This window comes from Marinobacter manganoxydans MnI7-9, from assembly GCF_000235625.1.
Classification (GTDB): domain Bacteria; phylum Pseudomonadota; class Gammaproteobacteria; order Pseudomonadales; family Oleiphilaceae; genus Marinobacter; species Marinobacter manganoxydans.
Window position 1 is genome coordinate 1 of record NZ_AGTR01000009.1, and the last position, 92,708, is coordinate 92,708.

The 92,708-nt window shown below is 54.6% G+C and carries 86 protein-coding genes and 2 pseudogenes; 42 read left to right on the forward strand and 46 right to left on the reverse strand.

From position 1 onward, the window contains the following. Positions 1-1,809 (reverse strand): DNA helicase RecQ (gene recQ, locus KYE_RS01420; protein ID WP_008169691.1); only part of this gene is annotated, 1,809 nt, incomplete at its 3' end. Between the two features lie 217 nt (positions 1,810-2,026). On the opposite strand from recQ, the gene KYE_RS01425 reads away from it, so the two are divergent. Together KYE_RS01425 and KYE_RS01430 are read left to right on the forward strand one after the other, a co-directional pair. Further along, positions 2,027-3,223: a lysophospholipid acyltransferase family protein gene (locus KYE_RS01425; RefSeq protein ID WP_008169692.1), complete on the forward strand. Its 1,197-nt coding sequence runs from the start codon at positions 2,027-2,029 to the stop codon at positions 3,221-3,223. Positions 3,224-3,256: 33 nt separating this feature from the next. After that, complete coding sequence (locus tag KYE_RS01430; protein ID WP_008169693.1) at positions 3,257-3,916, forward strand: alpha/beta hydrolase; 660 nt, start codon at positions 3,257-3,259, stop codon at positions 3,914-3,916. A 19-nt stretch (positions 3,917-3,935) separates the two neighbouring features. Here the strand turns inward: KYE_RS01430 and glgP (KYE_RS01435) are convergent, their stop codons facing one another. The 3 genes from glgP (KYE_RS01435) to glgB are packed head-to-tail and all read right to left on the reverse strand — an operon-like array spanning position 3,936 to position 9,867. Then, entirely contained in the window at positions 3,936-6,488 is a 2,553-nt protein-coding gene (gene glgP / locus KYE_RS01435; RefSeq protein ID WP_193364064.1) for an alpha-glucan family phosphorylase, read from the reverse strand. 32 nt (positions 6,489-6,520) lie between these two features. After that, a complete protein-coding gene (gene glgA, locus KYE_RS01440; protein ID WP_008169697.1) occupies positions 6,521-7,984 on the reverse strand; it encodes a glycogen synthase GlgA in 1,464 nt (487 codons plus the stop codon). Next, on the reverse strand, positions 7,981-9,867 hold the full coding sequence (gene glgB / locus KYE_RS01445; RefSeq protein ID WP_008169699.1) for a 1,4-alpha-glucan branching protein GlgB: 1,887 nt from the start codon (positions 9,865-9,867) through the stop codon (positions 7,981-7,983). Before glgB ends, glgA begins: the two co-directional genes overlap by 4 nt. Before the next feature lie 203 nt (positions 9,868-10,070). Here glgB and glgC point away from each other — a divergent pair, with 203 nt between their 5' ends. From glgC to glgP (KYE_RS01470), 5 genes are all read left to right on the forward strand, one after another. Continuing rightward, on the forward strand, positions 10,071-11,336 hold the full coding sequence (glgC, locus tag KYE_RS01450) for a glucose-1-phosphate adenylyltransferase (protein ID WP_008169701.1): 1,266 nt from the start codon (positions 10,071-10,073) through the stop codon (positions 11,334-11,336). Further along, entirely contained in the window at positions 11,326-13,053 is a 1,728-nt protein-coding gene (locus KYE_RS01455; RefSeq protein WP_008169703.1) for a glycoside hydrolase family 57 protein, read from the forward strand. The genes glgC and KYE_RS01455 overlap by 11 nt, the downstream gene beginning before the upstream one ends. Next, positions 13,050-14,543: a 4-alpha-glucanotransferase gene (malQ, locus tag KYE_RS01460; protein ID WP_008169705.1), complete on the forward strand. Its 1,494-nt coding sequence runs from the start codon at positions 13,050-13,052 to the stop codon at positions 14,541-14,543. The genes KYE_RS01455 and malQ overlap by 4 nt, the downstream gene beginning before the upstream one ends. Before the next feature lie 100 nt (positions 14,544-14,643). Next, entirely contained in the window at positions 14,644-15,003 is a 360-nt protein-coding gene (locus KYE_RS01465; RefSeq protein ID WP_039881769.1) for a PilZ domain-containing protein, read from the forward strand. Between the two features lie 42 nt (positions 15,004-15,045). After that, positions 15,046-17,580: an alpha-glucan family phosphorylase gene (gene glgP, locus KYE_RS01470; RefSeq protein WP_008169709.1), complete on the forward strand. Its 2,535-nt coding sequence runs from the start codon at positions 15,046-15,048 to the stop codon at positions 17,578-17,580. A gap of 3 nt (positions 17,581-17,583) precedes the next feature. Here the strand turns inward: glgP (KYE_RS01470) and KYE_RS01475 are convergent, their stop codons facing one another. Further along, positions 17,584-18,996: a TrkH family potassium uptake protein gene (locus tag KYE_RS01475; RefSeq protein ID WP_169702211.1), complete on the reverse strand. Its 1,413-nt coding sequence runs from the start codon at positions 18,994-18,996 to the stop codon at positions 17,584-17,586. Positions 18,997-19,246: 250 nt separating this feature from the next. Here KYE_RS01475 and KYE_RS01480 point away from each other — a divergent pair, with 250 nt between their 5' ends. Genes KYE_RS01480 through KYE_RS01490 form a run of 3 tightly spaced genes read left to right on the forward strand, consistent with a single transcriptional unit; the run spans position 19,247 to position 21,014 of the window. Beyond that, the gene (locus KYE_RS01480; protein ID WP_008169714.1) at positions 19,247-19,789 is read left to right on the forward strand and encodes a porin family protein; all 543 of its coding nucleotides are present in this window, start codon (positions 19,247-19,249) and stop codon (positions 19,787-19,789) included. Between the two features lie 23 nt (positions 19,790-19,812). Further along, complete coding sequence (locus KYE_RS01485) at positions 19,813-20,388, forward strand: ACP phosphodiesterase (protein WP_008169716.1); 576 nt, start codon at positions 19,813-19,815, stop codon at positions 20,386-20,388. Next, the gene (locus tag KYE_RS01490) at positions 20,385-21,014 is read left to right on the forward strand and encodes an ATP-dependent zinc protease (RefSeq protein WP_008169718.1); all 630 of its coding nucleotides are present in this window, start codon (positions 20,385-20,387) and stop codon (positions 21,012-21,014) included. The genes KYE_RS01485 and KYE_RS01490 overlap by 4 nt, the downstream gene beginning before the upstream one ends. Here KYE_RS01490 and KYE_RS01495 read toward each other — a convergent pair. From KYE_RS01495 to KYE_RS01520, 5 genes are all read right to left on the reverse strand, one after another. Further along, complete coding sequence (locus tag KYE_RS01495; protein WP_008169721.1) at positions 21,011-21,847, reverse strand: substrate-binding periplasmic protein; 837 nt, start codon at positions 21,845-21,847, stop codon at positions 21,011-21,013. The two genes, KYE_RS01490 and KYE_RS01495, sit on opposite strands and share 4 nt — an antisense overlap. A 758-nt stretch (positions 21,848-22,605) precedes the next feature. Continuing rightward, positions 22,606-25,593 (reverse strand): Tn3 family transposase, encoded by a 2,988-nt coding sequence (locus KYE_RS01505; RefSeq protein WP_008169724.1) that lies wholly within the window; start codon positions 25,591-25,593, stop codon positions 22,606-22,608. 18 nt (positions 25,594-25,611) lie between these two features. Then, positions 25,612-26,853: a site-specific integrase gene (locus tag KYE_RS01510; RefSeq protein ID WP_008169727.1), complete on the reverse strand. Its 1,242-nt coding sequence runs from the start codon at positions 26,851-26,853 to the stop codon at positions 25,612-25,614. Positions 26,854-26,876: 23 nt separating this feature from the next. Continuing rightward, positions 26,877-27,311, reverse strand: a complete 435-nt coding sequence (locus tag KYE_RS01515) for a PIN domain-containing protein (protein ID WP_008169729.1) — start codon at positions 27,309-27,311, stop codon at positions 26,877-26,879. After that, complete coding sequence (locus tag KYE_RS01520; protein WP_008169731.1) at positions 27,308-27,529, reverse strand: AbrB/MazE/SpoVT family DNA-binding domain-containing protein; 222 nt, start codon at positions 27,527-27,529, stop codon at positions 27,308-27,310. Before KYE_RS01520 ends, KYE_RS01515 begins: the two co-directional genes overlap by 4 nt. 197 nt (positions 27,530-27,726) lie before the next feature. Here KYE_RS01520 and KYE_RS01525 point away from each other — a divergent pair, with 197 nt between their 5' ends. After that, a complete protein-coding gene (locus KYE_RS01525; protein WP_050898225.1) occupies positions 27,727-28,146 on the forward strand; it encodes a BlaI/MecI/CopY family transcriptional regulator in 420 nt (139 codons plus the stop codon). A gap of 12 nt (positions 28,147-28,158) precedes the next feature. On the opposite strand, the pseudogene KYE_RS01530 reads toward KYE_RS01525, so the two are convergent. Next, positions 28,159-28,695: pseudogene (locus KYE_RS01530) on the reverse strand (manganese efflux pump MntP family protein). A 221-nt stretch (positions 28,696-28,916) separates the two neighbouring features. On the opposite strand from KYE_RS01530, the gene KYE_RS01535 reads away from it, so the two are divergent. The 10 genes from KYE_RS01535 (at position 28,917) to KYE_RS01580 (ending at position 39,714) form a co-directional block, all read left to right on the forward strand. Further along, a complete protein-coding gene (locus tag KYE_RS01535; RefSeq protein WP_139043650.1) occupies positions 28,917-29,285 on the forward strand; it encodes a hypothetical protein in 369 nt (122 codons plus the stop codon). Between the two features lie 59 nt (positions 29,286-29,344). Then, the gene (locus tag KYE_RS01540; RefSeq protein WP_008169739.1) at positions 29,345-30,673 is read left to right on the forward strand and encodes a TolC family protein; all 1,329 of its coding nucleotides are present in this window, start codon (positions 29,345-29,347) and stop codon (positions 30,671-30,673) included. A gap of 3 nt (positions 30,674-30,676) precedes the next feature. Next, positions 30,677-31,909: an efflux RND transporter periplasmic adaptor subunit gene (locus tag KYE_RS01545; RefSeq protein WP_008169740.1), complete on the forward strand. Its 1,233-nt coding sequence runs from the start codon at positions 30,677-30,679 to the stop codon at positions 31,907-31,909. 14 nt (positions 31,910-31,923) lie between these two features. Next, positions 31,924-35,025 carry an efflux RND transporter permease subunit gene (locus KYE_RS01550; RefSeq protein WP_008169741.1) on the forward strand — a complete coding sequence of 1,034 codons (3,102 nt, stop codon included), beginning with the start codon at positions 31,924-31,926 and terminating at the stop codon, positions 35,023-35,025. A gap of 211 nt (positions 35,026-35,236) precedes the next feature. Next, on the forward strand, positions 35,237-36,046 hold the full coding sequence (locus KYE_RS01555; protein WP_008169742.1) for a HupE/UreJ family protein: 810 nt from the start codon (positions 35,237-35,239) through the stop codon (positions 36,044-36,046). Positions 36,047-36,071: 25 nt separating this feature from the next. Continuing rightward, complete coding sequence (locus tag KYE_RS01560; protein ID WP_008169744.1) at positions 36,072-36,422, forward strand: DUF6488 family protein; 351 nt, start codon at positions 36,072-36,074, stop codon at positions 36,420-36,422. A 7-nt stretch (positions 36,423-36,429) separates the two neighbouring features. Then, on the forward strand, positions 36,430-36,789 hold the full coding sequence (locus KYE_RS01565) for a DUF3147 family protein (protein WP_008169746.1): 360 nt from the start codon (positions 36,430-36,432) through the stop codon (positions 36,787-36,789). Between the two features lie 398 nt (positions 36,790-37,187). Next, positions 37,188-38,207: a DNA-binding protein gene (locus KYE_RS01570; protein ID WP_008169747.1), complete on the forward strand. Its 1,020-nt coding sequence runs from the start codon at positions 37,188-37,190 to the stop codon at positions 38,205-38,207. A gap of 458 nt (positions 38,208-38,665) precedes the next feature. Further along, entirely contained in the window at positions 38,666-39,199 is a 534-nt protein-coding gene (locus tag KYE_RS01575) for an antitoxin Xre/MbcA/ParS toxin-binding domain-containing protein (protein ID WP_008169748.1), read from the forward strand. Next, positions 39,196-39,714, forward strand: coding sequence for an RES family NAD+ phosphorylase (locus KYE_RS01580; RefSeq protein ID WP_008169749.1), 519 nt, complete (start codon positions 39,196-39,198; stop codon positions 39,712-39,714). The genes KYE_RS01575 and KYE_RS01580 overlap by 4 nt, the downstream gene beginning before the upstream one ends. A gap of 270 nt (positions 39,715-39,984) precedes the next feature. On the opposite strand, the gene KYE_RS01590 is transcribed toward KYE_RS01580, so the two are convergent. The 3 genes from KYE_RS01590 to KYE_RS01600 are packed head-to-tail and all read right to left on the reverse strand — an operon-like array spanning position 39,985 to position 41,902. After that, positions 39,985-40,818: a hypothetical protein gene (locus tag KYE_RS01590; RefSeq protein WP_227497718.1), complete on the reverse strand. Its 834-nt coding sequence runs from the start codon at positions 40,816-40,818 to the stop codon at positions 39,985-39,987. After that, positions 40,815-41,306 (reverse strand): hypothetical protein, encoded by a 492-nt coding sequence (locus tag KYE_RS01595; protein ID WP_008169753.1) that lies wholly within the window; start codon positions 41,304-41,306, stop codon positions 40,815-40,817. Before KYE_RS01595 ends, KYE_RS01590 begins: the two co-directional genes overlap by 4 nt. Beyond that, positions 41,306-41,902 carry a hypothetical protein gene (locus tag KYE_RS01600; protein ID WP_008169755.1) on the reverse strand — a complete coding sequence of 199 codons (597 nt, stop codon included), beginning with the start codon at positions 41,900-41,902 and terminating at the stop codon, positions 41,306-41,308. Before KYE_RS01600 ends, KYE_RS01595 begins: the two co-directional genes overlap by 1 nt. A gap of 24 nt (positions 41,903-41,926) precedes the next feature. Here KYE_RS01600 and KYE_RS21420 point away from each other — a divergent pair, with 24 nt between their 5' ends. Next, the gene (locus KYE_RS21420; RefSeq protein WP_139043651.1) at positions 41,927-42,178 is read left to right on the forward strand and encodes a hypothetical protein; all 252 of its coding nucleotides are present in this window, start codon (positions 41,927-41,929) and stop codon (positions 42,176-42,178) included. A 164-nt stretch (positions 42,179-42,342) separates the two neighbouring features. On the opposite strand, the gene KYE_RS01610 is transcribed toward KYE_RS21420, so the two are convergent. The 9 genes from KYE_RS01610 to KYE_RS01645 all read right to left on the reverse strand — a co-directional run bounded on the left by KYE_RS01610 (position 42,343) and on the right by KYE_RS01645 (position 47,989). After that, complete coding sequence (locus tag KYE_RS01610) at positions 42,343-42,645, reverse strand: hypothetical protein (RefSeq protein ID WP_008169759.1); 303 nt, start codon at positions 42,643-42,645, stop codon at positions 42,343-42,345. A gap of 3 nt (positions 42,646-42,648) precedes the next feature. Then, a complete protein-coding gene (locus KYE_RS01615) occupies positions 42,649-42,924 on the reverse strand; it encodes a hypothetical protein (RefSeq protein ID WP_008169760.1) in 276 nt (91 codons plus the stop codon). 12 nt (positions 42,925-42,936) lie between these two features. Continuing rightward, positions 42,937-43,098: a hypothetical protein gene (locus tag KYE_RS21340; protein WP_008169762.1), complete on the reverse strand. Its 162-nt coding sequence runs from the start codon at positions 43,096-43,098 to the stop codon at positions 42,937-42,939. 83 nt (positions 43,099-43,181) lie between these two features. Further along, entirely contained in the window at positions 43,182-43,733 is a 552-nt protein-coding gene (locus KYE_RS01620) for a hypothetical protein (RefSeq protein WP_008169764.1), read from the reverse strand. A 292-nt stretch (positions 43,734-44,025) separates the two neighbouring features. Next, on the reverse strand, positions 44,026-44,700 hold the full coding sequence (locus KYE_RS01625) for a hypothetical protein (protein ID WP_008169766.1): 675 nt from the start codon (positions 44,698-44,700) through the stop codon (positions 44,026-44,028). A gap of 254 nt (positions 44,701-44,954) precedes the next feature. Continuing rightward, positions 44,955-46,256 (reverse strand): IS1380 family transposase, encoded by a 1,302-nt coding sequence (locus KYE_RS01630; RefSeq protein ID WP_008169769.1) that lies wholly within the window; start codon positions 46,254-46,256, stop codon positions 44,955-44,957. Between the two features lie 193 nt (positions 46,257-46,449). Further along, the gene (locus tag KYE_RS01635; RefSeq protein ID WP_008169771.1) at positions 46,450-46,830 is read right to left on the reverse strand and encodes a hypothetical protein; all 381 of its coding nucleotides are present in this window, start codon (positions 46,828-46,830) and stop codon (positions 46,450-46,452) included. A gap of 266 nt (positions 46,831-47,096) precedes the next feature. Beyond that, positions 47,097-47,597, reverse strand: a complete 501-nt coding sequence (locus KYE_RS22285; protein WP_081467486.1) for a GNAT family N-acetyltransferase — start codon at positions 47,595-47,597, stop codon at positions 47,097-47,099. A 116-nt stretch (positions 47,598-47,713) separates the two neighbouring features. Then, positions 47,714-47,989 (reverse strand): hypothetical protein, encoded by a 276-nt coding sequence (locus KYE_RS01645; RefSeq protein WP_008169776.1) that lies wholly within the window; start codon positions 47,987-47,989, stop codon positions 47,714-47,716. 119 nt (positions 47,990-48,108) lie between these two features. Between KYE_RS01645 and KYE_RS01650 the strand changes: the two genes are divergently transcribed. Then, positions 48,109-49,134 (forward strand): IS110 family transposase, encoded by a 1,026-nt coding sequence (locus KYE_RS01650; RefSeq protein WP_008169778.1) that lies wholly within the window; start codon positions 48,109-48,111, stop codon positions 49,132-49,134. 326 nt (positions 49,135-49,460) lie between these two features. Here the strand turns inward: KYE_RS01650 and KYE_RS01655 are convergent, their stop codons facing one another. Beyond that, entirely contained in the window at positions 49,461-50,054 is a 594-nt protein-coding gene (locus KYE_RS01655; RefSeq protein ID WP_227497719.1) for an FMN-binding negative transcriptional regulator, read from the reverse strand. A 156-nt stretch (positions 50,055-50,210) separates the two neighbouring features. Here KYE_RS01655 and KYE_RS01660 point away from each other — a divergent pair, with 156 nt between their 5' ends. After that, positions 50,211-50,603 carry a hypothetical protein gene (locus KYE_RS01660; protein ID WP_008169782.1) on the forward strand — a complete coding sequence of 131 codons (393 nt, stop codon included), beginning with the start codon at positions 50,211-50,213 and terminating at the stop codon, positions 50,601-50,603. A gap of 72 nt (positions 50,604-50,675) precedes the next feature. Beyond that, complete coding sequence (locus KYE_RS01665; protein WP_008169784.1) at positions 50,676-53,690, forward strand: Tn3 family transposase; 3,015 nt, start codon at positions 50,676-50,678, stop codon at positions 53,688-53,690. Between the two features lie 77 nt (positions 53,691-53,767). Here the strand turns inward: KYE_RS01665 and KYE_RS01670 are convergent, their stop codons facing one another. Next, positions 53,768-56,386, reverse strand: coding sequence for an ATP-binding protein (locus KYE_RS01670; RefSeq protein ID WP_008169786.1), 2,619 nt, complete (start codon positions 56,384-56,386; stop codon positions 53,768-53,770). Then, positions 56,387-57,271, reverse strand: a complete 885-nt coding sequence (locus KYE_RS01675; protein ID WP_008169789.1) for an alpha/beta fold hydrolase — start codon at positions 57,269-57,271, stop codon at positions 56,387-56,389. Positions 57,272-57,455: 184 nt separating this feature from the next. On the opposite strand from KYE_RS01675, the gene KYE_RS21515 reads away from it, so the two are divergent. The 6 genes from KYE_RS21515 (at position 57,456) to KYE_RS01705 (ending at position 61,209) form a co-directional block, all read left to right on the forward strand. Then, complete coding sequence (locus tag KYE_RS21515; RefSeq protein WP_008169791.1) at positions 57,456-57,833, forward strand: hypothetical protein; 378 nt, start codon at positions 57,456-57,458, stop codon at positions 57,831-57,833. Then, positions 57,833-58,243: a response regulator gene (locus KYE_RS01685; protein ID WP_008169793.1), complete on the forward strand. Its 411-nt coding sequence runs from the start codon at positions 57,833-57,835 to the stop codon at positions 58,241-58,243. The genes KYE_RS21515 and KYE_RS01685 overlap by 1 nt, the downstream gene beginning before the upstream one ends. A gap of 32 nt (positions 58,244-58,275) precedes the next feature. Further along, entirely contained in the window at positions 58,276-58,785 is a 510-nt protein-coding gene (locus KYE_RS01690) for a hypothetical protein (protein WP_008169795.1), read from the forward strand. Positions 58,786-58,798: 13 nt separating this feature from the next. Beyond that, positions 58,799-59,407: a helix-turn-helix transcriptional regulator gene (locus KYE_RS01695; RefSeq protein WP_008169797.1), complete on the forward strand. Its 609-nt coding sequence runs from the start codon at positions 58,799-58,801 to the stop codon at positions 59,405-59,407. A 136-nt stretch (positions 59,408-59,543) separates the two neighbouring features. After that, a complete protein-coding gene (locus tag KYE_RS01700; RefSeq protein WP_008169798.1) occupies positions 59,544-60,095 on the forward strand; it encodes a response regulator in 552 nt (183 codons plus the stop codon). 160 nt (positions 60,096-60,255) lie between these two features. Continuing rightward, positions 60,256-61,209 (forward strand): hypothetical protein, encoded by a 954-nt coding sequence (locus tag KYE_RS01705; RefSeq protein WP_008169800.1) that lies wholly within the window; start codon positions 60,256-60,258, stop codon positions 61,207-61,209. A gap of 9 nt (positions 61,210-61,218) precedes the next feature. On the opposite strand, the gene KYE_RS01710 is transcribed toward KYE_RS01705, so the two are convergent. The 4 genes from KYE_RS01710 to KYE_RS01725 form a co-directional block, all read right to left on the reverse strand. Further along, complete coding sequence (locus KYE_RS01710; RefSeq protein ID WP_008169802.1) at positions 61,219-62,340, reverse strand: DUF4113 domain-containing protein; 1,122 nt, start codon at positions 62,338-62,340, stop codon at positions 61,219-61,221. Positions 62,341-62,966: 626 nt separating this feature from the next. Then, the gene (locus KYE_RS01715; RefSeq protein ID WP_008169804.1) at positions 62,967-64,424 is read right to left on the reverse strand and encodes an NAD-dependent succinate-semialdehyde dehydrogenase; all 1,458 of its coding nucleotides are present in this window, start codon (positions 64,422-64,424) and stop codon (positions 62,967-62,969) included. 86 nt (positions 64,425-64,510) lie between these two features. Continuing rightward, positions 64,511-65,554, reverse strand: a complete 1,044-nt coding sequence (locus tag KYE_RS01720; RefSeq protein ID WP_008169806.1) for an LLM class flavin-dependent oxidoreductase — start codon at positions 65,552-65,554, stop codon at positions 64,511-64,513. Positions 65,555-65,577: 23 nt separating this feature from the next. Next, on the reverse strand, positions 65,578-67,155 hold the full coding sequence (locus KYE_RS01725) for a BCCT family transporter (RefSeq protein ID WP_008169808.1): 1,578 nt from the start codon (positions 67,153-67,155) through the stop codon (positions 65,578-65,580). Positions 67,156-67,502: 347 nt separating this feature from the next. Between KYE_RS01725 and KYE_RS01730 the strand changes: the two genes are divergently transcribed. From KYE_RS01730 to KYE_RS01760, 7 genes are read left to right on the forward strand one after another with little or no spacing between them, the layout of a single operon-like run. After that, on the forward strand, positions 67,503-68,102 hold the full coding sequence (locus tag KYE_RS01730) for an amino acid synthesis family protein (RefSeq protein WP_008169810.1): 600 nt from the start codon (positions 67,503-67,505) through the stop codon (positions 68,100-68,102). Between the two features lie 17 nt (positions 68,103-68,119). Next, a complete protein-coding gene (locus KYE_RS01735) occupies positions 68,120-68,950 on the forward strand; it encodes an alpha/beta fold hydrolase (protein WP_008169812.1) in 831 nt (276 codons plus the stop codon). Further along, positions 68,947-70,425, forward strand: a complete 1,479-nt coding sequence (locus tag KYE_RS01740) for an aldehyde dehydrogenase (RefSeq protein ID WP_008169814.1) — start codon at positions 68,947-68,949, stop codon at positions 70,423-70,425. The genes KYE_RS01735 and KYE_RS01740 overlap by 4 nt, the downstream gene beginning before the upstream one ends. Before the next feature lie 14 nt (positions 70,426-70,439). After that, positions 70,440-70,946 (forward strand): flavin reductase family protein, encoded by a 507-nt coding sequence (locus tag KYE_RS01745; protein ID WP_008169816.1) that lies wholly within the window; start codon positions 70,440-70,442, stop codon positions 70,944-70,946. A 24-nt stretch (positions 70,947-70,970) separates the two neighbouring features. Then, the gene (gene pcaC, locus KYE_RS01750) at positions 70,971-71,351 is read left to right on the forward strand and encodes a 4-carboxymuconolactone decarboxylase (protein ID WP_008169818.1); all 381 of its coding nucleotides are present in this window, start codon (positions 70,971-70,973) and stop codon (positions 71,349-71,351) included. 25 nt (positions 71,352-71,376) lie between these two features. Then, complete coding sequence (locus tag KYE_RS01755) at positions 71,377-72,117, forward strand: GntR family transcriptional regulator (protein WP_008169820.1); 741 nt, start codon at positions 71,377-71,379, stop codon at positions 72,115-72,117. A 9-nt stretch (positions 72,118-72,126) separates the two neighbouring features. Further along, positions 72,127-72,684 carry an NUDIX hydrolase gene (locus KYE_RS01760; protein ID WP_039881770.1) on the forward strand — a complete coding sequence of 186 codons (558 nt, stop codon included), beginning with the start codon at positions 72,127-72,129 and terminating at the stop codon, positions 72,682-72,684. A gap of 42 nt (positions 72,685-72,726) precedes the next feature. Here the strand turns inward: KYE_RS01760 and ribBA are convergent, their stop codons facing one another. After that, positions 72,727-73,821, reverse strand: a complete 1,095-nt coding sequence (gene ribBA, locus KYE_RS01765) for a bifunctional 3,4-dihydroxy-2-butanone-4-phosphate synthase/GTP cyclohydrolase II (RefSeq protein ID WP_008169823.1) — start codon at positions 73,819-73,821, stop codon at positions 72,727-72,729. A 90-nt stretch (positions 73,822-73,911) separates the two neighbouring features. On the opposite strand from ribBA, the gene KYE_RS01770 reads away from it, so the two are divergent. Then, complete coding sequence (locus tag KYE_RS01770) at positions 73,912-74,211, forward strand: DUF1330 domain-containing protein (protein ID WP_008169824.1); 300 nt, start codon at positions 73,912-73,914, stop codon at positions 74,209-74,211. A 346-nt stretch (positions 74,212-74,557) separates the two neighbouring features. Here KYE_RS01770 and KYE_RS01775 read toward each other — a convergent pair whose 3' ends face one another. The 11 genes from KYE_RS01775 to purU all read right to left on the reverse strand — a co-directional run bounded on the left by KYE_RS01775 (position 74,558) and on the right by purU (position 87,184). Continuing rightward, the gene (locus KYE_RS01775) at positions 74,558-75,910 is read right to left on the reverse strand and encodes an ammonium transporter (RefSeq protein ID WP_008169825.1); all 1,353 of its coding nucleotides are present in this window, start codon (positions 75,908-75,910) and stop codon (positions 74,558-74,560) included. A 254-nt stretch (positions 75,911-76,164) separates the two neighbouring features. Continuing rightward, positions 76,165-77,034 carry a bifunctional methylenetetrahydrofolate dehydrogenase/methenyltetrahydrofolate cyclohydrolase FolD gene (gene folD, locus KYE_RS01780; RefSeq protein WP_008169826.1) on the reverse strand — a complete coding sequence of 290 codons (870 nt, stop codon included), beginning with the start codon at positions 77,032-77,034 and terminating at the stop codon, positions 76,165-76,167. Between the two features lie 16 nt (positions 77,035-77,050). Further along, the gene (locus tag KYE_RS01785) at positions 77,051-78,379 is read right to left on the reverse strand and encodes an FMN-binding glutamate synthase family protein (RefSeq protein ID WP_008169827.1); all 1,329 of its coding nucleotides are present in this window, start codon (positions 78,377-78,379) and stop codon (positions 77,051-77,053) included. Positions 78,380-78,403: 24 nt separating this feature from the next. Then, complete coding sequence (locus tag KYE_RS01790; RefSeq protein WP_008169828.1) at positions 78,404-79,087, reverse strand: protein glxC; 684 nt, start codon at positions 79,085-79,087, stop codon at positions 78,404-78,406. Between the two features lie 11 nt (positions 79,088-79,098). Continuing rightward, positions 79,099-80,001: a class II glutamine amidotransferase gene (locus KYE_RS01795; RefSeq protein ID WP_008169829.1), complete on the reverse strand. Its 903-nt coding sequence runs from the start codon at positions 79,999-80,001 to the stop codon at positions 79,099-79,101. 59 nt (positions 80,002-80,060) lie between these two features. Beyond that, entirely contained in the window at positions 80,061-81,395 is a 1,335-nt protein-coding gene (gene glnT, locus KYE_RS01800; RefSeq protein ID WP_008169830.1) for a type III glutamate--ammonia ligase, read from the reverse strand. Then, positions 81,392-81,880 (reverse strand): hypothetical protein, encoded by a 489-nt coding sequence (locus KYE_RS01805; RefSeq protein WP_008169833.1) that lies wholly within the window; start codon positions 81,878-81,880, stop codon positions 81,392-81,394. The genes glnT and KYE_RS01805 overlap by 4 nt, the downstream gene beginning before the upstream one ends. Continuing rightward, positions 81,880-84,789, reverse strand: coding sequence for a 2Fe-2S iron-sulfur cluster-binding protein (locus tag KYE_RS01810; protein WP_008169835.1), 2,910 nt, complete (start codon positions 84,787-84,789; stop codon positions 81,880-81,882). The genes KYE_RS01805 and KYE_RS01810 overlap by 1 nt, the downstream gene beginning before the upstream one ends. Next, complete coding sequence (locus tag KYE_RS01815) at positions 84,773-85,039, reverse strand: sarcosine oxidase subunit delta (protein ID WP_008169837.1); 267 nt, start codon at positions 85,037-85,039, stop codon at positions 84,773-84,775. Before KYE_RS01815 ends, KYE_RS01810 begins: the two co-directional genes overlap by 17 nt. Before the next feature lie 11 nt (positions 85,040-85,050). Beyond that, positions 85,051-86,292, reverse strand: a complete 1,242-nt coding sequence (locus tag KYE_RS01820; RefSeq protein WP_008169839.1) for an FAD-dependent oxidoreductase — start codon at positions 86,290-86,292, stop codon at positions 85,051-85,053. 19 nt (positions 86,293-86,311) lie between these two features. Beyond that, complete coding sequence (gene purU, locus KYE_RS01825) at positions 86,312-87,184, reverse strand: formyltetrahydrofolate deformylase (protein WP_008169841.1); 873 nt, start codon at positions 87,182-87,184, stop codon at positions 86,312-86,314. Between the two features lie 460 nt (positions 87,185-87,644). On the opposite strand from purU, the gene KYE_RS01830 reads away from it, so the two are divergent. Next, entirely contained in the window at positions 87,645-88,187 is a 543-nt protein-coding gene (locus tag KYE_RS01830) for a helix-turn-helix domain-containing protein (RefSeq protein ID WP_050898231.1), read from the forward strand. A 168-nt stretch (positions 88,188-88,355) separates the two neighbouring features. Here the strand turns inward: KYE_RS01830 and KYE_RS01835 are convergent, their stop codons facing one another. After that, positions 88,356-89,393: an IS630 family transposase gene (locus tag KYE_RS01835; protein WP_081467489.1), complete on the reverse strand. Its 1,038-nt coding sequence runs from the start codon at positions 89,391-89,393 to the stop codon at positions 88,356-88,358. Positions 89,394-89,489: 96 nt separating this feature from the next. After that, entirely contained in the window at positions 89,490-90,332 is an 843-nt protein-coding gene (locus tag KYE_RS01840) for a transposase (RefSeq protein WP_050898228.1), read from the reverse strand. Positions 90,333-90,488: 156 nt separating this feature from the next. Here KYE_RS01840 and KYE_RS21425 point away from each other — a divergent pair, with 156 nt between their 5' ends. Continuing rightward, positions 90,489-90,794 (forward strand): hypothetical protein, encoded by a 306-nt coding sequence (locus KYE_RS21425; protein WP_139043652.1) that lies wholly within the window; start codon positions 90,489-90,491, stop codon positions 90,792-90,794. A gap of 62 nt (positions 90,795-90,856) precedes the next feature. After that, positions 90,857-91,609, forward strand: a complete 753-nt coding sequence (locus KYE_RS01845) for a hypothetical protein (RefSeq protein ID WP_008169849.1) — start codon at positions 90,857-90,859, stop codon at positions 91,607-91,609. 413 nt (positions 91,610-92,022) lie between these two features. Here the strand turns inward: KYE_RS01845 and KYE_RS01850 are convergent, their stop codons facing one another. Both KYE_RS01850 and KYE_RS21760 read right to left on the reverse strand, forming a co-directional pair. Continuing rightward, complete coding sequence (locus tag KYE_RS01850; RefSeq protein WP_008169850.1) at positions 92,023-92,541, reverse strand: TolC family protein; 519 nt, start codon at positions 92,539-92,541, stop codon at positions 92,023-92,025. Beyond that, positions 92,462-92,708: pseudogene (locus KYE_RS21760) on the reverse strand (hypothetical protein); the annotation flags it as partial. The pseudogene KYE_RS21760 and the gene KYE_RS01850, both read right to left, overlap by 80 nt.

Below are 92,708 nucleotides of genomic sequence, written 5' to 3' on the forward strand. Positions count from 1 at the left end.
GGCGGCGCCCACGCCGCTGACTTCCGCCAGCTCATCCAGGGTGCGCGGTTTGCGTTCCAGCATTCCAAACAGGGTAGTGTCATGGAAAATGACGTAGGGCGGCACGCCCTGTTTGTCAGCCAGCTCCTTGCGGCAGGCTCGAAGCGCCTCCCAGCCGGCCTTGTCGGTAATCTGTTCTGAGACCGGCGAACCCGACCGGCCGCCGTTTGCCCGGCCGGTTGTCTTCTTGATTTCCGGGTCCTTGCGCAGCTCAATGGTATGACGTCCTTTCAGCAGTGGCCGACACTGCTCGGTCAACTGGAGCGCACCATAGCCCTCCGGATCTGCACGGAGGTAACCATTGGCCACCAGTTGCCGGTAGACCGATTTCCACTCGTTGGCACTCAGTTCGGTTCCAATGCCGTAGGTTGACACCTGGTGGTGCCCGGATTGGAGAATCCGCTCGTTTTCCGAGCCTCGCAGAACATCAATCAGATAGGTAACGCCGAAACGCTGACCCGTTCGGAAAACGCAGGAAAGGGCTTTCTGGACGGCGACAGTTCCATCCCAGGTGTCCGGTGGATTCAGGCAGGTGTCGCAATTGCCGCAGGGTTGCTCAAGCTCGTCCCCGAAATAACGCAGCAGCACCTGACGCCGGCAACTGGTGACCTCACAAAGACCCAGCATCGCATCCAGCTTCTGCCGTTCCACGCGCTTGAAATGATCGTTACCCTGTGAGCTTTCCAGCATCTGGCGCAGTTTGATGACATCCTGCAGGCCATAAACCATCCAGGCCGTAGACGGCTTGCCGTCACGCCCGGCCCGACCGGTTTCCTGATAGTAGGCTTCAAGGCTCTTCGGCAGATCCAGATGGGCGACAAAGCGCACGTCCGGTTTATCGATACCCATGCCGAACGCGATGGTGGCAACAATAATCACCCCGTCTTCACGCAGGAACCGCTCCTGGTGATGGGCACGCTGTTCCGAGGACAGGCCTGCATGATAGGGCAGAGCGGTATAGCCTTTCTGGGCCAGGGTTTTCGCGGTGGCGTCGACCTTGTTCCGGGACAGGCAGTAAACGATGCCGCAGTCGCCCTCATGTTCGGCTTTAATAAAATCCAGTAACTGTTTGTTCGCGTTTATTTTTGGCGCTATACGGTACTGAATGTTGGGGCGATCGAAGCCACTGACGAAGTGTCTTGCCTCTGTCAGTGACAGTCGTTCTGCAATTTCCTTTCGGGTTCGCTCATCCGCGGTTGCGGTCAACGCGATGCGGGGTACGCCGGGAAACTGTTCTGCCAGCATGCTGAGCTGAAGGTAATCGGATCGGAAATCGTGACCCCATTGGGACACACAATGAGCCTCGTCGATAGCGAACAGCGAGATGGAGGCGTCATGCAGCAATTCGATGGTGCGCGGCTGTATCAGTCTTTCAGGGGCGCAGTACAGAAGGTCAAGCTCACCGGTCATGAGCGCGTATTCAGTCGCCCGGGCCTGCTCGAAATCCATGGTTGAATTCAGGAACGCAGCCCGGACCCCTAGCTCTTTCAATGCCGCAACCTGGTCCTGCATCAGGGCAATCAGAGGTGAAATTACGATCGCAGTGCCCGAGCGAACCAGCGCCGGCACCTGGTAGCAAAGAGATTTACCGCCGCCCGTCGGCATGAGCACAAGTGCATCGCGGCCTTCCGATACTTCCCGGATGATGTCACCCTGAAGCGGACGGAAGGATTCATAACCAAAGACTTCGTGCAGCACCTGTTCCGGATCACGGCCCGAGGTGGTTGGGCGCTCGGTGGAAAGCTGTTCGAAATCCTGATCAAGATACATAGAATAACCGGTTGCTCGGCTTGGAGCCGCTGTATTGATTCGGGTGGAGTGCCGGGTTCGGCGCAGTGGCGAATGATACCAGATTAACCCTGAGGATTGGCCAGCAAACCCACGGGCCGGGTGGAGGCAAACTAATCTAAGAAACGCTACAATACCGCGTTTTTGAACCACCGTTTCACGCCATACTGTGACAGACACTGATAACAACAGGGCTTCCATGCAGGAATTTGATGCCATCCGTCCCTATTCGGACGAAGAAACCGGCGCTGCTATCAACCGCCTGGTCAACGATCAGGAATTTCTGGATATGGTCGGTCGCTTCAAGTCACCGACTCTGGCCCGCTGGGCGCCGGCCATGTTGCGTGTGTTTACCCGTCGCTGGTTAAACAGCCATTTTGGTCACTACACACGAGTCGATGATCTCCAGGCCGGGCTTTCCAGCTACGTGGGTGAACTGGTTGAGAGCACAACCACGCGAGTAACGACCAGCGGGCTGGAGAACCTCGACAAGCGCGGCGCCTATCTGTTTATTTCGAACCATCGGGACATTGTTTTCGATCCCATGGTGGTGAACTACCAGCTGTTCCAGAATGGTTTCCATACCACCCGAATTGCGATTGGCGACAACCTGCTTGCCAACCGGGTGTTCGCTGAAATGATGCGACTGAACAAGAGCTTTGTAGTGCGACGCAGCATGACAAGCCCCCGCGAGATGCGTGATGCCTACATCACACTCTCCGGCTTTATCAACCACAGCATCGATACCAATCACAGCATATGGATTGCCCAACGCGAGGGCCGGGCGAAGGATGGGCTGGACTTTACCGACCCCGCCATCATCAAGATGTTCTATATGAGCCGCAAAAAAAGCGGGCTCGGGTTTGACGAAGCCATGAATCGGCTGCATGTGGTGCCAGTTTCCATTGCCTACGAGTACGATCCGTGCGATGCCGACAAAGCCCAGGAGCTGGAAACCCGGGCCCGGACCGGCCAGTACATCAAGCGAGAGGGTGAAGATACCGAACAGATCATGAAGGGACTGACCGGTTTCAAAGGGCACGTGCATGTGCACTTTGGTGCGCCCATCCATGATTCACCGGATAACCCGAAAGATCTGGCCGCCCGTATAGATCGGGAGATGCATGCAAACTATCACCTGCATGCCTCCAACCTGGTGGCTTATCAGCAGCGTGGTCTTCATCCCCAGGCCCACGATACGCCGGATACCGTCAGCGATTCAGTGGTTACTGCCGAAACCTGGTCACCGGCGGAAATGGAAGCTGCTGAAGCCGAGATGGAGCGGAGACTGGAAGCCTGCGATCCGGCCATCCGGCCTTATCTGCTGGATATGTATGCCAACCCAGTGGTTACCGCGCTCGAAGCCAATGCCGAGAAATCCGGCCATTCCGAATGAACCGGCACATAATTTTCAGACATGAGGTAAACCGTGCAGGATCTTCAGTACATTGAGATTGAAACCGGGGAAAACCCGACCGCAGCCGTCATCTGGCTTCATGGCCTTGGTGCGAGCGGCCACGACTTCGAGCCCGTAGTGCCGGAACTGGGCCTGCCGGAAGATACAGCGGTACGCTTCATCTTTCCCCATGCGCCCAATCTGCCTGTCACCATCAACGGTGGCATGTCCATGCCCGCCTGGTACGACATCAAGGCCATGGATATCGACCGTGTGGTGGATACGGAACAGTTGCGGGCGTCTGCCGATGCGGTCGCCAAACTGGTCGAGCAGCAAAAACACAAAGGCATCCCGCCGGAGCGTATTATCATCGCCGGATTCTCCCAAGGAGGCGCCGTTGCCTATGAACTGGGGCTCAGCTACCCGGAACGTTTTGGCGGTGTTCTGGCGCTTTCAACTTACTTCGCCACCGCGGACACGGTTGAGCGCTCTGAGGCCAATGCTGATGTGCCGATCAGCGTGTATCACGGAACCTTCGATCCGATGGTGCCGGAATCACTGGGTGTGCGCAGTGTCGAAACCCTGAAGGAGATGGGCTACGACCCTTCGTATCAGACATTCCCCATGGAACACAGTGTGTGCCTTGAGGAAATACAGGACATCGGCCGATTCATTCGCCGGCACCTGCTTTGAGGCACCGCCATGCCCTGGGTCAGACCCAGAGCATGGCGCCCATCTCCAACGGATGCGTCAGTGATTCGTGATAGGGGTACATCCTGAGCCTGAGAGTCTGCAAGCCGGGATAGGGGGGGTGCACGCGTGTAGAGAACACGGTTCGCCCCTCCGCTTCGCTTTCCTTATCCAGCAAGAAACTGTCGGGCCCCGGGCTGTTATGGGTGCCGGTGCATTCTGGGCTGACCAGGCACTCCACCCGCACATCCTCCGCTGACAGGCCATTGAGCCTTGCCTCGACTCTGAGTTCTACGCCGCCATCATGGGGGCAGGCAGCTTCGACGCAGCCAACCACGTTTAATTGCACTCCCGGCCAGGCATGCCTGACCCTTGCCTTCCAGTCTGCAAGTTCTTTGGCAACCTCGCCGTTGTCGGCCATCAGCAAAGCACCCTGGGTTGACGCCGGCTGGTAATAGTTATTGACGTAATCCATCACCATACGCCGGGCGTTAAACCTTGGTGTGATCGACTTCATCGAAGCCTTGGATCGCTGGACCCAGCCTTTCGAAAAGCCCTGGGAGGCGCGCTCGTAGTAGAGGGGAACCACTTCGAATTCGAGCAGATCGATCAGGTCCCGGGCCTCTTCCTCATTCCGGAATTCAGGGTCCAGTTCGGTATCCCTGGGAGGGATGCCCCAGCCATTTTTGCCGTCATAGCCTTCGCCCCACCAGCCGTCGAGCACGCTGAGATTAAGAGCGCCATTGAGGGCTGCTTTCTCGCCGGAGGTGCCACTGGCCTCTTTCGGGTATTCCGGTGTGTTCAGCCACACATCGACGCCACTGAGCAGCCTGCGGGCCATGGCCTGGTCATAGTCCTCCAGGAGAATCAGGTGCCCCATCAACGAAGGGTGCATGGAAAGGTCGTGGATTACCTTGATCAGTTGCTGACCGGGTTTGTCCTTGGGATGGGCCTTGCCGGCAAATACCAGCACCACCGGGCGGTCCGGATCGGTAAGGATGCTTTCGAGGCGTTCCAGGTCCGAGAAGATCAGCGTCGCGCGTTTGTAGGTGGCGAACCGCCTTGCAAACCCGATAACCAGCGTGTCTTTTTCCGAGGAAACAAGCTGCCGGGTCATCCTGTCAGTGACGGAATGGCCGGTGCCGTTGCGTTTATGCTGGCGCTTGAGCCGCTGGACAATGTATTCGCCCATTTGCTGTTTCAGGGCCTTGTGAACGCTCCAGTAGTGATAGTCCGGGATCTGGTCGATAAACTTCCAGAATTCCGGGTTCCGGAGTTCACTTTTCCACGTGGGCGCCTGTATATCGAACAGGCTGGACCATTCCGGCGCCAGAAACGTCGGTACGTGCACACCGTTGGTAATGTACCCGATAGGGTTTTCTGCCGACGGCACCTGGGGCCAGATATCGCCCTCCATCAACGAGGCGACACCACCGTGAATCCGGCTCACCCCGTTGTGGAAACGAGAGCCGCGCAGGCCCAGACTGGTCATGTTGAAACTGTCCCCACCGTCCTTCGAGCCCAGGGCAAACACCTGATCAAAATCCAGGGCAGATTCCTCGATATATCGCCCCAGGGCATGATGAACGAGGGAGCGGGGGAAGATGTCGTGGCCAGCCGGTACCGGCGTATGCGTTGTGAACAGCGTTGCGCCGGCAACGGCTTCAAGCGCGGCCTCGAAACTCAACCCGGAAACCATGGTGTGCCTGCAGCGTTCCAGAATCTGGAATGCGGCATGGCCCTCGTTGATATGCCAGACGGTCGGCTTTAGGTTCAGCGCCTCCACAACCCGGGTTCCACCAATGCCAAGCAGCATTTCCTGGCTGATCCGCGTGGACTCGTCGCCGCCGTAAAGCTGGAGCGTCAGATCCCGGTCTTCCGGGCCGTTTTCTTCGGTATTGCTGTCCAGCAGGTATAAGCGGATATGGCCTACGCGGGCTTCCCACACACGCGCCACAACATCACGCCCGGGGAAGGGGACGGAGACCTTGAGCCACTTGCCGTCTATCTCCACCGGTGAAATAGGTAATTCATCGCTGGAATGGGACTGGTAGCGCGCAATCTGCTGACCGTGGGCGTCGATACTCTGGATAAAGTAACCCTGCCGATACAACAGACCCACAGCGACAAAGGGCAGGGCCAGGTCACTGGCGGCCTTGCAATGGTCGCCGGCAAGGATGCCCAGGCCGCCGGAATAGATCGGAAAACTTTCGTGGAAGCCGAATTCGGCACAGAAGTAAGCCACAAGAGCCTGTTCCGGATCGAGCTTCTCCGTCACTTCCGGGCCGGGGCCAGCCTCGAGATAGGCATCGTAGCTGCTCAGGACCCGACGATACTCGGCCAGAAACGCCCGGTCTTCAGACGCTTCATCGAGTCGATCCTGGGCAACCCGCCGCAGGAAAAGCTTCGGGTTGTGCTCGACTTTCTGCCATAGCGGTAGGTCAATACGGACAAAAAGGCTTCGAACGCCGTGGTCCCAGCTGTAGAACAGGTCATTGGCAAGCTCTTCCAGTCGTTCCAGGGGTTCGGGAAGCAGGGGATGAGCTTCAAGTCGGAATTCCGTTGCTTTATGCATGTTGGTTGCCTCCAGGCGGGCAAGCGCTCGCACTAATCCAGCTGTTGTTGGTCACGTTCTTTGAGAATACGTTGATACAGATCGCCATAGGTGCGAGCCCGCTGCTTCCAGGAATAGTCGATCGCCATGCCGTTGTCCTGCAATCGCCGCCATTGCTTACGTTTTTCAAAAACCTGTAGCGCGCGGTTTACGGCAGCCAGTAACGAATCGGCATTGGCGCCGGTAAAAACGAATCCGGTGGCCTTGTCGATGCCAACCTCCTGAGGGTCCTGGACCGTGTCTGCCAGCCCGCCAACACCGTGCACCACCGGAATCGTGCCGTACCTGAGGCTGTACATCTGGTTGAGCCCACAGGGCTCGAATCTCGATGGCATCAGGAACAGGTCACATCCGGCCGTGATGCGATGGGAGAGCCCCTCGTTGTAGCCCAACGTGAGAGACATTTGCCCCGGCCATTGCCGGGCAAGGCGTTTCAGGGGCTCCTCGTAACTGGCTTCACCGGAACCAAGAACGACAAACTGGCAACCCTGTTCCAGCAGGCGCGGCATCACCGAAACCAGCCAGTCCACGCCTTTCTGTTCAACCAGTCGACCGATGAAGCCCAGTAGTGGACCGCCGTTTACCTCCAGCCCGAGCTCTTGCTGCAGGCCGGCCTGGCACTGCGCCTTGTTCTTCAAGTGATTCCGACCATAGTGAAAAGACAGTTCAGGGTCCTCCTCGGGATTCCAGACCCGGTTATCGATGCCGTTGAGAATGCCGGTGAGCGCGTCCTGGCGGTGTCGGAGCAAACCATCAAGTCCATTACCGAATTCCGGGGTCTGGATCTCGAGCGCATAGGTCGGGCTGACGGTGGTGATTCGGTCACTGAAAACGAGGCCGCCCTTGATGAACGAAAGCTGCCCGTAGAATTCAAGCTGCTCGAGGTTCCAGAGCGAATCAGGCAGAGCCAGGGCACGGAAAGTCTCGTGGGAGAAGAGTCCCTGGTAGGCGAGGTTATGGATGGTAAACACAGTGCCGGGCCTGTCGTGGTAGGCCTCTAGAAATACCGGTATCAGCCCGGTTTGCCAGTCGTTGCAGTGAACCAGATCCGGTCTCCAGGACAGGCCTGCCTCTCCCATGGCGATCATGGCGCCGACCTTTCCGAACAGCTCAAAGCGATGGGCATTGTCCCACCAGTCTTTGCCTTCCTCGTTCTTGTAGGGGTTGCCAGGGCGATCAAACAATGGCGGACAGTCCACTAGCCATAGCGTGACAGCGGTGCCGGGCAGTCGGGTCTGCCAGAGGCTCACATTGTATTGCCCCAGCTGAAACCGCGCCTTCCTTCGGGAGCCTGCCTTTCTTGCCGCTCTCAAAGCATCGGGATAGCCCGGTAGAAGTATCTGTACGTCGTATTCCAGGCGGCAGAGCGCTTCCGGCAAACTTGCAGAAACGTCGGCAAGACCGCCGGTTTTCATCAAGGGATAAACCTCACTGGTTGCAAACAGCACCCGGATCATAAAGCCGGCCTCAGAATGATCGCGCCCAGTGGTGGCAGGGTTAGTTCCACGGACCACTCACGGTTCATCCAGGGCTGGGCATCCGCAGGCATGGGGTAGGGATTTCCCAGATTACTCCCACCGTAATACTCTGAATCGGAATTAAAAATTTCCCGCCAGTTGCCACCTTCAGGCAGGCCGATCCGATAGTGGTGTCTGGGCATCGGTGTGAAATTAACGACAATCACCGAGGTTTCGCCCTTGGCGGTGCGCAGGAAACTGATCACTGACTGGGGGGAATCATGGCAGTCAATCCACTCGAAACCATCCGGCTTGAAGCAGGCGCCATGTAACGACACCTCCCGCCGGTAGATACCGTTCAGGTCCTGAACCAGCTTTTTAATACCCTGATGCTCCGGGTAGGCCAGTAGAGACCAGTCCAGTTCCCGGAATTCACTCCACTCCCGCCGCTGGCCGAACTCACCGCCCATGAAAAGAAGTTTGGCGCCCGGGTAACTGAACATGTAGGTAAAAAGCACCCTCAAGGTAGCTCTCTGTTGCCATTCGTCGCCGGTCATTTTGTTGATCAGGCTGCCTTTGCCATGAACCACTTCGTCGTGGGAAAGCGGGAGCAGGAAATTCTCCGAGAAGGCGTAGAGCAGCCCAAAGGTCAGCTTGTCGTGATGATACTGACGATACACCGGATCCTGTGCCAGATAGTCCAGGGTGTCGTGCATCCAGCCCATGTTCCATTTCAGGTTGAACCCGAGTCCGCCAATTTCCGGTGGCCGGGTTACACGTGGCCAGGAGGTCGATTCTTCCGCACAGACCAGCGTTCCGGGGAAGCGGCTTTGGCAGACCTGGTTCAATTCCCGCAGGAACTCAATGGCTTCGAGGTTTTCATGGCCTCCATGCACGTTGGGCTCCCATTCGCCTTCCTTGCGGGAGTAGTTGAGGTACAGCATGGAAGCCACCGCATCCACCCTGAGCCCGTCGATATGAAAGGCGTCCAGCCAGAACAAGGCACTGCCGATCAGGAAGTTCCGCACCTCATGCCGGCCATAGTTGTAGATGAGTGTGCCCCAGTCCTGATGGCGCCCTTTGCGGGGATCTTCATGTTCGTAAAGCGCGCTGCCATCAAAGCGGGCAAGGGCGTGTTCATCGGTCGGGAAATGTCCCGGTACCCAGTCCAGAATCACGCCGATGTTGTGCCGGTGGCATTGGTCCACCAGATAACGAAGATCGTCCGGCGTGCCGAACCGACTGGTGGGCGCGTAGTATCCGGTCGTCTGGTATCCCCAGGATTCATCCAGGGGGTGTTCCGTGACCGGCAACAGTTCAATGTGGGTGAAGCCCAGTTCGAGCACATAGGGAATGAGTTGGTCCGCCAGTTCCCGATAGGTCAGCCACCGACCCGAACCATGGTGGCGCCAGGAGGCGGCATGAACCTCGTAGATGGAGATAGGCGAATCCTGCCAGTTCCAGCGACCCCGCCGGGCCAGCCAGTCGCCATCGCCCCAGCCAAAATGGCCGCGCTCGGTGACTACAGCAGCGGTGGAGGGCCTGAGCTCGAAAGCCTGTCCGTAGGGATCGGTTTTCAGAATCTGCCGGCCTTTGTCCGTCGTGATGGCGAATTTATAGAGAACGCCGTTACCGATGCCCGGGATAAAGCAGGACCAAACCCCCGTGCCTTCATGCAACGACATGGGATGGATGCCCGCGTTCCATTCGTTAAAGTCACCGGCAACACTGACGGCGCTGGCGTGGGGGGCCCAGACTGCAAACCGGACACCTTCCACACCTCGGTTCCTGCAGACATGGGCACCGAGCACGTTGTAAATGTGCCAGTGGCGACCCTCGGCAAAAAGGTGGAGGTCGAATTCGCTGAGCGTTGGACTGTCCATAGACCGTGCTGTTCCTGACCAGATGAGGCGCTTTGAGCGTCCCTTCATTGGACGCGAAAGGGCCTGTTTAAAAAATGACCCAAAACAAGTTTACGTCATAATTCCGTGCTAGTGTTCTACTATAGTTTAGGGCGTCAAAAACGTGGCAAACCCTTGCGGTTAAACGACCGGTTACAGGGAAGGTTTTCTTCAGGGAAGCAGCTATGCAAACGGCCAAGCGTTTCGTCAGTCGTCTCACTCGTCAGACTCTTGCTCTGGTACTTGCCGGAGGGCGGGGATCCCGCCTCCACGATCTCACCAAATGGCGGGCCAAACCGGCGGTGCCCTTTGGCGGCAAGTTCCGGATTATCGATTTTCCACTCTCGAACTGCATCAACTCCGGCATCGGGCAGGTTGGTGTGATCACCCAGTACAAATCCCATTCCCTGATCCGCCATATCCAGCGGGGTTGGGGGTTTCTCCGGGGAGAACTGGATGAGTTCGTAGAGCTCTTACCTGCGCAACAACGGATCGAGACTTCCTGGTATGAGGGAACGGCAGACGCTGTGCTTCAAAACCTCGACATCATTCGCAGCCACCAGCCAGAGTATGTGCTGATTCTTGCGGGTGATCACGTGTACAAGATGGACTACGGCACTATGCTGGCCCATCACGTGGAGAATGATGCCGATATTACCGTGGGCTGTATTGAAGTACCTATCGATGAAGCCTCGGCATTCGGGGTGATGTCGGTAGATGACGAGTTGAGGGTCACCGAGTTCGTCGAGAAGCCCGAACAGCCCAAGCCAATGCCTGGCCAGCCCGGAAAGGCGCTGGCATCCATGGGCATCTATGTGTTCAGCACCCAGGTGCTCTTCGACGAGCTCATGCGCGACCAGCAGATGGATGGCGAATCGTCCCACGATTTCGGCAAGGACATTATTCCCTCCGTCATCAAGCGTTTGCGGGTGGTCGCCTTCCCGTTCCGTAATCCGGTTGAAAACAAGCCGGCCTATTGGCGCGATGTGGGCACCGTGGACGCACTCTGGCAGGCAAACCTGGAGCTGATCGGAATCAGCCCGGAGCTCAATCTCTATGATTCCCACTGGCCGATATGGACCTATCAGGAACAGCTGCCACCCGCAAAGTTTGTTTTCGATGATGACAATCGACGGGGCATGGCTGTGGACTCCATGGTGGCCGGCGGCTGTATTGTCTCCGGCGCTCTGGTGAAGCATTCCTTGTTGTTTTCGCAAGTTAAGATTCATTCATATAGTGAAATCTCGGATTCGGTCATCTACCCGGATGTCGAGATTGGCCGTCACTGCCACATCCGCAATGCCTTGATTGATCGTGGCTGCCGCATCCCCGAAGGGACGAGGATAGGTTTCGACGAGGCCGATGACCGGAAGCGTTTTCATGTATCGCCCAAAGGTATTGTGCTGATCACGCCCGAGATGCTCGGGCAGGATTATCCCCATGGCCTCTGACACCAAAACACCGGTTGTACTCTGCTGGCACATGCACCAGCCGTCTTATCAGGATATGCGCACTGATCAGTTCCTGTTTCCCTGGGTGTACCTTCATACCATCAAGGATTACAGCGACATGGCGGCGCATCTGGAAGCAAATCCGGACGCCAGGGCGGTAGTCAATTTTGCCCCGGTTCTGCTTGAGCAGATCGAGACCTACCTTATCCAGATTGAAAAATGGCGCCATGGCGCTGGCGAGATCGGCGATCCTTTGCTCGCAGCTCTGGTTGCAGAACAGTTGCCGGAAACCGGAACGCCTGCGTTTCTGGGATTGATCGAAAAGTCTCTGCGGGCCAACCGGGAACGGATCATCAATCGGTATCCGGCCTACGCGCAGTTGGCGGAGCTTGCAGAGGTTTACCGCAAAAAGCCCGAGCTGCAGAGATACATTTCAAGCCGGTTTCTTTCCGACTTGCTGGTTTGGTACCACCTTGGCTGGATGGGAGAAACCATCCGCAGAAGCAGCCATTGCATCCAGAGCCTTCAGGAGAAGGGCCACAACTTTTCGATGGATGACCGGAAGGCTCTTCTCGACGTGATTTTTGATGTGCTATCCGGCATCGGCCCAAGGTACCGGCATCTTGCGCAAAAAGGGCAGGTGGAGTTGTCTGTCAGCCCCTATACCCATGCCATGCTCCCTCTGTTGATCGACCTGGGTGCTGCCCGCGAGGCCATGCCGGATATTGCTTTGCCAGCACACAGCCATTACCCGGAGGGTGAAGCGCGCGCCGCATGGCAGCTCCAACAGGCTAGGACCGTTTTTCAGCGCTTCTTCGGTGTTGATCCCTCCGGCTGCTGGGCTTCCGAGGGTGGCCTTAGCCAGGCCACACTGGGCCTGCTGGATCAACATCAATTTCGATGGACTGCCAGCGGAGATTCTGTGGTGCACAACAGCCTCAATCTGGCCCGGCAGGACAACCCGGATTTGCCCGATGCCGGGATTCACCAGCCCTATACGTTCGGCGAATCGGATACCGCCGTCTTCTTCCGTGACGACGGTCTGTCGGATCTGATCGGTTTTACTTATGCAGACTGGCACGCCAGGGATGCCGTTGGCGACCTGGTGCATCACATGGAAAACATTGCGGGGCAGGCCAAGGGCAAGACGAAGCCGGTGATTTCCGTGATCATGGATGGCGAAAATGCCTGGGAGTATTACCCCGAGAACGGTTTTCACTTCCTCGACGAACTTTATCGGGTACTGGCAAACCACCCCCGGCTCAGATTGACCACTTATGCCGATCTGGTGGCGAACCCCGTAGCCGCGCCGGTTCGTTTGCCGCATCTTGTGGCCGGCAGCTGGATTTATGGCACGTTCTCCACCTGGATCGGTGACCCGGACAAGAACCGGGCCTGGGATCTGCTCTGTGAAGCCAAAACCCACTTCGACCGGGTGATGGACAACGGCAGCCTCAATTCGGAGCAGAAAGCAGCCGCCATGCAGCAACTGGCTATCTGCGAAGGGTCCGACTGGTTCTGGTGGTTTGGTGACTATAACCCGGCCCAGATCGTCAGCGACTTTGAGCATCTGTATCGCCGTCACCTCGTCAACCTCTATGAAATGATCGGCTACCCGGCGCCGCCATCCGTGTTTCAGAAGCTCAGCCAGGGCAGCGGGGAACCAGCTCGCGGCGGCACCATGCGGCCGGGCCATGAGGCGGACCATCCTGCATGACTTCAGCGAACGACAAGGATCTGTTCAGTGCCCGAAGGGCCGGTGTGCTGCTTCACCCGACCTGCCTGCCCGGAAGCCTCGGTGTTCTGGGCGCCGGCGCCCGCCGGTTCGTCGATTTTCTGGCCGACAGTGGCATCACCATCTGGCAGACACTGCCTATTGGACCAACCCACCAGGATCTTTCACCGTACCAGTCCCTGAGTGCCCACGCGGGCAACCAGGATTTTATTGACCTCGCTGAACTGCTGCAGACCGGACTGCTGGCCGATGCTGAACTGGCCCAGCCCATCGCCGAATCCCGCCAGCAGCTGCTGGCCATCGCCGCCCAACGGTTTTACGAGGGCCATGCCACAGGCCGGAAGGGCCTTGATCTGGCCGGATTTGAAGCTTTCCGGGCAAGAAATGATTACTGGCTGGATGATTTCTGTCTGTTCTGCGCAATCCGGGAGGTTCAGGAGTCGCCAGGCTGGCTCCAGTGGCCAGAGCACTTGAGGGATCGGGAGCCGGCTGCCTTGCAGGCCTTTGTCGACCAGAACCAGGCCAGACTGGCTCGCATCAGGTTTGAGCAGTTCCTGTTCAACCACCAGTGGCAGGCACTCAGGGACTATGCACGAAGCCGCAATGTTTTGCTGTTTGGTGATATCCCCATATTTGTCGCTCAAGACAGCGCCGATGTCTGGGCCAACCGACAGTTCTTCAAACTGGACGCCCGGGGCGAACCTACTGTGGTTGCCGGTGTGCCGCCGGACTATTTTTCCGAGGAAGGTCAGCACTGGGGTAATCCACTCTACAACTGGCAGATCATGGCGGAAGATGGCTACCAGTGGTGGCTTCAACGGCTCGAAAGCCAGCGCCATCTGTTCGATCTGATCCGGATAGACCATTTTCGGGGGCTTCAGGCCTATTGGGAGATCCCGGCTGAGGCCCCTCAGCCACGAAACGGCTATTGGGTTCCCGGCCCCTCTGACCATTTTCTACAGGCCTGCTTCGACCGCTTCCCGGATTTACCCCTGGTGGCCGAAAATCTCGGCATCATCAGCGACGATGTGGAAGAACTTCGTCATCGCTTCCGACTGCCAGGGATGACGGTGATGCAATTTGGCTTCGACGGCAGCCCAAACAATCCGCATCTGCTTCACAACCACCAGCCCCGGGATCTTGTCTACACCGGGACCCACGATAACGATACAACACTGGGGTGGTACCGCAGCCTGGATGACCGTACCCGGCACTATGTGAACGATTATCTGGCCATCAGTGGTGATGGGATGCCATGGCCGGTAATTGAAGCGGCGTTCCGCTCGGTCTGCTCAGTGGCCGTGGTGCCTATGCAGGATTTCCTCGGTCTTGGAACCGAGGCAAGGTTCAATACGCCGGGCACCATTACAAATAACTGGACATGGCAACTGGACTGGAATTTTCCCGAGAAAGACTTGTCGAAAATAATCGCTGAATCGGTAAAACGACATGGGCGCCTTCCTCCGGTCTGAGCATTTTTTGATCAGCATCAAAGAGGCGGGCCCCAACCTTCGATATAACACACAAGCAGTATCAACAATTGGCGTTCAAGATGAGTCACGAGGGGGGAACATGGAACACAGACTCAGTAAACGCGTACAGGGAAAGCTTGGGCTGTTGGTATACAAGCGCGGGATGCCGGTTGCGACCGGTCAGATTCGCGATGCCTCCAAACGTGGTCTGTTCATTGCCACGGACTACACTGACGTTCAGTTAAACCAGACTGTGGAACTGGAGTTCCGTTTTCCGGATACCCAGGAAAAGCGGTTCCGTCGGCTGAAGGCCCATGTTGTGCGGAAGTCAGACCGCGGCCTTGGTGTCGACTTCGAAGGCGTCGAGAACGACAGTTTTACAATCTCTTCACTCATTAACTGGCTGAAAAGCCACCACATGCCAGTCAATTATTTTCCTGTTCGCCGTAAACAAGCATAGTTCGCCCCGAACAAGGATAGAAAGTGCCCAAGGAGCTCGAATTTGACCCTGGCAGCCTATACCCCGCGGTCCTTGCCGGAATCCCTGAACGGATTGTTCCAGTTGGCGCTGGACCTTCGGTGGACCTGGCATCACGGTACCGATGAGCTCTGGCGCGCTCTTGATTCGGACATCTGGGACACCACGCGGAACGCGTGGCTGGTTTTGAACAGCGTGTCCGGGGAGCGGCTGGAAGAACTGGCCGCAGACCCCGACTTTCAGCAACGCTACCGTGAGCAGATTCATGCTCACCAGGCTTTTACAGAGGCTGACACCTGGTATTCGACCGATTGTCCGGGCGATCTGGGCGAGGGCGTTGCCTATTTCTGCATGGAATATGGTCTGAGCGAATCGCTGCCGCTATACAGCGGTGGTCTGGGCGTCCTGGCCGGCGATTTTCTGAAGGCGTCCAGCGATCTGGGTGCACCAGTCATGGCGGTAGGTCTGCTGTACCAGCAGGGCTACTTTCGCCAGGCCATCAGCACCGATGGCGAACAGCTGGAGTTCTACCCATACAACGACCCCACCATGCTGCCCGTCTCGCCCCTGCGGGACGCTGACGACCAGTGGGTGAGGGTGATTGTGCCTTTCCCGGGACGACACGTGCGCCTTCGGGCCTGGAAAGCCCAGGTGGGCCGATGCGAGCTTTTGCTGCTCGATAGCAATGACCCCCGAAACGAACCGGGCGACCGCGGTATTACCAGCGAACTCTATACCGGTGACCCGGAAAAGCGCCTGCAGCAGGAAATGGTATTGGGCATCGGTGGCTGGCGCCTGCTGGAACAACTTGGGAAATCCCCGTCACTCTGCCATCTGAATGAGGGCCACTGTGCCCTGGCGCTCATAGAGAGGGCCTTCAGCTGGCAGGACGACCATGAAAGTGATTTCCAGACAGCTCGAACCGCAACCAGGGCGACCAATCTGTTTACCACGCACACCTCGGTGGCGTCCGGCTTTGATCATTTCTCCCGATCGCTATTGCGACTGTATCTGACACCCTGGCTCGAAGGCCGCGACCTGAATGTCGATCAATTGCTGGCATTGGGAAGCCAGCCCTCAAACGCAGACAATCAGTCGACTGACCTTAAACTCAATATGGCCTTGCTGGCCCTCAATATGTGTGGTCGGTTCAACGGTGTCAGCCGCATCCACCAGAAGGTCACCCAGACCATTTTCCAACCTTTCTTCCCGCGCTGGCCAGCCGAAGACATTCCGGCGGACTACGTGACCAATGGCATCCACACGCCGAGCTGGGATTCTCCGGAATCCGACGCCATCTGGACCCGGGCCTGTGGCAAGGATCGCTGGCGCAGGCCTCTCCAGAGCACCTGCCCGATGACAAACATCGCCGACGAAGAATTATGGGAAATGAGGCGCCTGGAGCGCGCAAGGCTGATTACCTACCTCCGGCGAAGGCTTGCAAGCCAGCATTGCGAACAAAACCCCGGAAACAACCATGAAGCCGCGTGTGGCCTTTTGTTGGACCATGAAACCCTCACGTTGGGCTTTGCCCGCCGGTTTACGGAATACAAGCGACCAGATCTCCTGCTCAAGGATCAGGAGCGCCTGCTCAAACTGCTTGCCAGCCGCGATCGCCCGATTCAGATTGTGCTTGCAGGCAAGGCCCACCCCTACGATCTCCCGGGGAAAGACATCATCCGGCGATGGAAAGCCTTCTCCCGGCGACCGGATGTCGAGGGCAAGGTGGTGTTTATTGAAGACTACGATCTGGGCGTGGCCAACCAGCTTATCCAGGGCGTGGATGTGTGGCTCAATTGTCCGAGACACCCTTGGGAAGCCTGCGGCACCAGTGGCATGAAGGTACTCGTGAACGGGGGACTGAACCTGTCACAGTACGATGGCTGGTGGGCGGAGGCCTGGAACCCGGATGTGGGCTGGGCTATTCGACCTGGCGCTACGTTTGACGAGCTAAGCGGGTCAAACAATCACGACCACGATCTCTCAGACATGGAACAGCTGTTTGATCTGTTGGAGAACGAGGTAATTCCCGGGTTCTATGACGTCGACAGCGAAGGTATTCCCCGGAACTGGGTTGGACGTATGCGCGCAAGCATGGATCAACTGACGGCGGCCTATTCTGCCAACCGGATGGTGCGGGAATACGTAGAGCAGTTCTATCTCCCCATGGCAGAAATGGGGAGCCGGCGCAGCTCCGAGACTGCAAGGGAGTTAATTGGTGAATACGGAGAAATCTCCAGGCACTGGTCCCGGTTGCGTTTCAACAGCTTCAATACAAGCGAAGATTCGGGTAGCCAGACTTTCACCGTGGAAGTCTATCTGGATGGAATTGACGAGCAGCGGATTGCAGTAGAGCTTGTTGCAGAGGATTCCGAGCATGGCCCAAGAACCATTACGGCCATGCAGATGAAACATCCGCTGGGTGGTTCCCCTCATACCTATCTTTATGAATGCACAGTGCCTCCACGCCCCGAAGGACACTACACGCCGCGCCTGCGAGTGCGGGATGAACGCCTGAACCTTCCCCTGGAAAACCCCGCCATACTCTGGCTCAGGTAGGCCTCAGCTGCGCCAGAATGCCGGCGATAGAACGATCACCACGCTCAGTATCTCCAGACGCCCCATCAGCATACCCACAGACAGTACCCATTTTGCCGCATCGGGAAGCGGCCCGAAATTACCCGCAGGGCCGATTATGTCCCCAAGGCCGGGGCCGACATTGGTCAGCGAGGTGAGGGCGCCGGACAGTGCCGTGACAAAGTCCAGCTGCATGGCGGCCAGGGCAACCGTGATCAGCAAAAGACAGAGCAGGAAGATAAACGTGTAGGCGATCATCGACGAGATAATCTCATCACTCACGGCCCGGCCATTGTAATTACGGGTAAGAACCGCACGAGGGTGCAGCAGGCGCATCAACTGCTCACGCAGGATGATCAGGGAAAGCTGGAACCGGAAGATTTTCATGCCGCCGGCCGTGGAACCAGAGCAGCCGCCCACGAACATCAGGAAAAAGAACAGCACGAACGCCAGAGGGCCCCAGGCCGAATAATCTTCGGAGGCATAGCCGGTGGTGGTTACCACAGAAGTGACGTTAAACAGGGTAGAGGCATAGTTATGGATGGGATCGAAGGGGACCGGTGACACCATCCAGCGGTAAAGAGTTAGAAGCAGCGGTACGAAAAACAGGATAGCGAGAAACAATCGCACCTGCTGATCCCGGAAAAGAACGCCGTGTTGGCCATGCATTTCACGCACGAAAAGGAAGAAGGGCAAGCTGCCGATAATCATGAAAAATGTGGCTTCCATGAGGATCAGATCATTGAACTTGCCCATGGACAGATCCGAGGTGGAAAAGCCACCGGTGGCGATGCTGGTAAGACCATGGTTGAAGGCATCGAAGAGCGTCATGCCAGAAAACCAGTAGGTAACCACCGCAATGATCGAAAACGCCAGATAAACCACCAGCAAGCCACGGCTGAGTGTTTTCATCCTTGGCAGAGCCTTGTCGGTCCATTCCGAAGACTCGGTGGCGAACAGCCGCATGCCGCCGACCCGCAGAAACGGGAGTACCGCAACGAACATACCGATAATTCCGATACCACCAATCCATTGCAGAATGGACCGCCAGATCAAAAGATCCCTGTCCATATCATCGAGGCCGCTGAGCACCGTTGCCCCGGTGGTGGTAATCCCCGAGGTGCCCTCGAAAAAGGCGTCTGCGGCAGAAATGCCCAGGTCACTCAGATAGAAAGGAAGCGATGAAAACAGGGCAATAATGAACCACGAAGATACCGTGAGTACGAACATGTACCTGGGCTTCAGATCTCTCGGTTTGCGGTAGGTGGCGGCCATTCCCAGTATACCGAGCCCCCAGACAATGGCGGCCGATTCTGCAAACGCCATGGCGTTCGGCGCTTCAGAGCCCGCAAGCAGGATGACAGGCAATGTCATGAAAATGCTCAAAAGCACGAACATGACGCTGACAATGAAAATGACGGGGTAGAGATTTCTCAATGGATGCTCGAGCCAGCTGATACCGGGAGACGGCGTCAGAATACCTGTGGGGTCGGCCTTCCGCAAGGTAACACCGCGCGGATGCTGAAATTACCGGCGAATTAAATCGGTGTAAATAACGCGTAAATGCGGATCTTTCTGATGGCAAAACGCGTCAGTCTGGTGCAAGTTCAGCGATGTACACCGAACAATTCGGTTAAGGAGATAAAAAATGAAACACGTACGTTCAATTGCCGTTATCTTTGCCACCGGTATGGCTGCTGCAGGAGCCGCATCCGCCCAGGATATGTACAAGTCTGGCGTTGGCGGGCTCTACACAGGCCTGAACTACACTTTCATGAACCTTGAGAGCGGTAACGCGGATGCCGACGTAGGCACGCTGTCTGCCAAAGTTGGCGTGATGGCGACGCCGTATCTGGGCATCGAAGCGCGGGGCGGTTTTGGCGTGGATGACGACCGCATCGGCGGAGTCGATTATTCACTGGATAACTTCTTCGGCGGCTACGCCACGTTCAATCTGGCCAACGAATCACCCATTACGCCGTACGCTATCCTCGGTTTCACCCGGGTCGAAATCGAAGCTTCTTCGTTTCTGGGCACTGCCACCGAGGATGAAACGGACGTGTCCTACGGCATCGGCATGAATATGGAATTTGCGCCGAACCTGTCCGGCAACCTTGAATACATGCGTTATTATGAAGACAGTAATGCCGAAGTCGATGGTCTGGGCGTCGGTATTCAATTCAACTTCTGAAACCAGGCCACCGGGGAGACTGTTTGAACCATCTGGCTCATGTATTTCTCGCGCCGGACTCACCTGAAGCTCGGGTGGGGAGCATCCTCGGTGACTTTACCCGGGGCGTCGATCTCTCGACGCTGCCGGACCCGGTGAAGCAGGGCGTCCGCCACCATCGGGCGGTCGACAGCTTCACCGACCAGCACCCCGACGTACTTGCCAGCAAACAGGTCTTCTCCCGTCAACGTCGTCGATTTGCCGGCGTTGCGCTCGATATTCTCTATGACCATTTTCTTCTCAAACACTGGGACCGGTTCAGTGAAATTGAGCAAGAGGCGTTTATTCGCGGTATATACAACGAGTTGCAGCAGAAAGAACATCTAATGCCGGAAAAAATGGCCAGAGTTACCCGAATGATGGTGTGGAACGACTGGTTCGGGGCCTACCAGGACCTTGAAAACATCGGGAAGGCACTGGACCGCGTTGCGGGGCGCATACGGTTCAGAAATGATTTCGCTGGCATGATCACGGAAATCCGCGCAAACCACGAAGAACTGGAGCACAATTTTTTATCATTTTTCCCGGATTTACAGGAATTTGCAGGAGGTATTGAATGAGGTTTGTTATTAGGGCGTTGTTGGCTATGGCATTGGTTTTTCCATCAGCGATGGCAGTTTCTGCGGAGGCCGATGCCAACAATAACCAGCAGCGACCGCCGGAAACCCTTGGCTATGTTGAATGGGTAGTCATGAAAGATACCAACCTGAGGCTTAAGGCGCGACTCGATACAGGCGCCAAAACGTCGTCTCTGCACGCGGTCAACATCGAGGGCTTTGAGCGCGACGGAGAGGAGTGGGTCAGTTTCCAGATTCCACTGGGTGACCACGAGGACCAGCCGACCGAGGGCGAACTGGACCATGACGACGTCATTCTGGAGTTCGAGCGGCCGGTCGAGCGAACAGTTCTGATTAAACGAAAAGGCGCGCCATCCCAGAAGCGATATGTGGTCATGATGGACTTCTGCATTGCCGGAACCACCCATACCACGCAGTTTTCACTGACAGACCGCGGCAAGTTCTCCTATCCGGCGCTGCTGGGTCGCCGATTCATGCGCGATGACAACATCCTGATTGATTCGGCAGACTCGTTTATGGCTGAAAAAGAGTGTGAGTACATAACGCTGGAAGAGCTGGCAAAGAGGCATGCCGAGAATGTGGTAGAGGAAACCGACACGGACTCTTAACCACAGGAACTGGGATCTTCATCCCAGTTCACCAGTTTTTCTTCCAGTATTGCGGCCGCCGCAGAGGAACTGTGGGCATTCAGGGCATTTTCAATAATCTCCTGATAGCGGCCGCTTTCACGCAGATTGGCCAATCCCCGATCAAATGTCCGCTTGAGGCGGCCCGCCTCCGGGTCGTCACGAGAAAACGGGAGATGGTAGAGAGCACTTCTAAGCGGCCTTGGATGGAACTCCAGCCGGGCTCCCGCTTCTGGCCCCAGGTGATGGGCAATCATCGCTTCACCAACCACCGGATCCATGGGAAAAAGATCGATCCGCTCAAGCAACAGCTTCCGGAAATTGGCAATGTCGGACGTGGTGACATCGGAACTTACCAGACCACTGTCGATAGCATCGCTGAGTGTCTGTCCGTAGCTGTAATCCTGCGTAAGTCCGACAGTCTTCCCACTGAGATCTGGCAATGCATCCCAATCGAATGGCATTTCCTGCCGATGATAAAACACATATTGATAGGGCAAAATTGGCGCGGAATAGAGAAACTCGCGTTTTCTTTCCGCCGTGCATGACCAGACCGCCGACGCCTGGTATTTCTTGGACTTCACCAGGGCCAGGGCTCGGGACCAGGGAAAGAAAGAAAACTCCACGCGTATGTCTTCGCTGTCAAAAGCCTCGCGAATAATCTGCGCCAGAAAACCACCGTGCGGACTTTCCTTATCCAGGTAGGGAGGCCACTGGCCGGTGGTGACTCGGATGATTTCCTGATTAGCTGCCGCAGGACTTATCGGCATCAGGGAGAATAACATGGAAAACAGAAACAGCCGGTACCACTTCATTAATGAACACCTGAAAGCCGGATAGGTGAGTTGGGTGCGCACAGAGTGTAACGACTGTATTGATGTGAGCTTGAGTGTTGCTATACTAGATTTAACATAATATACATTATACGCACTTTGATGCTGGGGATTGAATACTGTTTTGTGCGTTTGGTGGACGACCACAGTAAGTACTAAAACTTTTAACAGTAAGTGCTAAATTTCCACGGTGAGTACTACTAAGTCTAACTTTCTGATTTGCAGCGTTTTTGTCCATGCTGGCTCTGACCTCGTCAGCGCTGGAGGCGCCAAGCGCGAATCCCCAAAAACACATGAAACTGTAGTCGCCAAAACCAAGACGCTGTTTTTGAGAATACGCATGCTCAACCCCCTGTTGATCGCCAGTGTTCTGTTAAGAACGGTGCCCCGGTCTAAAAGGTTCAAATGGATATGGCTAAGCGCGAGATTCCACCCTATATTTGTAGCAATGACAGACCCATCCGACAGAGAAAAACGCTGTTTCCACAACGGTGAGCGCATTCTTCTGGCCTTTGCCAGCCAGACTGACACCGCAAAAGGCCTTGCAACACGGATCTATGAACACAACTCATCCATGTGCGATATGGTAAATCTGGCGGAGATTGAACCCGAGACGCTGGAGCAATACGAGGGTCCGACGGTATCCTGGAAAAATCCGCCAAATCAACCCTAAGTGTCTGAATTTAAAGGGAATATCCGGGGGTGTTCGTTATCTGGCATTAAGCACCACCATTATCGGGCTAACTTATGATCTTGGCGTTAAAATTCAGGGGTTGGACCTTGCGTCTCAAATCCAGGGTGTAGTCGCCAAAGCGGTTGATATGGGCCGTGCGGTACGGCGATAGCCCGCCCAAAACCTCCTTGGTGAGGCCTTGCCCGTCGTCGGCAAATGTTTTTAATGCCTGCGTCATCTGTTCGACGTTGTGCAGTATGACCATGTTGGCTACCAGCTGATTGTATTTGACGACCTTGCGCTGCTCGTGCCGGATATTCTCCGCAATGATCCCCTGCCCACCGAAAAACAACCACTTGGTAAAGTTGTTAAATTCTTCACTCTTGTTAGTAGCTGAATGGATGGTCTTGCGCAGTTCAATTTCATCAATGTACCGCAGTAAGAACAGCGTTCGAACCACTTTCCCGAGCTCTCGGAAAGCGAAATACAGCTTGTTTTTACGGCTGTAAGTTCCGAGACGGCGAAGGATTGTGGAAGCGGTAATCTGCCCTTTCTTGATAGAGACGGCGACTCGGAGCATGTCGCGCAAATGGGTTTCGATCAACTTGAAATTCACGTGCCCTGTAAACAGTGAATCGATATTTTGGTAACGGTATCGCTTATCGGGTCGGCACAGCGTCAGGTCTTGGATGTTGCGGATGCGCGGCATCAGATTAATGCCCAGCAGATAGGCCAACCCGAACACAGGGTAGCTCTGCGCCTGAGTATCACCGTGCAGTGTATCGGGCTGGATGTCGGACTTATTACTCATCAGCCCGTCGAGGATGTAAACGGCTTCGTACACCCCGCAGGGAATAAAATGGCTAAACAGCGCAATGTAGGTGTCGGATACGTGATAGTAACCAATGCCGCCGTAGCCCCCATAGCGGATGTGGTATTCGGAGAGCAGATTCTGCTCATAAAGATCCCACTTGGTACCGTCTGCCGAGACGTGGCGGCCGGTACCCCAGTATTTTGGCAAGTCGAACTTGTTGTAGGCGTTCACCACCTGAACGATGGCTTTATCCAGTCGTTCCTCGGTTGCGTGTTTGAGGTTGAGCCAGGCTACTTGCCGCGAGCTGATGCCTTTGATGGAACGCGCTGTCTGTGTGGGCCCCAGGTTGCATCCATAGCAGAACAGGGTTGTGATGAATCGCTTCTGGGCTTCGTTCAGGCGAGACTCGTTGCCCGACAAGGGCGTGAAGTTGCCGTGTAAATTGAGCCACTTTTCGGTATCGGTTAATACATCGATGATGCTGGTCTGCGGAAGAGTTTGGGTGATGAGCTCGTCAAGCTTTTTCAATTCACTGGTGGGTAGTTCAGCCTTGTGTCGGCGTAACACCAGTCGCCCATTTTGGATGTCCGCGTGCAGGTTTTTCGGGAACCGTTCATCTACCCTCCGGGAGGCCTCTGTAAGCAGGTCTTTCAGATGGACGCAAAATGCCTTGGGCTCGCTCAGCGGTAACTCCACCTGCTGGGCGTACTCCTCAAGCTCCGCATCGAGTGTCTCATCATCAATCAGTTGCTCCCGATAATCATCAAATTGGGCACTGTGTGGTATGTGAAGATCGCCCGATGACAGCTCCTGTTTGATATGGATCAGTATCCACAACTCCAGGTACTTGCGGTGCAATAGATCATAGTCACCCGACTGTTCGGACTTAATGAGCACCAACTTTCGCCACTTCTCCGGCATCCAGCCGGGGTCAAAGGTTTCGCCCATGGTGTCGCTGGCAGCCGCGATTTTAATGTACTCTGCACGGCTCGGCTGCAGAGAGCGAAAGAGCGTAAGCAACGCGTTTGAGCTGGTATCGTTGGAAGTGGATTTGAGTTCCAAAATGGTAAGGCAATTGAACAAGAGTGCCCGCTTCTGGCGATAGGGTGCGAGCATAAAGGGAAAGTAATTGTTGCCGGAATAAGCCATGTGCTCGTTGCAGCGGTCGATCAGCGTACCGCTGTTTTCGCCAATGATGTCCTCAATCGAGGACAAGCGCTGTTGCTGAGAGGTGTCTTGTTCGTAGGCTGTCAGCACATCCTTAAAGGTCTCTATCAACCGATCAACGTGTTTTTGGTGGTCCAGGAGGTATTGCTGTAACGCCGCCTGGGCGTGACTTTCCATGGCGCGAACCATACGGATGAGCAGTTCGGCCACATCATCAAGCGCCTTGCTGTGTTGATTGCGCGTCAGGATGACCGCCAATGCATAACGTTTATTGAATTTCAGGTCGGCCATCTCGGTCGCGTTCAGCGCACGCGCCTCCAACGCCAGCTGCCGGTGTTTGACGATAGGTAACTTGATCGCAGGCATCTCTTCGCCAAGCGTCTGCAGCCAGTGCACATGCTGAAGATAGCTACGCACCTCCTTGTTGCCGGGGCGCTTCGGTTCGCGTTTGAGAATATGCCAGGCACTGTAGGTCTGGCCGTTCGGTGAGAGCAGCTCATTAATCTTCTGCTTCGCCTCGTCAGTAAGCTGGGAGGTGATGGCGCTAAAGCAGCGCTCGTTCACGTGGTTCCGTGCACGCCGTGCCGTACGTTTCAGAACGGTGAAACCCGGCAACTCAAAACGATGGCGCACCAACTCTTCGAGCATGACGTTCACGATGTCCGCAAGCATTTCCTTGGTTTCCGCCGCATCCAGAGCAATCTCGTAAAGCCACTTATTGTCGGTGCCCGCCAAGGGCTTAACATCCAGGTAGGTCCGGATCTGCCTCAGGTGTCGGTGCTTGGCCCCGGATCGGTCGTACTGTAGGAGCTGCGTTTGGGTCGGAAGCTTTCTAAACTGACACTGGAGACCGACATGCTCAATGATTTCCCGTGGCACCGCCGCGAGGGACTGAAAATAGCCCAGGCGCTGAAAGAGCTTAAGATGAAGCAACAGACCCAATCGGGCCACCGGTGTTTTGGCCAGTCGACCCCAGAGCTGCTCAGTGTCGGACGGCGTATAGGATTCTTGCAGCTCTTTTTCGGTGATTTCGGATTTCAGCCGCGGGTAGGCTGTTTCGTGCAGGCTGCTCATGGCTCACGCTCGCTCCAGTTAGTCCCACGTCGTCCCAGTGGCAGGATTCATGATTGTCGCCTCGAGCATGCACTGGTGGTCATTGGCTAAGGCGTGCATTTGCGCGAGCAGCTCATCCAGAACCTCATCAAGGTGCTCCGGGCTGTCATGTGTGATTGTGATGTGATACTGCGTTCCTTGCTCATTGAGCCTGGCCATGGCCCAGTTGGCAAAGCACACGCGCTCGATAAGCTCACGGACTTTCTTTATGCTGCGCACTTGGCTGTTATAGCGCTCCAACCGAAGGGTCACCTCCAGCAGTGTCGATTGCGCCAAAGAAGGAGCGGCCTGATGGCCTTCCAGGCTCTGCTCTATCCGATGCTGGGCGAACGGGTCAGGTGCATCGATGTAGCGCATTGCGGAATGAACGTCTCGCCATCCCACATACTCCATCAAAGACTTTGTGTCCCAGCGCTGGCCATTGGCCCAGCTCGCAAACCCTCGGCGCAAAGAGTGGCTGCTGAAAGCGTCTGAGCCCTCTATGCCTGCCGCTTGGCAACAGGATCTGACGATGGTGATGATACTGTTCGGATGCAGAGCTTCATTCGCAAGTTGGCCCCAACGGTTAATGGCCCGAAATACCGGCCCTTGCTTGATCTGTGCCGCGTTAGTCCATTCCAAATAGGCTTCTACAGGACACAGTTGCCTGAGGGCCGGCGCTTTGAAGTAACGCCCTTGCCCGGAGCGGTCGCTTTTGGTGCGGGGCAGGTAAATCTCCATGCCCGAGCCAGGCTCCACCTGAATATGCTCCGCATGGAGCCGCCCCAACTCGTCGCTGCGAAAGGCCCGCCAAAAACCGATCAGCATAAGTGCTTTGTTGCGAAGCGGTTGCAATGGCAACCGGTGTGTATCTTGTCGAGCAATCTGCTGGTCCAGGTGCGATACGATGGCCGTCAGCTGCACCAACTGGAGGGGTCTGGCCCGCTTTTCTGGGGCAGGGTGCAGTTCGGCAATGCCCTTGAGCACCTTTTTAACATGCGGTGCTTTGGTAGGATCGGGAAAACCTTGCTCAAGGTGCCAGGCCGCCAGACCCGCCAGTCGTTGGCGCAGGGTGTTTAGTGAATGAGCGCGCGCGTGGTCAACCAGGTAACGTGCAACACTGTCGGCCGTGGCCGGCAGAAACCCGCCCCATTCGTCCTCAAAGTGGCGGACTGCTCCTTGGTAGGCTTTGCGAGTATTGGCGCGGGTGCCCGCGCGTATGTAGTGGTCAATGCTGCTCATGCCGACCTTTTAATTTTGGCGAATTATGGACTTAGCGTCCCCAGTATTTCCAGAGCCGCGACGTCGAACGTATAGACGCCTTCAAACGCTTGGCCCCACTCGCGTGCTTGGCGCATGGCTTTATTCACAACGAGTGCGTCGGGAAAGTCAGCGCTCTTTTTCTTGCCACCGACCTTCACCGGCCGCGCCTTCTTATAGTCATTCAGAGCACGCCACACAGTCTGCCTATCCTCAAAGACAATGTTCGGCTCTGCAAACAGCGCACTGATCACGCCAGCAATGGCCTCGCGGTCAAGCTTGTAGCGCTTACCCGTTAGAACCCACATTGTCTCCACCAACACGACATCCGTCACCAGAGCGGGGACAGGTCCCGTGATCAGTGATACGGCCTTATGCGACTGAGCCTTATCGTCCAGCAGTAGGTAACGAAGCAGCACATTGGTATCAATGGCAATCACGCACCGATACCGTTTTGGCGGGAATCGTCCTCACTCACCTGGCGATCCACACGGATGCCCTTGAGAATCCCGCGCGCGGCTCCTGAGACCTTTTTGATGATGGTAATGTGGCCATCGTTGTCCACGTAGCTGTCGTATTCATCACCAGGCTCAATGCCCGCCAGCCGACACTGATCCACAGGCAAGGTGATTTGTCGTTTTGAGCTGACTTTTGGCATGACTAGAACCCTTTACATTAATCAATAGAGTAAAGACTACCGGCCTCTTTGCTTCAGGTCAAGAAGTAAAGGAAATGGCGCTGACCTCGATCTAAACCCTCAGACAGGGCGCACTCGCTCTACAAAACCGATTGATCATCGGTTTTTGTGCTTCTATACTCTAGCTCATCTTCTCACGACCCGTCGCCGGAAAACCTGTGACTCAAGACACCCCTGATAAACTTGCCATTCCACCATTAGGCACTCTCGAAGTAGCGGTGCTGGTACATCTGTGGCGAGTCCCGGAGGCGTCCTCCAAAGAGGTACATGCTGCCATTGGTGTGGCGCGCGGCATTTCAGTGAATACTGTGCAGTCCACGTTGGAACGGCTGTATCGGAAAAAGCTGCTAAAGCGCTTCAAGGCTAGCCATGCATTCCGGTATGCCCCGCAGGTGGCCCGTGAGCAGCTGGTAGCCGGTCTGGTCAACGAGGTGCTCAGCCGCTTCGGCGGCGATACCGCTTCTTCGCTGGCGGCGTCCGTCGAAGCGGCGAATTGGCTGAACGAGGAAGCCTTGCATACGCTAGAGGCTGAACTTAAAAATATGCGTACGCGCGGCGAAGCTCTTCATGTGCGGTAGCATTTTTTGACCTTACAGATGGCTCGACAGGATCCAAACACCGGCTCCGATTAGTGTCAGCCCGTCTAAGATCTCGGTCTTTTGGCCAATTAACGATCCAATTGCCCGTCCCAACATCACTCCAAGCGTAACCATAACGGTCGTCGCCAGACCAATCAGGGCCGCCGCAGTTCAGATGTTGACGTTGATAAATGCCAGGCCAATACCTACAGCCATGGCATCCATGCTCGTGCCGATGGCTGTCAAAGAAACCTTGAGAAATGACTGTCTGGAGGGCTTCGACACTTCTTCAGCGCTGGGTTTCAGGCCTTCATAAAGCATGTGCAGCCCTAGAGCAACCAATAGCGCAAACGCTATCCAGTGATCCCACGCCTCAACGTAAGTCGATGCCGATTTACCAAGCAACCAGCCGACTAAAGGTGTTGCTGCTTCAATTGACCCAAAGATAAGACCCATTCGCAGGGCTCCGCCCGCCCCTTTGCTGATCGCGGCGGCAAAGGCATCGGTGGACATCGCAAGGGTAAGCAAAAGGAGAGCAATCGGGTTCATGCGGTCTGCTCCGGCCGGGCGACTCGAGTCTACGAAAGACCCACACGCCCGACTTCCGGCATGGAGCTATCGATGGTCTCGCCAACCGAGAGGTGTTTTGCACCATTGCGTCCCAAGGTCCACCACCTCTCGAGATTGGGGAAACCGAACAGAATGCGGGTTTTGACCTAAGGGTTTCCTTGTGGTAGTGTCCCGGCCTTAGTCTGGAGAGTCTGTCCGCTTTGATGAAGAATCGTTGGGTAACAATCGTTTTAGCACTGGTGATTGCTCTGCAGTCACTGGCGGCTATTGGCGATACAAACCAACCTCATCCCGCGACGCCTCATCACGCTCATAATCACGAGCATTCCCATGAAGACGTTGTCATTGACTCGGTCACGCTGGAAATGGAGGAGTCTTCCACCTCATCGGACCCTTCGCGGGATCACTCATCTGATCATGGCCATCTAAACCATGCCCATTTTCACATGGTGCTGTTGAGCGCGGCAACGGATATTGCCGTTTTGTCCGCCGGTCAGCGCCTGTCCGACTATCAGGCCAGCCATACTTCAGTCATACCACCCTCTCTGTTCCGCCCTCCAATCGCCTAATCCTACGACCATCCCACTAGGGAAACATCTGTTATTTAGACCTTCGTAGGAGAAGTTACATGCTTTTTTGCAAGCCCATGAGCACTGGGCGGCGTCTACAGCCGCGCCAGACTTATATCCATTTATTGTGTCTGTTCGCGCTGGCGTTCAATGTTGCCGTTGCCCACGCCGAAGAGACGTCCTTAACTCTCGCCAATGCCGTGTCCCGGACGATGGCGCAAAATCCCAGTCTCCGGGTGTTCGACCTTCGCCTGCAGGGGCTTGAGGGAAGCCGTCTCACGGCCAATCAGGCACCAGCGTATGAAGCTGGCCTGGAGGTGGAGAATGCCCTCGGCAGCGGTACCCTGCAGGGTGTCGACGGGGCGGAATACACCCTGTCGCTATCCTCGGTCATTGAGTTGGGAGGCAAACGCCGGGCTCGCACGGGCGCTGTGAGCTCTCGCTATGATCTGATGGAGGCCGAACGTGAAGCCGAGACGCTGGATGTGTTGGGCCAGGTGACTCAACGTTATGTCGCCACCCTGGCGCTGCAGGAAAAGCTCGATTTGGCCACTCAATCCGTGGAATTGAGTGAGGCGATCCTCAACACCGTTACCCGTCGCACCAAGCAGGGCGCCGCACCTGAGGCCGAAGTCCTGCGCGCCAAGGCCGCGCTCGCCCAGAGCCGCATTGCCCATTCTGCCCTGCAAACCGAGTACGAGAAGCGGAAGATGGCGTTGGCATCGCTGTGGGGCGAAACGCGGGTAGATTTTCAGCGGTTGCAGGGAGACCTGTTCCGGTTCGAGTCCAGCGAGCGTTTCGAGGTGCTATACCAGCAGGCCAGCGAGAGCCCCGTGATCCGGGTCTACGCCAGCGAGCGGCGCATGCGCGATGCCGAGATCCGGTTGGCACGAAGCCAATCGGAAAGCGATATCCGCTGGCAGATCGGTGCCCGCCGTTTGGAAACAACGGGTGATACCGCACTGGTGGCCGGCATATCAATGCCACTGTTTGCCGGACGCCGGAACCGGGGCGAGGTGCAGGCAGCCCGAGCGGCGCGCGACGAGGTGCAATACCGCCAAGAGGAAGCGCTGCTACAACTGCACGCTCTGTTGTTCGAGGCCTACCACACCCGTCAACAAAACATCGATGCAGTCGAGCAGCTGCGCTCCACAGTGCTGCCCGATCTGACCAAGGCGCTCGACCTTACCCGGCAGGCCTATGAACGCGGCCGCTACAGCTATGTGGAGTGGACCGCCGCACAGCGCGAACTGCTTTCGGCTCGCGAGGCACTCGTCGAAGCAGCCGCAACGGCGCTGCTCAATCAAGCCCTTATCGAACAGCTTACGGCGCAGTCCATGACCCAAGGCCAGACCGCGTCCGCGCTAAACCAAACACAGGATTATTGAACCATGCAATTGATAAAACCACTCTACTGGATACTGGTGGCCACCTGTCTGGCCGCCAGCCCCCTGCTAGCGGCGCAAGATCGGGACGATGCTTCTAACGAAGCACAACAGACCGCGCCCGAAACCAAAGGACCTCATGGTGGCCTCTTGCTTGAGCGGGACGACGCTACCGTCGAACTGCAGATTTTCGAGCAAGGTGTTCCTCCAGAATATCGTGCCTGGGTGACAAAGGACGGTAAGCCCATGACCGATGGGGTTGACCTCAACGTTCAACTCACTCGTTTGGGCGGACAAGAGGATACCTTTGATTTTGCCTTCCAAGGAGACTATTGGCTGGGGGATGGCGTGGTGACCGAGCCACATTCCTTTGATGTGGAAGTCACGCTTGCCTTGAACGGTAAAAAATACCAGTGGCAATGGGAATCCCACGAAGGCCGTACCCGCATTGCAGCCGATATTGCTGAAAAGGCTGGAATCCGAACAGCTGAGGCCGGTCCGGGCTCGATTGAGCGAACCTTGACCACTTATGGGCGACTGACCACCGCGCCAGAGCAAATCGCGCGGGTGCGCGCCCGCTTTCCCGGCGTCATTACCAGAGTCAATGTTCGTTTGGGAGACCGTGTTGCCAAAGGTGATCTGCTGGCGCAAGTGGAGTCCAATGAAAGTCTTAAAACCTATGATCTGCGCTCACCCATGGATGGCGTGGTAACCGAGCGCCAGATCAGTGTGGGCGAAATCGCCGGTGACCGGCCTCTATTTGCCATCACCGATCTGTTCACCTTGTGGGCGGAGCTTCAGGTATTTCCGGGCCAGCGCACCAAGGTGGCGGTCGGCCAGAAAGTTCTACTGCAAGCCGAGGGATTTAATCAGCAGGCTAACATTAGCCATCTGCTGCCTTCCCCAAACAATGCGCCCTATACCCTGGCCCGAGTGAAAGTGGACAACCCGGACGGCACGCTGAACCCAGGCTTGCTGATGGCGGGGGATATAGTGGTAGAGACCCTTGAGGTGCCACTGGCGGTCGAGAACCGGGCGCTGCAGCCTTTTCGGGATTGGAGCGTGGTATTTATCCAGGTGGGAGATACTTATGAAATTCGCCCACTGGAGCTAGGCCCCAGCGACGGCACTTTGACTGAGGTACTGGGTGGGCTACAAGCGGGTGACCGCTATGTAGTGGACAACAGTTATCTGATCAAGGCCGATATCGAAAAATCCGGCGCATCCCACGACCACTAACCCAGGAGGCTATGATGATAAATGCCATCTTACGCTTCTCGGTAGAGCGGCGGTTTTTAACGTTATCCCTTATTCTGGTGTTGGTCGGTGTAGGCCTGTGGAGCTTTCAGCGCCTGCCGATCGATGCGGTACCAGACATCACCAACGTCCAGGTGCAGATCAATACCGAGGCTCCGGGGTATTCCCCCTTGGAGGCTGAGCAGCGGATCACTTTCCCGGTGGAAACGGCTCTGTATGGTTTGCCTAATTTGTCCTATACCCGCTCAATATCCCGCTACGGTCTGTCCCAGGTCACAGTGGTATTCGAAGAGGGTACGGACATTTATTTCGCCCGAAACCTGATCAATGAACGCCTCGGCACCATCAAGAATGCCCTGCCACCGGGCCTGGAGCCGGAAATGGGTCCCATCGCCACCGGCCTTGGCGAAATCTTGATGTACACGGTCGAAGCGCGGCCCGGCGCCACTCAAGAGGATGGCAGTCCGTTGGACGCCACGGCACTGCGGGAAATTCAGGATTGGATTATCAAACCCCAACTGGCACAGGTGCCTGGGGTGATTGAGATCAACACCATCGGTGGCTACAACAAGCAGTACCACGTCACGCCCTTCCCACAACAGTTGCTGCAATTTGGCGTCACCATGGATGAACTGGCGGACGCACTGCAAGCCAACAACACCAACCGCGGTGCAGGCTATATCGAGCGCAAAGGGCAACAGCTGCTGGTCCGTTCACCTGGACAGTTGGCCTCCATCGCTGAGATTGAACAGGTGGTTATCGCTAATCGGCAGGGCGCACCGGTAAAAGTCAGTGATGTGGCCGAGGTGGCCATTGGCAAGGAACTGCGCACCGGGGCGGCGACCCGCGACGGCAAGGAAACGGTGCTGGGCACGGCCATGATGTTGATGGGAGAGAACTCCCGCTCAGTCGCGCAGGCCGTGGCTGAAAAATTGAAGGCCATTCAGCCTTCACTCCCCGAGGGGGTAAAGGTGGAGGCGGTGTACGATCGCACGACTTTGGTGGACAAGGCCATCGCCACGGTGGAAAAGAACCTGCTCGAAGGCGCATTGCTGGTGATCGTCGTGCTGTTTCTGTTGCTCGGCAATCTACGCGCCGCTCTGATCACGGCGGCGGTAATTCCTTTGTCCATGCTCGCCACCATCACTGGCATGGTGCAATCGGGCGTATCGGCCAACCTGATGAGCCTTGGGGCGCTGGATTTCGGCCTGATCGTGGATGGTGCGGTGATTATTGTCGAAAACTGCATTCGGCGGTTGTCCCAGTCCCAGCATAACGGCCAGTTGCCACTGCGGGAGCGGCTCCAGCTGGTGTACGAAGCCACCAACGAAGTCATTCGCCCCAGTCTGTTCGGTGTCGCCATCATTACCGTGGTGTACTTGCCGATCTTTTCTCTCACCGGCGTTGAGGGGAAGATGTTCCACCCCATGGCGGCCACTGTAGTAATGGCACTGTTATCTGCCATGGTTCTGTCGCTGACTGTGGTGCCAGCCGCCGTTGCAGTGTTACTTCGAGGCAAAATCAGCGAAAAGGAAAGCCCGGTAATCAGCGGTGCCAAATCGGTGTACAAACCAGCGTTGCTTGTCGCGATGAAGTTTCGCTGGCTGGTTTTGGGGTCGGCAACGGCGTTGGTGGCGGTATGTATCTGGTTGGCAACTACCTTAGGTTCGGAATTTATTCCGCAGCTCGACGAAGGGGATATCGCGCTGCACGCGCTGCGTATTCCTGGCACCGGACTTGAGCAATCCATCGCGATGCAGACTCAGCTGGAGGAGACGCTGAAAACGTTCCCGGAAGTGGATAAGGTAGTGGCCAAAATCGGCACTCCGGAGGTGGCTACCGATCCCGTTCCTCCGAGCGTGGCGGATAACTTCGTGATAATTAAACCGCGCGACCAGTGGCCCAATCCCGACAAAACCAAGGATCAACTGGTGGCGGAGATCGAAGAAGCCGTGACCCAACTGCCTGGCAACAAATACGAGTTCACACAGCCCATCGAAATGCGCTTTAACGAGCTGATTTCCGGTGTTCGGGCTGATCTCGGGATCAAGGTGTTTGGTGATGATATGGATCAACTGTTGGCGTCGGCAAAGGCCGTTCAGGAGGTGCTTGAGACCGTTGAAGGCGCGGAGGATATTCTAGTCGAACAGGTCACGGGGCAGCCGATGTTATCGGTGCACCCCAAGCGCATGGCATTATCGCGCTACGGCCTGAATGTCGAAGACGTGCAAGCGCTGGTGGCAACCGGTGTTGGCGGTGAGAACGCGGGCCTGATCTACGAGGGTGACCGTCGCTTTGAGTTAGTGGTACGCCTGCCGGAAACCGTGAGGCGTGACATCGACAGTTTGGCCTTTCTGCCCGTTCCCTTGCCGGACGGCGGCTATGTGCCATTGTCGGAAGTGGCAGAGCTGGAGCTGGCACTGGCACCAACCCAAATCAGCCGGGAAAATGGCAAGCGCCGGGTAGTGGTGACCGCCAACGTGCGGGACCGCGACTTGGGTGGATTTGTCGAAGAAGCACAAGCGCGCATCGCCCAGGAAGTGGATTTACCGGATGGGTATTGGCTGGATTACGGGGGCACCTTCGAGCAACTGCAGTCGGCCAGCGCACGTCTCGCCATTGTGGTACCGATCACGCTGGTGATCATCATTGGCCTATTGGTCATGGCGTTCGGTTCGGTGAAAGACGCCTTGATTATTTTCACTGGCGTACCGCTTGCGCTCACTGGCGGGATTTTATCCCTGTGGTTGCGGGATATGCCGCTGTCGATCTCCGCAGGCGTGGGCTTTATCGCGCTCTCTGGCGTCGCAGTTCTCAATGGTCTGGTGATGGTGGCTTTTATTCGCGACCTGTGGCACGAGCAGGGCGACCTGATGAAAGCGATCGTCGAGGGTGCCCTGATCCGCCTGCGACCGGTACTGATGACGGCCTTGGTCGCAAGCCTCGGCTTTGTTCCCATGGCGCTCAACACCGGTACTGGCGCGGAAGTGCAGCGACCGTTGGCAACAGTAGTGATCGGGGGGATTATTTCCTCGACTTTGTTGACGCTGTTCGTACTCCCGGTGCTTTACGCGCTGTTGCATCGCAAGAAAGCGTAAACGCAGCGTACCTGAATGGGTTCCGGGCGCGCCCGGAACCTGTCGCCGCAACGAAAACCTGGCGGGCATAGCGCAATTGTGAGCTCGCCACTCGATTCAATTATTCATGTGTGATCGAATTCGATCATCACGACAAGAGCGAGAACAACATGTTTAAATTTTATTGATCGCCATTCTGTCCCTTGCCAGTGTCACTGCCTAGGCACATGGCATGTCGGCGGAAGACCAGGCCCGGATACTCAATGCGGGCTACCTGGAGTACATCCGGCTTGGCGCCACCCATATGCTGACTGGATACGATCATTTGCTGTTTCTGTTCGGCGTCATGTTCTTTTTGACGCGCTTTAGCGAGATCATCAAGTTCATCACCGCCTTCACCATCGGCCATTCCATTACCCTGGTGTTCGCCACACTGTTCGGCATTACCGCCAATTACTACCTGATTGATGCGGTGATTGCGCTGACCGTCTGTTACAAAGCCTTCGACAACCTCGGCGGCTTTCAGAAACACTTGCAAATGAAATCCCCGAACCTGACCTGGATGGTGTTTGCCTTTGGTTTGATCCACGGGTTTGGCCTGTCCACTCGGCTTCAGCAGTTGCCGCTGGGCGACGATGGTCTGGTGTTCAAAATATTATCGTTCAATGTCGGCGTCGAAGTGGGACAGATTGTGGCTTTGAGCATCATGCTGGCCGTGCTTATGGTGTGGCGAAAAACCGCATCGTTTGAGCGCTTCAGCAAAGCTTCCAACGTGGGGCTGATGCTTGCCGGTGGTCTGTTGCTGCTGATGCAGTTACATGGGTTTCAGCACACGCAGTACCCGGATGATTTTCCGCTCAACCGGGATGATCACCAACATACCCACGAAGACATGGCGGATAAAAAAGCACCGCTATCGAGCTACCCAAGACGCCTCGAATTACGAGGGCCATCCGCCGACACAGAGGGCGAAGAGCCGGCTGAACAAGCCAGTGAACCTGAAGTCCATCGCCACGAGGACGGTGAACCCCACTCCCATTAATCATATTAAACTTCGAGGAACCCTTATGAAGCTCTTTACTGCCATTTTCACACTTGTTTTATTGGTCGGATCTCAACAGGTGCTTGCACACAGTGACCATGCCCATAAGTCGATTTCAGAAAAATCGGCGCTTGAGCGTGGCAGAGCGGCAACTATGCAACTAACCGAAAAAGACGCAGGCTTAGGCTTCGGAAAGCTTCCCGAAAGCTGGGAGGTAGTTCCTGAAGACGCCGTAAAAATCCATAAGAAAGGCAGCGGTTATTTCATCGTATCGGTCACCAATCGGGCTGAAGCTCAAACACTTTACGTGCTCCTATCGAGTGACGGGGGAGTTTACGATGTAAATTTTACGGGTGAATTCGACGGTTTGGAGTAGAGCATACATGACATGGCATTGGATCATAACCAAATATCTGATTACCGCCGCCGTCGTGGTAGTGGTTTCCGAGGTCGCCAAACGCAGCGACAAGCTGGGCGCTTTGGTTGCGGCATTACCGTTGGTGACGATTCTGGCGCTGATTTGGTTGCACGTAGAAACGCACTCGACAGAAAAAGTGGCGAATCACGCTTGGTATACGTTCTGGTACGTGGTGCCGACACTTCCGATGTTTTTAATATTTCCGACGTTGCTGCCCCGAATCGGCTTTTGGCCTACGCTGTTAGCCAGTGCTTTGGTGATCGCAGCCTGTTTTTGGCTATTTTCGTTACTGGTTGGGCAGCTTGGCATTGAATTGAAGCCGTAGGGAGTGTTACCAGCGTTTTTGTCGAACGAACATCCGCAAAACGGGGCGAGTGTAACGCTGGCCTCGTTCGCGGTTCCCGTAGTGTGGGCACAATTCAGAGCGGTGCAAGACACTTTTGAGTTATTCCCTTGAGTACAATCGAAAAGAGCTGTCCTAATTGACAGAGCCGCTGTAGCGTCAATTCGACAATTACGTCCAGTTTGGCCTCTTGCAACGTGTCTAAATAGACTCCATCTGTACGCATTTTGGCGTCGAGCTGAAGAAAATTCACCCTAACATTAGATAATCTATTATTATCCTGTGTCATATCTAAGCTATACAAAGTCTAAAGCACGAGCTAAAATTGTATGTATATACATAGTACGTAATACAGTACGAAATAAGCAGGAGGGAATTCCATGGCACGTGGCGGTATCAACAAAGCACTGGTGACCAGGGCCCATCAGGCCGTTCTAGCCAGGGGGGAAAACCCCTCCATTGACGCGATACGTATAGAGCTCGGTAATACCGGCTCCAAATCAACGATTCATCGCTATCTCAAAGAGCTGGAGGAGGAGGCGTCCACCAGACTCGACGATGAGGCCCTATTGAGCCAGCCCATTAAGGACCTCATTGCGCGCCTGGCATCGCGCCTTCAGGAAGAGGCCCACGGCATCGTCGAAGAGAGTAAAAGCCGCTATGAACACCAGATCAAAGAGCTCTCTGACCGCTGCACCGCGCTCACTCAAGAGGCTGGCCAGCTGGGCGATCAGCAGAAAGTGTTGGAATCGCGCCTTGATGAGACGAGTGCGCAACTGGCTGCCAAATCCGCAGCCTGCGATGCCTTAGATAAACAACTCAACGAGGCGGGTCAGCGCGAGGCCAGCACGACGGCGCTGCTCAAGGAAAAGCAGGCTCATATCGAATCCCTTGAGGAAAAGCACCGTCACAGCCGGGAGGCACTGGAGCATTATCGTGAATCGGTGAAAGAGCAGAGGGATCAGGATCAGCGCCGGCATGAGCAACAAATTCAGCAGCTTCAGGCCGAGATTCGCACGTTAAACCAGACAATCTCCGTCAAGCAGGGCGACCTGACCCAGCTCAACAAGGATAACGCGCGCCTGGTGAGCGAGTTGGGCGCTGCGCGCAAAGCAACACAGGACCTCGAATCGAAGCTTAATCGGACTGACGCGAAGCTTGAAGATGCCAATAAGCAATTGCAAACCCAGACGACGGATCTGCAGCAGTACGCCGACAGCGCTCAGCGCCAGGCCTCGCAAATTGATGAGCTGACGCAACGCCTTGAATCGGCGCAAAGCAAGGTGCAAGATTTTACCGTCAGCCAGGCCAAACTGGAGACTGAGCTATCGGTTAAGAACGATATGATTGAGCGCCTAATGGCTGAAAAGCGGCGTCAACACGACAAACCAGCCACTTAAGGAACGGGGCTACAGAGCCTTACAAGGTTTTCAGTATTTCCACTTGCAATCAACGATATACAGAACATTCGGCTAAATTTAGCACTATTACCGGCCGCACCTCGTGAAGAGCGTAGGGGAAGGTATCAATGAAAGATCAAGGGTTTCTGAATAGCGAAAATAGTTTTGTTATCAATAGCTTATCTCAACTTTGGCGGATATTTCCAGAATCCCGTCCGACCCTCTGCATGCTTCATTTGGACGTATTCGGGATTTAGTGGAGTTTAGCACCGCTGCAGTATGCTTTCTGTAACGGCCTGAAAGTGCAATGCCCTCGGCGCTTCAGCGTTGATCGGCCAATCGCAAAGAGATAGAAGGATTTGAAGGGGTAATCTTCGCTGGAGATACGAGGGCCGGTTGTTGTTTCCGGCCATCTCCGGCTCTATACTGTTATCATATGAAGTATTGGAGCTTATCAAATGATAACTATTGAGTCCGGCGGAAAAGACAAATCCCGCAGCGAAGCAATGAAGGTGTTTAAGCCTCAGCTTGAAAAGCGGACGCAAAGCGATGATGAGCTACGCGCCCAGAAAGAGCTGGTGGTGAAGATCATCTTTAACAGAAATTCTACTCACCGAAAGGAAAATTCGGACATCGTTCATTCCATTATGGAAGGGTTTCCTGCGGCGGCAGTATCTCGGCTCGTTGAGTACCTCAACATCCGTCAGAATGAGATGTTAAAGCTTCTGCACATTACATCGGCAACTTTCAGTCGGCGCAGGAAAGACGGTAAGCTCGAGTCTGTCGAGTCCGATCGGGTCTACCGGTACACGCGTTTGGCTGCATTGGCTACGGATATGTTTCATGGTGATGGAGAGGCAGCCCGGCACTGGCTCAAGAGTCCTGCTTACGCCTTCAAAGGTGAAACACCGCTGGAACATGCTCAAACTGAATATGGTGCTCGTGAGGTAGAGAATCTGATCGGACGGATTCGACATGGAATTCCTTCATGAGTGATTTGAAGTTATTCAGGATATGCGACCCACAATACGCCGAGACTCCTGATCAGATGCTTTCTGGAGAGGGGGCTTTTCGATATGGGGGGCGCTGGAATACTCCTGGGAGTCGAGTTGTCTATTTAGCGGAATCCCTGTCGCTGGCTGCCTATGAGTTGCTTGTGCATGTTCCTGACCAGGTTATTGCCCCCTACAAACGGATCAAGGTTGAGGTGCCGGAGAAGCTAATCATGACTCTGGATGATTCTGTGCTTCCAGATGATTGGCAAGAACCCGGCCACCCTGACTTGGTAGCGATCGGTGATGACTGGATTGCCAGCGAACAGTCTTTGGGCCTGTCAGTACCTAGCGCCCTAATCCCTGGAGAACGAAACGTAATGCTGCTTAGAGATCACCCCGATTTTGACAAAGTGCGGACTGGCGAGATTGAAGATTTTCGGTATGACGCTCGGCTTACAGGAATTATGAAAAAGCGCTTATCATCGGTTGACCATGATGACGAAAACCACTGAACTCAGCCATCAAGGACAATCGCTAGTGATCGCTTAGGGTGCATCGCACACTCGCCGAATTTCTTGGGATCCCCAAATCAGGACGCAAGGTTTGCCCGAGCGGTCCCATACAGCAATCGCAGGGTCTACGCATTCTGCAGCAAGCGCCCTCGCCTTTTGTTCAGCCTCATGCAATGTAGCAAATCCGTGCTGGTCGGTCCTATCAGCCGTAAAATAACCACAGTAAAATTCTGATTCTTTCATCTCATACCTGCCTTGGTATTGCCGCATTCAGTTCAAAAGAAGGCTCGCACTCCTGCTGTATTGATCAATCAATTGTCTGTACTGGTTTACGGTATCTGAATCCAAACCAATTGCTTCACCCCGCGTTGCCAACTCATGGGCTGCAGCAACGAGAGCGCCATCAAGCTTGTCCTCGTAACGGGTGTCTTTCAGATTTACGTCAATGGCGGATTGAAGGACTTTCAAACCGTCGTGAAGGGTCTGCCTGGAATTGGAGAGCCAAAAGCCAACCCGGTAGCGACAGGGAGCAAAACCAACTTCGGCACATCGGCTAAAGGCGTCCATTGTCTCTTGCGCTACCTCTCTGAGACCACTGTTCTCAATGCTTGGCGCCATAGGAATGGCAACGTCCGGCCCGTTGACCAAATGCTTCAGAAGATTGGTTTCGGCCACAAAATAGTCCGCCGGCCAGTATCCTTGTTCTGAGGCCTTTTTCATTAGGTCATAGGCAGCCTTGTCCCGATTCGGTATATCCGCTTCAGCAAATAGCAGAAGCAGAGCATTGTTGACCAGGACATCAACACTCATGTCCCCGCTGGTCAGCCGGTTTACCCAGTGATTCGGTCCGTAATGAACAATGAAAGGGATACCAACCTCTTCCTCAAAATGTGGTGACGTTGGCGTGGTGTGGTCCATGCCGATTGCTAAAAGCAGCGTTTGCAGGCGCTCTTCGCTGGTGTCCAGGTTGTGACCGAAAATTTCCGAGACGAGATCAAAGGTAACCTCTGGGAACGGCTTACCAGGAAGAGCTTCAGAGGAGGCCAAGACCGGTCCAGCCATCATGGCACCTACCAAACAAAGAGAGCCGACTAACCTCTTCATTTCACGAGCTCCCGGTCCCTTACCTCGTCGATCTGCCAACTGTCGATGTCTGTTGAGTAGCGAAGCTCGATGGTGCGTGCAATTGTCGGAACGTAGTCCACACAGGTGTTGGTCACCAGGTAATGCAGTTCAGATTGCCGGGTTTGAGAACCATAGGTTTTGGCGTTCTGGAACATGAGATTCTCGCACTTTGCATTCATCCGCTCGAGTTCGAGAACACGATGCTGCTCGATGTCAGTGCCTTGGCCGGTCGTCTGAGACAATTGAGCGACTACTTCGTTTAAAGAGCGGCGGTATTTTCGACTGTAGAAGACATTTAAATCTCGATCAGACAAGCCAACCGCAGCCTTGTCGTAGTAGATTTCAACCAATTCTCTGGCGTTCGCTTCCGTTGCCAAACGCAGAGACTTTCGGTCGTATTCAGGGGGATCGGCGAGCGCCAATGTGCTCAAGCCTGCCGAAAGGAGCAACAGGGTCAGTTTTTTCATCACTTATCTCCAAAGTAGCCTTTGCGGTCCATTTTGAGCTTCCGCCAAATCGGCAGAATCTTCTGCACCAGCTCATCACGATTTCGAATCGCTCGAATTCGAATGATCGGTTGATCCGCATCTTTTGTTTCAAGGACCAGCGTGGACAGACCGAACAGCCCCATGAGCCCTGCCGGCGGACTCTTGATATCCGAGACCTCTGACATCTCGCAGAACAACTCTTGGCGGAAAATTGAGGTAATGCCCTTCGCTTCTTTGATCTTGTTGCGGGTGATAACTGTCCGCTCACACTTCACAGTTAGGTAGGACATGAGAACGTTCAGGACGCCAACGATGAGAAGCCCGTAGATTGAATACCTGACGACTTGATCGATCAGTGGTGTGTATTGCGCTTTAAGGCCTGCGTTCCACAACACCAGGCCAACGCCGGCTGCCGCAAAAACAAGGCCCCAAAAGATAAAGCTGCCAAGATTCACTATCTGGGATGGACTGCCCTCCCAGACGACTTCTTCGTTGTCATATGAAACGGGGGTGCTAGCGTCCAAAGGATCCGATTTCGGATTCGCTTCAGCCTCGATTTGATTGGTTTCACTCATGATGTCGTCCTATGCAGCTCGAGCATGTTCCAGGCAAGCCAGTGCCGTCGTAATCGACGCAGTTGCCGGAACGTCGGGCTGGTGCCTGTTGGGTTTATGGTGGAGGTGGCCTGTCGAGCCCAGAACGAGGTGAACCACTGGTCTCAGTCCGGCGGAAGCCAAAAGCCAATTGTCTGGTTGATGATCAACAACGATCAGAACATCCTGCGGGCGGGATTGGGCAATCACGCTGCCCAATATGGTTTCCGGATCCCTTGCCAGGTCCAGATTGTCTAAAACCAGGACCGGGCACTCTGAGGGAATCTGAATCACGTTCTGCCTCTTGCACTCAATCAGGCAAAACTTAGAAAAGTGTTCGAGCAACTGAAATAAACTTCGTTCGATGGCCGCGTCGGCAGTGTGGAATTTGGTAACCCGCATGACATTCATTGTTACCGCCCTCACCTTAAAGCCCGCTCAAACGCGCCAAGCAACAACATGAAGCTGATCGACATGCCCAGTGCGGTGATTGCTCGACTGATGCTGCGATACACACGTTCTTTCTCTTTATAAAGTCCTATTACAGAAAGCCCGATCTCTACGCAGGCAAAGAGAATTCCCATCTTCGCGGAGATGAAGAGCAACAGAGGAAACGTCATGCTGACCGGGTCACCCATCTGGATGATGACAAACATCGCGATCGCAGCAGCCAAGACAACGAGAATCGGGTATGACCGGGGCGAGCGAAGCCAGCGGGAAAGCATCTTTTACAAACCAGACGCGATTTTCGGACGCGTCCATACTTTGACGGGCGGATGATCAGCTTTTCTGTCTGCCAGGACACCATCAAACATCGCCACCAGCCGAATCACTGAAATCCCCTCTTTTACTGCAAGAGCGATAATTCGGAAATAAGCCGCAGTGGCTGAATCGGCCGTTGCCTCGAACTGGTATTTGGTCCGATTTTCCGTATACACGTCGGCATTGAAAAATTGCCCATCACAAAGCCGGCCGCCGAAGTTCGCGTGAACGATATTGGTCAAAAGGTCACCCCGTCAGAGAAAAAGTGAAGCGAAAAGGACCAGTGCGGCGCCTGTGATGACAACATTGATCTGTCGATCCTGAGACAGAAGCTGCTCACGCTGCTGGCCGTCGATCTTTCCGGACTGGAAAAGCCGGTTAACGAGCCATCTGATAAACGGTGTGGTGATGAACATGAAGGCGCCCTCCTGAGCTTTTTGCCAGTCTATTGAGGCCACTCGACGAATTGGAGATCAAAAGGTCAGCGGAGTGTGACCTTTTAAAATTCGGGTCTCGGGTAGTCCCCGGCGGCCAGAGCCTGCTCAACAAGCGCAATCTGAAACACCAGGTATGCGGCTGTATTCAGATTCTGCGAGTCATCCAACCACGACTGAAGTGTTCCAGCTTCCTGCTGCTTGAAGACTTCAAAGGCGTCGGCGCGCGCAACCGCGGGGTTGATGTTGCTGTAGGGCAGGAAACTGGCAAGAGAGTGTTGCCGAGCCAGGCGAAGGATCACTTCGCGTGCTCTATCGAGGATCTTCCTATCATTCCGGTACAAAACACCGACCGGCGTGCGCAAAGCCATCCAGGTAGCAATGTCCGCCAGCAAGAATCGTCCTGATAGTGAGTAGTGAACGAGGATGATCGAAGCCGAAACCAATCCCACCTGATCAGCAATGCCGGCCGCCTCGAACCGAAAGCTCAGTTCAACCAGAAGAAACACTGACAAAGCCCAGATGACAAGTGAGGCTCCAGCCGCAATCAGGCGAGCCGGTGTACTGGACAGACCTTGAAAACTAACCGTCTTGAGCAGTTCTGATGTGAAACTCATGTCCCCGATGTCCCTGTTTTATTGACTTATTCTTAGCTTCTCACAGAATTCTTCACGAGCAAGAGCCTTACGCCGTCGGCAAATAGCAGTTATGAATTTCGTGGGAATAGCGGGTTCAGAGACAGACGTCTATTTAAGAGCGGTCTATTCGGTCGGTTTGCCCAAATCAACAAACGCTATGGTCGCAAAGCGAACATTCAGACTTGGGGGTAACGCGCTTGTTTATCGGCGCCCATGCAGAGCAGCGAAATGGGCGTCCGGTGGAAGGCCGGAGGCCTAGAACGTATTACAACTATTTGTTAAGTGCTTTACTCCAAGTCCTTGACTTGGTGACCTCCCACTCTGTTTTCAGAATTTTCTGCAGCTCCTCGACAATGACCTCAATTTTTTCATCTTTAAGGGTCATCGTATTGAAGTCGTATACGTCCCTTTTCACGCCATCAAGGACTTCAAAGAGTCGCTTCGTCTCAGGCTCATTCAGCTTGAAGAGCATTTTCAGCTTTGATGCCAACCGATAATACTGAGAGCGCTTCTCGGTCAGAGGCCCGAAGACATTTTCAATTTCCTGCTCAAACCTTTCAAAGGCCGGATGATCACCGTGATTGGCTGCGTCACGCTTGTTCTCAACAGCTATGTTGCGCCTTACCGATAGGAAATGGAGCTCATGTACCACTTGGCAAAGTTGAGAACCGGTTTCTCGAACTTCTTGAAGCCATTGATGCCGAAATTCAGAAACTTTGTTCTCGTGTTCATCCTTCCTTGATTTTTCAGCTAACGAATTCTGAGACGCCACGGCCGATCTATTCGAAAAATACGTTACAGTCGCTGCAGCAACGACTATGAGAATAGTTATTAAAAATGGCAGGTTTTGAAGCAGGATATCCCACCAAGAACTTGGAGATTCGGCTAGCTCCAGCGGAATCTTGCCATCAAAGGCTATTACATGGCTTGTCTGCGTCTGACTCATAAACGCCCTGTACAATTAACGGCGCGCTCTGCGGAAAATTTTTTCGACAGCAGCACTTTGTTAAGTGATTTCAATCCAATGCTATCCATTTAGCCCGGATTTCTCATAGGTCCCCAGCAAGTCTCGCAGACTGTGCGGGTTATCGCCATGACCGCTCATTTGCGGCCGTGATTGATTAATAATCGATCAATTTCTGTTGTCCGGACACACGGCCCCCTTTCCCCCATTGAGTCGGGCCGGGGGAGCCCGGGCTTCTATCCCGGAACCAGTCGACGCACCAGGCCAGAGAGTTCGTCTTTGTAAGGGTAGCTCTCACTCATCAGCACCCGGATTCGACGGGTATTGCGTATGATCACCGCGCCAACCTTGATCAGCTTCAGCCGCAGGTTACTGGCGCTCATTCTCTCGAAGGGCGTCTTTTTCAGGTGGGCCCGTAATCGCTCGAACAACGTGTAGGCAAAGCCCGGCAGGAGCAACCGCCACTGATTGGTCCACCACCGCGTGCTGGAGGTGCGATCTGCGAACAGACACAACTGCTGATCCTTAATCCGGTTTTCCATGTCGCCCCGGGCACAGTATTGCTCGTAGTAGAGTTTAACGCCGTCGTCGTAACGGGAACTGATGATGAACCTGGGGTTGGCACCCAGTTCGCCTTCTTCCAGCCGGGCGACCACCCAGCGGGGGTGTTTCCAGGTGCGGGCCTGGTATTGGAACCGGTAGGTGGCGGAGACTTTTTCACCCAGTTCGTCGTGAGCCTTGCGAACCAGCATTGAGGGTGCGTCTACCTCCTTGAGCAGTCGGCTGTTCTTACTGATACCGACCAGATAATCCACCTGATTCCGGTCGCACCAGCTCAACAATCGAGGACGATAAAAGCCGCTGTCACCCCGGAACACGATGCGGGTATCCGGCCAGAACTGTCGGATGAACCTCACCAGCAGGGCCAAGATGGCCCAGCTGTGGCGGCTGTCGCTTCGGTTGCTGGTGCGCAGGTAGCTCACTAGCAGATGGCGACCGCAGAACACGTACAATGGGAAGTAACAATGGTGATCGTAGTAGGCGTTAAAGAACTTGCCGGGCTGGTCGCCATGCACCGGAACATCAGTGCCATCAAAATCCAGCACAATTTCCTTGGGTGGAGTCTCGTGCTGTTCAATGAAGTGATGCCACAGCAGTTCGTGGGCTTTGACAACCGCCTGCCGGTCCACGCGCTGTTCCATGCGGCACAAGGTCGATTTGCCCGCCAGAATGGCATCTTCACCGGTCGCGGTCTGAAGTGCCTGATCAGCGCGTAGCGCCTCGTGATCGTTCAGGTCTTCGTACCCGGCGGCCACGCCAAAGACCCGCTGCCGGATCATGGTCTGAAGCTTGTGGCGAACCAGTACCGGATTACGGGCATCGTTCAGAACCGTAGCCAGGCGCTGAGTGAGTTGGTGTTGTTTGTCGACTTCGCGAAGCAGGAGCAATCCGGCATCGGAGGTGATGTGGCCACCGGAGAAGTCGGCTTCAATTTGACGGCGAGAGAGTGGCGAGAAGGTCAGTTTTTCAGGTACCATTTTGGATAGCGGCTGTTGGTGCTTGGTGAACGGTGTAAGGTCCTGAAACTATAGCACTTTCAGCCGCTTTCTTTTATCCCGTCATGAGAAATCCGGGTTAGTCTGTATAACGCCAGCGCACAACGGCGCCCTTGAAATGGAGGCGCCGCCGCAATGTAAAGGGCGGCCGCAGGCCGTGAATTGCTGCGCCTTGTTAAATTTGGTTGCGACCGACGCCATGAATTACCCCCGCAGCAATGAGCGCGATGATGGCGACAATGTCTGCGATGACGACCTTGCGAACGGACTCATTGTACCCGCCAACTGACCACGCAATCGCGATGAAGGACACAACGCTGACGAGGCCAGCGACAATTGCCAATGTTTGCAACGATGGCTGGAAAGCTGCATACACCAAGAACAGACCGAGAAGTCCAAACAGGATAGCCCGGTGGCGCATCAGGATTTCGATATTGGGCTCCCCCAAGGAAATGCCATATAAAGCGGCCAGCCGCTCCACGCCCAGCACCCCGGAAACGGGCAGAAGATGAATGATGCCTACGAGCACCAACAGGCCTGTGACAACTTTCTCCATGTTCGCGTTTCCTCCCTGAATTTAACGCTTGCAGCATGCGCGCCCACGGAATGTAGCCGAAGGCGCAATGTAAATGTAGTGGACGTCGCTGTGCCTGCACTTGATACTAATTCTCACTTCTAGTGTCTCGTCTGGCTAATTCCTTAATCTACTGCTTGCCTCTGAGAAGCCGAAAAGCGTCGTTCTGCTGTCTCGATTTGGAACCACCAAACCTTCACCAGCACGCCTAGCTCTTCGGCTTCTCAGAAGCTCAGTAGATTGAGGAATTAGCCAGACGGGACACTAGCCATATATACCGCTTCTCGCCCATATGCAGATAGGTCTCTCTTAAGCGACGCGCCTGCCGGCACAACCTCGAATCCATGGCGCATCCAATACGATGATGCTCCCTGGATAGCAACCAAGAATATCCGCTTGTAACCCCTCTGGCTTGCGGTATCTAGTACTGCGTTCAGCATGTGTTTTGCAGCACCTAGATCACGAGCGGAGGGCGTTACTGCCATATCGTGGATATACAAGCCATCCGCATTTGGAGGCACCGAATACTCACTGCCATCCAGCTCGGGTATTTCGCCGAACACCCATGGTAAAGATACAACGTAGCCCACCACCAGCTGCCCTTGGACTGCGGAAAAACAGAAATGAGGAGAGGTAGAGAGCTTTGCCGAAAATGAATCTACGGATTCAAGAATGGCCTCGCTATAGCATTCCCTCTGTATGCGAGAAATCGCCGGGAGATCAGACTGTGACATTCCACGAATTTTCATGTTGGCACGTATCGCGACCTATGTGAGTATCGCCATGCTTAGCGGCCGCCTTTGCGGAGCGAACGCGAAGAAAAGGCGGTCCGGTGAAGGCCCGTCAGGGCCGGAACGTACTGGAGCTACTTGTTAACTGGAATACCAAGACCTCGGCAAATCGTAGCCAGTGCAAAACCAATACCTACCCCAACCATATTCCAGGGAAACACATCTCCAATAGCGTAATACCCCAGCGTACCACCCAAACCAAAGCCTACCAGACCGACGACCGCCTTTTGCCTATGGGCTTCCCAAAATTCTTCTCGCTGGCGATTACTTTCCTGTCTCAGAGACAACTGCCGGCGCTTGGGCTCAAGAACGGCTTTCGAAGCCGCCTCCGACTGCTCTCGGGATAGCATTTTGCACCTCCTTTGCTGGTTGCCTGTTAACGAATGATATGGACTCCCCCTGCTCCCTCAGCATCGATGTGCCACATTGAAGGTGTCGAAGTCTTCAAGCGAAAGCAGGAGAAGCCATCATGAATGTTACACCCATCGGCATCGATCTGGCGAAAACTGTGTTCAGTATTCATGGCACCGATCAACACGACAAGGTCGTGGTTCGCAAACGGCTCAATCGTCCTAAACTGCTGGCGTTCTTCGCACAACTGCCACCGTGCCTGATCGGCATGGAGGCCTGTTCCGGTGCCCATTACTGGGCTCGGGAGTTAACCAAGCTCGGCCACGATGCCCGGATCATTGCACCCCGCTTTGTCGCTCCGTACCGCAAGAGCAGCAAGAACGACGACAATGATGCCGAGGCCATCTGCGAAGCCGTCAGCCGGCCCAATATGCGCTTTGTCCCGATCAAGACCGAAGCTCAACAAGCAGTGCTGTGCCTGCACCGCATCCGCCGTGGGCTGACCAAAGAGCGCACCGCGCAGATCAACCAGATTCGTGGTCTGTTGGCCGAGTTCGGACTGATTATTCCTCAAGGGCGCTATCACGCCCGACATCGAATTCCCGAAATCCTGGAAGATGCTGAAAACGGTTTACCCATGCTGGCCCGGCGTTTACTCAACAACATCAACCAGCGCATTCTCCTGCTCGATGAGGAGATCCTGGCCTATGACCGGGAAATCGAAGCCATGGCCCGGCGCGACGAACAGGCCAAACGGTTGATGGCCATTCCGGGCATCGGCCCCCAAACAGCCACCGAGATATTGGCCAGTGCGCCGGATCCCAGACAGTTCAAAAGCGGAAGACACTTTGCCGCCTGGCTTGGGCTGGTGCCCAGGCAGTACTCGACCGGAGGCAAGCCCCGGCTGGGTAGAATCACAAAGCGCGGGGACAAGTACCTGCGAACGCTATTAATTCATGGTACCCGGGCGGTGATTGCCAAACTCGCCGACAAGAACGATCAACTCAGCGAGTGGGCCAAAGGGTTGGTGGAACGCCGCGGCTACAAACGAGCCGCCGTGGCACTGGCGGCCAAGAATGCCCGGATTATCTGGGCGCTGTTGATGAACCAAACCGAGTTTAAAACACAGCCTGCAGAGGGCTGATAACGGGCAGCAACGACAGGCAGAACACGCCTGCCAGCCGAGTCTTGCAACGGCAAGCGATGACGGAACGGTCAGACCGAGAGTGATAGAGCCTGCTGAACAATGCGGCAGAAAAGCCGACTAACGAATGAGGTCATCACTCACACGCATCATCATCCTGGCCCGGGCAGTAACGCCCACCCAGAGGCCGAATGTAGAGCTGCAGTCTCAAACCGCTTCGGAATCAAATGGCGTTGCTTGACCGCAGGGGGAGTCCATGTAGCTGGGCTTTGCGGCGGTTTTGTAGGAGCGAAGCGACGGAAAAACCGTCCGACAACAGCCCCTGGTTAGCTGATGAGCTTGGCCATTGCACGGTTCTGCGCTCCCTCTCCGGTCTCGAGACCATCTTTGACACCGGCCCGATTCCGCTCTGGTTGATTCTGACTTGCTTTCAGCTTGCCCGTCAGAGCTTCAATTTTGATCTCTACGCCGACAATAGCCTGCACCAGACGTTCAGTGAATTCTGTTGGTGCATCATCCACGGACCAAGGAGCTACCATTTGCGACTCATGCTGGTTTGTTAGCTGCTCTAGATGATGTTTTAACCAGCTTGGATCCTCAATTATCCTAGCGCTCCCTTGCGCGTGGACAGCCAGATAATTCCATGTTGGGACAACCCGACCTGTCTCAACCTTGGTTGGGTACCATGAGGGTGAAACATAAGCATCTGGCCCCTGAAAAACTGCGAGCACTTGAGCTCCGCCCTGCATGCGTTTCCAGACTGGATTACTACGGGCCAGATGACACTGAAGATATCCATGATCATCGTTTGCCCCAGAGGTCAGATGAAAGGGTACGTGATTGGTGCATATTCCGGCCCATCGTGACCGCCCATTCCGTTTGAACGTGACCGCCTGTTCCGGGTGATCGTGACCGCTCATTCCGTTTTATCGTGACCGATTTCGGGTGTTTTTCCGGAATCGCCGGTCACGATGCCGGAATCACCGGTCACGTTCCTCCGGAATCACTGCCAACACGCTGGAATTCTTCCGCTTTATCCGGCATACCCGTTTCTTTTTCATCACGAGGAAGGGCGGATGCCGGCAGCGAGGATTTCCATGCGACAGATCATCGAGGTCTTGCGCCTCAAGTACGAAGCGGGCCTGAGCCATGAGCGGATTGCCCGTGCCTGCGGACTCTCCAAAGGCGTGGTCGGCAAGTACGTCAGCCTGGCCACCGCGCAGGGCATCACCTGGCCGTTGCCGGAGGGCACGGATGAAGTACGGTTAGAGGCCCAGCTGTTCCCGGCCAAGACACCCCCATCTCGATTTGCTGAACCCGACTACTTCCAGGTCCACCAGGAACTCAAGACCAAGGGCGTGACCCTGCAACTGCTGTGGGCCGAGTACGTGGAACGTCATGGGGTTCTAGGGATTTTCCGTCCAAAAACGACAAAGTGCTCTGGAAGCCCCGCCATCTATGGCCTCTAGAGGGGTATTACTTTTTCCATATCCCTATTTTGGCTCTGATTGGGTAAGATTTGGCCTTTTTAGGCTAAATCCATGGCATTCGATGAACGTGTTCAAATCTTGTCCGAGGCGGAACAAGAACAGTTTTATGGACCTCCCGCTTTCACCTCAGCAGACCAACGCTTCTTTTTCTCGCTGAACGATAAGGAACTGGCTATCGCTACAAGCCTACGTCACCGGGGTCAGCGCTACATGCTGGTTGTACTGCTGGGCTATTTCAAGGCCAAGCCGGCGGTGCTTCATCCCGGTTTCCACCAGATCAAGCAGGATCTCAAATACGTTTATCAAACCATTCTACCAGGGCCGGGCTGTAGACCCTTTAATCTCACGCCAAAAGAGAACGAACGGATTTACCAACGTATTTTCCAACTCTGCAACTACCAGCGCTGGAATGCCAAAGACCACGGAGCTGCGTTGAGCGCCTACTTATCCCAGCAAGCCAGAGCCTGGACGGCTCCAAGACACCTCTTCGATGCGGCCATTGAGTATTGTTCGAGACAGAAGATAGCGATCCCTGCCTACAGCACGCTGCAAAAGATCATCAGTCAAGTGGTGGGAGATGAACAGGAAGACATGGCCAACCGCCTTGAGCGTGCAATGTCACAAGATCTTAAGCATGCACTGGCGGATCTCGTAAACGGCGAAGGTGCACTACCGTTCCGGCAGTTGCGACAATCGGCTCGTAACTTCACTGGAACCGAACTTGAGAAAGAGCTGGTTGTCTATCGCAACATCCAGCATTGGATGTCAGAAGTGGACCTGCTCTTGAGCCTGCTTTCACTGTCGCAGAAAAATCAACAACACCTGGCGGAGAAAGTCGACTACTACGGCGCCAAACTGAAACGGCAAACCATAAGCAACCAACGGCTGTATTTGTTGTGCTATTTGCAAACGCGATGGCAACAAGCACTCGAACGTATTGCCGATGGTTTTGTGCATCATGTCAGGCAGACCAAACAGAAGGCAAAGGAGTACGCAAAAGAAGCGGTGTATCAGGATTGGCAAAAAGCGGCCAAAAATGTCAGCAAGGCGGCCGAAGTGCTCCATCTATTCATTGATGACGAAATTGATCTGCAACTACCGTTTGCAACAGTAAGACAAAAAGCACTGAACCTCCTGGCCAAAAAGGATCTGGAATCGGTATGTCTCTTCTTGAACGAGCAGCGGCGATCAGTCGATGAAGCCATGTGGCAATACTACGACGAGAAAGAAAGCCTGCGTAAAGGTTTACTGCGAGAGTTATTTCGATGTCTGCGCTTTGAAGGCAGCGATGGCACTCAGCACTTAGCGACTGCCTTGGCGAAAGCACAAGGCGAAATCGACACCCTGGCCCAATTGCAAACCGCCGATACCCGGTTTCTACCGAAAAAAGTACACGAATACCTGCTGGATCGTGACGGTAACATCCTGTTAGATCGTTATGAGTGGTTCCTCTATCAGCAGATTCCTGATCGCCTGAATGGCCAACTAACACTGCCTGAAGTCATTAAATACCGGGCGCTTGATGCTGATCTGATCGACGGGGAGCATTGGCGAAAACATAAATATACGCTGCTGCAACAGAGCCAGCTAACCGATTTGGCCAAAGAGCCTGAGAAACTGATAAAGCAGATGGCCACTGAATTGGATACCCGTTTATTCGAGGTCGGTGAATATCTTGAACAGGAAGACAACCGGAATATCATCTTGCGCAATCCGCAGGGTAAACACTTCTGGCGCTTACCTTCGGCCAGCAAACATCATCTGGTCAACAATCCCTTCTTCCAGCAAATCCCTACAACGGGTGTCGCGGATGTACTGCGCATGGTGGATCGTGACACCGGCTTCATAGACTGCTTCGCGCATGTGCTGGGTTCCCAATCCAGAAGCCGTTCCCATGAATATGATCTGTTGGCAATTCTGGTCGGCAATGCAACCAATCAAGGCATTTACGGTATGGCACAGATCTCTGATCGTACCTATGATCAGCTCAGCACCATCCAGGCAAACTACCTACGTTTGGAAACCTTGAATGATGCCAACGACAACATCAATAACGCGACCGCCAAGCTGCCCATCTTCAGGCACTACAACATCCAGGAGGATGTTTTACACGCAAGTGCCGACGGCCAAAAGTTCGGAGCCCGGCGCGAGACGTTCAAAACCCGTTACTCGTCGAAATACTTCGGTACACAAAAAGGCGTTTCTGCTATGAGCCTAATCGCCAATCATACGGCCATTAATGCCAGGGTAATTGGTGCCAACGAGCATGAATCTCACTACATCTTTGATTTGTTGATGAGCAATACGTCAGACATTATTCCGGATGTGCTCTCAACCGACACCCATGGTGTGAACCATGTGAATTTCGCGTTGCTCGATCTGTTCGGATACCAGTTTGCCCCGCGCTATGCCCAGGTCGGTAAAGTGATCAATGACATGTTTGATGTCAAGGAAGACAAAGACCATAGAATACAGCTACGCTTGAAAAAGCCCATTAACACGCATCGAATTGCGCAGCACTGGGATACCATCCAACGGATCGCAGTATCGCTTAAACAACGGAAAACAACACAAGCCACCTTGGTGAGAAAGCTCTCGGGATACAAGCACAATCACCCGTTGCTGGAAGCCCTGACTGAATACAACCGCCTGGTGAAAGCGAATTATCTACTGTGCTACATCGATGATGCCAGTTTAAGAAACTATGTTCAGCGCGCGCTGAATCGTGGAGAGGCCTATCACCAACTGCGTAGGGCAGTGAGCAGCGTAAATGGGGATCAGTTCCGGGGCAGTTCAGACGAAGAAATCCAGCTATGGAATGAGTGCGCTCGTCTAGTCACCAATGCCATCATCTATTTCAACTCCAGGATACTCAGTCAGCTGCTGACCAGCTTCGAATACCATGGAGACGCCCATAGAATAGGAATCGTCAAACAGGCCTCCCCTGTGGCTTGGCACAACATTAACCTCAAGGGGACTTACCATTTCGAATTGAGCGAAAAATTGCCAGAACTGGAGGAGCTTATGCGCTCAATCGAGGGATATTTACCTGTCAGGGAAAAGTAATACCCCTCTGGAGGCCACGGCCAGAGAGGCCTCCAGAGCACTTTGTCGTTTTTGGACGGAAAATCCCTAGAACCCCATCATGCTGATGGCAGTGAGATTTCAAAGGATGCCCCTTCGAGGCTTTCAGCCAAGATAATTTCTCCGCCCATTTGTTCCACCATCTTTTTGCAAAGAGATAGACCAATACCAAGACTGGTACTTTCGGGACCAGGATGGAATGGGGTAAAGAGCATTGGGATAACGGACTCAGGTATCCCGGGGCCATTGTCAGATACTTGTATGCGGTAAAAGGATCCATCAGATCGCTGATCTGAAGTTGCGCAAATACTGATGCTAGGGTTGGGTAAATCTCTCCGTGCAAAAGCATCTAGCGAATTGCCTATGAGGTTGCTTATCGTCTGAATGAGCGCGTTTTTGTTCCCAATCACAAAGGCTTCGGACAAGCCCTCATGATGGACAACGACGTTGGCCAGTCGATCCCGATGAAGGGCTTCGGAGCGATCAATCACCTGTTCAAGGGATACCGGCTCCAAAACGGGTGTGTTCTCAGGCGTGAGAAAATCCTTCAAATCAGCAATCAGGTCGCTGATTCTCTCGAGTCCGATTTTCGCATCGTCTAAAGCTTCGGCCCGGATCTCGGGGTTCGTTTGTTTAACCGCAACCCTCAGGGCACTCAAGGCTATGTTCAGCGGGTTACCTATTTCATGGATCAGCGCGCCAGAAAAGCTCGATAGCGATCGCCATTTCTCGGATTGAATCAGTTGCGCCTCCGAGCGACTCAGGTCATCCATTGCTATTTGCAACTCGGTATTCCGGTCACTCAGCACCCGTTCCAAATTTGCACGATTGACCAGATTTTTAACTCGCGCTCGCAGTTCTACCCAACTAAACGGCTTGGCAATGAATTCGTCTATACCAAGATCCAGTGCATCCTGCTTCAGCGTGTCTCTGGCGTTGGCAGTCACCAAAAGGATTGGCGTGGTCGATGTGTCGGAATATCGTTTCATTTCCCTGGCGATATCCAGGCCATCCTTACCTGGCAACATGTGATCGAGAAGGACCACGTGAGGTCTAAGTGATTCAATTTCCTGCGCTGCTGAACTTCCGTCTTTGAGCCAAACAAGGTCGTAATCGGCTTGAAGAGCATCGAGCATCATTGAGGCAATGTCGTTCTCATCCTCGACGAGAACAAGCAGCGGCTTCCCCTCTGACCGGTATGTTTTGTTGGCTGTTTCTGGCGTGGTGTGAACATCGAAATTCAGCAGGTAATCCCTTTCGGCATCGCGACGAATGTCGTTGTTCGCCGTCTCTTTTGGGTCAATAGCATCGGTCTGGTTTTGAGCTAGTGGGATTTGAAGCGTAAAGGTCGAACCCCAGCCCAGTTGGCTGTAGACAGCAATGGTCCCTGAGTGCGCTTCAACGATTTCTTTCACTAAGGCGAGCCCTATACCCGTCCCTTGTGCCTTACGTGTTGTAGAGCCATCGACTTGTCGGTAACGCTGAAAGATCATGTCATGGTTTTTAGGATCAATGCCGACCCCATTATCCTTAACCTTCAATGTCGCAAAGTCATCAGCGATCGCAAGTTCAACGTCAATCTGGCCATTACCGGGATCTGTAAATTTGTAGGCGTTTTGAATCAGGTTAAAGCACACGCGCTCTAACTGGCTTTCATTACCGTCCACCCATACGGGATAACGCGGGGTAACGGCATTGAGAACCCGGCTGTTATTGCTGCCGAACAAAGGCGCGAGCTGATCTGTGCAAATGTTGAGGATGGATTTTAGGTCAACCCGCGTGTAGCTATCCTTGGCAAGCGTTGTGTTCTCAAGAACCATGAGCTCCAGCAAATCGTTCACGAGTTTGATCAACCGGCCTCCGTTGCGAACGATTTGTTCAACGACTTTTCTTGCTGAGGGGGGTAACTGGCCAGACTGCTGCTCAAGGAGATGTTTTGCGGGACCAACGATTACAGCCACTGGCGTCCGTAGTTCGTGGGAAACATTGGCGATGAATTCGGACTTTCGACGATCCATTTCCTGGAGTGCCGTATTGGATTTTTGTAACTCGACTTCCTGGGCATAGGAATAGAACCGGATTCTGTAGCCGAAATAGGCGGCGATCACGGCAATGACGCCGGTCAGAAAAATAAAATATCCGTTGATGATGACGATGCGCCAAGACCCATCCGGAACACCGGCCAGAACGCTGACAAACAGGTAGGAAAGAATCGCAAATAAACTGTATGCGAGGGCTTCTTTAAAAGTCAGGCCCATAATGAAACCGATGCCGATTAGAACCAGGTTGATGCCGGCGTAATACGGTGAGACCGCACCCTCGGTGACGTAGATAATCACGGCCACGGTGGCGATGACTGATCCCGTAAAGATGGCCGTGATTTTAAAGACGTGAGGCCTCATGGAATCGAGGGTCGTGACAAAAAACATGATGGACAGAAACACCACCTCGCCGACACGAAGCGCTGCAAATTCGACGAAGTATTCGGGATAAACGATGTAATCGAGGGGTATGCCGAGCGTGACAATGATGATGCTTACAATACAGCCGATCTGATTCAGGTACGCCCTATCGATCCAGTTTTGAGCCTCAAAACTTTTATGGTGCTCCTCAAGATGGCTGAGGTCTCGAAATGCGGGACTGAACTGTCCCAGCATGGAATAGAGTTTGGTTAGCATTCAATTTCTGCTCAACACGCGATCCATGAATGATGTAATTGCTGTCTCGTATTCAGGCCAGTTTTCGAACATCGGCATGTGCCCGCTATTGTCGATTAGTGCAAGGTGGCCGTCCGGAAACTTATTGGCAAGCTCCTTTGTGCGCTCGATAGAAACGTAAGGGTCACAGTTGCCGCACATCACCAGAGCTGGGCACTGAATGTTGGGGATGGTGGCGCTGAGATCCATGTTGGCCAAATCGCGAAAGTAAATGCCCATTGATGCACCGCTGATCTTTTGAAGCGCGGGGAAATAATAGGGTAAGTAGGCCTGGAAGTCGGGACGGTTGATGACCTTTTTGGGCTCGGCCATGACGTCCCCGATAAAGATTTTGTGTATGCCCGCGGTCAACGAACTCGCACGCAGTGAGGGTGCAATCAAAGCGCGACCAAAGGCACCCAGTTTGTTTGCCATCCACTGAAACAGGGCATAAATTCCACCCTCCTCTTTGCCAGTAGTGGCGCCACCTATGGAGATAAGAGCTTCTACTCTCTCAGGACAAACTGCTGCCGCGGCGATGGCAGCGTGCGCACCAGTAGAGTGGCCTACAAGAATGAAGGACGATTCTGGGGTTAATAGCTGATCCACCTGCTGTATGACTGCCTCGGCCAAGCTGTCCGCCGAAAGCTTGGTGGATGAAGAAAGTGGAGTTGCCGGATAATGTCCAGGAAGCCCGATGATATATATCGGACGATCTCCAAAGACGGAAAGGTGGTCAGGCCACCAGAAATAGATTGAACAGAGCAGACCGTGAATAAGAACCACTGGAGTACCAGGCGCCTGCTTGTTGAAGACAAGACAGGTCATGCCGGCTACTTTGACCTCCTCCGGTGTGCTGTGGTCCATATTAGAGTCCTTTCTGAAAACATCATTTAAACAGCATGTTAGCGATTTTATGTCGCTTTTTGCGTGTCGAACCACCCAAATTTGAAAATGCGATGTCGTTCCACATTTTCTGCCATCAGAAAGTTGATTAGTATTAAGGGTGTTGGACTCCAAAGCCAAGAAACACTTGCAAGCAGGGACGAGCATGCCGAACTGGAAGCCGCGCATCGTATGTGCACAACCCGAGAAAAATCCTTTCAAGCACGACTTGTCCGAGCTTGGTGACATTATCCCTTTCCGCTACTGTGATGGGAGCATTCTTCCGCCGGCCGACATCCTGGTCATGATTGAGCCTCCTCTCGATTGGCTTGAGCGCGCTGAGACTGAGTGCAAAGGTGAAGTTATCTCCCTATTAGCGATGTCCGAACCAACGGCACAGCACATCCGTGCTGCATTGAATCGTCTGGATGTGGCTGCAATTTGTGGTTTGGATGAAACTTTCGAAAAAGTAGAGTCCTTGCTGGGGCAAATCTGGGCCGAGAAAGCGAAAAGAGATCTTTTCCCCACGGAGCTTGCAGGTTGATGGATCTAATACGAGTTGGATTGATCGACGACGAGCCTCAGACGCTCAAGATGTTCCATTGGGAGTTTGGCGATCGATTCGATGTCCATACGTTTATCAGCGGCGAGGAAGCGCTGAGCGCGCTGGATAAAGGCCTGGAATTCGATGTAATTATCTCAGATCAGCGAATGCCGAAGATGGCCGGTGACTCGGTGCTTGTCGAAATTCGGCGTCGATGCGAACACACTCAGTTGTTAATCACAACCGCCTATGCAGACGTGGAGCCCTTGCGCCGATGTGTGAACGATGCGGGTGTGATTGGGTACATCGAGAAGCCCTGGAAGCCCGAAACAGTAGTTGAACTGGTGGAACATGCCCGGGCTAATCAGCTAAGAAAAAAGCTGAGGATGAAAAAACCCAGGAACTTGTAAATGTATGGCGCGAGGCCATCATTGAGAGTCGGATGAAGGATGTCCGGCTTGTGTGCGAAACCTTGGCTATTCCTGCTCACATAGCTCAGAGATATCGGGATGTGGTGACAAAAATCGCGATTGAGTACGAGGCGCACTGGACTGATGTAGGGCTGCTGCCTATTGATGAAGATGATCGTCTCTCGCTCGATTTTCTTCGCGCGGCAGGGAAGATCAGGGCTGAAAGCGATAAATCGACCCGTCACAATCACAATCCAAAGATTCCTTTGGCCCTCTCGTTGGAGCTGATCACACGATGTCAGGGCGAGAAAGGACCTTCATTGGACGTTACCAGGGAAAAGGGTCGCATGACGTTAAACGCCGATGCAGGTGGATGTTTTGGTGATTCGTATCTGGATCCGCTTTCGGCACGAGACAGTGAGACGCTGTTCCGGAACGCTTTGTTGTTGCTGGCATTGGATGAAATCGAAAAGAGTTGTGGGAGCCTCAAGATTGACCAGCGGAACGATCGGTTGATGGGCTCCATCACGTTTCAGGTATAGCAAAGGTCTACGGATGGATCAGGATATTCTTATTATTCATCAGCATCGCTTGATGCTGGACATGCTGGAGATGGGCTTAAAAAAGCAGTTGCCGCAATTAAACATTGCCACCCAATTGTCCATCGACACCGCACAGACCACCCAAGAAACGAAACTAGTCCTGATCGACATCGAGCAGCTGAACAAGGTTTCCTTCAGAAATCTAGGGCCACTGGTAAATCGTCATCCTGGTGCCCGGATAGTGGTACTAGGATCGCATGCCCGTCCTGAAGTTTTGCTCGCGCGCGGCGTCCACACGGTCATCGATTTAAATCATTCCCTTGATGATACTGTGAAACGTGTGGAGAGCATCCTTGCCGGCCGTGGGAGCGGCCTTATGGTATGCAAGGAGTTTGAGCAGTCTTCATCTTCCATATTCGATTGCCTGTCAGAGCGTGAGCGATTGGTTCTGCGCGAGTTATGCTGCGGTCAGAAATCTGTGAACATCGCCACAAAATTGGATATTTCCCCACAAACGGTTCATTCCTACGTAAGCAGAATTTGCACGAAATTAAACGTCGAAACCCGGCAGGAGAGCGTGTTCCTGGGCATGCGTCATTTTGAAGCACTGCAGGCAATGTAATATTTTTTTACATTTGTCTTATTTATCCTACAGATCTCCAAATAGCCTCCTAATACACTCGATTTAATCCAATCATTACGCGTGGTTAACGTGGATGAATTGTGAGAGTTAAATTGGTTGTAGAGGTAATTATCTAATGTCGTACCGCATTCTGATGGAACAGAGTGGGCGGAAATTTGATGGTGCAGGGATTGACCGCTCAGAACCTACCATTGATCAGGCAACTGATCTGAATATCGATTACTCATTCATTGGCGCCGGCGATCACAGGTTGCGTGTGCTGTTGATGGATGACAACGAAGCATATCTCCAGCAGATGACCCGTAGGTTTTCCCCCAAAACCGGGGTTATCAGTCAGGTTCAGCTGACCACCTGTAATGACCCGGTCCTGGGCATCGCCCACTTAGAGGAAGCGACCTACGACATGCTGTTAATCGACTACCACATGCCGCAAGTGGATGGGATCAAGCTGTTTGAATGGCTGAGACATGACAGGACGCATCCGAATCAGGAAATCTTCAAAGTCATGGTGACGGCGGATCCTAACGTGCCTCAGACAACGCGGCTCAGGATTGTGAACACCGGTGCGAGAGTCGTTTCCAAAAGCATGTCCACCGAGGACTTGAGGTTACTGGTTTCGGAAGTGATGCTTCGGAACAGCAGTGCCTATCGCCGTTCGGTCGTCTAAACTGTACGTCAGCTTTACCTCGTGAAGTAAGGAAGCCTCTCGGGATTATTGGGTTTAAATAATAACGGATGCTGTGGTTCTCCCCACTGAGTTGTGCTCCGCGAGAGTTGGCAATAAAGCCGCTTCCCGCACATTGCATGAACGCACAACGGAGAAACCCATGGCCAAGAAAATAATCTTCATTCACGGACGAGCCCAGAAGCCTGCCGAAAACGATCTGAAAGCGCTCTGGTACGAGTCTGTTTCCCACGGACTTCACAGAGATTTTGGTGACGCAGGACAAACGCTCTTCGACAATGTCGCCAAGGAATTCGTCTATTACGGCAATTTTTCGAATGCTTTCCTCGGCGTACCGGATGAAGACCCGGCCAGTCGCTTTGAGGCCCTCGAGACTCTGAAAGGCTACACCAAAGGTCAATTCGGAAAATCGACCTATAAAAAGGTGTCAAAAGCTGGATTTCTGAAGGAAGCGTTGGCTGACACGTTTTCGGCCGTTTTGGGCAAACTGCACTTGGCTCAGCCGCTAATCGCCGCCGTGGCGCCGGACATGGCGCATTACTGGGAAGAAGAAGAATCCTATTTCGGCAGCGACATCCGAAACACACTCACTCCCCGTCTCCAGGCCGCCTTTGATAACGATGATCAGATTCTCCTCGTAGCTCACAGCCTGGGCACCATGATCAGCTACGACAATCTCTGGAAGTTTTCGCACTATGGTGAGTACCGTCATCAGTACGGAAGCAATAAAAGAGTCGACCTTTTCATCACGCTGGGCTCGCCACTGAGCGACGAAAATGTGAAGGCAAAGCTGAAAGGGGCTGATCACGCAGGACGCAAGAAATATCCCACTAACATCCGCCAGTGGTGCAACATTGCTGCGGAAGACGATTACATCTCGCACGATGGAAAGCTGCGCAACGACTACAAGGACATGATGAAGCTCGGCATGGTCAGTGGTGGTATTCGCGATATCCACCCTATCTACAACCTGAATGTCCGCAACGGTAAATCCAACCCACACTCATCGATTGGTTACCTGATAAACCCGAAATTCACGGAAGTTTTACACGAGTGGCTGTCCAGGCCAGATACGCCAGCGAGCGCCGACGACTAGATCGGCGAGTCAGCTTCGGGCTACAGGTATATCGGACCACCTGGTTGTGTACGCGGGGGATAAATTTTCCCGGCGCATTTGCCAGCTTTTGTTTTTGTGAATTTGTCGCCCGAACTGAACGGTATTCTTGCCGGAGATGCTGTTGATTTTGTCCAGGGTCCGCATCAGCTCCTGATCTCGCTTGTCGTCCTCAATTCGACTGAAAAAGTCGGACTGGCACGCCCCGGGCACTCGAAAGTCGGAAAGCACGATACCTGCTTTGTTGTATTTATAGCCATCGCGCCAGAGTGCTTTGGCGAGTGTCACAGCTTGTCTGCAGATCTCGCGGGTGTCCGCGGTTGGATACGGCAGAGCAATGCCCTTCTGGTTCGCATAATGCTCGCCCGACCGGTACCGACTGGTCGACATAAACGCTGCCAAGTAGCCACATTCACGATTTTCCCTGCGTAGCTTTTCGGCGGCTCGGGTCGCATGGTGGGAGACCGCCGAAAGCATCGAGTCCAGATCGGTCACCGGCGTGCCGAAAGATTTTGAGCAGAGGATCTGCTTTTTGGCCGGGGCCACTTCCAGGAGGTCTTCGTGGCACGGGACCCCGTTGAGTTCTCTGACGGTGCGCTCTACAACGACTGAAAAATGCTTTCGGATCCATTTGGGATCGGCGTCTGCCAGCTGGAGCCCCGTTTGAATGCCAAGATCCGCCAGCCTCTTGCTCAGCTTTGAGCCGATTCCCCAGATATCGCCGGCCGGCACCAGCTTGAGCAGACGGCGCTGCCGGTCTCGATCGGTCAGATCCACCACCCCACGGGTCGCCGGGTACTTTTTGGCGCCGTGATTTGCCAGCTTTGCCAGCGTGGGGCTGGGCGCCACGCCCACGCAAATCGGCAGACCGGTCCATTGCCTCACCACGTTCTTGATTTGATGCCCGAAATCCTCATAGGACACGACCGATTCGATGCCTGTCAGATCAAGGAAGGCCTCATCGATGCTGTAAGGCATGACCTCGGGCGAAAAGGTCGCCAGGGTCTGGATGAAGCGAAAACTCATGTCGCCGTAGAGCGCATAGTTTGAAGAGCAAACCACCAGGCCGTTTTTCTCGACGTGCTCCCGCAACTCGAAGATCGGCTGTCCCATCTTATTAGTCCTGTGGTTACATGTAACAACCTTATAAGTGACTGAAAGGATTGAAAAGAGTCGGAGTTACACTTTTTCAGGTTTTCACTCTGATAATGTGACAATATTTTGGCCGGTTCTGGCCGTAGATTACCAGCATAATTCGGCCGTTAAGGTCGCAAAGCGGACATTCAGATTCGTGGTACGAAGGGGAAGGTAGATCAATGGTCTTTCACGGATCAGGTCAACTCTGTTTCGGGCAAAGGGGCGTTTTTAGGAATGACAGAAACATTGAGATCTCCAACGATTTGTTCAAAAGAGAGGTGATCACTCGAAAATCACAACATTCAGCATCGTGCTGTTAAATTATTAACCGACGTTGACCTAGGTCCTTATGGGCGAAATCGCCACATCACGGTAGGAATTTCGCCTTTCATTCCACCGAATAGGCCGTGCACTATCTGGCATGACTTGAAGAGCAAGAATAAACGATGCAAGAGTCAGGACTGAAAGCAGTTTAGGGAGAGTAGAGTGCTGAGAAATAATCGCTGGAGCCTTAAATTTGGTGAAATAGGAGGCAAGGAGAACAATAATGCGCTCTCCTTTGCTAAGTTGCTGGTAGAAAGGCGTGCTCTCCTCGAGGGAACCTAATCGATCCCTCCAAGACAGGCGTATTTGAGCTCGGTGAACTCCTCCAGGCCGTAACGAGAGCCCTCCCGTCCCAGACCAGATTCCTTAATTCCCCCAAAAGGGGCCAGCTCGGTCGAGATCAATCCTTCATTGACGCCAACCATGCCGTATTCGAGTGCCTCCAGGGTCCGGAAGATACGCCGATAGTTGTTGGTGTAGAAATAGGCCGCCAGCCCGAACGGTGTCTGGTTGGCCATCTCAACTGCCTCAGCTTCGCTTTCAAATTTAAAGACAGCGGCCAAGGGTCCAAAGGTTTCCTCCGAAGCGACCAGCATGTCCACGGTTACGTCCGCTAAGACAGTTGGAGCAAAGAAGTGACCACCCAGCTCATGGACTTTTCCGCCACAGAGCAGCCGAGCGCCCTTCATAAGTCCGTCGTTAACATGGGCCTGTACCTTTTCGACCGCAGCTGCATTGATGAGAGGACCAATAAAGACGCCTTCGTCCAATCCGTTGCCGACCCGTAGCTGCCGCACTTTATCGGTAAGTTTCTCCAAGAAAGCGTCGTAAACACCGGCCTGAACCAAAAACCGGTTTGTGCAGACGCAGGTTTGCCCGGCATTGCGGAACTTCGAGGCAATCGCCCCCTCAACCGCTGCGTCCAAATTGGCATCGTCAAAGACGATAAATGGCGCATTGCCGCCCAATTCCATGGCAGTTTTCTTTACGGTACTGGCACAGCGCGAAAGCAAATGCTTTCCCACCGGCGTTGACCCGGTGAACGACAGCTTTCGAATTCTGCTATCCGTGGACAGCACATCGCCAACCTCGGCCGGACGCGAACACGTAACGACGTTGATCACCCCGTCTGGGATGCCTGCCTTCTGAGCCAAACTCGCCAACGCCAGTGCGGTCAGCGGGGTGGACTCTGCGGGTTTGATTACGATCGTGCACCCAGCAGCGAGCGCCGGGGCACACTTTCGCGTAATCATGGCGAGGGGAAAGTTCCATGGTGTGATTGCAGCGACAACGCCAACCGGTTCACGCAAAACCAGAATACGTTTGCTGGAGTCAGGACCAGGCGAAACATCACCCAGGACTCGCTTGCACTCCTCACCGAAGTACTCAATGAAAGAAGCGCCGTAAACGACCTCACCTCGCGCTTCGTGGAGTGGCTTGCCTTGCTCCAGTGTCATGATTTGCGCAAGTGCATCAGTTTCTTCGATCACAAGATCATACCAACGCCGCAAAAGGCGGGCCCGTTGCTTCACAGGTACTTTGCGCCATTCTTTACCGGACTTTTCGGCAGCCGCCACAGCCTCCAGAGTGTCTTCCGACCCCAAATCTGCGACTTGAGCAATAACCTCGCCATTAGCAGGGTTAGTCACATTGTACTGCTGGTTTCCCAAACGCCACTCACTTCCAATGAGTGCCGCTACTTTCTTCCCGCCCGACACGACGTCTAACAGATTCATAGAATTACCTCTCAAGCTACCAATGAGAGCGACCCGTCCGATAGCCAGCCGGCCATTCATCAACGGGTTCGCTCTGATCATCACACTTACTTAAAATGCGGCATCACCTCAGACGCAAAGAGCTCCAGTGAGCGCTTCTTCTCCTCAAAAGGCAGCGTGTTGTCAGTCCAGTAGCTGTATTCCGTGATTCCAAGTGCCTCGTATTTCTTGAGCCGCTCCACCAGTTCTGATGGAGTGCCAATCATCATATTCCGGTGCAGGCTCTCGAGAGAGAACTCAGGGTTACTGGCAACATCTTCCTCGGAGGCAGGCTCGAAAAAGCCGTCGACTGCCTGCTGGTCATTTTTGAACCATGCATAGAAATACCGGTAGAACCGTTGCAGGGCCTCCGCACCACGACGCCAACCGTCGGCATCCTTTTCTTCGTGCACATAGGTATGACGGAGGAACATTAGCTCAGGGCGATCGACCTCAGGATGGTCGGCACACGCCGTATTGAATTTCTGGGCGAGGTCGGCCACTTCCTCGTCCCCCTTCATCAGGGCGGTGACCATGACATTACAGGCATTCGCAACCGCAAAATCGTGAGACGCTGGGTCCCTTGCCGCAATCCAAATCGGGGGCAGAGGCTGCTGGATTGGCTTGGGTACGCTCGTCGTCGTCGGGAAATTATAAACCTCACCCTGATGACTGTAGTCCCCCTTCCAAAGGCCCCGAATGGCGGGCACCATTTCACGCAAAGCCGCCCCCCCCTCTGAGGCTTGCATGCCGTTGGTCATACGGTCGAATTCAAACTGATAGGCACCTCTGGCGATTCCAAACTCCAACCGCCCACTGCTGATCACATCCAGCAATGCCGATTCACCCGCCAAACGGATTGGATCCCAGAATGGGGCGACAAACGTTCCCGCGCCAAGACGAATACGGTCTGTTTTGGCGGCCAGATAGGACAGCTGAGCCACCGGGCTTGGGGAAGATGTAAATTGCATCCCGTGGTGCTCACCAATCCAGGCTGTTCGAAATCCGGAGGCTTCGGCAATTTTTACGAGCTCGCAAAGTTCCTCAAACAGCTGCCGGTGGCTTTTGTCACCCTGGTAGCGTTCCATGTGAAGGAATAACGAAAACTGCATAGTAAATCTCCTCGATACGCCCTTTACGACGCTTCAGATTGTTGAACGGCCACTGGTTGGCCTACTTGCTCGCTCGCCAGTGCTTTGAACATGCAGTAGCACATGAACAGCAAGGCAATAGAAAACGGTAATGCGGCTGCGATAGCGGCGGTTTGGAGGGCCTGCAGCCCACCGGCCAGCAACAGGACAGCAGACGTCGCACCCAAGCCCAAGCCCCAAATCACGCGGTACGTCTTCGGAGGATTCGGGTTGCCCTGAGACAAAATGGTGCAGATCACCAAAGTTCCGGAATCGGCGGATGTCACGAACCAGGTCACAATCATCAGAGTGGCCATTCCAATCATGAAACTTGTCGCCCAGGGCACGTTGAGCGCTTCGATGGTTTGGAACAGAACTTTGGTTACGTTTTCATTGGCCACTGTTGCCAAATCAACGCCACCGAACAATTGAAGGTGAAGGGCCGTACCGCCAAAGATGACGATCCATACCATTGCGCCCAAGGTTGCCGCGAACATGCCGCCAAAGAGCACCTCACGAATCGTTCGTCCCCGTGAAATCCGAGCGATGAACATCCCCACATAAGGGCCCCAAGACAACCACCAACCCCAGTAGAAAATGGTCCACCAACCCTGCCACTGACTCTCCGGGTCCGGGCTGGTCCAAAAGCCCATTGGCAGCAAATTACCGAGGTAATCACCAACGCCGGTTGTGAAGATGGTAAGCAGGAAGACCGTAGGCCCGGCGAGAATAAAGAAGGCAAACAAAACCATACTCAGGTGAATATTCCACTCGCTGAGCATGCGGATGCCCTTCTTCAAGCCAGAAACCGCAGACACTGTCGCTGCCACAGTCACCCCTAAAACCAAAAGCACCTGATTGGTAGCGGAGATTTCTAACCCGAACAGGCTATTCAGCCCCGCATTCATCTGGGAAACCCCAAGCCCCAGCGTGGTGGCCGTGCCAAAAAGGGTGGCGAAGATGGCAAGCAGATCAATGGCATGGCCGATGGGGCCATAGATGCGGTCGCCCAACAGAGGATAGAACGCGGAACGGATGGTCATGGGCAGCCCACGACGATAGGCAAAGTAGGCAAGTATCGCCCCCACGAGAATGTACACGGCCCAACCGTGTAAACCCCAATGGAAAATTGTGATTCGTAGCGCCGTTTGCGCTGACTCCAGTGTATTGGGGGCAACACCATCCATGGCAATAAACGGATTGCCCTGGAGATGGCTTAGAGGCTCAGCGATGCTCCAGAAAAGTAGCCCGGTGCCCACAGCTGCACTGAACAGCATTGCGAACCATGTGAAGTTAGAAAACTCCGGGCTCTCGTCGTCCCTACCCAAGCGCAACTTGCCATAGGGGCTGAAGGCGATCATAAGCGAAACAAGCAAGACGACGTTTACCGTCAGGATGTAGTACCAGCCGAGTTCGTTCTCGATGTACTGTTTGGCTCCCGTGTAAATAACGTTCGCCAGGTCCGGCTGTAATACCGTGAATAAAACAAATGCCAACACCATCGTGATTGAGGCGACAGCCATTGTTTTGTCCACGCCGGCGAATAGCTCTCGCCACGGAATACTCGATTGTTCTTTCTGCATTAAATTTTCCTCCCGAGCTCATTCATTGGAATCGTTCTGGTTCAGAGGCCTAGCGAGTTCTCGGCAGCTCGTTTTCGGCACGGCCATCTGACAACTGCGCTTCAGATTTTGGTATACCATAATACGAAATGCAAAGGCTTTATCCTAAGAGCGGCTATTTTTTAGTATGACAAACCCCAAGCACCTGTTTTTATTGTTATTAAAATTTTACAAGCTCGGCAGAACCCAATTTTCTTCACTCAAACCAATCTTGACGTTGCTCTAAAAGGTTTTTGATATTATGGTATACCAAAATCGCAGGCATCATTTAGCCACCTGCAACTGGAATGCAACGAGGAGGAAACCCAGTGAGTTTCGAAATTCGCAAGATCGTCACTTTCCGAGAAACCACGTACATCGAGGCCGGAAAGGCAAGTGATAAACCCGTAACCATGGTTGGTGTGGCCGCCGTAGTCAGCAACCCATGGGCCGGCCGTGGATTCGTGGAGGATCTGTCACCTGAGATTCGCAACGGCTGCTCAGAGCTCGGCGAGCTAATCGTCAAGCATATTCTGGATGAGATCAGCGGCGACGATGTCGAAGCCTATGGAAAAGCCGCCGTAGTCGGTGCAGAGGGGGAGATCGAACACGCCTCTGCCATCATCCATACCCTGCGATTCGGCAACCATTTCCGGGAAGCAGTGGGCGCCAAGAGCTACCTGAGTTTCACCAACAAACGCGGCGCGCCGGGCACCTCAATTCAGATCCCGATGATGCACAAGCACGACGAGGGCCTCCGTTCCCACTACATCACATTGGAGATGTGCATCGAGGACGCGCCGCGTGCCAATGAGATTGTGGTCGTTCTGGGTGCTGCGGACGGTGGTCGACTTCACCCGCGCATTGGCAACCGCTACCAGGACCTTAAAGAATTGGCCGAAGAAGCCGAGCAGGCCGCCCAACAGTGACCGGCCGGGGAGGACAAATGCTGCTAACCCAAGCACGTACCAGCGCGTCGGGCACTCGTTACTGGCGCGCAGGCAGTGGCCAACCTGTGGTACTGATTCACGGAGTCGGTCTGGACGCCACCCTGTGGCAGGAACAGATGGAGGCGCTGGCACCTTATTACGATGTAATCGCCTACGACATGCTCGGCCACGGCGAGAGCCCGCTTCCCAAGGTGGACGCCACGCTCGAGGATTACGCCGATCAGCTGGTCACACTGCTCGACGAGCTCGACGTGCCGACAGCAACGGTCACTGGCTTTTCGATGGGCGGACTGGTGGCACGAGCATTTGCCCTTCTTTATCCCGATCGCCTTCAGGCGCTCGTTGTACTCTCAAGCGTCTTTAATCGAAACGACCAGGAGCGGGCAGGCGTGGGCCAACGGTTAGCCCAAACTCTTGAGCAAGGTCCGGCCGCGAATGTCGAGGGGGCCCTCGAGCGCTGGTTCAGCCCGGCGTTCCGTCAGGCTCATCCAGACCGTATCGACGCGGTCCGTCGTCGGGTCACCAGCAACGATCCGGACGGCTATTATCGCAGTTACGCCTTGTTTGGAACTCAGGACCGATTCGGCTCCGACAAGCTAGGTGCGATCCGGGTCCCGGTACTGGTTGCTACGGGCGAGCTGGATCCCGGATCCACGCCCGACATGGCACACAAACTGGCCGGGCAACTACCCAACGCCCGCGTACATATTCTGGAAGGACAGCGGCACATGGCACCGGTTGAAGCGGCGGATCAGGTCAACGACCTCCTGCTGGACTTTCTCGCCAAAGTGCACCGGCCTTCCCTGCAAAAGGAGAGTCTCGAATGAGTCTGGATACGCTGACGATGTTCATTGATGGTGAGTGGCGGGGCGCACGCTCGGGAGCCACATTCGAAAGCTACAACCCGGCGACGGGTGACGCTTGGTGCCAGGTTCCCAACGCCGACGAAGCCGACGTTGAGGACGCGGTCCAGGCGGCGCACCGGGCGTTCGAGAGTCTGGAGTGGTCTGGCCTGACCGCCACCGCCCGGGGCAAGCTGTTGTATCGCTTGGGTCAATTGATCTCAGAGAACGCCGAAACACTGGCGCAGCTGGAAAGCCGTGACAACGGCAAGTTGATCCGCGAGACCCGGGGCCAAGTGGGGTACCTGCCAGAGTTCTTCTATTACAACGCTGGCCTGGCCGACAAGGTGGTGGGCGAAACCCTGCCGCTGGACAAACCAGACCTGTTCGGAGCGACCATGCGAGTGCCGCTGGGCGTGGTGGCCGCAATCATTCCCTGGAACAGCCCGCTATACCTTACCGCCATCAAACTGGCCCCGGCATTGGCGGCAGGCAACACCATTGTCATCAAGCCTTCCGAACACGCCTCCGCCAGCCTTATCGAGCTGATGCGACTGGTGGAGATGGCAGGTTTCCCGAAAGGTGTGGTGAACCTGGTTACGGGCTTCGGTCCGTCTACCGGAGCAGCCCTGACGGCTCACCCCAAAGTGCGCAAAATTGCTTTTACCGGTGGTTCCGGCGCTGCTCGCCACGTGGTCCGCAATAGTGCGGAAAATTTCGCCAAACTGTCCCTCGAGTTGGGCGGAAAATCACCCAACATTTTATTTGAGGACGCCGACCTGGATAGCGCACTCAATGGTGTCGTGGCAGGCATCTTCGCCGCCTCCGGACAAAGCTGCGTGGCCGGTTCTCGACTGCTGGTACAACGCACCATCCTCAACGAGGTTTTGGATCGCTTGCGCGACCGCGCCGCGACCATCCGCATTGGCAATCCCGCCGATGCAGACACGGAAATGGGCCCCATTGCCACCGAGGCCCAATTGAATCAAATCGACCAAATGGTGACCCAAGCGCGAAGAGATGGGGCCGAGGTACTGTGCGGCGGCAAGCGTCTGGAGGATCGAGACGGCTGGTACTACCCGCCAACGATCCTGGCCTGTCATTCCCACCAGATACCCATCGTTCAGGAAGAGGTCTTTGGCCCGGTTGTGGCGGTGATCCCATTCGATGACGAGGCCGAGGCCCTGCGCCTGGCCAATGACACCGAATACGGTCTGGCGGCCGGCATCTGGACCCGCGACGTAGCACGCGCCCATCGGCTGGCTCGCGATGTACGTTCCGGCATCCTTTGGGTCAACACTTACCGTGCGGTTTCGGCGATGGCACCGATCGGCGGATTTGGCGCGAGTGGCTACGGCCGCGAATGTGGCATCGACGCGGTACGCGATTACACCGACCTAAAAACCCTGTGGATCAATTTGTCCTCAGATCCAATGCCCGACCCTTTCATCATGCGTTAATACGGGAGAGTGCGATGATCGACACACAAGATTACAAACAAGTTCTCGGTGCCTTTCCAACTGGCGTCACGGTGGTCACTGCCCTCGACGAGGAAGGCTGCCTGGTTGGCTTCACCGCAAGTGCGTTTTCTGCGGTGTCCATGGATCCTCCGCTGGTGCTAATCTGCCCTAGCCTTAACTCGGATTCGTATCCCGTCATCAAGCGAAACGGGCGCTTTGCAATTCATATTCTGGGGCATGACCAACAAGCTATCGCCTACCGCTTTGCCGGCAAGGGTAAAAATAAAGGTGAAGGCATTGACTGGCGTTGTTCTGAGCTGCAGAACGCCCTGATTTGCGGCGCTGCCGCCTATCTGGAATGCCGCGTTTGGGAAGACTACCCGGGCGGTGACCACGCGATCTTGGTGGGTGAGGTGGAGAAACTGTGGTGCGGCGGCGATCAGGTCGATCCGTTGCTCTATTGCCGCGGAAAGATGGACCAATTGCCGGAAAATCTGCGCGCGCTCGCCCGCGCCTCCTAACCTCAATGTGAAGAGGATAATCATATGTCAGACGAACGATTTGAACGCGGTCTGGACAAGCGCCGCAAAGTTCTGGGTAACGAGCACGTCGAACGTTCCATGAAAAATGCCGACGACTTCTCTCACCCCCTACAAGAACTGGTGACTGAATACTGCTGGGGCAACGTGTGGCAACGCGACGGTCTCAGCGACCGGGACCGCAGCGTGATAAACTTGGCCATGCTCACAGCCCTGAACCGTCCGCACGAACTGCGCCTGCATGTCCGGGGTGCCATCAACAATGGTATGCGCGTTGAAGAAATCCGAGAAGTGCTGATGCAGACGGCTATCTACTGCGGGATTCCGGCCGCCATTGATGCTTTCCGTCAAGCCCGCGAGGTCCTCGTCGAAATGGGCGAAATCTAGTCACAGCCTGGAGCCAGGAGAAGAAATGCAACGGACCCCATTAGATGACAGCCTTAAGGTCTCACGTAACCAACCAACGCTGCGGGAGATGGTGCTCGATAAGCTTCGTCAAGCCATTATGAGCTTCCAGCTTCTGCCTGGTGACCGCTTGGTAGAACGAGACCTCTGCAAACGTCTCGGCGTCAGCAGAACATCCGTGCGTGAAGCCCTTCGTCATTTGGAGGCGGAAGGTCTCGTAGAAAGCGAGGGCGGCCGCGGGCCACGCGTTGCTGTCATTACACTCGAAGACGCACGGGATATATATGAACTGCGCTGCGTTCTAGAGAGCATGGTGGTCCAGCTATTCACTCAGAAGGCCACGGACAAACAGATGGCAGATTTCGATCATGCGTGGGAGATTCTAAAAGCGACTCTCCGAAGCGGAGATACCGTAGCCATCGTTAATGCCGTCAGTGACTTCTATGGCGTTCTCTATGAAGGTGCGGGCAATCGAGTTGCGGGCCAGTTTCTTAGCCTGTTACAAGCCCGAGTAAACTACCTACGAGCCACCTCTGTTTCTCAGAAGGAGCGCTATCTCGACAGTTTTCAGGAAATGACAAAAATCGTCGAGGCGATTAAAGCCAGAAACGCTGAAGCAGCCCATGAAGCCTGTGTCGAGCACATTAAGGCCGCCGCCAACGTTGCCTTGGCAGCGCTGGCTGAAAAGCAGGGCGAATCGGTTGAGCCTATCTCACCGCCCGTCAGTGTGGCGAGAAGCCTCCAGTGAGGTTAAATCATGCCAAAATACTGCACCAATTGCGGTAACTCACCGCTCACAAGGGGCATCCCGGACGGCGACACCCACGCACGAGATTACTGCAGTGCCTGCGGTTGTGTTGTCTATGACAACCCTAAGGTAATTGCTGGCGCCATCATTGAACAAGATGGGCGGCTGCTCCTTTGCCAGCGGGGTATACCACCACGCGTGGGTACCTGGACTCTCCCAGCGGGATTCATGGAACACGGTGAAAGTGTCGAGGAAGCGGCTCGCCGGGAGGTTTGGGAGGAGACCGGAATGGACACCGAGGTCACCACTCCGTATTCGATTTTCAGCGTACCCCCGACCAACGAGCTTTATATTATCTACCGGGCTAGAATGCTCGCTTGGAACGGAACGTCCGGCCATGAAACACAAGCGGTGGATTGGTTTCTACCAGAAGACATTCCCTGGGAGCTGATTTTCTACCCAGCAATTCGCCAGATTCTCGAACGGTATATTGCAGAGCGGACCAAGGGTTCCTATGGCATTTACACCGGGAGCATGGAATATGGGAACATTCACTTCATGCGGTAAACGTCAAGAAAATCGGAGGCAACACCGGTTGCCTCCGGCCCGTTAAGGCTGAAGCGTTTCTACAACTTCAAGATTAAAACCAGCCAGCCCTTTGTAATTCAAGGGCGGGCCCATCACCCGTAATTTTTTCATACCCAAATCGGCGAGAATCTGCGACCCGGTTCCGACACTGGAGTAACGTCGGGACGACACATCGGGTGGCGGCGTGTCCTGTTGAGTTGCCCGGGAAAGCAGGCTCTGGGGTGATTCGTGGCTGGCCAGAATGATTACGGTGCCACGCCCTGCCTCAGCAACCTTTTCCAGCGCCGACCACAAGGACCAGGCGCGGGGGCCCTGATAATCCGCCCCGACAAGATCTCGCAATGGGTCGACCGAATGAACCCGAACTAAAGTTGGTTCGCTACTCCTGACATCCCCCATCGTCAAGGCGAGGTGAGCATCGCCTGATATCAGATCCTCATAGGTGTGCAGCACGAATTCACCATGCGCGGTAGACAGTGGCTGTTGCCCGGTATGCTCCACCGTCTTCTCCGTCTCTAGACGGTATTGGATGAGGTCTGCGATCGTACCGATCTTGATTCCATGTTGACGAGCAAACTCCTCCAGCTCGGGACGTCGCGCCATGGTGCCGTCATCGTTCATGACCTCAACAATTACCGCCGCCGGCTCAAGCCCCGCCAGGCCAGTAAGATCGCATCCCGCCTCAGTGTGACCTGCGCGGCTAAGCACCCCACCTGCGCGGGCTCGGAGCGGAAACACGTGTCCCGGCTGGACCAGATCCCGGGCGTGGGCATTCGGCGCGACAGCCGCGAGAATTGTAGTGGCCCGATCTGCTGCTGAAATACCAGTGGTGACCCCCTCCCTCGCCTCAATGGACACCGTAAATGCTGTGGTGAAACTGGAGCCGTTATTTACGGCCATCGGCGCCAGCTCGAGTTGGTTGCATCGTTCGGCAGTAAGAGTAAGGCAGATCAGACCTCGCGCGTGCTTGGCCATAAAATTGATTGCCTCGGGTGTCACGTGCTGTGCAGCTAGCACAAGATCACCCTCATTCTCCCTATCCTCGTCGTCCAGCAATAAGACCATGCGGCCATTTCGAATGTCTTCGATAAGGCTCTGGGTTGAGTCAAAGTTCATATAGTCACCGCTCTATTCGAATGATCGCCATCGCAGGCGCCCATATTTTGGTATACCATAATACAAAAATAAAGGCGGAACGAGGAATAGATGGTGGCTAAGGGCTTTTGGATTGCTAACGTGACAATAACGAAACACGATGATTACGCAAATTATCAGAAACTTGCGCCACGAGCGTTTGAAAAATTTGGCGCCCGTTTTCTAGCCCGAGGCGGAGCTAACCAAGCTTTAGAGGGGCGGGTTACCCCACAACGCACGGTTGTTATTGAGTTTCCTAGCTATCAATCCGCTTTCGATTGTTACCATTCTGAGGAGTACGGCAGAGCAAGGGAGGCGCGCCAAGACGCATCAATTGTCGACATCGTAATCGTTGAGGGGCTCGGGTTCTAACCCGTTTCCACTGACGGCTGTAAGACGGCGCTGGGCTTACCCCGAAACACATAACAAACCCCGAGTCCAAAAGGGAGCCCATTTCATCGGCGCTGATCGCTCAACCTGAATGTCGGTTATTGTTTAGCTGAGCCCGGAGTGTGCCCTTGGTCGCAAAGCGAACATTCAGAAATGTGACTTGCACCCGCACATAGCGACTCAAAAATGGCGTTCACCCGATAGTCAGGTGCAATCGGTCAACTTATCCCGGAGAGCATTTTAAAGTTCTATTCCCCCGTATCGAGGGCAATAACCCCGTTAGATGCAGAAGGGCAAAGTTGTTTAAACCTCACCCTTCTTTCAACAATCAACTACTGATCGGATTGCCAGAAGCAGCCAAATGGCCTTGGGCATTTTGTGCAGAAGCCTTGACAGCTTTCCCGCTAGAAGGCGAGCCAAGATCCGATAATGACGTCACCATAAACTCCGGATAGGCAGCCATGCCACACTCGAAGACATCCATCCCGGAATGCTCCTCTTCATCACTGACGCGCAGACCGATCGTCTTCTTGATCACATAAAGCACGATGAAGCTTGCTAGGAACATCCAGGCAAACGTTACAACGGTACCGATCAGCTGTCCGGTAAAGGTGGCGGCAGGATTCGTGAACAGCACGGCAAAAATACCCCAGATACCCGCAGCCCCGTGCACTGATATGGCGCCCACAGGGTCATCCAGCCTCAAGCGATCCAGCAGCAGAACCGAGAACACCACAACCGCACCGCCCACTGCGCCGATCAGAGTCGCTGCACCAGCCGATGGCAGGAGCGGTTCCGCTGTGATGGCCACCAGGCCCGCCAGCGCACCGTTGATGGTCATTGTCAGATCGGTCTTTCCAAAACGCAGACGGGCAATCAGTGCTGCTACAATCATCCCGCCAGCGGCTGCGGCATTTGTATTTACAAATACTTTCGCCACCGCGTTCGCCTCTTCTACGTTCGCGATTTTCAGTTCAGACCCACCATTAAAGCCAAACCACCCCATCCAAAGGATGAACATTCCTAGAGTCGCCATCGGCAGGTTCGCACCTGGAATCGCATACACTTCACCATTTGGGCCGAACTTTCCCTTCCGCGGGCCAACGAGAATAACGGCCGCCAGAGCAGCGGATGCACCGGCCATATGGACCACCACAGAGCCGGCAAAATCCTGGAAGCCCAGCTGATCAAGGAAACCGCCACCCCATTTCCAGTAACCTTCAACCGGGTAGATAACAGATACCATAACAACGGCAAATACCAGGAACGGCCAGAGTCGCATGCGCTCGGCAACCGCGCCCGAAACGATCGACATAGTGGCAGCTGCGAACACAACCTGGAACATGAAGTCAGACATGCTTGAATAGTAGGGGGCACCCTCACCACCGGCGACCACATCGTCCGTTGCGTTATCGGGGCCTAGCAGGAAATCCAGTCCGGGGATTACGGAATTCACGGGATCACCCGGATACATGATGTTATACCCGACAACCAGATAGGCCACACAGGCCACGCCATAGAGCAGCGCATTCTTGTTGAGTATCTCAACCGTGTTTTTGCCCCTGACAAGCCCGGCTTCCAGCATGGCAAATCCAGCTGCCATCCACATAACCAGTGCCGCACATACCAGGAAATAGAAGGTATCGAGTGCATACCCGAGTTCCAGCCCTAAAGTTTCCATGATTAATCTCTCTGTCGCTTTGGTCTCAATTGTTGGCTCCACGCAAGGTGAACCCTCACACCTAAAGGAATATTTATTTCCCACAGAGAAAAAGCAAAATGCGGGCCTAATTTATAGTCCCTTGTTTTTATTGAAATATATAGAAACTTTGGATATCGGGCGCACTATGGCAGTGCATGCGCGGCCTTTCGTAGTGCCAGATGCGCAAAAACCCGGCAATACCGGGTTTTTGCGGGCACGCTGGATATGACGGATCAGGACGCTTGCGCGACATCCAGAGCCTCACAGGCCTCCAGAGTGTTCTGCAACAGGCAGGCAATGGTCATCGGTCCAACACCGCCGGGCACCGGTGTGATCGCAGCCACCTTGTCGCGCGCGGACTCAAAATCCACGTCACCGACAAGTTTGCCTGACGCCAACCGGTTAATACCGACATCAATTACCGTTGCCCCTGGTTTGAGCCACTCCGCCTTGATGAATCCAGGACTTCCGATAGCGACAAGGACAATATCAGCACGCGCCAGTTCAGCCTGAAGATCCCGTGTTTTCACGTGGCAAACTGTCACGGTGGCTCCGCGCAAAAGCAGCTCCAGTGCTGCCGGGCGACCAACAATATTGGAGGCCCCGACGATTACGGCGTTCTTGCCCATCGGACTGATACCATAGGCGTCCAGCAGGCGCATACAGCCGTATGGCGTACAGGGCCGCAGGATCGGGGATTTAGCCGCCAGGCGGCCCAGATTATATGGATGAAAGCCATCCACGTCCTTGGCGGGAACGATCCGTTCAACCACCGCAGGCACATGCATATGATCCGGCAATGGTAATTGCACGAGGATCCCATGAATCTGTGGATCCTCATTAAGCTCGTCGATCAGAGCCAAGAGCACCTGCTGGCTGGTATCAGCCGCCAGGCGGAAGCTCCGGGACAGGAACCCCGCCTCCTCACACGCCTTGATCTTACTGCGCACGTAAACTTTCGAAGCAGCGTCCTCACCCACCAGAATGACAGCCAGGCCAGGACACATCCGGCCCTGCTCGGCACGCGCACGCACCATCCCTGCAATGTCGCGGCGCAACTGCGCCGCGACTTCTTTACCGTTGATGATTGTGGCTGTATGCACTTTGATCTCCCTCGTTCTAGAAGCTCTGACCAGGAATCCAACAAGTTCCGGCCAAAGGCACTCTCGCCATTGCCGCGGATTCAACCGTCAGCGCAACCAGGTCTTCGGGCTCGAGGTTTCTCAGATCATTCTTGCCACAGGCCCGTGCAAGGGTTTGGGCCTCCAGAGTCAGAACTCGAAGGTAGTTGGCCAGCCTGTGCCCGGCCTCAACCGGATCAAGGCGCTTGCTGAGTTCCGGATCCTGAGTGGAAATACCGGCCGGATCACGACCTTCCTGGTAATCATCGTAGAAACCCGCCGCGGAGCCAATCTTCCGGAACTCTTCGTCGTAACGGGGATGGTTGCAGCCCAGGGCAATCAGGGCGGCGGTGCCGATCGCAACAGCATCGGCACCCAGTGCCATACACTTCGCCACATCGGCACCGTTACGAATACCGCCGGAGACAATCAACTGCACCTTTCGGTGCATCCCCATTTCCTGAAGTGCCTGCACCGCCTGGGGAATCGCCGCCAGCGTCGGAATACCCACGTGCTCGATAAACACCTCCTGGGTCGCTGCGGTTCCGCCCTGCATGCCATCAATCACCACAACATCAGCGCCGGCTTTTACTGCGAGTTTGACATCGTAATAGGTACGGGTAGCCCCCACCTTGATATAGATAGGCACCTGCCAGTCGGTGATCTCCCGCAGTTCCTGGATCTTGATGGCAAGGTCATCCGGTCCTGTCCAGTCCGGATGACGACAGGCTGAGCGCTGATCAATCCCCTTGGGCAGTGTCCGCATCTGGGCCACACGATCACTGATCTTCTGGCCCAGCAGCATACCGCCGCCGCCGGGTTTTGCGCCCTGTCCCAGCACCACCTCAATGGCATCCGCCTTGCGGAGGTCGTCCGGGTTCATACCGTAGCGGGAGGGCAGATACTGATATATCAGCTTCTTCGACTGACCCCGCTCCTCTGCCGTCATACCGCCATCGCCGGTGGTGGTTGATGTCCCCACCTCCGAAGCGCCACGCCCCAATGCTTCCTTGGCATTGGCAGACAACGCGCCGAAGCTCATACCGGCAATGGTGATGGGAATGTCCAGTTTGATCGGCTTCTTGGCAAAGCGGTCGCCCAAAGTCACCGAGGTATTGCACTTCTCCCGGTAGCCTTCCAGCGGATAACGCGACATGCTGGCGCCGAGGAACAGAAGGTCATCAAAATGCGGCAGTTTACGCTTGGCCCCAAAGCCGCGAATATCGTAGATGCCCGTTTCCGCCGCGCGGCGGATTTCCGCCATGGTGGTGCGATCAAAGGTCGCGGACTCCCGCAGCCCTGTGTGTTCGTTCAGTTCGTTGCTCATGATTCAATCCTCTCGCAATCATTCTCAGTAAGCGGAAGCGTTGTCGACCTTGAAGTTGTACAACTGCCGGGCCGAGCCGTATCGCTTGAACCGTGCGGGGTCCTCGTCGATACCGGCCCGGCTCAGCAAGTTGCCCAGCTCCTCGATGTGTTCGGGACGCATTTCCTTCTCTATGCAATCCGCACCGAGCGATTTCACATGACCTTTAACGTAGATATGAACCTCGTAGAGCGAGTCGCCCAACGCCTCGCCGGCATCGCCGCAAACCACGAGATTTCCCGCCTGTCCCATAAAGCAGCTCATGTGACCAACGTTGCCCTTGACGACGATATCCACACCTTTCATTGAGATCCCGCAACGGGCACCAGCGTTGCCCTCGATGACCAGAAGGCCACCGTGGGCTGTGGCGCCTGCGGCCTGGGAAGCATCTCCTTTGATCCGGACCATGCCGGACATCATATTCTCGGCAACACCTTGGCCGGCATTGCCATGCACCGTAACAGTGGCCTTCTTGTTCATGCCCGCACAGAAGTAGCCGGCATGGCCCATGATGTTGACTGACAGGTTCTGGTCGAGACCACAGGCGATGTTGTGTTGGCCATGAGGGCTGAACACGTCAAATTCCCGCTCCATGCATTCTCCCGACTGATCGTGCAGGGCCTGATTCAGTTCACGGACAGTATTTTGAGTTAGATCGAAGGTTTTCATTGGCTGGCTCCTCAGGCGTCCCGCTCCCAAATATAAAAAGTTGCCGGTTCCGGCTCCCAGACAGTAGCGTGTTCAATTCCCGGCAGGCCGGCCAGCGCCTGGTATTCAGAGGCCATGGCAACATAGTCATCGGTTTCAGCCAGCACTGCCGGTTTGCAGGCAATAGGGTCACGCATTACAGCAAAGCCATTGCGTGTGCCGATTGTGAACGTAAAGAAACCGTCCAGATCTTCCAGGGCGTGCTCAAGTGCCTGTTTGAGGGAGTCACCCTGTTCCAGCCGCCATGCGAGATAGCCTGCGGCCACCTCGGAATCATTCTCGGTCTCAAACCGGATGCCCTCACGGCACAGCACTTCACGCAGGCGGTTGTGATTGGATAGTGAGCCGTTATGCACCAGGCAAAGATCCATACCCGTGGTGAACGGGTGGCTCCCCTCCATGGTGACCGCCGATTCAGTGGCCATCCGAGTGTGGCCAATGATATGACTGCCTTTCATTTCGCTCAGTTTGAACTTGCCCGCAATCTTTTCTGGCAAGCCAACCTCCTTGAGAATCTCAATTGAGCGGCCGATGCTCAGCACCAGTGCATCCGGCGCGCTCTCCTGCAGCCATGCCCGGACCTGCTCCTCACCCGCGCGGATCTTGAAAACAGCCGCATTGGCGTTACGGAACCAGGAGAGCTCGGTAACCAGGCCCTCCGCCATGGCACCCGCAAGTGACTCCCAGTCATAATCGTCTTCCGGGTGACGAAGGGTCACTTTGGTTTCTCCTTCGGGCACTTCGTCGCCATAAATGGCGAAACCGGCACTGTCGGGACCGCGATCGGTCATCGCAATGAGCATTGGCTCAAACAGCTCACCCAACTGGCTTTCCAGGGACGGGTTTTTCAGGTAAAGACCTACAATTCCACACATAATTCGGACCTCATGCCGGCTTTCCGGCAATAAAGCGTTGTTTTCGTTGATCCGCAGAATCAGAAAAATTCGGCGTAATGCTTAACTTCCCAATCCGAGACGTGACGGCTGTATTCCGTCCATTCCTCGCGCTTCACAGCGAGGAATTCAGAGACGATCTCCTGCCCCATCTTTTCGGTAAACAAAGTGTCTGCTTCAAGCGCATCGAGAGCTTCATTCAGGCTCTGCGGCAGGATGCCAACGCCCCTGGCCTTGATTTCCTCCAGCGACAGGTCATAGAGATTCACATTCATCGGTTCACCGGGATCCAGTTCACGCTCGACACCGTCCATACCCGCGGCGATCAGTGCCGCGTGCACCAGATACGGGTTACAGCCAGAATCCGGCAGACGGAACTCCAGTCGGCCATAGGGCACTCTCACCATGGCTGAGCGGTTGTTGTCGCCATAGCAGATGTAAGCAGGAGCCCAAGTCGCGCCGGAGGCATTGCCACCCACGACCAGGCGCTTGTAGGAGTTCACGGTTGGTGCGGCGAAGGCACAGATAGCTCTGGCGTGCTCGATAATTCCGGCAGTGAAGTGGTAGGCCATTTTGGAAAGCCCCATACCATTCGGATCGCTCGGGTCGTGGAACAGGTTCTTTCCCGCCTCATCAGTGATGGAAAGGTGGAAATGCATGCCATTGCCGGTGCGATCAGACGCTGGCTTGGGCATAAATGAACACACCATGCCCAGCTTATTTGCAATCTCACCCGCCGCCATCCGCACAAATGTGAAGCGGTCGGCCGAGGTCAATGCATCACTGTAGGTGTAATTGATCTCGAACTGACCATTCGCGTCTTCGTGATCAATCTGATAAACATCGAAATCCACAGCCTGCAGGGACTCTACCAACTGCTCCAGAAATTCCCGGGAGCGGGACAGCCCCTTATAGTCGTAGCAAGGCTTGTCGAGCACATCGCTCTCGTCCACCGGTGTCAGAGAGTCGTCCCCTTCACGGTTGAAAAGTGAGAACTCGGGTTCCAGGCCGGTGTTCAGCGTCCAGTTACGCTCTTTGAACAGCTCAAGTTGGCGTTTCAGAACAACCCGGGAACAATAGGGGTGCGGTTTATCGTTGACATAACCATCGCAGGCGATGCGCGCATAACCTGGCTGCCAGGGCACGGCACTGAGAGTCCCCAGATCGCCACGCGCCATAAAATCCGGGCCGTGCGGCTTCATGCCCAGCCCCCAGACCGCGAAACCGGCAAAACCGGCGCCGCTCTCGACGATACTGTTCAGGCAGCTGGCCGGAACCGACTTGGTTTTGGCCACGCCGTGAATGTCGACGAATTGTACGAGGATATACTTGATCTGGTTATCGTCGATAAATTGGTTAATATTTGCGGGCGTCATGACGCTCCTCCTTCGTGGGTATTAGAATCCTGTAGTTCACAAACCAGTTCACTGAACAGATTTTCAAGGTAGCGGTGGAAGCCATCACCAACGCCCACCAGTAATGTGTCATCATTCTTTGTCCGGTAGAGCCAGCAGTTCACCCCGGCGACGGAAGCCATTAGCCAGCCCCCCGGTTCAAAAGTACGGAAATCGAATTGACAGACGCGGGCCATGAGTTCATGCCAGTTGTCGCCGCGGACCGCCAACACACGATCAGCGCGTCTGAAACACCAGTTGTGCACCGGGAGCGGGTGTCCCTCAGGCAGAAACACCATGAACTCATCGGTTCCGGTCCGGGCGACAAGTGCGCCGGCCTGCTCCATGGCCGACAGTCGTTGTTCAGGCTGTGGCAGGCTGGCAGCACCCAGCGCCTCTCCGCTGCCGGGCCCCGTCAGCAGATAGCCCTGCAGGTCATTCCTTAGAGTCACAGTCAACGCAGTCATCAGGCCACCTCCGTCAGATCCGCCGTCTGGCGCTTGCCGTCAGCATCGTAGAAAGGCGTTTTGCAGGGAGACATAGCAACGAGGCTGCCGCTGTCCACCCGCACATGAAGGGTTTTTGCCTCGTTTGCCAGCGGCAGGTCCAACATGGCCAGGCCGATGTAGCGGCCAAGCGCCGGACTATAGGCAATGCTGGTCACCCGGCCTGCGATGTCACCGTCCTTAATCACCAGGTGGCATTCCTTAATCCGCTCGCCGCTATAGCCCTGGGGCAACATAAATCCTGTCAGCCTGCGTTGGCAGCGTTCTTTCAGCACGACCAGGGAAGGTTTACCGGTAAACCAGGGTTTGCTCTTGAGGGGGATGGCCCAGGGCATGTTGGCCTCAAACGGGTTGGTCAGACCGTCGGTATCCTGGCCGACAATGACGTGGCCCTTCTCCAGCCGCAGAATGCGCTGGGCTTCGACGCCAAACGGACGGATGTTGTACCGGGCACCGGCACGCATCAGCGTATGCCAGATTTCCATGGCTTTGTGGGCAGGCGCGTGGATCTCATAGCCCAGTTCGCCAACAAAACCGACACGGATCAGCCGCACTTTTGCGCCACACATTGTGCCCTCGCGGATGCCCAGATAGGGGAAGCTCTCTTCGCTCAGATCCACATCCGTCAGCGTCTTAAGAAGCTCGCGCGACAAAGGTCCGGCAAGATTCATCGCCGCCAGGGAGTCGGTCAGGTTCACCAGGCGCACATCCAGTCCCAGATCCATCACCGTCTGAGACAGAATGCGGAAGGTCGCTGCCGCATGACTGGTGGTGGCGGATACATAAAAGCGGTCTTCACCAAGTCGGGCGGCAATACCGTCATCAATGATCACACCACTGTCTTCCACCAGCAGGGCATAACGTGTCATGCCCTGCCTGATGGTAGACATTTTCATGGTGTAAACCGCATCTAGGAGCCTCGCGGCATCCGGTCCCAGAACCTCGATCTTGCCCAGGGTGGAGACATCGATCAGCCCCAGACGGCTGCGCACTGCCTGAGCTTCACGCAGAATGGCCTGTTCGCGTTCTTCCGGCTGGCCGTAGTATTCCGGCCGCTGCCAGTGTCCGGCTTCCATCATCCGGGCGCCATGGGCCTCGTGCCATTCCTGCATTGGGGTACGTCTTTCTGGGCGGAAGCGCCGCCCGGCCAGGGCGCTGACCGGTACCGGGTGGAACATGGGCCGGGCTGTGGTCGAGCCGGTTTTGTCGATCGACTGGCCCCGAATCGCAGCGAGGATGCGGATACCGTTCATGTTCGAATGCTTGCCCTGGCTTGGACCCATGCCGATGGTCGAAAAGCGCTTAATCAGCTCAATGTTGTCGAAGCCCTCTTTAGCGGCATTAACAAGGTCCTTCAACTGGAGGTCTTCATCCATATCGACAAAATTCTTGCCCGCCGGATGAGAGACTATGGGCCACGGGTGGCTATGAGCCTGCCGATCCCGGTGTAGAGTCTGGCTTTCGGCATGGAACTCACCCCTCAGCTCAGCCAGCGCGGCCCGGGCGGCGCGTTTACCATCGGCCAGGCGTTGCTCTAGGGTGAAAGCTCCGTTCACACGCCCACAGGCATGGATGCCAGCGGGCAGTTCTCGGGGCAGGATCTGCTGCAGGGTGTCGTCATAACCCAGTTTGCCCTTAGCCTGGTAAAGCAGTTGGGAAGCCGGGGCCCAGCCCACGCTCATCAGCAAAAGATCACAATCGATGGCCGTCAGCTCGGACGGATCACAGTCCTTGCCATTAAATGCAGCCACCTGGACAGATTGAAGGTGCCGACTTCCCTGAGCGGCGTAGATCCCGCATCCGCGGTAGACAGGAACCCCCTTATCAGTAACCTGCTGCGCCCAGGAGCCACGCTGAGGTGTTGATTCAAGATCCACCACTGCAGCCAATTCAATGCCGGCCTCCATCAAATCCAGGGCGGCACGGTAGCCTTCGTCATTGGCACAGAGTACGACGGCCCGGTGGCCCGGACTGACCGCGTAGCGGGAAATCAAACGCTGGGCAGCAGAAGCCATCATTACGCCCGGCAGGTCGTTGTTCCGGAACACAGCTGTCTGCTCCATGACCCCAGTGGCACAGATCATTCCCTCTGCACGCAATTTGGTAATACCCTTCGGGCCAACCAGGGGAATGTAGTGATCTGTGTACCAGCCAGCAGCATAGTGCTGTTCAAACAGACGGATGTTGGCATGGTTCCGCACCTTATCCTTCAGGGCGGCTCTTACCCCGGTCGCCGCTGGTTCATTGGCCAGCTGGTAATCAAGGCTGCCGCCAATATGCGGGTTCTCATCGACCAGCACTACGTCCGCCCCGGCCTCTGCCGCTGTCAGCGCAGCTTGCATGCCGCTGGCGCCGGCTCCGACAACGAGCAGCTCACAGTAATCGTAACGCTTGGGCGTGCGCTGCTCGGTCCAGTCAGTATTGACCCGGCCCAGACCGGCTTTTTCCCGGATCTTGCGCTCCCAGAAGGGAAACAGCTTCTTCGGTCGGTGAAAGACCTTGTAGTAGAAGCCCACCGGCATAAAGCGCGCGAACAAACCGATGAAACGATCCCGGTCATTCTCCAGCGAGCCATTAACGTTACAGGCATGAAGTTCGATCCCTTCGGTCAAAGGCTCGACATCGCCACGGATATTGGTGGCGTCCGCACTCTGAAACAGAGCGTTCACGTCATGATTCGCCAGCGTCAGGGCGCCGCGAGGACGATGGTATTTGAAACTACGCCCCAGCAATGAGTGGCCGGAGGCCATCAGCGCCGAACTAATGCTATCCCCGGCAAAACCGGACAGGCTCTTCCCTTCGAAACGGAAGGTCACTGTTCTGCCGCGATCGATCCATTCCAGGGGTTGTTGATCAAGCCGGTATGTCATAACGCACCTCCCGGGCATCGACGATCGCTTTCACCTCATCGGTCAGCGTGTCTCGGTCAAGGATGAACCAGTAACCGGTTGGCCGGTGATACCAGCGCTCACGCAGGACACTGGGTGCGCCCTGGCGATTGAACACAAAAGCGGCCCAGGTGGCGGTATCGCAGTCCACCGGCGGCTTGCGCACCTCTCCGACGTAATCGAATTCACTGATGGGACGACGACCGATCAGTGGACAATCCAGTAATTTCATTTTTCGACTCCTCAATGTCCGACCGATGCAGCGCCTTTCTCTCCGACCAGATCGAAGTCGGCGAAGCGGCTGTAGCGGAATGGTTCGATCAGTTCGTGGGTCTGGTCATTGGCCGCGGTCCAGGCCATGGTCTTGCCGCTAACCGGCGTCGCCTTGAAGCCCCAGGTGCCCCAACCGGCATCCAGATAGAACCCTTCGATGGGAGTTTTACCCATAATGGGAGCAAAATCCGGGGTCATATCGCTCATGCCCGCCCACTGCCTCATGACTTTCAGGCGGCTCATGAACGGGAACAGGTCCACCATCTGGTCAGCCAGACCCTCGACAAAATCAAAGGAGGAGCGTGTGGAGTGGAGCACGGAGGGATCCACGGAGGCGCCCATCACCATCTCACCCCGTGACGACTGACTGACATACACATGCAGACTTCCGGAGACGACAATGGTGTCCATAAACGGCTTGACCGGCTCGGACACGCACGCCTGCAGAGGGAAGATCTCGATGGGCGTCGGCAGGTTCAGCATTTCAGTAATGCGTGGGGTGGAGCCGGCCACCATAGAGATAACCTTGCCACAACTGATGGCACCCCGATCTGTATCAACACCTATCACCCGTCCGTCACGGGTACGAATATCGGTGACACGGGTTCTCTGATGAATCTCGACGCCACGGTTATAGGCACCACGGGCATAGCCCCAGGCCACCGCGTCGTGCCGAGCCACCGATCCGGGCGCGTGGTAGAGTGCCCCCATTACCGGAGTATGACCGGCACATTCCAAATCCATATAAGGCACGGCCTTGCCGATTTCATCGCGACCGACTACCTCACTGTCGATGCCATAATGCTTGTTGACCTCAGCCCGCCAACGCATGGTTCGCATTGCGCTGTCGGTGTGTGCCAGAGTGAAGTGCCCCCGTGTGGAGTAGAAAATGTTGAGATCAAACTCGTCGGAAAGATCCTCGAACAACTTCACACTGGTGTCGTAGAACTTGACGCCTTCCGGAGTCAGGTAGTTGGAGCGCACAATCGTGGTGTTGCGACCGGTATTGCCGCCACCGATGTAGCCTTGCTCCAGAACAGCCACATTGGTAATGCCGTGCTCTTTTGCCAGATAGTAGGCACACGCCATACCGTGACCACCACCGCCGATAATGACGACGTCATAGTGCGACTTCAGTTCCTTGGGCTCCGGGAAGAAACGCGGTTCGTCGTGCGAACGCTTGAACCCGTATTTCAGTAGTTTCCAGGACATTACTCTCTCCCTTCCGGTTTCAGGCGAATACAACGGTCTTGTTGCCGTTCACCAGGACGCGGTCTTCGATGTGATAACGCAGTCCCCTAGCAAGAACCGCTTTTTCCACATCCTTGCCCAAACGGACCATGTCTTTGGTGGTGTTATGGTGGGTAACTCGAAGCACGTCCTGCTCGATGATGGGTCCGGCATCAAGGTCCGGTGTCACGTAATGGCAGGTGGCTCCGATCTGTTTCACACCGCGTTCTGCTGCCTGGTGATAGGGGCGCGCCCCGATAAAGGACGGCAAGAAACTGTGGTGGATGTTGATGATGCGGCCCGGATACTTTTCGCACAGGGTTTCGGGAATGATCTGCATGTACTTGGCTAGTACGATGGCGTCGGCCTCGACAGACGCAATTTGCTCCTGAACCGCCTGAAAATGTGGTTTTTTGTCGGCTTTATCGACGGGAACGTGGATAAACGGTATACCGTGCCACTCAACAAAAGAGCGCAGGGTCTCGTGGTTTGAAATGACACAGGGGATATCGCAATCCAGCTCCCCGGCACGCCACCGGTAAAGCAGGTCGGAGAGACAGTGCGACTCTTTGGAGACCATGACCACGACCCGTTTTCTCTGCGCGGAATCCGTGATGTCCCAATTCATAGAAAACCGTTCCGCCAGGTCGTTGAACTTTGCCCGGAATTCCTCCAGGCCGAACGGAAGCGAATCAGCTACCACCTCGTAACGCATGAAAAACAGACAGGACTCTGCATCGGCGAACTGGTGAGCCTCAATGATCCAGCCTTTGTGATTGGCAATGAACTGTGAAACCGCTGCCACAATACCCACGGTATCGGGACAGGATATCGAGAGTTTGTAGCGACGTGTGTTTTCAGGATTAAGTACCATTCCCCTGCCTTTTTCTCTAACAAGAAATTTAGTTTCCCTTTGGTAAAGCACAAGGCTTGCCAAAATGAACTCGGCAGCAGAATTAAGTTCCCTTTGTTTCGTAAGCTCCTGAAAACCGTACTTTAATGAATATATATTTACCCACAGGAATATATGATGAAAGAAGGTAGCCGCAACAAAAACCGCCCAAAGTCGCACCAAATTGATGCCAGGCCGCACCAATAAGGATCAAAACTCTGCAACGGGACGCTGAGAGTAGCCGCTACAGATCGCACACGGCGGGTATTGAGAAAGATGTTTTCCGAACAGGAATAATGCGGTTAGACTATGCTGGATCGAGGAGAGCCCTATGCCCACTGATAGCCCTGCATCGCGACACATTGAAGCCCTGGAAGAGGGAAAAATCAGCTTCAGCCGTGAAAACCACAATCCTCGCCTGAAACTTGAGCAGTACATCGGTATGCGGGTAAAGCGAAAGCGACAGGAGCAGGGCCTGAAGATCACCGACGTAGCTCGTATTGCAGAGCTAAGCCAGGGCATGGTCAGCAAGATCGAGAACGCCCAAGTATCGACCAGCCTCGAGACGCTCAGCAGGCTTTGCGACGCAATCAGTCTGCCGATTTCGCAGTTATTCAGTGATTATGACCGGCCTGACGGTGGCGCCCAGCTAACCAAGGCCGGGCAAGGCATGGAGGTGGTTCGAAGGGGAACTGAGAAGGGACATACCTACCAGCTACTTAACTACCACCGGGGCAGCCAGAAAAGCTACGAACCTTTTCTGATCATCATGGACGATGCAGCTGAGGTCTTTCCTACGTTTTCCCATCCGGGCCTTGAATTCATATACATACTGGAAGGTGAAATACTGTATCGGCATGGCAATCACCTCTACGAAATGGGGCCCGGTGATTCGCTATCATTCGATAGCGAAGTTCCTCACGGCCCGGAGGAGCTGCTTAAAGTGCCAATCAGACTGCTCTCCATCATTCATTACGACGACTAGCCCCCAGCGCCCGACATGAAACCGATAAAGTCGTTGAATGCGCTACAGAAGCCCAGTGCTATATGGGAAGAGATTAGAGTCCATAAAGGAAAAGGTCGGGAACTAGGCGCCAGCCATGTTCCAGCCGGCTTCCCGAATCTCCACTAGTGTCCCGTCTGGGTAGTCCGTTTATTTATTATCAATAACACTCAGCTTTGCTCGCGCCACTGAAGTCATAATCGATTCTGCACTCTTGTGCCAGCGGAACGGCTTTGCCAGTTTCTCATTATGAGTTTGGATAAAGCGACGAATCGCCTTCTTCAGTTCGCCAACACTGGTAAAAATGCCACGGTACAAAGCGCGGCGTTCCAGTTGACCAAACCAGCCCTCCACGGCATTCAGCCAAGAGGCGCTGGTTGGTGTGAAGTGAAGCTTGAACCGGGGATGTTTTTCCAGCCAGGCTTTCACTTCTGGTGTTTTGTGAGTCGAGCTGTTGTCCAGAATCAGATGAAGGTCCTGCTCTTTCGGTGTTTCTCGATCAATTTGTCTCAGGAAATCGAGAAACTCTTTGGCGCGGTGGCGTTGTGTAATGCGCCCAATCACTTCGCCGTTCAGGATATTCAGGGCCGCATATAAGCTGGTCGTCCCGTGCCTCTTGTAATCGTGGGTACGGCGCTCGATCTGGCCGGGTTTCAGTTGCAGCTTTGGTTGAGTGCGATCCAGTGCCTGGATCTGCGTTTTTTCATCAACCGACAGCACCAGCGCGTTATCTGGCGGGTTCAGGTACAGGCCAACGACATCGAAAACCTTCTCAGCAAAGTCTGGATCGTTGCTTATTTTGAAAGTTTTCAGCCGGTGCGGTTTCAGGTCAGCCGCTTTCCAGATCTGATGCACTTGCCAGCGACTGACTCCGGCATATTCGGCCATCAGTCGGACGCTCCAGTGGGTAGATTCCTTGGGCAGCTTTTTGACCGTGTCATCAAGAATAGCTTTAACCTTTTTCTGGTCCAGCTTTCTGGGTTGTCCAGGTCTTGGTGCATCCCGAAGACCGCTCAGACCCTGTTCGGTGTAACGATTACGCCACTTGAATACCGTGGCCGTCGTGGTTCCCAGTTGCTCCGCAACGACTTTGGGTGATTCACCGGCATTCAGGGCCAAAACGATTCGTGCTCGCAGAACGAGATTCTGGCTCAGCGTGCTTGTTCGCAACCAGCTTTCCAGCTCCAGTTGATCGTTTACCGTAAGATTAAAGGGGTATCCGGAATTGAGTGTGGGAACAGATGATTTTCTCTCTCCCTCAATTCCGGTATCAATGTAGAAACCTCAGGAAAAATGGCCGCTTTCCAGCAGGTCGCAAAGCGTAGGGATATGTGGACCGTACTCAACCGTTCTGGGCGCTTTTTCCAGACCAACAGATCTTGCCATAGTCCCTGGCTGAGATTTGCCTTTTGGCTTTCGCCCTCTCAACTTGGTTGTCGGTTTACGCGCTTGCTTCTCATAGATCAGTCGAGCACGCATGACCTCAAAGCTGTATCCGCGTCCCATCCGGTTAATGTCCTTTGCCAGCCGATTTACAGACTCAGTATAGGCGTTTGTGATCTGGTGATCATAGAAGTTGAAAACCTCCCCCCACCAGTTCAATAACGCAGTGCGGGATGCCTCAAAGGCTGGCTCGATTGCAGGCGGCAGTGATCTCATCCATGCGCGTGCAAACTCCTGAGCTTCATTCTTATTTTTGCATGAGTATATGCGGTGGAAGTTTTCCTTAGCCTCGTAAGCCATAGCAAGTTCAGGGTGCAGGTCGAACCAGGACTGCATTTTTTCACGCTGCTCAGACGAAAGGTTGTGCTCCCTCTCCAAAAGGATAAAGCGGTCGTCTTTCAGCTTCAGCCTTTGTCGAGTGTTAAGTCCTTTGCGAATCTGCTTTCGCACGGCCTCCAGTGCCTCGTTGGCCATGCGGATGACATGCCAGCGATCCACCACAATATCGCGACCTGGTAGCTGCGCGTTCACGACATCCTTGTAGGTGCGCCACATATCCATCGTCACGACCTTTACCTTGTGCTTATCAGAGGGTTGGCAGACAAACGTGAAAAATTCCCCAGAAACACGCCCAATCCATTGAATTTCCGAATTTTTGGGTAGGTTTTTTTTATCCAGCTTCATCCTCAACGCTCGGCCGAGCTTTGGACGCTCCCGACTTCTCCAAAATGTATCCGTTTCATGAAACATGTATCGTTTTGTAAATTCGTTTGGACAAAAGATCAACCCTAGCCTAGCTTGGATTGTACGGAAATTGACCAGCACACAGGGAGTGGATACATGAAATTTACCGCTATCAGTTTTACGTTTTTCGCACTGATTTCGTCAGTTGCGCTTGCAGAGAAACCGCGTGCAATACCGGACGGAGCTTCAGCGATTGAAAACCTGTCATTTACGGTAAGTGCTTCGGACAGAAATCCAGCTTCGGCGACAAGACAAGCCGCATCATTTGGTAAATCTCCGCAACAGCGACCCCCATCTTTTGCGCCGGCATCACTTAAAGCTCCCAAAGCCAATAAAACCATGGAGAAGCACGGAGCCAAAAAAATTAAGGTTCGCTCAGTGATTGCTGGCCCGAACTCTTAATTATCACTTGGCATCGTGAGTGATGCCTAGCCCCGAACGTCCAAACCACATGGAGGTGACTTATGTCATTCCGCATTCGAGTTGTGGCTTGCCTGATCGCAAGCACCGCGCTTGCGTCAACCGCCCAGGCCAACATCCGCGATTATTACGAAGAGCCGGGTTTGAACCCGTTCAAGGAAACTATCAACCAGAATTTCGGAGAAGAGATCGATCCCTTCTCGGGTCAACTGCAACTGAGCTATACGGATCTCGTCGTGCCCGGTAATGGTGGTTTCGATATCCGCATCAACCGGATTTACAACAACCCTCAAGACGCCTTTTTGCCATACAGCCCCTATGGCTACGGCTGGAGCATGCATTTTGGCCGCATTGCCGTCTCAGAAAGCAACGCGGATAAGGTTTGTAATCAGAATCTGTTTGCCGTGGATGTGCTCGACAACCCCTCTCTGGAGCTGGCCGACGGTAGTCGCCAGTTGCTGGTACTGGCGGATCAACACAGCCCTGAGCTAATTACCAAGCAGTGGTGGAGTGCGAATTGCAATAGCAGCAACGATGTGATTGTAAAATCGCCGGATGGCACCACCTACACCATGGATTACCGGGCCAACGACTCTGAGGGCCTGAAGATCTACGCGACCCGCATCGAGGATGCCAACGGCAACTGGATGACCATTGACTACAACACCAATGCGTTCAGCATCACCTACATTGAGTCGATTTCGACCAGTGACGGGCGCTCGGTCAATTACAGTTATGCGAATACCGGAAGCGACAACATGCACGAGTATATAGCGAATATTATGTACTTCACTTAGTGAGTGAGTGAGTGCCCCATGAGCAAGGGCTTTTGGGGCATCTTTTGTTTTTACACAGTGTGTAATTCGGTGTGTAAAAAGAGAAGCGCCTGCTCCAAGGGCTCTGCCCTCTCGCCGCAAGCGACGATTCACCCGAGGTATTTCACGACCAGCGATGTGATCGAGTAAGAGCACAGATAAAGATAGCTTCTTCGGGGATGCTTAAAAGTGAGCAGTGGTCGTCCCACCATACTCATACTGTAGCTGGAGGTTGCCACAATAAATTGGCCGCCAGTAGCTCTGGTCGCAAAGCGAACCTTCAGGAAGGTTCATGAGTTTTGGTCCAAGTGGTTTGGTCGAGTCTTCGGGCATTTTGAAGGGAACTTTCTGGTGCTATCCAAAATGCCCGAAGACTTGACCATTGAATTACCTCTTTAATTTAACGCATTGATAGTACGCACCGGTATCAGGGCTTCGTACCCGGCCGAGGCACCATATAGATCACGGATCACCCCAGCTCGACGGAGTTTGGCCCCAGTAAGCTGTCTTGCGCTATTTATCGCGTCCTCCAGTCTGCCAGTGCCACTGGCCAGCTCGTTCAGACTGGCTTCCCAGTGCGCGCGCTGGTTTGGCAAGTGTCGCTCGTTGAGGATGTTCAGTCGACCATGGCCGGCCTCAACGCTTGCCCTCAGTTTAGCTATCGAGGCCCGCCATTCCCGCTGGGCCTGAGTGGCCAGCCATCGTTTTTGTGATGCTTCGGCAGTCGCCTTTCGAACGGCGCTGTGCTGGCGCTGCCCACTAAATGGGATCCGAACGCCAATGCCGACGACCCAACGTTTTCTCTCGTCAGCCCACAGGCTGTTATAGCCGGCATTAGCTGTGAACGTAGGTCGACGATCGACTTCGGCAACATCCAGCCGCGCGCGCCTCGGCTTCCCTCGCCTCGGCTGCACGAATCAGCGGATGATCTGGTTCCAACTGTCCATCGGCGAACAGAAGCGTTTCAGATGGCGCCATCAGTTGCAAACTGGCCCCCGTCGGACGACGCCCAAGCAGAGGAATCAGGTCGCTGGCTAGCCCGGCCTTTTCCGCTTGCAGCTCTACTAGTCTGGCATCTAGG

Coding starts and splice junctions, on each gene's coding strand:
- KYE_RS01425 (WP_008169692.1), top strand. CDS start 2,027: ATGCAGGAATTTGATGCCATCCGTCCCTATTCGGACGAAGAAACCGGC.
- glgP (WP_193364064.1), bottom strand. CDS start 6,488: ATGCATAAAGCAACGGAATTCCGACTTGAAGCTCATCCCCTGCTTCCC.
- glgA (WP_008169697.1), bottom strand. CDS start 7,984: ATGATCCGGGTGCTGTTTGCAACCAGTGAGGTTTATCCCTTGATGAAA.
- glgB (WP_008169699.1), bottom strand. CDS start 9,867: ATGGACAGTCCAACGCTCAGCGAATTCGACCTCCACCTTTTTGCCGAG.
- glgC (WP_008169701.1), top strand. CDS start 10,071: ATGCAAACGGCCAAGCGTTTCGTCAGTCGTCTCACTCGTCAGACTCTT.
- KYE_RS01455 (WP_008169703.1), top strand. CDS start 11,326: ATGGCCTCTGACACCAAAACACCGGTTGTACTCTGCTGGCACATGCAC.
- malQ (WP_008169705.1), top strand. CDS start 13,050: ATGACTTCAGCGAACGACAAGGATCTGTTCAGTGCCCGAAGGGCCGGT.
- KYE_RS01465 (WP_039881769.1), top strand. CDS start 14,644: ATGGAACACAGACTCAGTAAACGCGTACAGGGAAAGCTTGGGCTGTTG.
- KYE_RS01475 (WP_169702211.1), bottom strand. CDS start 18,996: ATGTTCGTGCTTTTGAGCATTTTCATGACATTGCCTGTCATCCTGCTT.
- KYE_RS01480 (WP_008169714.1), top strand. CDS start 19,247: ATGAAACACGTACGTTCAATTGCCGTTATCTTTGCCACCGGTATGGCT.
- KYE_RS01490 (WP_008169718.1), top strand. CDS start 20,385: ATGAGGTTTGTTATTAGGGCGTTGTTGGCTATGGCATTGGTTTTTCCA.
- KYE_RS01495 (WP_008169721.1), bottom strand. CDS start 21,847: ATGAAGTGGTACCGGCTGTTTCTGTTTTCCATGTTATTCTCCCTGATG.
- KYE_RS01505 (WP_008169724.1), bottom strand. CDS start 25,593: ATGAGCAGCCTGCACGAAACAGCCTACCCGCGGCTGAAATCCGAAATC.
- KYE_RS01510 (WP_008169727.1), bottom strand. CDS start 26,853: ATGAGCAGCATTGACCACTACATACGCGCGGGCACCCGCGCCAATACT.
- KYE_RS01520 (WP_008169731.1), bottom strand. CDS start 27,529: ATGCCAAAAGTCAGCTCAAAACGACAAATCACCTTGCCTGTGGATCAG.
- KYE_RS01540 (WP_008169739.1), top strand. CDS start 29,345: ATGCTTTTTTGCAAGCCCATGAGCACTGGGCGGCGTCTACAGCCGCGC.
- KYE_RS01545 (WP_008169740.1), top strand. CDS start 30,677: ATGCAATTGATAAAACCACTCTACTGGATACTGGTGGCCACCTGTCTG.
- KYE_RS01550 (WP_008169741.1), top strand. CDS start 31,924: ATGATAAATGCCATCTTACGCTTCTCGGTAGAGCGGCGGTTTTTAACG.
- KYE_RS01555 (WP_008169742.1), top strand. CDS start 35,237: ATGTCGGCGGAAGACCAGGCCCGGATACTCAATGCGGGCTACCTGGAG.
- KYE_RS01560 (WP_008169744.1), top strand. CDS start 36,072: ATGAAGCTCTTTACTGCCATTTTCACACTTGTTTTATTGGTCGGATCT.
- KYE_RS01565 (WP_008169746.1), top strand. CDS start 36,430: ATGACATGGCATTGGATCATAACCAAATATCTGATTACCGCCGCCGTC.
- KYE_RS01570 (WP_008169747.1), top strand. CDS start 37,188: ATGGCACGTGGCGGTATCAACAAAGCACTGGTGACCAGGGCCCATCAG.
- KYE_RS01575 (WP_008169748.1), top strand. CDS start 38,666: ATGATAACTATTGAGTCCGGCGGAAAAGACAAATCCCGCAGCGAAGCA.
- KYE_RS01580 (WP_008169749.1), top strand. CDS start 39,196: ATGAGTGATTTGAAGTTATTCAGGATATGCGACCCACAATACGCCGAG.
- KYE_RS01590 (WP_227497718.1), bottom strand. CDS start 40,818: ATGAAGAGGTTAGTCGGCTCTCTTTGTTTGGTAGGTGCCATGATGGCT.
- KYE_RS01595 (WP_008169753.1), bottom strand. CDS start 41,306: ATGAAAAAACTGACCCTGTTGCTCCTTTCGGCAGGCTTGAGCACATTG.
- KYE_RS01600 (WP_008169755.1), bottom strand. CDS start 41,902: ATGAGTGAAACCAATCAAATCGAGGCTGAAGCGAATCCGAAATCGGAT.
- KYE_RS21420 (WP_139043651.1), top strand. CDS start 41,927: ATGTTCCAGGCAAGCCAGTGCCGTCGTAATCGACGCAGTTGCCGGAAC.
- KYE_RS01610 (WP_008169759.1), bottom strand. CDS start 42,645: ATGCTTTCCCGCTGGCTTCGCTCGCCCCGGTCATACCCGATTCTCGTT.
- KYE_RS21340 (WP_008169762.1), bottom strand. CDS start 43,098: ATGTTCATCACCACACCGTTTATCAGATGGCTCGTTAACCGGCTTTTC.
- KYE_RS01620 (WP_008169764.1), bottom strand. CDS start 43,733: ATGAGTTTCACATCAGAACTGCTCAAGACGGTTAGTTTTCAAGGTCTG.
- KYE_RS01625 (WP_008169766.1), bottom strand. CDS start 44,700: ATGAGTCAGACGCAGACAAGCCATGTAATAGCCTTTGATGGCAAGATT.
- KYE_RS01630 (WP_008169769.1), bottom strand. CDS start 46,256: ATGGTACCTGAAAAACTGACCTTCTCGCCACTCTCTCGCCGTCAAATT.
- KYE_RS01635 (WP_008169771.1), bottom strand. CDS start 46,830: ATGGAGAAAGTTGTCACAGGCCTGTTGGTGCTCGTAGGCATCATTCAT.
- KYE_RS22285 (WP_081467486.1), bottom strand. CDS start 47,597: ATGAAAATTCGTGGAATGTCACAGTCTGATCTCCCGGCGATTTCTCGC.
- KYE_RS01645 (WP_008169776.1), bottom strand. CDS start 47,989: ATGCTATCCCGAGAGCAGTCGGAGGCGGCTTCGAAAGCCGTTCTTGAG.
- KYE_RS01650 (WP_008169778.1), top strand. CDS start 48,109: ATGAATGTTACACCCATCGGCATCGATCTGGCGAAAACTGTGTTCAGT.
- KYE_RS01655 (WP_227497719.1), bottom strand. CDS start 50,054: ATGAGCGGTCACGATCACCCGGAACAGGCGGTCACGTTCAAACGGAAT.
- KYE_RS01660 (WP_008169782.1), top strand. CDS start 50,211: ATGCCGGCAGCGAGGATTTCCATGCGACAGATCATCGAGGTCTTGCGC.
- KYE_RS01665 (WP_008169784.1), top strand. CDS start 50,676: ATGGCATTCGATGAACGTGTTCAAATCTTGTCCGAGGCGGAACAAGAA.
- KYE_RS01670 (WP_008169786.1), bottom strand. CDS start 56,386: ATGCTAACCAAACTCTATTCCATGCTGGGACAGTTCAGTCCCGCATTT.
- KYE_RS01675 (WP_008169789.1), bottom strand. CDS start 57,271: ATGGACCACAGCACACCGGAGGAGGTCAAAGTAGCCGGCATGACCTGT.
- KYE_RS21515 (WP_008169791.1), top strand. CDS start 57,456: ATGCCGAACTGGAAGCCGCGCATCGTATGTGCACAACCCGAGAAAAAT.
- KYE_RS01685 (WP_008169793.1), top strand. CDS start 57,833: ATGGATCTAATACGAGTTGGATTGATCGACGACGAGCCTCAGACGCTC.
- KYE_RS01690 (WP_008169795.1), top strand. CDS start 58,276: ATGAAGGATGTCCGGCTTGTGTGCGAAACCTTGGCTATTCCTGCTCAC.
- KYE_RS01695 (WP_008169797.1), top strand. CDS start 58,799: ATGGATCAGGATATTCTTATTATTCATCAGCATCGCTTGATGCTGGAC.
- KYE_RS01700 (WP_008169798.1), top strand. CDS start 59,544: ATGTCGTACCGCATTCTGATGGAACAGAGTGGGCGGAAATTTGATGGT.
- KYE_RS01705 (WP_008169800.1), top strand. CDS start 60,256: ATGGCCAAGAAAATAATCTTCATTCACGGACGAGCCCAGAAGCCTGCC.
- KYE_RS01710 (WP_008169802.1), bottom strand. CDS start 62,340: ATGGGACAGCCGATCTTCGAGTTGCGGGAGCACGTCGAGAAAAACGGC.
- KYE_RS01715 (WP_008169804.1), bottom strand. CDS start 64,424: ATGAATCTGTTAGACGTCGTGTCGGGCGGGAAGAAAGTAGCGGCACTC.
- KYE_RS01720 (WP_008169806.1), bottom strand. CDS start 65,554: ATGCAGTTTTCGTTATTCCTTCACATGGAACGCTACCAGGGTGACAAA.
- KYE_RS01725 (WP_008169808.1), bottom strand. CDS start 67,155: ATGCAGAAAGAACAATCGAGTATTCCGTGGCGAGAGCTATTCGCCGGC.
- KYE_RS01735 (WP_008169812.1), top strand. CDS start 68,120: ATGCTGCTAACCCAAGCACGTACCAGCGCGTCGGGCACTCGTTACTGG.
- KYE_RS01740 (WP_008169814.1), top strand. CDS start 68,947: ATGAGTCTGGATACGCTGACGATGTTCATTGATGGTGAGTGGCGGGGC.
- KYE_RS01745 (WP_008169816.1), top strand. CDS start 70,440: ATGATCGACACACAAGATTACAAACAAGTTCTCGGTGCCTTTCCAACT.
- pcaC (WP_008169818.1), top strand. CDS start 70,971: ATGTCAGACGAACGATTTGAACGCGGTCTGGACAAGCGCCGCAAAGTT.
- KYE_RS01755 (WP_008169820.1), top strand. CDS start 71,377: ATGCAACGGACCCCATTAGATGACAGCCTTAAGGTCTCACGTAACCAA.
- KYE_RS01760 (WP_039881770.1), top strand. CDS start 72,127: ATGCCAAAATACTGCACCAATTGCGGTAACTCACCGCTCACAAGGGGC.
- ribBA (WP_008169823.1), bottom strand. CDS start 73,821: ATGAACTTTGACTCAACCCAGAGCCTTATCGAAGACATTCGAAATGGC.
- KYE_RS01770 (WP_008169824.1), top strand. CDS start 73,912: ATGGTGGCTAAGGGCTTTTGGATTGCTAACGTGACAATAACGAAACAC.
- KYE_RS01775 (WP_008169825.1), bottom strand. CDS start 75,910: ATGGAAACTTTAGGGCTGGAACTCGGGTATGCACTCGATACCTTCTAT.
- KYE_RS01785 (WP_008169827.1), bottom strand. CDS start 78,379: ATGAGCAACGAACTGAACGAACACACAGGGCTGCGGGAGTCCGCGACC.
- KYE_RS01790 (WP_008169828.1), bottom strand. CDS start 79,087: ATGAAAACCTTCGATCTAACTCAAAATACTGTCCGTGAACTGAATCAG.
- KYE_RS01795 (WP_008169829.1), bottom strand. CDS start 80,001: ATGTGTGGAATTGTAGGTCTTTACCTGAAAAACCCGTCCCTGGAAAGC.
- glnT (WP_008169830.1), bottom strand. CDS start 81,395: ATGACGCCCGCAAATATTAACCAATTTATCGACGATAACCAGATCAAG.
- KYE_RS01805 (WP_008169833.1), bottom strand. CDS start 81,880: ATGACTGCGTTGACTGTGACTCTAAGGAATGACCTGCAGGGCTATCTG.
- KYE_RS01810 (WP_008169835.1), bottom strand. CDS start 84,789: ATGACATACCGGCTTGATCAACAACCCCTGGAATGGATCGATCGCGGC.
- KYE_RS01815 (WP_008169837.1), bottom strand. CDS start 85,039: ATGAAATTACTGGATTGTCCACTGATCGGTCGTCGTCCCATCAGTGAA.
- KYE_RS01820 (WP_008169839.1), bottom strand. CDS start 86,292: ATGTCCTGGAAACTACTGAAATACGGGTTCAAGCGTTCGCACGACGAA.
- purU (WP_008169841.1), bottom strand. CDS start 87,184: ATGGTACTTAATCCTGAAAACACACGTCGCTACAAACTCTCGATATCC.
- KYE_RS01830 (WP_050898231.1), top strand. CDS start 87,645: ATGCGGGTAAAGCGAAAGCGACAGGAGCAGGGCCTGAAGATCACCGAC.
- KYE_RS01840 (WP_050898228.1), bottom strand. CDS start 90,332: ATGAAGCTGGATAAAAAAAACCTACCCAAAAATTCGGAAATTCAATGG.
- KYE_RS21425 (WP_139043652.1), top strand. CDS start 90,489: ATGAAATTTACCGCTATCAGTTTTACGTTTTTCGCACTGATTTCGTCA.
- KYE_RS01845 (WP_008169849.1), top strand. CDS start 90,857: ATGTCATTCCGCATTCGAGTTGTGGCTTGCCTGATCGCAAGCACCGCG.